We start from the raw sequence: 107,903 nt of genomic DNA, 5'->3' as shown, positions 1-107,903 counted from the left end.
TCTGGAGGAACTCACGGATGACTTCTCGGACCCAAAACGAACCGCTCCCAAAATCGCCGAAATCCTCGCCACCCTCGAATCCCTCGGCCTACTCCAACGCGAGGGCGAGCGCTACCGGCTCACGCGCTAACTCGCAATCTGGCGCAACAACAAAGTAGATCAGACCGATGAACAATGACTTACTACAACGAATCACAATTGATTCACGCATCTTCGGCGGCAAACCCATCATTCGTGGGCGACGCCTTGCCGTGGAGCATGTTCTTGGCATGCTCGCCGCGGGCGATGACACCGACACCCTACTGGAAGGCTATCCCTGGTTGGAGCGCGAAGACGTCTTGGCTTGCCTGGCCTATGCCCATCGGGTCGTGGAACATGAGCGGGTTGAACCCCTGATGGTCCATGCCAACGCATGAAGCTGCTGCCGGACACCTATAACTTTAATGGCGCGCAAGCGCACAAAGCCGGGTAGGGTGTCTCCCGCGCCTGGAGAATCGTCATGCAACAAATTATTGAAATCGACGCCGAGATCAATACCTGCGGCGAGATACACGCCAAACTCTCAGGGTCTTATCGCCCCGGGCCGGTGCATCTCGTCGTTTTCTTGGAAGCCGATGATCACGAGCCAGTGTCGTTTTCCGAAAAACCAGGGCCAGAGGATTTTGCCGGCATCTGGTCAGATTTCGCGGATCAAGATTTCCAAGACTTTCTGGATGACCTCGGCGACCGGCGTCGTGAGGCTTTCGCGGGGCGACGCCATTGATGAAACCAGCACTCTTGGATACCGACGTCCTGTCACTCTATCTAAAGGCTGGCGACAAAGCGGTCGTTCAACATGGCCGGCAATATATCAGCGACCACGGTTCACTGAATTTCAGCATCATCACCTACTACGAGATCGTCAGTGGACTGCGTCATCGTGATGCCCGCAAGCAACTTCAAAGTTTTTTCGCGTTCGTGGCGCGCAATCGCCTGCTCCCCATGACACGCCGTTCCGCCGATCTCGCCGCCGAGCACTATGCACGACTCAGACTGCTGGGCACGCCTCTCGACGACATCGACCTTCTCATTGCTGGGATTGCGCTGGAGCATGGTCTCGTTCTGGTGACCCGCAATCGCAATCACTTCGACCGCATCGACGGGCTACTGATCGACGACTGGTCGAACCCGCAACCGCTTGAGCAGCCAGAAGCCTAGGAGTCTGTCGGACTTAACTGCAACCGATGGATTGCACGAGGTTACTTTTTTTGAGTGCAAAAACACAAATATCAACCATTTTAAACGGTTACTCTAGCAAGTCCGACAGACTCCTAGGAACTTGGATTGCTACAGGAAACTCTCCAGGCACTTAGAGACAAGCATGGACAAATCGAACCCTGGTGGCGAGCCGAGCACGGCTACGGCTTCGACACCCTCACCGAATCAGAAGGGCGCTACCTTCTCCCTATCGAACATGCTGAATGTGCAACGCGTTACGAAAAGACGCAACCGAAACGGCAAGTCAAGCCGCTTGACGTCTCCTGCCGGGCCATCACAAAAAAGCCATCCCTGACCTCACCAGAAATTCATAAATTCAAGCTGCCACATTGACCATGACTGATCAGGATCAGCCAAAATCCATCGAAGCCCGTGCCCGAAGCGTGCGTGAACTGCTCGACAAGGCCAAGTACACCATCGACTTTTACCAGCGCGAGTATGCCTGGGAGGAGCGCCAAGTCCGGGAATTGGTCGACGATCTCACCGGCAAGTTTCTTGACCACTACGACCCCGGTCATTCGCGCCCCCAGGTTGAGCACTATGGTCATTATTTCCTCGGGTCGGTGGTTCTCAGTCACAAACGCGGTCAGCGCTTCATCGTCGATGGCCAGCAACGGCTCACCACGCTGACGCTGCTGCTGATCGAGCTCTACCATCGCCAAGGCGAGCGGCCCGATGGGGTCGATGTGCGCAACCTGATCTTCTCCGAGAAATACGGGCACAAGAGCTTCAACCTGGATGTACCGGACCGCGAGCCGATCATGCGTGCCTTAATGGACGGTCAGGGCGCAGTCTTCGATGTCAGCGATGCGACGCCATCGGTCGTCAATATCCAGGCACGGGCCGCCAATGTCGGCGAGCACTTGCCCGAAGAAATCAACGCTGACGCGCTGCCGTTTTTCGTCGATTGGCTGCTAGAGAACGTGCATCTGGTTGTGATCGAGGCCTATTCCGACGAGGATGCCTACACCATCTTCGAGACCATGAACGACCGCGGCCTGTCCTTGAGCCTGCCGGAGATGCTCAAGGGCTATGTGCTGGCCAATGTGTATCGGGAAAACGACCAGCGGGATATCAACGACCTTTGGAAGGCGCGGATGCAAGCGCTGCGGGCGACGGAGAAAGAGGGTGACGCCGACTTCTTCAAGGATTGGCTGCGGGCCCGTCACGCGCTAACGATCCGGCCTGGCTCCGCTGGCGCTGAGAACAAAGACTACGAACGCATTGGCACGGAGTTCCACCGCTGGGTTCGAGATCAGCGTGATCTATTGGGATTGGCGGACCCCGATGGCTTCCTGCGCTTTGTGCGCCGCGATCTCGACTTTTTTGCCCGTCAGGTGCTCACGATCCGCAACGCGATGGTCAACTTGGAACCGGAGCTCGAATCCATTCGTTTCAATGCCGACCGGGGTTTTACGCTGCAAACCCAGCTGATGTTGGCGCCGCTCTCCCCCGAGGATTCCAAGGACACGGCACGCCGCAAGATCGCGCTGGTGGCGGACTTCATCGATATTTGGCTGGCGCGACGCATTTGGTGCTTCCGCACCATCAGTTACTCATCGGTCAAGTACACAATCTTTCAGCTCACCAAGGAGTTGCGCGGTCGCGATATCGCTGACCTTGCGACCTTCCTGCGCGCGGAACTGAATGCGCAGAAAGAGAGCTTCGCGAGCGCCCCTCAGTTTAGGCTGCATGCGCAAAATTATCGCCAGGTTCGGCACATCCTCGCGCGCCTAACCTTATGGCTTGAAGCCCAATGTGGCCAGCCAGCGCACTTCGAGGATCTGATCTCACAGGGCAAGGCAAAGCCGTTCGAGATTGAGCACGTTTGGGCGGATCGTTATGAACGCTTTACCGAGTGGTTCAATCACCAAAGCGATTTCGACACCGAACGCAACCGGATCGGTGGTCTGCTGCTCCTGCAGCGCGGCATCAATCAAAGCCTCGGGGATGGGACCTATGAGCAAAAACGCGACGCCTACATGGCGCACAGCGCCAACCTGCTTGCTCGCAGCCTGCACCCGCTGGCCTACCAGAACCACCCGGCTTTTCTGAGCCTGATTGACCGCACCGGTCTGCCGTTCCGCCCCTACGACACCTTTGGTCCGGAGGAGCAGAAGCAACGCCAGGAACTCTATATCCGCATTGCCGAATGGGTCTGGAATCCTTCCCGACTCGACCTGGATGGCGAAAAACCGCCCGTCTATGAGCCCATTGCCACCATCGACGAAGAGGAAGCAGAGGCGGCCAACCGTCCTGATCGCTACGAAGCGAGACTCGCTTTCTGGACCAAGCTGCTCGACCACGCCAAGACTCAGTCTGATTTGCACGCCAGAATCTCCCCAGGGAAATACCATTGGGCCGGTGCCCGTCGCCACGGTGTCTGGTGGAACTATTGGGTCACGATGGCGGAGACCCGCGTGACCATTTACATCGATGGCCCCGATGCCGCTGCAAACAAGGCGCTCTTTGACGCGCTCCATGATGGCCACCGCAACGCGATCGAATCCGCATTCGGCGGCCCGCTAGAATGGCAACGCCTCGAAGAGCGCCGCGCCTGCTGGATTGGCACCAAGCTGGAAGGTGGCTGGGTCGATGAGTCAACCTGGTGTTAGCTCTCAATTTAGTCCACCGGCAATTTTCCAAACTGTATCGAGACGAAAAGACAGACATTTGCCGCTTTGATCCACCCGGTGAAAAAAAGGGAGCAGATGGAAGAGCCCGAGACGCTCACCAGGGCACGGACGGACCCTGATCGACGAAGAGCGGACAACAAAAAAGGCCGGGGTGCGACGCACGCCCGGCCCGGGTTGATGGAGCGGTGGGCCGTATCACCCGCCGCCGGTTGAGGGTTCAGAACGGCATCGGATCATCAAAGCCGAACAGATCCAACTGCTCGCCCGGTTCCTCCCCAACAAACCACGTCTGTAACTGATGGTGGTAACGCGCCTCGACGAGGTGGGTCAGCTCGCACAGCAAGGTATAGACCGCTGCCGCCTGCTCCCCAGTCCAATGGCTTGGCAAGGTCACGGACAAGGATTCCGATTCGTGCCGCGCACTCATGGCCCCACCTCCTCACGTGCCAGCTGCACGTGATCAATGCTCACCGTGCGCGCCTTCTCGCTCGCCGCGCTGATCAACGCATAATGCGCCAGCCGATTGAGCTTGCGTGGCATCCCCTGAGTCGCCTGAAACAAAGCCTCCACCGCCGCCGGCTCGAACACCTCAAGCTCACATCCCGCCAAGCGCAGGCGATGGGTCAAATACCCAGGCACCTCCTCGCGCGTCAGGCCGCTCAAGTGATGACGCACCACAACGCGCTGCGCCAACGACTCATGCACCGCCATCGCCAAGCGCCGGCGCAACTCCGTCAGTCCCACCAGCAGTAGACACAAGCGATTCTCCGCATCCATGCGGTAATTGGTCAGCAAGCGCAAATCCTCCAAGACATCATTGCGCAAGTGATGCGCCTCATCGACGATCAGCACCGGGCACTGCCTCGCCTCCAGGGTCAAACGCGAAATCTCCGTGCGAATCACCCGAAAGGCCGCCGCGCGATTGCGCTCCGTCGGCAGTCCCAACTCCCAGGCCACCGACTTGTACATATCCATCACATTACCCGTCGAGAGCGGCACATAGAACACCCGATACAAGCCCGGATGCAGCTCCGCCGCCACCTTGCGGCACACCGTGGTTTTCCCCGATCCCGCCTCGCCGGTGACCAGGCCAATGCCGCGCAACTCGAGCAAGTGCTTCAACCGCGCCTCGGCCTCGGCCAGGGAACTGGAGGCAAAGAGCGCATCCGGCTCCGGCGTGACATCAAAGGGAAAAGCCGTGAGTGCGAAATGCTTCTGATACATCAGCGCACCTCCCCGTCATCGGGTAGCTCACGCAGGCGCAGCGCCGAGGGCGCTGGCTCCGCCGCCGGGGTGTCGCTGTGCAGGGTCGAGGACGGACGCTCACGACGGACAAAACAATTGGCATAGGTCTGCACCGGACGCGCCACTTCGATGCGTTTGCCGTGATGGCACACCTGCACCCCACGCTCCGGCGGCGCCTCGGGATCGAAGCGCAAGGTCACCGTCTCTCCCACCAAGAGCGCATCGACCTCATAGACCACCCCGTTGAGACTCACGGTACGATCCTTCTGCACCTTGCGCTGGGCCTCGAACAAAAACACATCGGCCAGATCCAAGGACGGCTCGGGATAACGCAGCGCCTCGGCGCTTTGCGCCCACCGCTCCAGCGGTGTGAGCCCCTCCAGGGCGCGATGGGGACTGAGGTGATACTCCCCCTCGACCCAGGTCGCCAGCCGGCGATTGAGCGCCTCCAGGCTGGCGGTATCCTCCGAGGTCAGCCGGGTGAGCAACTGCGCCCGTACCGTCTTGAACCAACGCTCGATCTTGCCCTTGCCCTGAGGGCGATAGGGACGGGCGTGAATCAAGGCGATCCCCAGCTTGGCGCACACCAGCGCCAACTGCTGGGAGCGGTAATTGGCGCCATTGTCGACATACAGCCGAGCCGGCAGCCCGCGCTTGGCCACCGCCGTTTTCAGCACCGGCAAGAACGCCCGCGTATTCTCCGAAAGCGCGAAGGCCGCATGCGGGATCACCCGGGTGGCGTCATCGATGAAGGCGATCAAATAGGTCTTGCGCTTCACTCGCCCGCCCACCACCACGCTGGGGCCGTGCATCACATCGCTCATCCACAGCTCCCCGGCCTGGGCAAAGGCGAAACGGCGCCGGTCCTGATCGACCGGCGTCTCCTTGGGTGGCTCCATCAACCCATGGCGGGCGAGCAGCCGATGCACGGTCGAGGGCGGCAGGGGCAGTGCCTCGGGCACCTCGGGGCGCTCACGGGCTGCGCGGATGACCAGCTGGACGGAGAGTTTCGGGTTGGCCTCCTTGATCGCCAGCAGCGTCTCCACCACCTCGGCTGGCAAGCGCCGGGATTGGCCGCGATCAGCGCGTGGCTTGGGTAACAGGGCATCAAAGCCACCGCGGCGATAGGCCTTGAGCCAATCACGGATGGTCTCGGCCGCCACCCGGGTGCGTTGGCTGCCGGGGATGACATAGTCACGCGCGGCTTTCTGCTCAATCAGCGCATACAGCCCCTTGTGGCCCTCGGGAAAATGCACGAGCTCGCCAATCACCTGGTGGCGAAACAAGGCGATCTGCTGGCGCCGTTCGGCGTCGGAATCACAATCAGTCATGGGTCGGTTCCTCACAGCGCAGGCCCAGTGCCTGCCCTTGCGACCCTAACGATTCTTCCCCGGGGGGTCCGCCCCCGTCGGGTGTTGGCGGGCGGCGCGCCGCCCGCCAACCACCCGATGCCGGGGACGGAATCCGAGCGGGGCGGGAAGTTGTTGCAACCAAGGCTCGGCGATCCCGCGCAGCACCACCAGCACACCACAGCCGTCAAGGAGCCCGAGCGTGAGGGCAAAGGCGCTCAGGGTGGCGGCACAGTCAGCGAAACGCTCCGGGAGCAGACCTTTGAGCAGATGCAGGGCCAGGCGCACGGCACCGACTCGGCGTCCCACCCAGCGCTGCACGCCCGGGAGCTCAATGTCCGGGCGCAACTGTTCGCAGGCGACGGCTTGGCTGGGGGCGTTCTCCACCGCCTTGACCACGTCCTCGACCTCGCTGAGCTGACCGGTGAGCTGCGCGGCATAGCAGTCCGGCAGCAGGCTGAAGGTGCGATGGCCCTCCGGGCAGTAGTAGCGGCAAATCAGCGTTCCCGGCGGGGAGATACGTGCGTAGGTGCCATGACGGGCGAAGTGGCAGCCACCCTGGGGATGCAAGGGACAGCGCTTGAGCGTTGTCTGCTCCCAGCCTTTGGCGCTAACGTACTCCTCGCCGGTGCCTCGGTATGCAAAGCGCAGTTGCACCGGCCTCCGGCCCGTCCAGCGGTGAACTGGACGGGCCACTTCTGTTGCAGTGATCCCTCTGCTCAGTGTGGCGCATCCGCGCGCACTTGCCCGGGCGGGGAAGGCTGTGAGAAAGCGCGTGGCCCAGGCGCGCCGCTTTGCTCCACCGGTTCGCCGTTTCACCGGTGGTGCAGTGGGGGGAATTTCCGGCGGTGGTTCGTGGATAGAGGAGAGAAACTACACTCCATGCCACTGACCTTGACGCGACATGGAGTGTTGCCTGCCGGGGGGACAAACCCGTCGGCACTCTCCGACAAATTCTTTTCGGGGCTCTACACCTTCAGGGGCGGCTTCACCCGCTACCTTTGCACCTCGCCTGTTTTCATGCCTACGCACCGACGCGTCAGTTACCCTTCGCGCCGTAAGGCTTGATACCGGGCTCGCGGCTCACGATTACCCGGGCGGGACTCTAACCCGCTAGAGCACGCGGCCTTGCCAGGCCGCACTGTCCCCGGAATTAATCACGAAGGCCAGCAGGGGATGCTTCAGAACCAGCTGTGTGCTGGCGTTGGATCTGGCTTGCGCGCATTGGTCCTGCCACCATGACTGAAACCAGTCGGCAAACCCCTCGCCCCGCTGCGCACGGCGGCACAACTGCTGCTCATCCACCGCCTCAAGCAAAGCCGCGCGCAAGGCGGTGGGCTCGTAGCTGCTCGGCGTCATGGGGTCATTGAGTTGCAGATGCGGTGGGCAGCTGTAGGCACCCAGGCGCTCAAGATAGCCGGTTAACGCGGTGGTGCCACTGGAGAAGGCGCCCAGCACGACAAGGGTCGTGCAGTCCCTTTGACTTGGGCGTTGGCGGTTGGACTCTGTCGCCGTGGTCACGGCATCTATCCTGACACCGGGGGGGGTGGCGGGATCGGATTGCTGATCACACCAACGCCGCCACATCTGCCGATAAGCCGCCTCCAGGTCGCGGGTAAAGCCGGAAGCGGCGAAGCGCGCGCGCAGGTTGCGCTGTTGCAGGGGATCATCCAGGCAGCCGTACTTGAGCCGCAGGCGGGCCTTGGGGTTGGCGGACAACACTCTTGACCAGAGCGCGATGGTGCGCGGCGAGAGCTTGGTCGGGTTGCTGAAGCTGGCAAAGACGATGGCGTCCGGCTCGGGGGGGCGCGCGCGCCGCCGAGAGGATCGCACCATCGGCACGCTCTTCACGGTAATGCAACGTCAGCAGTCGGTTATTATGGGTTCCCGGATGCTGCGGGGCGATACGCAAGGCCTGCTCATAGGCCTGCAGGGCGTCCTCCAAACGCCCAAGGTCCTTAAGAGCATTGCCCCGGTTGGAGTGCGCCTCGGCATAATCGGGCTTAAGTGCCAAGGCTTGGTCATAAGCCTGTAGGGCCTCCTCCAAGCGCAAGAGGGCTTTCAACATGACACCGTGATGGCAGTGATAGGCCGGGACTTGGTCGTTGTTGCCAATCGCGCGGCGAATGAGTGCCTCGGCGCCTGCGGGGTCGCCGCGCTGGTACAGAACCAACCCCAGACGATGCAGGGCCTCGGCGTGTGCGGAGTTCTGGGCGATGAGTTGCCGGTAGCCTGCTTCGGCTGTCTGCAGATCACCACTTTGATGCGCTTGCAGAGCCTGCTGATAGCGCTCGCCTGGCGCGTTTATGGAGCTGTCAGCTCGCTGGTGCACCGCGAGGTATTCTCGCAGCCTTTGGACACCGCCTTCATCCAGAGCGCTGCTCTGCGCTTGGGCGACCAGGGATTGCGCCTCGTCGGGGCGTCCGCAGCGCGCCAAGGCGTCAGCAATGCTGAGCCAGTATTGGGTGACCGCGGGATTGTCCGCGCGTGCCGTCTCAAACAGCGGAAGCGCAGCGGCGATCTGATTCACGGAAACGGCCAGCACCCCAAGGTTGTGGTTCGCGTCGGGATGCTTGGGCTGTGCCTGCAAAATGGCCCGATACAATCGCTCGGCATCCTGGAGCTGGCCGGCGCGATGATGCGCTACCGCCTGGTTTAGCGCCTCCGGGATCGGGATCTGCTGATTGGAACTGGGTGTTGTTTCACGCGGGTCCTTCATCGTGGTTCGTGCTCGTGTTCACGACACGCGCAGCGCCCCAGCTAGCCTTCTGTCGCGACCAATGTTTGCGGAGCAACCGCCTGCGCGAAAGCGCGGACGCTCAGAATGGGTGTCGCGATCAGCGCCTTCGCCTCGCTAAAATCACCGTCCCCGGTGATCAAATAATCTGCTTCGCCAGAGGCCGCGAGCAGTTCCAACCACCAGTTGATGGTTGCACGAGGTAAGGCGAATTTCGGACGCTGGATGACGGCGCTGTATTCGGCCATGATCTCGGGTGTCACCAACCACTCGGTATCTGAGCGGCTCAAGCACCACAGCAGCACCCGTTCCGGCAGACGATCTCGAATCACTGCCGATACCAAGAGATTGGTGTCGATCACCACCCGCATTAGCATTCGCCGCGCTGTGCATCGATTTCCGCTGCAATGTCCGCATCGGTGAGCACTGCCGACTGGGGCAGACGCTGCACATGGCGCATCAACGCGCGCCAGCTTTCGGTGCGCTCTTCAGGCTGGCGCGTTTGATCGACCACCAGCACTTCGAGCAAGGCGCCTTCGGGGAACGGCATTCCTTCCAGCACAACACGACTTGAAGCATCCATGCGGACGTAGGTCTTGTAGGCATTCATCGCGGCTCTTGGATATTGGCTTGGCGCAGCTCTAAAGCGAGAGTGTAGCCGATTCACCGGCTGGCGTGGCCGGGTTCTGTCCCAACACCCCCACCAACGGCTGCAGCTGCCCCTCATACCGCCGCCAGGCGTCAATGGCTCGGGTGTGGATCGGCGGGTTGCCCTGCGCGGCGCTCGCTCTCGGCAGCTACCAGCGCAAGTTCTTCATCAGCCACAACCCGGAGGCTTGGGCGCTGGCGGATGTGGTGTTGGATACGGCGGGGTTGAGGGGAGCGGGGTGATGTTGCGCTGTCAGGCAGCTATTACATGGGTGCGCATCGCCTGGTTGGACTTTGTTGGCGTCGCCCCCCTGCCAGAACCCCCATATTCAGTAGCAGCCGATGGGATATGCCGCGCTATATCCATGCTGTCGTGCAGGATGCGCAGAACTTCAATGGTACGCTCGGCTTCGTCAAAACGAACAATGAGTTGATGGCGTCCATTGCGCCCTTTGTGTGCGACATGTAACGTCGCCAAATCTTCTCCAAGCTCAGGACGCTCGCGTACACCAAGATTCGCAAAACCCTCGGTCAATGCCTCAAGCGCGTCGTTGATGGTCTCGGTATAAACCTCAAGCTGCAGCGGCCCAAAGTGCCCAAGCGTCCAATCGAGGATCTCCTCGACATCTTGAGCGGCCTGATCGGCCAGGCGAACCGTCCAGTCGGTCATCCGTGTTTCGCCAGTACGCGCTTGCTGATGGCATTGATGTGCGAGCGCAGCGAGATGGCATCATGAAAGTCGGTATAACGCCCCGCCTCGATGTCGGCAATGCCGACCGCCACGGCCTCGCGCAAGGCGGCGAGCTTCGCCGCTTGCTCCGCCTCTCGCGTTTGCACCAGACGCAGCCCCTCGCGCAGCACTTCGCTGGCGTTTTGATACTGGCCGCTGGCGACCATCTGTTCGACAAACTTTGCTTGCACATCCGTCAGCACAACATTGCGCGTGGGCATGGCATGGCTCCCTGAAGTAAGACTAATGGCAAATTCTGCCAACTCTCCTTGAATCAAGCAAGTTACCTGGCGTATCCTCCGCCGCTTTTTGCGCGTCGGAGGTGCAATGATTCCCTGGTGGATACCGCTGCTGACATTTACCATCGCGCTAGTGGTCGGCCTGCTGAGCGTGCGGCGCTACCGGCGCGACCGCATCACTTGGGCCAAGCGGCGCTTGCAGTTGAAGGTGCTGTCGCTGGAGCTCAAAAGCCTGCGCCAGAAGGTGGTCTCGGCCGATGGGCGCGGGACGCCTCCGGCCAAGCGACGACTGGTGAGAAAACTACCCAGGCTCGAGGTCTGGCAAAAATGGCTGATCGCTTGGCTGCGTCGGCCGTTGCCCTGGCTGACGCGCTTTCTTCGCTTTGGTCCCATGACCGATATCCGCTGGCTGCAAGCCAGGGGACGGCGGCGACATGCGCTGAAGAGCGCCGAGGGTAAGCGTCGTGGTCGCCCACAGACGCCACCGTTCGTTGTTGATGTCATCCTGGCCATCAAGAACGCTCATCCCTATTACAGTGCCAGTCGGATCGCGCGGATGTTGTCCGGTGGCGAGCTGAAGCTGCGGATCGCCAAGAAGACGGTGGCCAGCATTCTCAAGGCTCATGGCTTTGCGCCACGGCCAAAAGGCAAGCAACCGCCGCGCGAGTCAGAGCCGGGTTGGTTGACCATTCTCTACAACCAATATGTCATGGCCATCGATTTCAAGGTCACCTTGGACTTGGCCGGAGACACACTTTATATCTTGAATCTGATCGACCACGGGCGCCGGGTCTTGCACTGGTCGCGCGCGACTTACCATCCCACGGCAGCCTGGGTGGCGCAACAACTGCGCAACGCTTTCATGGACTTGGATGCAATGCCCGAGGCCATCGTGTTGGATCGCGACAGTACCTTCCTTCCCATCATCAAGCAGACACTGCCCGCCATGGGCATCAAGCCCATTCGCATCGGCTACAAGTGCCCGTGGCACAACGGCGTGGTTGAGCGCTTTCACCGCACGCTTGATCAGGATCTGTTGCGGTATGTCCAACCACTCAATGACCGCCATTTGAACCGGCTGCTGGTTGAGTTCCGGGCGTACTACAACACCGCCAGGCCGCACATGGCAAATGGTGTCGAGCCGCCGATTTTGCCGGACCTGACCGGCAACCTAGCGGCGAACGATCCAGAGTTTTTCAAAACACCACGCAAGCTGGTGCGTAAGCAGTGGCTCGGCGGACTGCATAGCAGCTATCGCTGGGCGGCTTAGCACCCTGATCTAAAGGTCGCGAGTCTCGGGTCGCGGATTTCGGCACCGACAGCCGAGAGTGGCTTGCGCCTGGAATTCAGGGTCTTGGGCAGCGGGATGGTATCCAGCCGGGTTTGCGAGCTGGTTTCGGACTTTCTGCTGCGCTGACGATGCCTGGTTTGGCCGAAAATGGCCTTGACAGTCAGGCTAAAATTCACGACTCGCGGCTGGGATTAGTTTTTGACCATTACAGCCAAGAAGGCCCAGTGGCAATCACCGAGCGATATCAAGGAGCAGTATCGCAGCGCGAGCATTCTCAAAAATCGCCGCGTCGTCTTCAACATCAAAGGGAACGACTATCGGCTCGTCGTCGCCGTCGCCTATCGCTACGGCGCCCTCTATGTAAAATTCATCGGCACGCACCGTCAATACGACGCAATCGACGCTGAAACCGTTGAAATGGGTTAAAGGCCATGCAGATCCGTCCGCTTCGCAACGATCAAGACTACCGTGCGGCGCTTGCCGCACTCTCGCCGCTGTTCGACCATGAGCCTGAGCCAGGAACGCCAGAAGGGGACCACTTTGAAGTGATGCTGACCTTGGTGGAAGCCTACGAGGCCAAGCACTTCCCGACCGATCTGCCTAACCCGGTCGATGCTATCAAATTCCGCATGGAGCAATCCGGGCTCACCGCGAGCGATCTCGCCCCGGCGATTGGACGCACCAATCGCGTCTACGAGGTGCTGAACGGCACCCGCTCCCTAACCCTACCGATGATCTGGAAGCTGCATAGCCAGTTTGGCATCCCGGCCGAAAGCCTGATCAAGCCCATGCAGCGGACAGGCGCTTGAGTAATGTCCGCAAACCCCACTCGCGGGAGTCTCGCCAGGCCAGTCAGTCAGCCGCTGATATCTCACTTCAGCTTCTGACCGATCTGGCGCGCTTCGATGAAGGGCGATCAATCGTCCACCTGCAAGATCGACCGCCCGACGCCCTAACCTGGCTCTTCTGCCAATGCCACCCGCTCAAACAACTCGATGAATGTTCCCTCAAGCTCACGGGTGAATCCAGCGACATCCATCAGCGGCGCACAACGCATGCGCTCACGCAGGCCAGTGCGCAGGGCGCGTAACCGGTCCGGGTCATTGGCCAGCGCAACCGCCAGTCGCACGTAGTCTTGCGCATCTGCCGCGGCCAGCTCCGCCAGACCAATCGCCGAGAGCAAGGCGAAGCCCTGGCGACTGACCACGCGCGATTGCGGCCAGGTGATCACCGGCACGCCCATCCACAGCGCTTCGCAGCTGGTCAGGCCGCCGGTGAAGGGGAAGGGATCAAGCGCGATGTCCAGCTCGGTGTATTCTTTGAGCAGGTCGGCATGAAAGCTCGGCCCGCGCAGCTCAATGCGCTCGGCGGCGATGCCGCGAGCCACAAAGGCTTGGGTCACCCGCTGGCGCAAGGCGGCGTCGTTGAAGGTGCGCCATTTGAGGAGCAGGCGGGAATCCGGCACCGCGGCCAGGATCTGGGCCCAGAGGTCGTAGACGCCGTCATTGAGCTTGGCGGTGTTGTTGAAGCTGCCGAAGGTAATCCGAGCGCTGTGCGCAACCGGCGGTGGTGACAGGTCCTTTGGCGCCCAGGGCACTGGCTGATAACAGAAGCGTCCTGCCGGCAGAGGCAAGATCGGCTCGATGAACTGACTCTCGGTGCCCGGCGGGGCGTGCCAGGCATCCAGCAACACGGCATCCATCTCCGTCAGGCCGGTGGTGGCGAAGTAACCCAGCCAGCTCACTTGCACCGGCGCGGGGCGGTGGGCGAAGACGCTCAGGCGCGAGCCGGCGGTGTGGCCGGAGAGGTCGATCAGGACATCGATGTGGTCGGCGCGAATCTGCGCGACCAGCGCGGCATCATCCAGGGCGCTGACCTCGCGTAACTGAACGGATTGGCTGATCTGCTGTGTGACCCAGTCGCGCACTTGGCCGGCGTGATAGACGATGGGGGTGATCCGGGCTGGATCATGGGCGGCCAGGACGTCTTTGATGAACAAGCCAACGGTGTGCTGGCAGATGTCTGCGGAGATGTAGCCGATGCGCAGCGGGCGGCTGTCGCGCGGCACCAGAAGCAGGCGCGGATGTGGGCCGCCGGCACGGGTCTGCGCCCACTGGCCCCAGGCGCGGGCTTGGGCAAAGCGCTCGGTGTCTGATGCCGCGGGGTCGTATTCCAGGCTGGTGAGCGCATTGCGGCGAATCACGGGATGGTTGGGGAACTGCTCAAGCAGGGCCTGCATGATCTGGCGGGCGCGGGCGTGCTCGCCGGCCTCGCGTGCGCGGTTGGCGCGGTTGACCCAGGGGCGGGCATCCCTGGGTGCCAGGGTGCTGGCGCGCGCAAAGCAGGTCTCGGCGGCGCTGAGCAGACCGGCGGACAGCAGCAGGGTGCCGATGCTCAACAGGGCCTCGGGGTCGTTGGCGTGCGCCCTGGCGAGGGTCTGGCAGCGCGCCAGGCAACCGCTGAAGTCGGCGCGGGCGGCGCAGTGTTGGGCGGCAGCAAGGTCGGTGGTCCAGAGCATGGCGGTGATTGTAACCGCCTACCCTACACCACCCCCAGCGCCTTCAACATCGGCAGCTGCTTGGCCGCGAATTCCTCGGCCTGGCGCCTTAGCTCGGCGCGGTTGTCGTCCTCCGACTCAATCGGCTTGCCCTCTTTGAGCAGGCGCTGGCCTTGGCTCTGGAGCAGCTGCCAGCTGGCCTCGGCCCAGTCGCTGGGGTGTTTGTGGCCTTGGCGGGCGCTCAGCAGGAACAGTTGCTGGAAGCGGTTGACCTGGATGCCGCCGCCGGTGATGGGGCTGGCGAAGTAGCTGATGTCGTTACTGCCGCGGGCGAGCTGCAGTAGGTGGGCGTTGAGGGCGTCGCTGGTTTTCTTAGCTTTGGCCTGGGCCTTCTCGTTAATTCCCGCCGCCAAAACCGGCACGAGATGCCCGGCGCCGGTGAGGATGAGGGTGGCTTGCAGCAGTTGGGGGAAGTTGATGCCCTGGTCCTTGAGCGCGCTCTCGAGCTGGCCGAGGCTGCACGGCTTGTGGTCGGCAAGTTGGTCGAGGATGGGTGTAGATGGCCTCGGATAGGTTGGCCTCGCCAAGGCTGCCGCTGACCTTGAGCGGGACATCGGGGCGATGGGTGGTGAGGATCACCCGCTGCGCGCGCAGGGCTTCGGCTTGGCGCAGCGGGTCGAGCGGCTGGGCGCCTTTCACCCAATAGTCACGGCGGAATTGTTGGTTGACCATGAAGTCCCGCACGCTTTGGCGGAAGTCAGGGTCGGGGATCTGGTTGAGCAGGCTCTGTTGCTCGGGGGTGAGGTTGATGGCGTCGATGGCATCGAGCAGGTGGGCGGAGCCAGCGTAGCGGAGTTTGGCCGGTGCGAGCCACTCGGCCAGGGTGGCAAAGTGCATGGGGTGCCAGTCGCGGTTGAAGTATTCGTGCGCGAGGTAGTGGCGGTTGTGGGCTTTCATTGTCTCCAGCCGCTCGCGGATCTGGGGGTTGGCGCGGCTGTAGAGGGGGTTGGTGGCGAGCAGTTGCTCGGCGAAGGCGATGGCGCCGTAGATGCGCTTGACGATGCCTTGGCCTTCGGCGCCCAGGGCGTCGGCATGCTCGGTCATCAGGTGGCGCATGGGGGCAAAGGCGGCCCAACCGGGTAGGGTGTTGTAGCTGAGATAGAGCACGCCGCCGACTTTGAGCTTGCGGCGGATGAAGTCGACCATGACCCGGCGGTTGTCGTCGCTGATCCAGCTCCAGATGCCATGCACGCCGATGAAGTCGAAGTCGGGCAGGTCGTCGCGGGCGGCGAGCTCGGCGAAGCTATCGTCGAACAGCTGGGCGTCGCTGCCGGCGGCGCTGGCCAGTGTTTGGGCAAAGGCGGCTTGGCTGGGGTTGAAGTCGGTGCCGCTCCAGTGCACGCCCGTGGCGGCGGCATGGAGGTTGACGCTCAGGCCCTGGCCGAAGCCGAGCTCGCAGGCGTGGGTGATCTGGGGTGGAGCGAGGCCGGCGTTGAGGAAGGGCAGCGCCTGGCGGGCGGGGTTCAGTTCGGTGTAGTAGCCGTGGGTGTAGCCGATGTCGGCGACGTAGCCGGCGGTCCAGTCGGTCATGGGCGCTTTCTCGGGGTGATGGTGGTTGGTTGCCTTTATGCCGGCAGATGAGCTATCGCAAACGTTCGCAATGCATGCTCATGGTGCACCCGCTTGCCCAGATCGGCCTGTAAGTTGCTCGTTAGACTGTCCACGTCAATCCGGCTCCATGTCTGTCGTGGTGCCGGAAACGCCGGTTTCCTCCCATTAAGCCGCCTGACGACGAGAATAGGTCAGATCCCCAAAACCTGCGAGAAGTCCCTCAACCGAAATATCCTCATCCAAGTTGTCCCAGTGAATCCCGCGAGGACTAAGCTCAAAGGCTTGCCTTTCCTCAACCGAAGCATTCAATAGGCGCGGAAACCAAGCCAACGGCACACCCAACGTCCGGCCATCTTGCAATTCAACCCAAAAACAATCCTCGTCAAACCGAACCATAGTCGGTGAAATACTCATCCCGACATCTCCTGAACGTCTTCTGGTGCGACTGAACAATGGTGGTAACCCGGCGCAATGTTGCTGCATTAAAGCCATCATTACGCGCGAGTCTTACATCTGGCTCAAGCCAGAATTTCGCTTCAGCCTCGGCTTCACTCACATGAATATGCGCTGGCTCAAGTGGACTGCCCTCGTTTGAATAAAAGAAAAAACGCAAACCATCAACACGAAGAACCACCGGCATCGCTAAAGCCCCAACTCCATCTGCCCCGGCAACAGCGCCGGCCCATCCGGCTCCAGACGCGGTCGCCCGCGTGGGCGCGCCTCGCGGCGCTGGCCAGTCATTTGCTCGATTTGCTGCAAGAACCGCTCGCTGCCGATGGGCTGGGATTGTTGAATGGCCAAGCGCAACTCCAAGAGCGCCGCCTCATCCAAGCCCGTGCGGAACAGTTCCCGATAGGCGGCCTGTCGGGACTCGGGCGTTTCTCCCAGCCCCAAATACAAGGAATGCGGCGAGAGCAGCGGATCGCTCGCGCCCAGCCCATTGGCTCGGTAACTACTCCAGGCATACTCCCCTGGATCGCGCACCATGTCCGCACGCACCGGGTTCAGCTCAATATAACGCTGGCAGCGCAACAGGTAGGTGTCGGTCTGAATCAGCGAGGACTTGTAGCGACTATCCCACAAGGTACCCGTGCGCCGGTAGGTCTTCATCGATCCAGATCCAAAATCATGGATTCATCCGATGGCAAGTCAGGATACACCTTAATCCAAGCCAGCCTCCGCAGGGAGGGTACCGAGATCGGCCCACCCCCTGGGCGCATTCCTCCGACACGGCTTGCGCCACCGCGATATCGCCAAGCACTTGGTGCAACAGATCGAGTCAATCAATGCTCGCCAGCGCAATGAAGGGCGTCGTATTGCAGAACACCATTACAACAATGCCGTCTCGCGCCGGAAATCTTCCTCAGTGTCCTCCAGCAATTCGGCGCTGGCGGCCATGGCCATCAGCAAAAAATGCACGCGCGGCATACCAAGCCACTGGGCCGCTAACCCAGAGGACAAGCGCCCTTCTCGAAACAACGCCATGGCGGCATCTCGTTGCACGCGCTCAGCGAGTTCTCGCGAGTTCATGTGCAGACTGAGCATGACCTCAGGCGGGCAGGCGATTTCAACGGTGTTCTTGACCATTACAGCTGCCGGAGATGGCGGTGCGCGAGATTCTCGGGGCCGATTGAGTCAGTGAAAAATCGTCTCGGGGGTCTCGGCGGTGAGGATGCGATCGAGCCAGGTTTCCAGTTGCTCAAGCTCAGCCGCTTCTATGCGTGCGCGGTGCGCCTGCGCGGCTTGTGAACCGAATTTCCGATCAAGCTGGCGCAGAAGGGTCCGGGCTTCGCCCTGCTGCAAACCCTGCTGCATCCCCTGCTGCATCCCCTGCTGCACTCCCTGTTCAATAAAACGATCGGCAAACGCGGTCATGGTCTCGATCTCCTCGGCATAGTGTTGCTGGTAGCGCTGGCGTTCATTCTCATCAAGAGCGGCATAGATGTCGACGAAGTCGAGGTATTTGATCTGCCGCTCGCGGTCGGGTTCCAGGGTGCGCAGTCCACGCACCGCTTGGGCGTAGACTTCAACCTTCTCCTCGGGCGCATACTGCATGTTGGGCAGGTTCAACCGCGCGACCAGGTTGGGGCTGTCGAAGTAATCGCGCGCCTTGAGCCCGAACAACGGCCAGGCCAGATAGCTGAACTGCAGATAGGCGCGCGTGTCGCTGCCGAGGCTGAGCGTTTCGCGGAAGCCACCGGGGTGCAGGAAGATGACCACCGGCACCACGCGCTCGGTCTGGTAGAGCTCGGAGAGGTCCAGGCAGTAATGGGCCAGGCGATGGATGGAGAAGCGCCCGGGCTCGGTTTCCTCCTCGAAGACAAACAGCAGTGCCTGGCGGCGGCCATCGGGCCATTCGAGCAACAGCGGCACGTCCAACTCCCGAAAGCGCTCGCCGAGGCGCTCTTTGAGCTGCTCCTCGCGCAGCGGCAGGATGCGCACCTGATCATCAAGCCGCGCCGCTTCGCTCGCGGCGGCAAACTCAATGGCCTGGCGTGGATAGTCGAGGATGAGGTTTTTGAAGTTCTGGTCGTGGCTCATCAGGGGCTCCCTGACTGCGCGCCGGTGCCGGGTGTTTGGGTGTCGGCGCTCATCGGGCGAGTGTAGCCGATTCGCTGGATAAGATGGGAGCGCCTTACCCGGTGCTTGCGCAAGCCAACACCCCCACCAACGGCCCCAGCTGCCCCTCATACCGCCGCCAGGCGTCAATGGCTCGGGTGTGGATCGGCCGGGTTGCCCAGCGCCGCGCTCGCTCTCGGCGGCTACCAGCGCAAGTGCTTCATCAGCCACAACCCGGAGGCCTGGGCGCTGGCGGATGTGGTGTTGGATACGGCGGGGTTGAGGGTGGAATGCTGAGGCCGCCGCCCAAAGCGCCGCTAGACGGCCGTTCGGAAAAGCTTGTCTACTTATGCAAGTTCTGGCATAAACCAAGACATGAAACCGCTGAGATTTCTCGGTTCCAGCTTGGACGATCTGCGTGAAATGCCGGCCCCGGTGCGGCAGGCGTTGGGTGTCGAGTTGATGACTGTCCAGTACGGCGGCCTGCCGAGCGATTTCAAGCCCATCTCCTCTGTCGGAGCCGGTGCCTATGAGATACGGCATCGGGATGCCAACGGCGCGTTTCGGGTGATCTACGTCGCCAAGCAGGCCGATGCCATCTATGTGCTGCACGCCTTCCAGAAAAAGACCCGAACGACCCGGAAAACGGATATCGACCTGGCCGCCAAACGTTACAAGCTGATTGGAGAGGCTCCATGAAAGACGACGATACCCGCATGATCGAAAGCAGTGGCAACGTCTTCGCTGATCTCGGCTTCGACCCGGCCGAGGCGGAGGTGATGAAAATGCGCACCGAGGTCATGATTCGCACGGCCCAGCAACTCAAGGCCAAGGGCTGGACGCAAGCGGAGGCCGCGCGTCAGTTGGGAATCACCCAACCCAGGGTGTCCCGTTTGGTCAAAGGCAAGGTGGAAGATTTCAGCCTGGACATGCTGCTGACCTTAGCCACGCGCGCCGGCCTTCATCCGCAACTGCAATTGAACCAGTGAGTGCCTGGTAGCGCATCGCCTACCCTACACCACCCCCAGCACGTTCAAGATCGGCAGATCCTTGGCCGCGAATTCCTCGGCCTGGCGCGTCAGCTCGGCGCGGTTGTCGTCCTCTGACTCGATCGGCTTGCCCTCTTTGAGCAGGCGCCGGCCTTGGCTCGCCAACAGCAGCGAGGTGGCATTGGCCCAATTGCTGGGCTTAATACGGTTCTTAGTGTTGGCTTGGAAAAACAATTCGAGCCTGGCCCCAAATGTTTGCCAAATGTTTTGCAAATGTTTTGCCCCAAATGTTTTGATTGTCGGCCAGCACCGCCAGGCTCGCGACCGGCACCTGGTAGACATCGCGGATTTTATAGTGGTAAGTGAACATCCGCTCGGCAAAGACGGTTTCCGGGTCGCCTTGCACTTCCACATGGGCCAGCACCCACACCGGCGTCTCATCGCGGCGCGTGACGCCGACCAGCTTATCCGCATAGCGCCGCGCCGTCTTGGCCTCGCGCACGATCTGCTGGAACTCCTTGTCGAGGAATTGCACGCCTTTGGACCAGTCGATCTCGGCATGGATGGCCGGGAACAGCAGCGCCAGGAACTCCGGGAAGAACTTCTCCAGAGCTTCTTTCCAGGGGCTGTCGTAGTCGTTCGCGGCGGTGGTTTCGGCTGTCATGGGCTGAGTTTAGCCGATTCACCGGTCGCAGTGGGGACCACCCTACCCTGCCCCGGCACCCCCACCAACGCCTGCAGCAAGGCAGCTACCACCGCAAGTTCTTCATCAGCCACAACCCGGAGGCCTGGGCGCTGGCGGATGTGGTGTTGGATACGGCGGGGTTGATGGTGGCGGGGTGAGGTCGCGCGGGGCGGAAATTCGATGTTTCCGCAACTGCAACCGCGAACTGCCGAGCCAATCCAGTCTCCCAGATAGACAAAAGGCCCTGCACCTTGCGATGCAGAGCCTTGGATCAGAGTCCCCAGCCAGCTTGTCATCACCGGCTGGGGTCTGCTACCCGAAGGTAGTCTTACAAGCCCGACTAATCGGGAACAACACGAGTGTAATACCCAGGTACCCTTGAATCAAGCTGGATTGATCACCCCGAGGGCAATCATCACACCCCGGCGGATGGCCTCGAAGTCTTCGTCAAGCACCTGTTGCGCAATGTAAATGCGCTTACCGGTAGGCTCCTTCCCAACCATCACCCGATCCAGCCTCTCCAACGACACGGTGGCGAGCATATCGCACTTTGCCCAAGTCTCCTTCCGGGCGAGTTTCCCTGGTAACGAACGCCGGTCCATGCGATGGTGAAACGGCTCCACTGGATTCGGTGCCGTGGTACTCAAGGGGACAATGGTGCAAAGCTGGTTCGTCCGCCGGGGGCGTGGCGAGATCACCACCACCGGTCGCCGCTTAATCATCTCCGGAGCCTTGAAGCCCGTGTTGAAGTCACAGATCAACACCATGCCGGGGTGCGGATGAAACGTTAATGGCATCTTGGCTAATGAACAACATTCTCCGCCATCAACTCAGCCTGTCGTCGTCGCTCTTCATGGTGGTGTCGATGGCTTGGTTGTCGGCTGTCATGGTGAGAGTGTAGCCGATTCACCGGCTGGACTGCTCGGGTTCCGCGCCAACACCCCCAGCTGCGCCTCATACCGCCGCCAGGCATTGCCTGAGCGGCTCGCGGCGCCAGGGTGTGCTTAACAAGAGCGCCTGCCCTCGCGTCCAATATCCCGGTAGAGCTTGATCAGGCTGTCCTCCAGGCCGCGCGTAAAGCCTGCCGTGTCCATCAAGCGGGAGGCTTGCATTTGCGCCCTGAGCCCCTGGCGCAGGTCTCGCAAGCGCACGGGGTCCGCAGCCAGCTCGCCGGCCAGGCGCACATAGCTATCGGCGTCGCTGGCCGAGAGCGCTTGCAGGCCAATCTGGTGCAGCACCGCGTGGGTCTGACGGCTGACCACGCGCGATTGCGGCCAGGTGATCACCGGCACGCCCATCCATAGCGCTTCGCATGTGGTCAGGCCGCCGGTGAAGGGGAAGGGATCAAGCGCGATATCCAGCTCGGCGTACTCTTTGAGCAGGTCGGCATGAAAGCTGGGGCCGCGCAGCTCGAGGCGCTCGGCGGCGATGCCTCGGGTCACAAAGGCTTGGGTAACCCGCTGGCGCAAGGCCGCGTCGTTAAAGGTGCGCCACTTGAGGAGCAGGCGGGAATCCGGCACCACCGCCAGGATCTGAGCCCAGAGGTCGTAGACGCCGTCATTGAGCTTGGCGGTGTTGTTGAAGCTGCCGAAGGTAGTCCGAGCGCTGTGCGCAACCGGCGGTGGTGACAGGTCCTTTGGCGCCCAGGGCACTGGCTGATAACAGAAGCGTCCTGCCGGCAGAGGCAAGATCGGCTCGATGAACTGATCCTCGGTGCCCGGTGGGGCGTGCCAGGCATCCAGCAACACGGCATCCATCTCCGTCAGGCCGGTGGTGGCGAAGTAACCCAGCCAGCTCACTTGCACCGGCGCGGGGCGGTGGGCGAAGACGCTCAGGCGCGAGCCAGCGGTGTGGCCGGAGAGGTCAATCAGCAGGTCGATCTGGTCGGCTTGGATGCGTTGGGCCAGGGCGGGGTCGTCGAGGCTTGCCACGTCGCGGAACTCCCCGCCGGTGGCGCAGCAGCTGGCGGTGATGGCTTGGCTGACCCAGTCCTTGAGAGTTCCAGCACTGTAGGCAAACACCGTCACCCGCTCGGGATCATGGGCGGCGAGTACCGGCTTGAGCAACAGGCCGACGGTGTGTTGGCACAGGTCGGCACTGACATAGCCCAGGCGCAGGGGTCGCTCGCGCAGGGGCTTCAGCGCTGGACGCGGGCGTGGCCCTCCGGCTCGGGCGATGGCCCAGTCGCCCCAGGCGCGGGCGGCGGTGAGGCGCTCGGTATCGCTGATGGCCGGGTCGTATTCTTGGCCCACCAGCAGGTTGCGGCGAATGACGGGGTGATCCGGCAGCTGGCTTTGCAGGCGGGCGTAGTGGTTGTGCGCGGCGGCGTGGTTGCCGCGCTCGCGTTCGACATTGGCGAGCGTGACCCAGGGGCGCAGATCTTTCGGGGCCAGGCTGAGCGCTTGCCGACAGCTGGCCTCGGCCTCGCTGAGGAAGCCAAATTGGTTGAGGAGTTCACCGGGGTCATCAAGCAGCTGGTCGATGGCCTCAACCAAACCCGCGGTGTCGAAGAAGTCGACTAACTGGCCGGTTTCATTGTGCGCGATGGCCTCTCTGACCGGGGCGGTGTCGCTGGCAACGATGGCACAGCCCAGGCTCATGGCTTCGAGCAGGCTCCAGGAGAGCACGAAGGGGTAGGTCAGATAGACATGGACGCGCGACAGGCGCAGCACGGCGAGAAAGGGGGCATAGTCGAGTTTGCCGAGGAAATGCACTCGCGCCCAGTCGGAAGCGGGGATGTGCGGGCGGACTTCGTCGATGAAGATGTGCTTCCAGGTCTTTTGGCCATGAACAGCCGGGTCGGGGCGGGCGCCGTAGCTCACATCCTCGCCACCGACGATCAGCACCCGCGCCTGCGGGCGGCGCTTGAGCAACTCGGGCAGCGCACGCATGAAGCGGTGGTAACCGCGATAGGGCTCGAGGTTGCGGTTGACGAAGGTCACCACCTCGTCGGTCCGGCTCAAGCGGAGCTGCGCGCCGGTGGCGGTGGTCAGGGTCAGTTCCACACCCGGGTCAGGAGCCAGGGCGTCGGTATCGATGCCGTCGTGAGTCACCTGGATGTGGTGGCGAAAGCGCTCGGGGAAGGTGCTGGCCTGATAGTGCGTGGGGCTCAAGCCTGCCTCGGCGATTTCAAAGTGCGCGAGGTTGTTGAGGTTCTTCAGTCGCAAGCGACAGACATCGCCGGGGTCTTTGGGCGGGAACTCGGGGTCGAAGCCGACATCGGCGCCTTGGGGGTGGTAGAAGAACTCGCAATACAGCCCAAGCCTGGCGCCTGGCCAGACGTCTTTGAGAAACAGGCTCTCGCCCCAGCCGTGGTGGGCGATGATCACCTCCGGCGCATAGCCTTCGGCCTTGAGCGCCAGAGCGGCGCGAAAGCAAGCCTCGGCGCGGATGGTTTTGGTCTCGAAGTCGCTGACCCAGGGGTGCACCCCGGCGGTGGTTCCACGCTTGACCTGGTAGGGACGCAGCTGCACGCCCTGCCAGGTTTGTGGGGGGATCGCGCGCAACGGCATCGCGGTCACCTGATGGCCGCGTTGCACCAGCGCAGACGCGAGGTGTTTGAACTGGCCGGGGAAGTTTTGGTGGATGAAGAGAATCTTCACGCCGGAAAATGGGCACTGGCCAGGGCACGCATAGCGACCTCATCGAGTGGCGCTTTGCTCGCGACCGCCCACAGATCAAACGGCGCCGGGCGGCGTCGACTGGCAATGCTAGCAAACCCAGTCGCTTGCAGGGTGGCGATCAGTACCCGTTCGGTAAAACCTCATTTGTGCGCCATGTAGAGGTTGCCGCGCGCCAGTGATGGGCGATGGCCGTAGAGGATGTCAATTGGGGCGATGGGGCCAGCGGGTGCGGTGTAGGCGGGTTCGGTCAGCTTGTCCTCGGCCACCAGCGCGCAGACGCTTTGTAGGTCTGGGCAGGTGATCACGGCGAAGCCGTTGGGTTTGAGCACGCGCAGAAATTCGGCCAGAGCTACCGGTACCTCGTGCGCATAGAGATGCTCGATGTTGTGGCTGGAGAAGAGCGCGTCCATGCTCTCGGACTCCACCGCCGCCATGTCGGTCATGGTGCCGAGGATGTCGGGCTGCACCGCCGGGTCGATATCGAGGCGGATATCTTGCCAGTCGGGGGTGTTGAAGCCGGCCGTCGTGCGGTCCTTATGCTTGGGGCCGCAGCCGATGTGGAGGAAGTGGGGCATTTGAGTCCAATTCCTTTAGGCACTCAAAAGCTGCGGCGACTCTAACTCTACCCGCTCGACCCGAAACCCCGCCTTGGAAACATCTCGGACAGCCGTGCGAATCGCCGTCTCAAGCGAGGTGGCTTGACGGCAAAAATCGACAGTGACCTGGCCACCGCATGATCCGGGGCTGCCATCATCACAGCCACTCACAAACAACGCGTCAGCGATTTGACTACTCAGTTCCGTCACTCCTGCCAAGATCAGCGTGAATTCGTATTTTGTTTCATTGGCCATCGGCTTGTAACTCCTCATCGTGCGGACAACGCGCGACTGCCCTGCGAATATCCCTGGCATGATCCTCGGGGCAGCGAGGCGTCGAATAGACGGCTCGGCGACAACCTTGGCGATCCCGTTGGACGCAGTACAGCATTCCCCAAAGGTGACTCCTCGGCCCCGCTTTTTCTAATGGCCCATCCGGCTCCAGACGCGGTCGCCCGCGTGGGCGCGCCTCGCGGCGCTGGCCAGTCATTTGCTCGATTTGCTGCAAGAACCGCTCGCTGCCGATGGGCTGGGATTGTTGAATGGCCAAGCGCAACTCCAAGAGCGCCGCCTCATCCAAGCCCGTGCGGAACAGTTCCCGATAGGCGGCCTGTCGGGACTCGGGCGTTTCTCCCAGCCCCAAATACAAGGAATGCGGCGAGAGCAGCGGATCGCTCGCGCCCAGCCCATTGGCTCGGTAACTACTCCAGGCATACTCCCCTGGATCGCGCACCATGTCCGCACGCACCGGGTTCAGCTCAATATAACGCTGGCAGCGCAACAGGTAGGTGTCGGTCAAAGCGAGGTTGTGCGTATTTCCTCAACACGGAACATCGGCTTCGTTGGCTTTTCACCCGAAATAAATTCAGTCGCCTGAGCATCAATGGCAATAGATAGATGAATCGCGTCCATTGCAGCTAATCCGTAAGTTGAAGCCAAGGCTTTCGCCCGCTCAACAATCGCAAACGACCAAGGCCAGTTTTCTGCCTTCTGAAAAACAGCTGCATAAAAACGGCACTCTGCTTCTTGGCGGTGAAAAGCCGCTTTTGGCATGACCTCAAGCCAGAGCGCATCGCTGACGATCAGGTGGCGATTTGGTGCCTCCAGCACCCGAAGCGCCTGTGCATAGCGATCCCCGGTGGCAGACCATGCCGCAATCAACAAATTGGCGTCAATTGCCGTGCGAATCTCAGACATCCGAACGACCGCCTCGACGCTGGCGCACCTCCTCGGTAATTTCGTCTGCGTTCATGAGCTTGCCTCCAGCGTCGAGGTGGGCTCTGCGCGCTTGGAGTGCGAGCTGCCCGATTTGGCTGATTGGCTGGTAGCTATCTTCTGACTCACTATCTTGGTCCAGTTGATCAACGGTGACTCTCACGCGATGCCCAAGCAAGGGTCGAAGCGCAGGAAATGTGTGAATCGCCTCGGCGCTGATAACAGTGTCTATTTGAACCGCGTGTTGCATGACCTATCCTGCCTGTGAGAGCTGCGCAGCATTTTTAACAAGCAATGTAATTCGAATGGACGACGAGTTCGCGCGTTGCGCTGACTCGCCCATGCCGGCCGAGGTTAGGAAAGTCAATGAGACGGCCGGCTTTCTCCGAGAACAGCTCATCAAGGGCCACCGCCGCTGCCGGGTTGTCCTGCATGATATAAGCGCGAATCTCTCTCCGATCGGCAGCCGCCTGGCGCGTCCATACCAGTCTCACGTCACACGTCCAATGATCGCACGACGCGTTTCAGCACGCCAGGCGACGGCTTCGGCTTCAACATCTTCACCAGACAGAAGCTCGCCAGCGTTGGCCGAATCCAAGCCAATTTGCACCTGCCGGCGGAACCACTCCTCATGCGCAGCCATTTCCCGCTGCTGTCGAACAAAATCACGCATGAAGTCACGCAACAGTTGCGCACCGCTGCGGTCGCAGGCTTTTGCAGCCGTTGCAAACTGGTCTTTCAGCGCTTCATCGACTCTGAATGTAAAAGTCGCTTCATTCATGGCCGAACCCCGTGTGTTACAGATGAAGTACATGCTAGCAGATGGATGCGTTAGCATGTCCTTTTCTGATCGATTACCTGCGAGCACGGCGGTCGTTGTCAGTCAGGCACAGCTCCAACCACCGACCAACGGCTGAACAGCTTGGCCCCATAGCGCTGCCATGCATACATCGAGCGGCGCGATGCGCTGACGTGACCTTAGGAAGGAGAGCAGGTGACCTCACGCTCAACACGCCTGTAGACCTGGATCAGCTGATCTTCCAGGCTACGGCTAAACCCCAGCACATCCATCAGCGGCGCACAACGCATCCGCTCCCGCAAACCGCCCCCCAACGCTCGCAGCCGATCCCGATCCTTGGCCAGCGCAACAGCCAGGCGCACATAGGCTTGCGCATCCTCAACGGCCAGTTCCGCCAGTCCGATGGCGGAGAGCAAGGCGAAGCCCTGGCGGCTGACCACACGCGCTTGCGGCCAGGTGATCACGGGCACGCCCATCCACAGCGCCTCGCATGTGGTCAGGCCGCCGGTGAAGGGGAAGGGATCGAGCGCGATGTCCAGCTCCGCGTATTCTTTCAGCAGGTCGGCATGAAAGCTGGGACCACGCAGCTCAATGCGCTCGGCGGCGATGCCGCGAGCCACAAAGGCCTGGGTGACCCGCTGGCGCAAGGCCGCGTCGTTGAAGGTGCGCCATTTGAGGATCAGGCGGGAATCCGGCACGACGGCTAGAATCCGCGCCCAGAGGTCGTAGACGCCGTCATTGAGCTTGGCGGTGTTGTTGAAGCTGCCGAAGGTGATCCACCCGTTGCGTTCAGCCGGCGGTGGCGAGAGTTCCTTGGGCGCCCAGGGCACCGGCTGGTAGCACCAGCGTCCGGCCGGCAGGCGCAGGATGGGCTCGACGAACTGGGCCTCGGTGCCTTCCGGGGCGTGCCAGGGGTCGAGCACGACGGCATCCAGGCTGGTGAGTCCGGTGGTAGCGAAGTAACCCAGCCAGCTCAGTTGCACCGGCGCGGGGCGGTGGGCGAAGACGCTCAGGCGTGAGCCGGCGGTGTGGCCGGAGAGGTCGATCAGCACGTCGATCTGGTCGGTCTGGATGCACTGCGCCAGAGCAATATCATCCAGCCGGGTGATGTCACGCACGGCCCCGCCGGTGGCCCGGCAGCTGGCGGTGATCGCGCGGGTGACCCAGTCGGTTTGGGCGCTGGCGTTGTAGGCAAAGGCGGTGATGCGCTGGGGGTCATGGGCACCCAGCACCGGATTGAGGAACAGACCAACGGTGTGCTGGCACAGATCCGCGCTGACGTAGCCCAGGCGCAGCGGGCGGTTCTTCAGTGGCTTGAGTCGCGGGCGCGCACGCGCGCCGCCAGCGCGGGCGATGGCCCAGTCGCCCCAGGCGCGCGCGGCAGTGAGGCGCTCGGTATCGCTGATGGCGGGGTCATATTCCATTCCCACCAGCAGATTGCGGCGGATGACGGGGTGATTGGGGAGCTGTTGTTGCAACCGGGCGTAATGGGTGCGGGAGGTGGCATGGTTTCCGCGCTCGCGTTCCAGGTTGGCGAGATTGACCCAGGGGCGCAGATCCTCTGGGGCGAGGGTGAGACCCTGCCGGTAGCAGGATTCGGCCTCGCTTAAAAAGCCAAACTGGCTCAGTAGCGCGCCGAGGTCTAGCAACTGAGCCAGGGTGACGGCTGGGTCGGCGCGCAGTTGCTGGCACAGGCTCAGCAGCGCCGGGAAGTCGGCCCTGGCCGCTTTGGCGCGAGCGGTGTGTAGCAGGTCGGTCATCGAAGGGTCATCGATTCGCGCTCAGGTTGCGGCAAGACACGTTAGCCATTTCAAAGTCAGTGAAAAATCGTCTCGAGGGTCTCGGCGGTGAGGATGCGATCGAGCCAGGTCTCCAGTTGCTCGGGCTCAGCCGCTTCAATGCGCGCGCGGTGCGCCTGCGCGGCCTCGGGGCCAAATTTTTGATCAAGCAAGCGAAGGATTGTCCGGGCTTCGCCCTGCTGCAAACCCTGCTGCAAACCCTGCTGCACCCCTTGCTGCACTCCCTGCTGCATCCCCTGCTCAATAAACCGATCGGCAAACGCGCTCATGGTCTTGATCTCCTCGGCATAGTCTTGCTGGTAACGCTGGCGTTCATCTTCGTTGAGGTTGGCATAGATGTCGACAAAGTCCAGATATTTGATCTGACGTTTGCGGTCGGGTTCCAGCGTGCGCAGGCCGCGCACGGCTTGGGCGTAGACCTCGACCTTCTCCTCGGGCGCATAGTGCATGTTGGGCAGATTCAACCGCGCCACCAGATTGGGACTATCAAAATAATCCCGCGCCTTGAGCCCAAAGAGCGGCCAGGCCAGATAGCTGAAGTGCAGATACACGCGCGTGTCGCTGCCCAGGCTGAGCGACTCACGGAACTGTCCGGGGTGCAGGAAGATCACCACCGGCACTACCCGCTCTGTCTGGTAGAGTTCGGCGATGTCCACGCAATAGTGGATCAGGCGATGGATGGAGAAGCGCCGGGCTCGGTTTCTTCCTCGAACACAAACAGCAGCGCCTGGCGGCGCCCATCGGGCCATTCGAGCAACAGTGGCACATCGAGCTCGCGAAAGCGATCACCAAGACGTTCCTTCAGCTGTTCCTCGCGCAGCGGCAGGATGCGAACGTCCTCGCCCAGCCGCGCCGCTTCGCTCGCGGCGGCAAACTCAATCGCCTGGCGTGGGTAGTCGAGGATGAGGTTTTTGAAATTCTGGTCGTGGCTCATTGGGGCTCCCTGTCCGCGTGCCGGTGTTGGCCATCTAGGGCGTGGCGCTCATGGGACGAGTCTAGCCGATTCACCTCGACAGCGGCAGGCTCCCGATAGGGTTTGACCGGCATCGGCGCCTGCCGCGGCTTGAGGGGGTTGGCGTGCGAAATGAATTCGAGCCTGGCCCCAAATGTCCTAGCCGATCCCTTGATCCGTGGCTCCCTTTTTGTGCGCATCGCGTGGCCTGATGCCACACCACAGCTGGCTGTAACAGCCTGGGGCAAGGTTTAGCTCAGTGATCGCGGCGCACTTTGGCCAGCCAGGCTTCGATGGTGGCTGGATCGAGTCCCTTCAGCCGATCCTCGAGATCGTAGCGCTTGAGCACCACGTCTGCGTCAAGCCCCTTCAACCGGTCCTCGGGAGCAAGCCCCTTCAACCGATCCTCAGGGGCGTAACATTGCAGAACCTCTTCTGGGTCAAGCTCGCTCAGCGCGCCCGGCCCAAGAGTTTGTGCCAGGGGATGCGTTGCTCTTTGCTCATGCCCAGAGTCTAGCCAATTGGCCGGGGGTTCGGGTAGGGGCGGCAGCGCTGGCTAAGACAGCCGCACAAAAATGCCCCCAAGGCGCGAACCCCGGGGGCTGAATGGTGGGAGCCTGTGGTCAGGCGGGATCAGTCTGGGAAATAAGTATACTGTCCCCGGAATTGTCCCCGGAATTCCAGGATGCCCACCAACTGCTGACAGACTTTTTCGCAGACGTGGATCGCGTGCTGCTGGAGGTTCAACAACGATGAAGGCCATTGTGATCGGGATCATGCCGCAGGAGAAAATCCGTGCTCGGATGCTGGCCATCGCCCGAGGTGAGTACCGGCCCAAGCCCGGTGATCCCAAGGTCTGGTTCACCTCGATGAAGTCGCTGGCCGAAGTGTTGAGCGATGACAACCGAGCACTGCTGAAGGTCATCAGTGAGACCCAACCAGAGTCGATTACAGCGCTGGCCGAAGCCACCGGGCGCAAACCCGGCAACCTGTCGCGTACCCTCAAGACCCTGTCCAACTACGGCATTGTCGATATGCAGCGGGAGAAGCGCCATGTGCGTCCCATTGCCAAAGCCACCGAGTTTCGGATTCTGACCGCTTAGCCGGAATCAATCTGCCGATACAGCGCGATCAGTGCGTGCTCCAGACCGCGCGTAAACCCGACCGCATCCATCAACGTCGAGCCTTGCATCCGCGCCCTGAGCCCCTGGCGCAGCTCATGCAAGCGCGCGGGGTCCGCAGCCAGGTCGCCGGCCAGGCGCACAAACGCATCAGGGTCTTTTACGGAGCACTCCGGCAGGCCGATCTGATGCAGCAGGGCATGGGTCTGGCGACTGACCACTCGCGATTGCGGCCAGGTGATCACGGGCACGCCCATCCACAGCGCTTCGCAGCTGGTCAGGCCGCCGGTGAAGGGGAAGGGATCAAGGGCGATGTCAATGTCAGCATATTGCTGCAGGACTTCCTTGTGAAAGGACGGACCGCGCAGCTCGATGCGTTCAGCAGCGATGCCCTGCCCTTGGAAAACCTCTCTCACCACGGCCTTGAGGGCAGCATCGTTGAAGGTGCGCCATTTGAGGATCAGGCGCGAGCCGGGGACCGCATTGAGCACGCGCGCCCAGAGTGCAAAGACCTCCGCATGGTACTTGGCGGTGTTGTTGAAGCTGCCGAAGGTGATCCACCCGTTGCGTTCAGCCGGCGGTGGCGAGAGTTCCTTGGGCGCCCAGGGCACCGGTTGGTAGCACCAGCGTCCGGCTGGCAGGCGCAGGATGGGCTCGACGAACTGGGCCTCGGTGCCTTCCGGGGCGTGCCAGGGGTCGAGCAGCACGGCGTCCAGGGTGGTGAGTCCGGTGGTGGCGAAGTAGCCCAGCCAGCTCAGTTGCACCGGCGCGGGGCGGTGGGCGAAGACGCTCAGGCGTGAGCCGGCGGTATGGCCGGAGAGGTCGATTAGGACGTCGATCTGTTCGGTCTGGATGCACTGCGCCAGGGCGGCATCATCCAGCCGGGTGATGTCACGGATGTGGATTGGCGAAATTCCAGCCTCAGTGAAAGAGGGTCTCCGGCGTTTCAGCGGTGAGGATGCGCTCGGACCAGGCCTCCAGTTGCTCGGGCTCGGCGGATTCGATACGCGGGCGGTAGGTCTCGGCTGAATCAGGACCGAACTTTCGCGTGAAGAGGCGCATCAGAATGGCGGCTTCGCCCTGCTGCATCCCCTGCTGCATCCCCTGCTGCATTCCCTGCTCAATAAACCGATCGGCAAACGCGCTCATGGTCTCGATCTCCTTGGCATAGTCTTGCTGGTAACGCTGGCGTTCATCTTCGTTGAGGTTGGCATAGATGTCGACAAAGTCGAGATATTTGATCTGACGCTCGCGGTCGGGTTCCAGCGTGCGCAAACCGCGTACGGCTTGGGCGTAGACGTCGACCTTCTCCTCGGGCGCATACTGCATGTTCGGCAGGTTCAACCGAGCAACCAGGTTGGGACTATCAAAATAATCCCGCGCCTTGAGCCCAAAGAGCGGCCAGGCCAGATAGCTGAAGTGCAGATACACGCGCGTGTCGCTGCCCAAGCTGAGCGTCTCGCGGAACTGCCCGGGGTGCAGGAAGATCACCACCGGCACTACCCGCTCTGTCTGGTAGAGTTCGGCGATGTCCACGCAATAGTGGATCAGACGATGGATGGAGAAGCGCCCGGGCTCGGTTTCTTCCTCGAAGACAAACAGCAGTGCCTGGCGGCGCCCGTCGGGCCATTCGAGCAACAGTGGTACGTCGAGCTCGCGAAAGCGATCACCAAGACGTTCCTTCAACTGCTCCTCGCGCAGCGGCAGGATGCGCACCTCCTCGCCCAGCCGGGCCGCTTCGCTCGCGGCGGCAAACTCAATGGCCTGGCGTGGGTAGTCGAGGATGAGGTTCTTGAAGTTCTGGTCGTGGCTCATCGGGGTCCCATATCCGCGTGCCGTTGTTGGCCATTTGGGGCTTGGCGCTCATGGGACGAGTCTAGCCGATTCGCCCCGACAGGTGCAGGTTTAGATCGGCTTTGACCGGCATCGGCGCCTGCCGCGGCTTGAGGGGGTTAACTGAGTGAATTAATTCGAGCCTGGCCCCAAATGTCCAGAAGCCCAGCCCTTGCAGCTCATGCTTGAGGAAGGGCTCGTCGAAGATCATCTTGTGATAGTCCATCCCATCACGCTGGCCGCCCCAGATCAGCCCGTTCAGCCCATCGGCCAGCCCGCGTTCATGATATAGCTTGGCACAGGCGGCGAAGTCGGGTACGGCTAGGCGCAGCAAGCCGCCGGGTTTCAGCACCCGGCGCCATTCGGCGAGCACCGCGCGGAAGTCCCTGCGCCCGAAGGACTCCAGCAAATGGGAGGCCGGCCAGGCTTAAGCGCCGGTGTCGAACAGGTCCCGCGTTTCCCTCTCCCGTTGGCGTGGCTTTGGTCCAGGCTTTTGGCGCTTAAGCGCACGACCCAGGCGCTGCTCCAGCGCTTCGACAAAGTCCTCCCCACCGAGCGGGCGCCCGGTACGAGCATGGGCGTGCAGGGCTTCGACGGTATCCCTGTCATCCGGTTCGCCAAGGAAACGGCGCCAATCTGAGATGAGCTCCAACAGCGGCGCGACTTGGGCAAACGCATCATCCGCTCCCGCCAAATGCGCCCGCGCACTCGACCACTCCCAATCCTCTGGCCGTTGGCACAGGCGAGCGCGCACGGGATTCAGCTCCACATATCGGGCAGCGCCGATCAAATGCCGCTCATCCATGACGAACGAGTGGAACCGTTCCTGCCACAGGTGCCCGCGCCAGCCTTGGCGAAAATTGATCATCCGGGTGTAGCGCCGATGGGCTTCACCCAACGCATCCCGCAAACCAAACTCCGTCGCGGGCACCAGAATCAGATGCACATGATTGGGCATGAAGCAGTAGGCCAACACCCGCGTTTCGCAGGCACGACAGGACAGCGAGAGCAAGCGACGATACTCCGCATAGTCGTCATCGCTAAAAAACGTCTGCTGCCGTCGATTGCCGCGCTGCGTTACATGATGCGGCAACCCCGGAACCACCACTCTCGGGAGTCTTGCCATTGTTTCGCCGATGTCTGACCTTAGTCACAAAGACTTGGCAAAACTATAGCCCCATTTTGCGGTCTTCGTCTAGGAATTAAGTATACTGTCCCCGGAATTGCGGATTGAATTGCGGATTGGCTGAACCAGCCTTCGTTGGCCGAGGCGCGGGCGTAAGTGCGGCAGAGGTCGTCGAGCAGGTAGGCCCGCTCGGAAGGCGTCCAGCCACTCAGTTCAACCATTGCGAATTCTCGCCATCCAGGACGGGCTCCTGATCCCGCTCATAGGTTTCGATTAGATCACCCACCACCGCCACCAGGGAGTAGAGCGCGTGGTGCGCATCGTCGCGCACGACATCGAGCAGCTCGTGCAACAGCTCGGTCATGCGCGTGTACTCCGCGTCGTTGTTGATATGCGTCAGCGGCGCAACCGCCTGCAGGGATATTGCCAGGCCGGCACGAGTTGCTGCATCGAAAAGGGTGCATTCATGGTCGTCTCCAGTGATTGCGATCATACTCAGCATGGGTCATCACCTGCCGGACATACAGGCGTTGGCCGTCGTAGTGCACCACGGCGGCGATGCGATGCGATAGCGATTGCCGCCAATATCAAAGATGGTAAATCCATCCACATAGTCGGCACTGGCAAAGGTCGCGCGCAGTTGTGCGAAGGAATCAGCCCGCATGGCGCTCGCCTTGCGAAACCACTCCTCCAGCGACGCCCGCGATTGCGGATGACGCTGCCAAAACTCGCGCAGCGGCTTCTTAGAAATCACACGCATCCTGTGCCACGCTGCGAGTGAAAAGAGGGCATGCCCATTCTCACCGCGTCCCCTCCAGATTCAAGCTCATCAGCGTCCCCACCTGCTTGTCCAAATGCGGAAGATAGCACTGCGAATAGTCATCCACTCCCGCATGTTCGGTCGCCTGCCAGTCCCAGCGGCGGATGTTCTTAAAGCCCAGCCCGAGCAGCTCGTGTTTCAGGAAGGGCTCGTCGAAGATCATCTTGTGGTAATCCATCCCATCGCGCTGCCCGCCGCAGATCAGCCCGATCAGCCCGATCAGGCCGTTCAGGCCATCGGCCAGGCCGCGTTCATAGTACAGCTTGGCACAGGCGGCGAAGTCCGGCACGGCTAAACGCAGCACGCCACCGGGCTTGAGCACCCGGCGCCATTCAGCCAGCACGGCGCGAAACTCCCAGCGCCCGAAGTGCTCCAGCACATGGGAGGCATAGATCAGATCGGCCGTGGCATCCGGAATCATCTCCAACCGGCCCACATCGGCAACCAGATCGACATGCGGATGCGCCTGGCCATCGACATGCACAAATCCTGGAATGCAGCGCGTGCCGCAGCCCAGGGGCGGGATTTGACCGGCATCGGTGCGAACCGTGGCTTGAAGCGGTTAACTTAGGAAGCTAATTCGAGCCCCTTGGTTCTCCGGACGGATTGACGGCAGGTCGATCTCAACCGGCGATAGCCAATACCTGGCGCCAATCGCAAAGACGGAGATTGGCAAGATTCCAGCCTCAGTGAAAGAGAGTCTCCGGCGTTTCAGCGGTGAGGATGCGCTCGGACCAGGCCTCCAGTTGCTCGGGCTCGGCGGATTCGATACGCGGGCGGTAGGTCTCGGCTGAATCAGAACCGAACTTTCGCGTGAACAGGCGCATCAGAATGGCGGCTTCGCCCTGCTGCATTCCCTGCTGCATCCCCTGCTCAATAAACCGATCGGCAAACGCGCTCATGGTCTTGATCTCCTCGGCATAGTCTTGCTGGTAACGCTGGCGTTCATCTTCGTTGAGGTTGGCATAGATGTCGACAAAGTCGAGATATTTGATCTGGCGCTCGCGGTCGGGTTCCAGCGTGCGCAGGCCGCGCACGGCTTGGGCGTAGACGTCGACTTTCTCTTCGGGCGCATACTGCATGTTGGGCAGGTTCAGGCGGGCGACCAGGTTGGGGCTGTCGAAATAATCCCTCGCCTTGAGCCCGAACAACGGCCAGGCCAGATAGCTGAACTGAAGATACACGCGCGTGTCGCTGCCCAGGCTGAGCGTCTCGCGGAACTGTCCAGGGTGCAGAAAGATGACCACCGGCACCACGCGCTCGGTGTGGTAAAGCTCGGCGAGGTCCAGACAGTAGTGGCCGAGACGATGGATGGAGAAGCGCCCGGGCTCGGTTTCTTCCTCGAACACAAACAGCAGCGCCTGGCGGCGCCCATCGGGCCATTCGAGCAACAGTGGCACGTCGAGTTCGCGAAAGCGCTCGCCAAGACGTTCCTTCAGCTGTTCCTCGCGCAGCGGCAGGATGCGAACGTCCTCGCCCAGCCGCGCCGCTTCGCTCGCGGCGGCAAACTCAATGGCCTGGCGTGGGTAGTCGAGGATGAGGTTTTTGAAATTCTGGTCGTGGCTCATTGGGGCTCCCTGTCCGCGTGCCCGTGTTGGCCATCTAGGGCGTGGCGCTCATGGGACGAGTCTAGCCGATTCGCCTCGACAGCGGCAGGCTCCCGATAGGGTTTGACCGGCATCGGCGCCTGCTGCGGCTTGAGGGGGTTGGCGTGCGAAATGAATTCGAGCCTGGCCCCAAATGTCCCGTAAGAAACTCTAAAGCCCCAACTCCATCTGCCCCGGCAACAGCGCTGGCCCATCCGGCTCGACGCGCGGTCGCCCTCGTGGGCGGGCCTCGCGCCGCTGACCAGTCATCTGTTCAATCTGCTGCAAAAACCGCTCGCTGCCGATGGGCTGGGATTGTTGAATGGCCAAGCGCAACTCCGAGAGCGCCGCCTCATCCAAGCCCGTGCGGAACAGTTCCCGATAGGCGGCCTGTCTAGACTCGGGCGTTTCTCCCAGCTCCAGATACAGGGAATGGGGCGAGAGGAGCGGATCGTTCGCGCCCAGCCCGTTAGCCCGGTAGCTACTCCAAGTGTGGTGTTGGAGATGGCGGGGTTGAGGGTGGCGGGGTGATCGGCTAGATGCACCCAGAAAACGGATTCCTGACGGTCAGGCACCGCTCGAATACCTGGCCGTCTTGCAAATCTTCTGAATAGAGCGTGTCGCAACCGCTCAGTAATGCGGCGGCAACGACCAAGGCGTCCCAGTGACTAACCTGATAACGCTCACCGATGGAAATCGCTCTTTCAACAACCTGCACGGTCAACGGCACAACTTCACAGCGGCGAAGCATGATGCGCGCGTAACGGTTCGCGCGCTCCCTTGGCACGCCTTTCTTGCTGGTCAGAACACTCAGGAACTCATTGACAATTTGGGCACTGATGACCGGACTTTGCCGCATGATGGCGAACGCTCGCTCATGACGATGCGGATCGGCATCCAGCGCATAGACGGCGACATTGGTATCAACGAAGAATCTTACGGTCATAGCACTCTTCGCGCACGAATTTCCCCGACCAGAGACCGGCACCCTCTTTGAACTCCGCCCAATCGGCCTCGGCGTCCTCATCTCCTTCGTCAACCGCCGGCTGACGCGAACGTGCCTTCAGATAACCGACGAAATCCAACACCTCGCGTAACTCAAACTCGGGCAAGGAACGCGCTTCCTCAAGAATTCTTTCCGCCGTTATCATGGTGAACCTCCTGCACAGACGGCAACTGTAGCCCCCGATCATACCGAACCTCCGCCAGTTCGCGTAGGTCGAGGCAAAGTTGGCGGGCATCGCTCACGCTGCCCCACCACGCCCCAACACCCCCACCAACGGCCCCAGCTGCGCCTCATACCGCCGCCAGGCATTGCCGGAGCGGCTCGCTGCGCTAGGGTGTGCTTAAAATGAGCGCCTGCCCTCGCGTTCAATCTCCTGATATGGCTGCATCAACCTATCCTCCAGGCAACGGGTAAAGCCTGCCGTGTCCATCAAGCGGGAGCCTTGCATCCGCGCCCTGAGCCCCTGGCGCAGCTCATGCAAGCGCACGGGGTCCGCGGCCAGGTCTCTGGCCAGGCGCACATAGCTATCGGCGTCGCTGGCCGAGAGCTCTCGCAGGCCGATCTGGTGCAGAACCGCGTGGGTCTGGCGACTGACCACACGCGCTTGCGGCCAGGTGATCACCGGCACGCCCATCCACAGCGCTTCGCAGCTGGTCAGGCCGCCGGTGAAGGGGAAGGGATCGAGCGCGATATCCAGCTCCGCGTATTCTTTCAGCAGGTCGGCATGAAAGCTGGGGCCGCGCAGCTCAATGCGCTCGGCGGCGATGCCGCGAGCCACAAAGGCCTGGGTGACCCGCTGGCGCAAGGCCGCGTCGTTGAAGGTGCGCCATTTGAGGATCAGGCGGGAATCCGGCACGACGGCTAGAATCCGCGCCCAGAGGTCGTAGACGCCGTCATTGAGCTTGGCGGTGTTGTTGAAGCTGCCGAAGGTGATCCACCCGTTGCGTTCAGCCGGCGGTGGCGAGAGTTCCTTGGGCGCCCAGGGCACCGGTTGGTAGCACCAGCGTCCGGCTGGCAGGCGCAGGATGGGCTCGACGAACTGGGCCTCGGTGCCTTCCGGGGCGTGCCAGGGGTCGAGCAGCACGGCGTCCAGGGTGGTGAGTCCGGTGGTGGCGAAGTAGCCCAGCCAGCTCAGTTGCACCGGCGCGGGGCGGTGGGCGAAGACGCTCAGGCGTGAGCCGGCGGTATGGCCGGAGAGGTCGATTAGGACGTCGATCTGTTCGGTCTGGATGCACTGCGCCAGGGCGGCATCATCCAGCCGGGTGATGTCACGGATGTGGATTGGCGAGATTCGAGCCTCAGTGAAAGAGGGTCTCCGGCGTTTCAGCGGTGAGGATGCGCTCGGACCAGGCCTCCAGTTGCTCGGGCTTGGCGGATTCGATACGCGGGCGGTAGGTCTCGGCTGAATCAGAACCGAACTTTCGCGCGAACTGGCGCATCAGAATGGCGGCTTCGCCCTGCTGCATTCCCTGCTCAATAAACCGATCGGCAAACGCGCTCATGGTCTCGATCTCCTCGGCATAGTCTTGCTGGTAGCGCTGGCGTTCATTCTCGTCAAGGTTGGCATAGATGTCGACAAAGTCCAGATATTTGATCTGACGTTCGCGGTCGGGTTCCAGCGTGCGCAGACCGCGCACCGCTTGGGCGTAGACCTCGACCTTCTCCTCGGGCGCATACTGCATGTTGGGCAGGTTCAGCCGAGCGACCAGGTTGGAGCTGTCGAAATAATCGCGCGCCTTGAGCCCAAAGAGCGGCCAGGCCAGATAGCTGAAGTGCAGATACACGCGCGTGTCGCTGCCCAAGCTGAGTGTCTCGCGGAACTGCCCGGGGTGCAGGAAGATCACCACCGGCACTACCCGCTCTGTCTGGTAGAGTTCGGCGATGTCCACGCAATAGTGGATCAGACGATGGATGGAGAAGCGCCCGGGCTCGGTTTCTTCCTCGAAGACAAACAGCAGTGCCTGGCGGCGCCCATCGGGCCATTCCAGCAGCAAGGGCACGTCGAGTTCGCGAAAGCGCTCGCCAAGACGTTCCTTCAGCTGTTCCTCGCGCAGCGGCAGGATGCGCACCTCCTCGCCCAGCCGGGCCGCTTCGCTCGCGGCGGCAAACTCAATGGCCTGGCGTGGGTAGTCGAGGATGAGGTTCTTGAAGTTCTGGTCGTGGCTCATCGGGGTTCCCTATCCGCATGCCGTTGTTGGCCATTTGGGGCTTGGCGCTCATGGGACGAGTCTAGCCGATTCGCCCCGACAGGTGCAGGTTTAGATCGGCTTTGACCGGCATCGGCGCCTGCCGCGGCTTGAGGGGGTTAACTGAGTGAATTAATTCGAGCCTGGCCCCAAATGTCCCGAAGCCCAGCCCTTGCAGCTCATGCTTGAGGAAGGGCTCGTCGAAGATCATCTTGTGATCGTCCATCCCATCACGCTGGCCGCCCCAGATCAGCCCGTTCAGCCCATCGGCCAGCCCGCGTTCATGATATAGCTTGGCACAGGCGGCGAAGTCGGGTACGGCTAGGCGCAGCAAGCCGCCGGGTTTCAGCACCCGGCGCCATTCGGCGAGCACCGCGCGGAAGTCCCTGCGCCCGAAGGACTCCAGCAAATGGGAGGCCGGCCAGGCTTAAGCGCCGGTGTCGAACAGGTCCCGCGTTTCCCTCTCCCGTTGGCGTGGCTTTGGTCCAGGTTTTTGGCGCTTAAGCGCACGACCCAGGCGCTGCTCCAGCGCTTCGACAAAGTCCTCCCCACCGAGCGGGCGCCCGGTGCGAGCATGGGCGTGCAGGGCTTCGACGGTATCCCTGTCATCCGGTTCGCCAAGGAAACGGCGCCAGTCTGAGATGAGCTCCAACAGCGGCGCGACTTGGGCAAACGCATCATCCGCTCCCGCCAAATGCGCCCGCGCACTCGACCACTCCCAATCCTCTGGCCGTTGGCACAGGCGAGCGCGCACGGGATTCAGCTCCACATATCGGGCAGCGCCGATCAAATGCCGCTCATCCATGACGAACGAGTGGAACCGTTCCTGCCACAGGTGCCCGCGCCAGCCTTGGCGAAAATTGATCATCCGGGTGTAGCGCCGATGGGCTTCACCCAACGCATCCCGCAAACCAAACTCCGTCGCGGGCACCAGAATCAGATGCACATGATTGGGCATGAAGCAGTAGGCCAACACCCGCGTTTCGCAGGCACGACAGGACAGCGAGAGCAAGCGACGATACTCCGCATAGTCGTCATCGCTAAAAAACGTCTGCTGCCGTCGATTGCCGCGCTGCGTTACATGATGCGGCAACCCCGGAACCACCACTCTCGGGAGTCTTGCCATTGTTTCGCCGATGTCTGACCTTAGTCACAAAGACTTGGCAAAACTATAGCCCCATTTTGCGGTCTTCGTCTAGGAATTAAGTATACGGAGAGTAAGCCGGGAACTTGTCCGCGTTTAGGTCAAGGTTTGTTTTCTCTGTTTCCGCCTGGTTTCCCGGCGGTGCCACAATATTATGACCGTGCGCAGCTTCGTTACCCGGCTCCTCGCAGAACCGGACTTGGAGTGTTACACCATCCGGCTCCCAGTTCAGGTCATTCACCAAGGAATGGGCTGTCTCAACCCATCAACACAGAAAGCCCTCCTTCCATCAGACCACCCATGTTTCTCGCGCTTGGCTCCATTGGTGTGAATCGCATCGGCTCTCGTTTTCACGCGCAGAGTCCTCTCGGTGTAGGGGCGTGTTAGACCAATGCAATCTCCCAAACCGCCACTCCTTTGCTCGACCCGCATTACCGGGCGTCATCGCTCATACGAGTGGCTCCGACTTCCAGCAACCACCGCCGATGTCCTCGTTGATTAGACTTGTTCATCGGTGCCCACCTCCCGCAGACCGGCTGTTGGATCTCCCTGGTTACCACGTGCTCTCAATGTAAGGCTCGATACGGCCTCGGACCCCGGGGAGTCTCCATGCCACTGACCTTGACGCGACATGGAGTGTTGCCTGCCGGGGGGACAAACCCGTCGGCACTCTCCGACAAATTCTTTTCGGGGCTCTACACCTTCAGGGGCGGCTTCACCCGCTACCTTTGCACCTCGCCTGTTTTCATGCCTACGCACCGACGCGTCAGTTACCCTTCGCGCCGTAAGGCTTGATACCGGGCTCGCGGCTCACGATTACCCGGGCGGGACTCTAACCCGCTAGAGCACGCGGCCTTGCCAGGCCGCACTGTCCCCGGAATTCACAGCGACGAGCGGTCGGCTTTGGTTGAACCTGCGCGAGTGTAGCGGATTAACTGGCAGCAGTGCGGGGGCTCAGCCCCAACACCCCCACCAACGGCTGCAGCACGGCGACTACCGCACGAACCTCTTCATCAACCACAACCCGGAGGCCTGGGCGCTGGCGGATGTGGTGTTGGATACAGCGGGGTTGCGTGTGGCGGGGTGATGTGGCCCGACGCGGTAGTTCGACCGTTTGCCACTGGAGACGTCAGTCAGCTTTCTCGGGCATTTCCGAACTCAGGTCAGCGCCTGCTTGCCGGTCTTCGGCATCCAGTCGATCCAGAATTTTAAGTGCTTGCTTGATGTCGCCCGTCGCAGCCATCGCCCGGAAATGGTTTTCGGTATCCCAGGCTGCCAAAGCGCGAGCACTCAGATCCTCGACCAATTTGTTGGTGGTGAGTCCGCGACTACGTGCCAGAGAGTCCAAGCGCGCCGCCGTGTCGTCCGGCAACTGGATCGTTAATGTTGTCATCACCATTTCTCCAGACATTGAGCAGGCGTCAGCGAACGCAGCTGATCAAACACCAGTTCTCCTCGGGAAAAATCCCGCACGTTATGCGTCACGATTGCGGCAGCCCCTCCCGCCAGGGCAAGCTCCACCAAGTGGTTGTCTGCTTCATCAGGGAGATTGGGACGCCAACCATAATAAATCGTCACCCATCGACCGCGTTGCGCCAATGCCGCCAGCACCTGTTGCCTTTCTTGTGCAGTGGTCTTCATGCTCCATACATCGCGCCCCAACAGATCGCAATACTCCTGCCACAAGGCATTTCCGAACAGCGGTTGATAGCTGCCGGATAGAGCGCGACGCAAAACTTCGCGCGATCCGCCACCTGCCGAGCGCAGTCCCGCGACAAAGACGTTTGTATCAATAACCAGCCGAACCATAGCAACAGCAAAGCCCGGTGCTTCTATTCAGGAGCCTGTCGTCGTCGCTCTTCATGGTGGTGTCAGTGGCCTGGGTGTCGGCTGTCATCGCGGGAGTGTAGCCGATTCGCGCGAGCGGGTGTAAGCCACCCTACCCCGGCACATGCCGCACCGCCACCTTACTCGCCACCGCCCACAGGTCAAAATAGGGCGCGCCGCGCCGGCGGCTGGCGATGCGGTTGTACCTACACCACCCCCAACGCCTTCAACATCGGCAACCGCTTAGCCGCGAACACCTCGGCCTGTTTGTTTAGCTCGGCGCGGTTCTCTTCCTCCGACTCGATGGCCTTGCCCTCTTTGAGCTGGCGCTGGCCCCGGCTTTGGGTGAGCTGCGCCTCGTCAGGTGGAGTCGCCGCCATGGCATGGCGCCGCTAACCGCGCACCCAGGCGTCGGCCTGAACTTGTCCCTGTGCGCTCGGTGCTAAGCCGAGCCAATCAATGAGCCGTTTGCGTGAGGCAGGGTCCTGGCGAAAGTGCTCGAAATTCAGCATCAGTGCGTCATCAGGCTGGGCGAGGAGGTGTTCGAAGATGGCCTGATAGATTCTGCTCGCGCCTGCGGCGCCGTAGGGCGCCCCCCAACCACGGCGCTGTCGCGATGTTTCGATGGCGCTGAACGGGCGCATCATGATCAGCCAGCGGGGGTTGCAGACGGCGGCCATCTCAGGCATCACGAAGGCCAGCAGGGGATGTTTCAAAACCAGCTGTGTGCTGCCGTTGGATCTGGCTTGCGCGCATTGGTCCTGCCACCATGACTGAAACCAGTCGGCAAACCCCTCGCCCCGCTGCGCACGGCGGCACAACTGCTGCTCATCCACCGCCTCAAGCAAAGCCGCGCGCAAGGCGGTGGGCTCGTAGCTGCTCGGCGTCATGGGGTCATTGAGTTGCAGATGCGGTGGGCAGCTGTAGGCACCCAGGCGCTCAAGATAGCCGGTTAACGCGGTGGTGCCACTGGAGAAGGCGCCCAGCACGACAAGGGTCGTGCAGTCCCTTTGACTTGGGCGTTGGCGGTTGGACTCTGTCGCCGTGGTCACGGCATCTATCCTGACACCGGGGGGGGTGGCGGGATCGGATTGCTGATCACACCAACGCCGCCACATCTGCCGATAAGCCGCCTCCAGGTCGCGGGTAAAGCCGGAAGCGGCGAAGCGCGCGCGCAGGTTGCGCTGTTGCAGGGGATCATCCAGGCAGCCGTACTTGAGCCGCAGGCGGGCCTCGGGGTTGGCGGCCAACACCCGCGACCAGAGCGCGATGGTGCGCGGCGAGAGCTTGGCCGGGTTGCTGAAGCTGCCAAACACGATGACGTCGGGCTCGGGGGGGCGCGCGGTGATGGCCGCCGGGTGATCGGGCATGGAAAAGCACTGATAGCTGTGCGGCAGTCGCCACACCTGCTCGGTGAACAGCTGCTCCTCTCCCGGTGGCACCACATGACGATCCGCCACCCATCCGCCAGCACATAGTCCATGGTGGTCAGGCCGGTGGTGCCAACGTACCCCAGCCAACTGAGCTGCACCGGCGCGGGGCGATAGGCAAATACCGGCAGGCGGTTGTGGCCGGTGTGACCGGATAGATCGACCAGGATGTCGATTCCCTGGGCGCGGATCAGCGCGGCGGCGTCGGCATCCTCCAGGCCGACCAGGCTGTGCCAGCCAGCTAGATAGGCCTGCAAGCGCGCACTGAGCGCATCGCGGCGTGCGTTGGTCGTGAAACCGATGAGTTCGACTTCCTCGGCCCGATGCTGCGCGAGCACCGGTTCCAGAAAGAAGGCCACCGGGTGCTGGCGAAAGTCGCCGGAGACATAGCCGATGCGCAGGCGCCGTGCAGGATCGGGCCGGTTGGCATGGCGTACCACGGCGTTGGACCGGTCAAACCGCCGACCAAAGGCGCGCGCCGCCGAGAGGATCGCACCATCGGCACGGTCTTCACGGTAATGCAACGTCAGCAGTCGGTTACTATGGGTTCCCGGATGCTGCGGGGCGATACGCAAGGCCTGCTCATAGGACTGCAGGGCGTCCTCCAAACGCCCAAGGTCCTTAAGAGCATTGCCCCGGTTGGAGTGTGCATCGGCAAAATCAGGCTTGAGCGCTAAGGCTTGGTCATAAGCCTGTAGGGCGTCCTCCAAACGCCCGAGGTACTTGAGCGCAGTGCCCCGGTTGGAGTGCGCCTTGGCATAATCGGGCTTCAGCGCCAAGGCTTGGTCATAAGCCTGTAGGGCCTCCTCTAAACGCCCGAGGTCCTTAACAGCATTGCCCCGGTTGAAGTGCGCCTCGGCATAATCGGGCTTAAGCGCCAAGGCTTGGTCGTAAGCCTGTAGGGCCTCCTCCAAACGCCCGAGGTCATCGAGGGCAGTGCCCCGGTTGGAGTGCGCCTCGGCATAATCGGGCTTAAGCGCCAAGGCTTGGTCATAAGCCTGTAGGGCCTCCTCCAAGCGCAAGAGGGCTTGCAACATGACACCGTGATGGCAGTGATAGGCCGGGACTTGATCGTTGTTGCGAATCGCGCGGCGAATGAGTGCCTCGGCGCCTGCGGGGTCGCCGCGCTGGTACAGAACAAACCCCAGACTATGCAGGGCCTCGGCGTGTGCGGGGTGCTGAGCGAGGAGATTTCGGTAGCCGGCTTCGGCTGCTTGCAGGTCACCGTTTTGGTGGGCCTGAAACGCCTGCTGATAGCGCGCATCATCGGCGAATCGCTGAGCGGAAGCCGAGCTCGAGTTCTCTGTTCGCTGCGGCTGTTGGGCGCGCATATCCGCCTGCCAGCCCGCAAGCAGGCGCAGACAAGCCTCCGGATGACGCCGCAAAAATATATGATCACACTGCGCTAGGCGTTTAACACGCAACCGGGGCGCATCCAGCTGCCCGAGCATCCACAAGTCCTGCGCGTCCAGCAAACACGGCACCCGCTCACTCTGCCGCGCAGGCCACAGCGGCTCGTCGCCGGTCAGGACCAATGTCAGCACTGGGCACTCAGACAGTGTGGGATGATAGAGTATCTCGCGGTCGCTCTGGCCATCCGCCAGGGCATAGCCGAACAGCGTTTGCGCGTAGGCGGCAAAAAACCGCGCAGCCTCTATGCGGCCCTGGGCCTGGGCCTGTTGCACCGCCTGCTGCATGGCGCTGCGCACATGCCAGAGCTTGGCCGGCGCGAGCGGCGGATCGGCCAGCACCAGACCCGCCACCAGTGCGGGATGCATGCGCGCGAGCTCCAGACCGATCAGACCGCCGGCGGATTCGCCCACCACCAGCGTCTGCTCGCCTTCGCTGGCGAGATGACGCACCGCGTTGGCAGCCAGGGTGGCTGCTTGCTGGAGACTAAAACACTCACCCCCACCTATGGGCACGGAAACATCCAAAACGCCCACCCGATAACGCTGCGCCAAAACACGCGCAACGGGCAGTAGACCCTGAGCAACAGTCAGGGCGCCAGGAATCAGCAGTAAGGGCGGTGCACCGGCTTGCCCCACCTGCAACAGGCGCGTTTGTTGTAGCGCTGCGTCCATCGGCGTTACGGGGTCAACGCCTGCTACGTTGGATGCCATTCGCGGCGCAAGAACCCATCGAGAAAGTTCCCCGGCCCAAAGTCAAATGGCGGCGACACGCGCTGGAAGTCCGGATTCTTAGCGAGAAACCGCTCAATGGCCGCGCGCGGGTTTGACTGGGTTACATTGGGATATTTTTCGCTCGCCTGCCCCACCGGCGTGCCGGCCAGGTCGGCGAAGATGGTGTCGGCCACGATCAGCCAATCACCCTCTCCAAGCAAAGGCGCATAGCCTTCCAACTCGCGCTGGACATGCTCGGCGTTGTGATCGTCGTCGAGAAATACCAGCACCGGGCCGGGGTCTACTGAAATCTGTTCGGCAAATTGACCAATGATCTCAGGATCAGCCGCATCGCCTTGCAAGGCCAAACGCACCCATGACCCAAGCGGATGCGAGGCGAAGACCTCGCGTGCCTCGTCACGCAGATTCAAGTCCACAGTCATGATCCCTGCGCCATCTTGACCAGACATCGCGAGCAGGGAGGCAAAAAAGATTGCCGAGCCGCCAAACTTGGTGCCGGTCTCGATGATCCAGCGCGGGCGCGCCTGATGCACCACCGCTTGCAAGCGCAGAATGTCCTGCGGCATTTGCCACAGCTCCACTCCGAGCCAGGACTGGCGGAACCAGCCTTCATTGGCAGAGGCGCGAGCATACTGGCGGCAGAGGTCGTCGAGCAGGTAGGCCCGCTCCGATGGCGTCCAAGCACTCAGATCGGCCATTGCGGCGCCTCACCACCAGTGACTGGGTCCTGATCGCGTTCATAGGTTTCGATCACATCGCCCACCACGGCAACCAGAGAGTAGAGTGGATGGCGCGCATCGTCGCGCACCACGTCGAGCAACTGGTGCAACAACTGCGTCATGCGCGCGTACTCCGCTTCGTTGCTGATGTGGGTCAGCGGGGCGACCGCCTGCAGAGATTGCCAGGCCGGCACCAGTTGCTGCATTGACAAGGGTGCGTTCATGCGCGCCTCCAGTGATTGCGATCATACTCAGCATGAGTCATCACCTGCCGGACATACAGGCGTTGGCCATCGTAGTGCACCACGGCGGCGATGCGGTAGCGGTTACCGCCCACGTCAAAGAGGGTGAAGCCATCGACGTAATCCGCCGAACCAAAGGTCTCGCGCAACTGCGCGAAGGAGTGGGCTTGCACGGCGCTGGCCTTGCGAAACCAGTCTTCCAGCGCGGGCCGCGCCTCGGGATGCCGCTGCCAAAAATCCCGCAACGGTCTCTTGGAGATCACCCGCACGAGTCAAGGCTCCAAGCGAAACGGGCATACTCGCTCACCGCGTCCCCTCCAGGTTCAAGCTCATCAGCGTCCCCGCCTCCTTGTCCAAATGCGGCAGATAGCACTGGGAATAGTCATCCACCTGCGCATGCTCGGTCGTCTGCCAATCCCAGCAGCGGATGTTCTTAAAACCCAGCCCGAGCAACTCGTGCTTGAGGAAGGGCTCGTCGAAAATCATCTTGTGATAATCCATCGTATCGCGCTGCCCGCCGCAGATCAGCCCGATCAGGCCATCGGCCAGGCAGCGTTCATGATACAGCTTGGCACAGGCGGCGAAGTCCGGCACCGCCAGGCGCAGGATGCCGCCGGGTTTCAGCACCCGGCGCCATTCGGCGAGCACCGCGCGGAAATCCCTGCGCTCGAAGGACTCCGGCAAATGGGAGGCCGGCCAGGCTTAAGCGCCCGTGTCGAACATATCCCGCGTTTCCGTCTCCCGTTGGCGTGGCTTCGGTCCCGGCTTTCGGCGCTTGAGCGCACGACCGAGGCGCCGCTCGAGCGCTTCGACAAAGTCATCCCCACCGAGCGGCCGCCCGGTGCGGGCATGGGCGTGCAATGCCTCGACGGTTTCCCCGTCCTCAGGCTCACCAAGGAAATGTTGCCAGTCTGAAATCAACTCCAACAGCGGCCCGACTTGGACAAGCTCATCGTCCACTCCCGTCAAATGGGCGCGCGCACTCGACCACTCCCAATCTTCTGGCCGCTCGCACAGACGCGCGCGCACGGGATTGAGCTCCACATACCGAGTCGCGGCGATCAAATGCCGCTCATCCATGACAAACGAGTGAAACCGTTCCTGCCAAAGGTGCCCGCGCCAGCCGTGGCGAAAATTGATCATCCGGGTGTAGCGCCGATGCGCTTCCCCCAAAGCATCGCGCAAACCCGTCTCCGTGGCGGGCACCAGAATTAGATGCACATGATTGGGCATGAAGCAGTAAGCCAGTACCTGCGTTTCGCAGACCTGACAGGAAAGCGAGAGTAAACGCCGATATTCAGCGTAATCATCTTCGCCAAAGAAGGTTTGTTGGCGCCTGTTGCCGCGCTGCGTCACATGATGCGGTAGCCCCGGAACCACCACTCGCGGAAGTCTTGCCATTGTGTCGCCGATGTCTGACCTTAATCTCAGAGACTTGGCAAAACTATAGCCTCATTTGACGGTCTTCGTCTAGGAATTAAGTATACGGAGAGTAAGCCGGGAACTTGTCCGCGTTTAGGTCAAGGTTTGTTTTCTCTGTTTCCGCCTGGTTTCCCGGCGGTGCCACAATATTATGACCGTGCGCAGCTTCGTTACCCGGCTCCTCGCAGAACCGGACTTGGAGTGTTACACCATCCGGCTCCCAGTTCAGGTCATTCACCAAGGAATGGGCTGTCTCAACCCATCAACACAGAAAGCCCTCCTTCCATCAGACCACCCATGTTTCTCGCGCTTGGCTCCATTGGTGTGAATCGCATCGGCTCTCGTTTTCACGCGCAGAGTCCTCTCGGTGTAGGGGCGTGTTAGACCAATGCAATCTCCCAAACCGCCACTCCTTTGCTCGACCCGCATTACCGGGCGTCATCGCTCATACGAGTGGCTCCGACTTCCAGCAACCACCGCCGATGTCCTCGTTGATTAGACTTGTTCATCGGTGCCCACCTCCCGCAGACCGGCTGTTGGATCTCCCTGGTTACCACGTGCTCTCAATGTAAGGCTCGATACGGCCTCGGACCCCGGGGAGTCTCCATGCCACTGACCTTGACGCGACATGGAGTGTTGCCTGCCGGGGGGACAAACCCGTCGGCACTCTCCGACAAATTCTTTTCGGGGCTCTACACCTTCAGGGGCGGCTTCACCCGCTACCTTTGCACCTCGCCTGTTTTCATGCCTACGTGTAGTTTCTCTCCTCTATCCACGAACCACCGCCGGAAATTCCCCCCACTGCACCACCGGTGAAACGGCGAACCGGTGGAGCAAAGCGGCGCGCCTGGGCCACGCGCTTTCTCACAGCCTTCCCCGCCCGGGCAAGTGCGCGCGGATGCGCCACACTGAGCAGAGGGATCACTGCAACAGAAGTGGCCCGTCCAGTTCACCGCTGGACGGGCCGGAGGCCGGTGCAACTGCGCTTTGCATACCGAGGCACCGGCGAGGAGTACGTTAGCGCCAAAGGCTGGGAGCAGACAACGCTCAAGCGCTGTCCCTTGCATCCCCAGGGTGGCTGCCACTTCGCCCGTCATGGCACCTACGCACGTATCTCCCCGCCGGGAACGCTGATTTGCCGCTACTACTGCCCGGAGGGCCATCGCACCTTCAGCCTGCTGCCGGACTGCTATGCCGCGCAGCTCACCGGTCAGCTCAGCGAGGTCGAGGACGTGGTCAAGGCGGTGGAGAACGCCCCCAGCCAAGCCGTCGCCTGCGAACAGTTGCGCCCGGACATTGAGCTCCCGGGCGTGCAGCGCTGGGTGGGACGCCGAGTCGGTGCCGTGCGCCTGGCCCTGCATCTGCTCAAAGGTCTGCTCCCGGAGCGTTTCGCTGACTGTGCCGCCACCCTGAGCGCCTTTGCCCTCACGCTCGGGCTCCTTGACGGCTGTGGTGTGCTGGTGGTGCTGCGCGGGATCGCCGAGCCTTGGTTGCAACAACTTCCCGCCCCGCTCGGATTCCGTCCCCGGCATCGGGTGGTTGGCGGGCGGCGCGCCGCCCGCCAACACCCGACGGGGGCGGACCCCCCGGGGAAGAATCGTTAGGGTCGCAAGGGCAGGCACTGGGCCTGCGCTGTGAGGAACCGACCCATGACTGATTGTGATTCCGACGCCGAACGGCGCCAGCAGATCGCCTTGTTTCGCCACCAGGTGATTGGCGAGCTCGTGCATTTTCCCGAGGGCCACAAGGGGCTGTATGCGCTGATTGAGCAGAAAGCCGCGCGTGACTATGTCATCCCCGGCAGCCAACGCACCCGGGTGGCGGCCGAGACCATCCGTGATTGGCTCAAGGCCTATCGCCGCGGTGGCTTTGATGCCCTGTTACCCAAGCCACGCGCTGATCGCGGCCAATCCCGGCGCTTGCCAGCCGAGGTGGTGGAGACGCTGCTGGCGATCAAGGAGGCCAACCCGAAACTCTCCGTCCAGCTGGTCATCCGCGCAGCCCGTGAGCGCCCCGAGGTGCCCGAGGCACTGCCCCTGCCGCCCTCGACCGTGCATCGGCTGCTCGCCCGCCATGGGTTGATGGAGCCACCCAAGGAGACGCCGATCGATCAGGACCGGCGCCGTTTCGCCTTTGCCCAGGCCGGGGAGCTGTGGATGAGCGATGTGATGCACGGCCCCAGCGTGGTGGTGGGCGGGCGAGTGAAGCGCAAGACCTATTTGATCGCCTTCATCGATGACGCCACCCGGGTGATCCCGCATGCGGCCTTCGCGCTTTCGGAGAATACGCGGGCGTTCTTGCCGGTGCTGAAAACGGCGGTGGCCAAGCGCGGGCTGCCGGCTCGGCTGTATGTCGACAATGGCGCCAATTACCGCTCCCAGCAGTTGGCGCTGGTGTGCGCCAAGCTGGGGATCGCCTTGATTCACGCCCGTCCCTATCGCCCTCAGGGCAAGGGCAAGATCGAGCGTTGGTTCAAGACGGTACGGGCGCAGTTGCTCACCCGGCTGACCTCGGAGGATACCGCCAGCCTGGAGGCGCTCAATCGCCGGCTGGCGACCTGGGTCGAGGGGGAGTATCACCTCAGTCCCCATCGCGCCCTGGAGGGGCTCACACCGCTGGAGCGGTGGGCGCAAAGCGCCGAGGCGCTGCGTTATCCCGAGCCGTCCTTGGATCTGGCCGATGTGTTTTTGTTCGAGGCCCAGCGCAAGGTGCAGAAGGATCGTACCGTGAGTCTCAACGGGGTGGTCTATGAGGTCGATGCGCTCTTGGTGGGAGAGACGGTGACCTTGCGCTTCGATCCCGAGGCGCCGCCGGAGCGTGGGGTGCAGGTGTGCCATCACGGCAAACGCATCGAAGTGGCGCGTCCGGTGCAGACCTATGCCAATTGTTTTGTCCGTCGTGAGCGTCCGTCCTCGACCCTGCACAGCGACACCCCGGCGGCGGAGCCAGCGCCCTCGGCGCTGCGCCTGCGTGAGCTACCCGATGACGGGGAGGTGCGCTGATGTATCAGAAGCATTTCGCACTCACGGCTTTTCCCTTTGATGTCACGCCGGAGCCGGATGCGCTCTTTGCCTCCAGTTCCCTGGCCGAGGCCGAGGCGCGGTTGAAGCACTTGCTCGAGTTGCGCGGCATTGGCCTGGTCACCGGCGAGGCGGGATCGGGGAAAACCACGGTGTGCCGCAAGGTGGCGGCGGAGCTGCATCCGGGCTTGTATCGGGTGTTCTATGTGCCGCTCTCGACGGGTAATGTGATGGATATGTACAAGTCGGTGGCCTGGGAGTTGGGACTGCCGACGGAGCGCAATCGCGCGGCGGCCTTTCGGGTGATTCGCACGGAGATTTCGCGTTTGACCCTGGAGGCGAGGCAGTGCCCGGTGCTGATCGTCGATGAGGCGCATCACTTGCGCAATGATGTCTTGGAGGATTTGCGCTTGCTGACCAATTACCGCATGGATGCGGAGAATCGCTTGTGTCTACTGCTGGTGGGACTGACGGAGTTGCGCCGGCGCTTGGCGATGGCGGTGCATGAGTCGTTGGCGCAGCGCGTTGTGGTGCGTCATCACTTGAGCGGCCTGACGCGCGAGGAGGTGCCTGGGTATTTGACCCATCGCCTGCGCTTGGCGGGATGTGAGCTTGAGGTGTTCGAGCCGGCGGCGGTGGAGGCTTTGTTTCAGGCGACTCAGGGGATGCCACGCAAGCTCAATCGGCTGGCGCATTATGCGTTGATCAGCGCGGCGAGCGAGAAGGCGCGCACGGTGAGCATTGATCACGTGCAGCTGGCACGTGAGGAGGTGGGGCCATGAGTGCGCGGCACGAATCGGAATCCTTGTCCGTGACCTTGCCAAGCCATTGGACTGGGGAGCAGGCGGCAGCGGTCTATACCTTGCTGTGCGAGCTGACCCACCTCGTCGAGGCGCGTTACCACCATCAGTTACAGACGTGGTTTGTTGGGGAGGAACCGGGCGAGCAGTTGGATCTGTTCGGCTTTGATGATCCGATGCCGTTCTGAACCCTCAACCGGCGGCGGGTGATACGGCCCACCGCTCCATCAACCCGGGCCGGGCGTGCGTCGCACCCCGGCCTTTTTTGTTGTCCGCTCTTCGTCGATCAGGGTCCGTCCGTGCCCTGGTGAGCGTCTCGGGCTCTTCCATCTGCTCCCTTTTTTTCACCGGGTGGATCAAAGCGGCAAATGTCTGTCTTTTCGTCTCGATACAGTTTGGAAAATTGCCGGTGGACTAAATTGAGAGCTAACACCTACGCACCGACGCGTCAGTTACCCTTCGCGCCGTAAGGCTTGATACCGGGCTCGCGGCTCACGATTACCCAGGCGGGACTCTAACCCGCTAGAGCACGCGGCCTTGCCAGGCCGCACTGTCCCCGGAATTCGGAATTCCTACCCTGCCCCGGCACCCCCACCAACGGCTGCAGCAAGGCAGCTACCACCGCAAGTTCTTCATCAGCCACAACCCGGAGGCCTGGGCGCTGGCGGATGTGGTGTTGGATACGGCGGGGTTGAGGGGAGCGGGTTGATGTGGCGCTTGGCGATTGCTGTCCTTGCCTTTTGTTAGATATTCGCGTAATTTCTCTAACATGAAAGCAGCCGCGACAACAGCGCAAGCGGTCCGCGAGCGTATCGCCGCTCACCCCGCTGGAACGCCCTTTACGCCAACCCTGTTTGCTGGGATGGGTTCGCGTGCGGCCATTGATCAGACTCTGATGCGCCTCACCAAAGAGGGCCGCATTGAGCGGCTCGGTCGTGGCCTCTACAACACACCAAGAACCAGTCGCTTTGGTCTGAAAACGCAGCCCTCCCCGGAAACTGTGGCGCAGACACTGGCCGCCAGCGAAGGCGCAACGATTGAGATCCACGGGGCCGAGGCCGCGCGCCGATTTGGCTTGAGCACCCAGGTACCTGCGCAACCAATCTTCTACACCACGGGCGCCTCGCGCACCGTTCGGCTCGGCAAGCTGCAGATTCGCCTGCGGCATGTCGCGGCACGCAAACTCGCACTCGCCGGTCGCCCGGCTGGCCAGGCCTTGTCCGCGTTGTGGTATCTCGGTCGTCAACAGGTCACGCCGGCAACCTTCGAGCATATCGCGGCCAAACTGCCCCAGGTGGAGTTCGAGGCGTTGCGTCACGCGAAGGCGTCCATGCCGGCTTGGATGCTGGATGCGTTGCGCCGGTATGAGCAGGACGCAGGGATACATGCCTGAGGGCAGCCGCGAACACTATTTTGATCTCCCCGTCGGCGACCAACGCGAACTGCTGCAGAGCCTCGCGCCCGTGATGGGGCGCCGCGCCGAGATCCTGGAAAAAGATATCTGGCTATGTCAGGTGCTCGATCACCTGTTCCGGCTGCCGTGCCGTAAACCCATGGCGTTCAAAGGCGGCACCTCGCTGTCCAAGGTCTATCGGGCGATTGAGCGCTTTTCGGAAGACATCGACGTCACCCTCGACTATCACAGCCTGGTGGCCGATGCGCCTGACTTGAATGCAATCATCAGCAACAGCCAACGCAAGAAGTTATCCGATGCACTCAAGGCGGCGCTCGCCCGGCATGTCATCGACGAACTCATCCCTGCCCTGCGCGATAACCTGGCTACCGCGCTGCCGAATCAGCCCGTCCGCATTGAGGTCAACAATGACGCAGAAAAGCTCTGGCTGTTCTACCCTAGCGCCGTCGAGAACACCGATGTCTACCTGCGCCCGAGCCTCCTAATCGAGTTTGGCGGCCGTAACTCGACGCTGCCTCAAAACACGCTGGCCATCACGCCCGACATCGCGGAGCACGTACCCGGCTTGGCCTTGCCCGTGGCCCAAGTGGCGGTGCTATCACCAGCAAGGACCTTTTGGGAGAAGGCCACACTCATTCATGTGGAATGCCACCGGCCGACCTTGCGCCCCAGTGCGCAACGGCTCTCGCGCCACTGGTATGACTTGGCGCGACTGGCCGACCACGAGGCAGGGCAACAGGCTTTGCAAGACACCGCTCTGCTGCGCGACGTCCTGCGCATCAAAGAGACCTTTTTTCGCAGTCAATCCAGCCACTACGACCGCTGCAACATGGGCGAGCTACGTTTGATTCCTGATGCACCTCTTTTGGACGCGTTACACAAGGACTACCAAGCGATGCTAAGCGCACAGATGTTCCATGGTGACATCTTGGCGTTCGACAGTATCGTCGAACGACTTCAAGGTCTAGAGGCGGAAATCAACCGATGCTGTCTGGCTAACCGTTAGCTCTTTGTGGTGGATCAAGACACCCCACCTCGCGTACCCTCCGCCGCTTTTTGCCGATCGGAGGAATCACGATGCCGTGGTGGATACTCCTGCTCGCCTTTGCCAGCGGAGTGATTGTGGGGTTGTTCAGCGTTCGGCGCTACCGGCGCGACCGCATCACCTGGGCCAAGCGGCGCTTGCAGTTGCTGGTGCTGTCGCTGGAACTCAAAAGCCTTCGCCAGAAGGTGGTCTCGGCCGATGGGCGCGGAACACCGCCAGCCAAGCGACGGCTGGTGAGAAAATTGCCCAGGCTTGAAGCCTGGCAGAAATGGCTGATCGCCTGGCTGCGCTGGTCTTTTCCTTGGCTCACGCGCTTCCTGCGTTTTAGCCCCATGACCTACATCCGCTGGCTGCAAGCCAGGGGCCGGCGGCGGCATGCGCTGAAGAGTGCCGAGGGCAAGCGCCGGGGACGACCGCCAACACCACAGTTCGTTGCTGATGCGATCCTGGCCATCAAGAACGCCCATCCCTATTACAGTGCTGGCCGGATTGCACGGATGCTCACCGGTGGTGAGTTGAAATGCAAGATCACCAAGAATACGGTGGTCAAGATTCTCAAAGCCCACGGCTTTGAGCCACGCACCAAAGGCAAGCAACCACCGCGCGAGTCAGAGCCGGGATGGTTGACCATCCTCTACAACCAGCATGTCATGGCCATCGATTTTAAGGCCTGCTACGACCTGACCGGAAACACGCTTTACATCTTCAAGCTGATCGACCATGGGCGCCGGGTCTTGCACTGGTCACGTTGCACCTATCACCCGACCGCAGCCTGGGTCGCGCAACAACTGCGCAACGCCTTCATGGACTTGGATGTGCTGCCCGAGGCCATTGTGATGGATCGCGACACCTCCTTTCTGCCCATCGTCAAGCAAACCCTGCCCGCCATGGGCATCAAGCCCATTCGCATCGGCTTCAAGTGCCCGTGGCACAACGGCGTGGTTGAGCGCTTTCACCGCACGCTCGATGAGTATGTGCTGCGCTATGTCCAGCCGCTCAATGACCGCCATTTGAACCGGCTGCTGGTCGAGTTCCAAGCGTACTACAACACCGCCCGCCCGCACATGGTCAATGGTGTCGAGCCGCCGATCTTGCCGGACCTCACCGATAATCCGGCAGCGAACGATCCTGAGTTTTTCAAAATCCCGCGAAAACTGGTCCGCAAGCAGTGGCTTGGCGGGCTGCATAGCAGCTATCGCTGGGCGGCTTAACACCCTGATCTGAAGCTCGCGAGTCTCGTGTCGCGGATTTCGGCACCGACAGCCGAGAGTGACTTGCGCCTGGAATTTGGGAATGTGGCCTGGTGCCGAGCCCGAAGCGCGCTTCGAGGGTCGATTTCGGGTGATGAACCGCTGTTCAGCCCGTCGCGATGGCCGAAATTACGCTTGACGACAACGCGAAAATCCACACTTCAATGGTCATCGGATTTTTTGACCATTACAGTCAATTGCCGTGCGAATCTCAGACATCCGAACAACCGCCTCGACGCTGGCGCACCTCCTCGGTAATTTCGTCTGCGTTCATGAGCTTGCCTCCAGCGTCGAGGTGGGCTTTGCGCGCTTGGAGTGCGAGCTGCCCGATTTGGCTGATTGGCTGGTAGCTATCTTCTGACTCACTATCTTGGTCAAGTTGATCAACGGTGACTCTCACGCGATGCCCAAGCAAGGGTCGAAGCGCAGGAAATGTGTGAATCGCCTCGGCGCTGATAACAGTGTCTATTTGAACCGCGTGTTGCATGACCTGTCCTGCCTGTGAGAGCTGCGCAGCATTTTTAACAAGTTTAGCTGAGACGCGCCGCAGATGTTGGCAAGAACCGCTCCAGCGCTTCTTTCCAGGGGCTGTCGTAGTCGGGTTTGTCGCTGATGTCAGCGGCTTGGGTGTCGGCTGTCATGGGCTGAGTTTAGCCGATTCGGTGCCGTGGTTGGGAGGGTTGGGGCGCAGCCTAGGTAGTTCAATTTGGCCAGATTTCCCATGTTCTGGCTCACGCAACTTCCCTTCACCTAGAAGACATAATTAAATCTTCTAAAACAGAAACTTGAGAACATAGGCCCGCACGGTAGTTGCCTGCTTAAAATGTGCGTGTAACAGCTCAAATTGAACTACCTAGGCGCAGCCCGAAAGGAATTAAGTATACGGAGAGTAAGCCGGGAACTTGTCCGCGTTTAGGTCAAGGTTTGTTTTCTCTGTTTCCGCCTGGTTTCCCGGCGGTGCCACAATATTATGACCGTGCGCAGCTTCGTTACCCGGCTCCTCGCAGAACCGGACTTGGAGTGTTACACCATCCGGCTCCCAGTTCAGGTCATTCACCAAGGAATGGGCTGTCTCAACCCATCAACACAGAAAGCCCTCCTTCCATCAGACCACCCATGTTTCTCGCGCTTGGCTCCATTGGTGTGAATCGCATCGGCTCTCGTTTTCACGCGCAGAGTCCTCTCGGTGTAGGGGCGTGTTAGACCAATGCAATCTCCCAAACCGCCACTCCTTTGCTCGACCCGCATTACCGGGCGTCATCGCTCATACGAGTGGCTCCGACTTCCAGCAACCACCGCCGATGTCCTCGTTGATTAGACTTGTTCATCGGTGCCCACCTCCCGCAGACCGGCTGTTGGATCTCCCTGGTTACCACGTGCTCTCAATGTAAGGCTCGATACGGCCTCGGACCCCGGGGAGTCTCCATGCCACTGACCTTGACGCGACATGGAGTGTTGCCTGCCGGGGGGACAAACCCGTCGGCACTCTCCGACAAATTCTTTTCGGGGCTCTACACCTTCAGGGGCGGCTTCACCCGCTACCTTTGCACCTCGCCTGTTTTCATGCCTACGCACCGACGCGTCAGTTACCCTTCGCGCCGTAAGGCTTGATACCGGGCTCGCGGCTCACGATTACCCAGGCGGGACTCTAACCCGCTAGAGCACGCGGCCTTGCCAGGCCGCACTGTCCCCGGAATTGATGTTGCCTGCGCTGCCGGTGCCTCAGTGGAAGATGGTCTCGGGGCTGTCGGCGCTGAGGATGCGCTCGGACCAAGCCTCCAGCTGCTCGGGCTCGGCGGATTCGATACGCGGGCGGTAGGTCTCGGCCGAATCAGTGCCGAATTTCCGCGCGAACTGGCGCATCAAGATGGTGGCCTCGCCCTGCTGCAAACCCTGCTGCACTCCCTGCTGCACTCCCTGTTCAATAAAACGATCAGCAAACGCGGTCATGGTCTCGATCTCCTCTGCATACTGTTGCTGGTAGCGCTGGCGTTCATTCTCATCAAGAGCGGCATAGATGTCGACGAAGTCGAGGTATTTGATCTGCCGCTCGCGGTCGGGTTCCAGCGTGCGCAGGCCGCGCACGGCTTGGGCGTAGACTTCAACCTTCTCCTCGGGCGCATACTGCATGTTGGGCAGGTTCAGGCGCGCGACCAGGTTGGGGCTGTCGAAGTAATCGCGCGCCTTGAGCCCGAACAGCGCACAGGCCAGATAGCTGAACTGTAAATAGGCGCGCGTGTCGCTGCCGAGGCTGAGCGTTTCGCGGAAGCCACCGGGGTGCAGGAAGATGACCACCGGCACCACGCGCTCGGTCTGGTAGAGCTCGGACAGGTCCAGGCAGTAATGGGCCAGGCGATGGATGGAGAAGCGCCCAGGCTCGGTTTCCTCCTCGAAGACAAACAGCAGTGCCTGGCGGCGGCCATCGGGCCATTCGAGCAACAGCGGCACGTCTAACTCCCGAAAGCGCTCGCCGAGGCGCTCTTTGAGCTGCTCCTCGCGCAGCGGCAGAATGCGCACCTGATCATCAAGCCGTGCCGCTTCGCTGGCGGCGGCAAACTCGATGGCCTGGCGTGGATAGTCGAGGATGAGGTTTTTGAAGTTCTGGTCGTGGCTCATCAGGGGCTCCCTGACTGCGCGCCGGTGTCGGGTGTTTGGGTCTCGGCGCTCATCGGGCGAGTGTAGCCGATTGGGCGCAAGCAGGGATAGCCGCCAACCCCGCCGGCTTCGGGTAGCGGCGGCGGTAGCGAAAAACCCTACCCCGGAACATGCCCCACCGCCAGCGCCCGCAGCGCAGCCTCCTCCAGCGCTGTCTTGCTCGCCACTGCCCACAGATCAAAATAGGGCGCGCCGCGCCGGCGGCTGGCGATGCGGTTGTACTTACACCACCTGCAAGGCCTTCAACATCGGCAACCGCTTGGCCGCGAACGCCTCGGCCTGTTTGTTTAGCTCGGCGCGGTTCTCTTCCTCCGACTCGATGGCCTTGCCCTCTTTGAGCAGGCGCTGGCCTTGGCTGTGGAGCAGTTGCCAGGTGGCTTCGGCCCAGTCGCTGGGATGTTGTTGGCCCTGGCTGCGGCTGAGCAGGAACAGTTGCTCGAAGCGGTTAACCTGAATGCCGCCGCCGGTGACGGGGCTGGCGAGGAATTGCACGTCGCTGCTGCCGCGGGCTTGCTGCATCAGGTGGCGGTTGAGGGCGTCGCTGCGCGCTTTGGCCTGGGCAATGGCGGCGTCGGTCTGGACGGGGGCGAGGTGGCCGGCGCCGGTGAGGATCAGGGTGGCTTGCAGCAGTTGTGGGAAGCTGATGCCTTGGTCTTTGAGGCTAGTTTCCAGTTGACCGATGGTCTTGGGTTGGTGGTCGGCGAGCTGGTCGAGGATGGGGGTGTAAATGGCCTCAGACAGATTGGCCTCGCCGAGGCTGCCGGTGACCTTGAGCGGGACATCGGGGCGATGGGCGATGAGCACCAGGCGCTGAGCGCGCAGGGCCTCGGCTTGCTCGAGGGCATTGAGCCGGCGCGGGCCTTTGATCCAGTAGTCACGACGGAATTGTTGGTTGACCATGAAGTCCCGCACGCTTTGCCGGAAGTCGGGGTCGGGGAGCTGGTTGAGCAGGGTCTGTTGCTCTTGCGTGAGGTTGATGGCGTCGATGGCATCGAGCAGATGGGCGGAGCCGGCATGGCGCAGTTTGGCCGGCGCAAGCCACTCGGCCAGGGTGGCAAAGTGCATGGGGTGCCAGTCGCGGTTGAAGTATTCGTGCGCGAGGTAGTGGCGGTTGTGGGCTTTCATTGTCTCCAGCCGCTCGCGGATCTGGGGGTTGGCGCGGCTGTAGAGGGGGTTGGTGGCGAGCAGTTGCTCGGCGAAGGCGATGGCGCCGTAGATGCGCTTGACGATGCCTTGGCCTTCGGCGCCCAGGGCGTCGGCATGCTCGGTCATCAGGTGGCGCATGGGGGCAAAGGCGGCCCAACCGGGTAGGGTGTTGTAGCTGAGATAGAGCACGCCGCCGACTTTGAGCTTGCGGCGGATGAAGTCGACCATGACCCGGCGGTTGTCGTCGCTGATCCAGCTCCAGATGCCATGCACGCCGATGAAGTCGAAGTCGGGCAGGTCGTCGCGGGCGGCGAGCTCGGCGAAGCTATCGTCGAACAGCTGGGCGTCGCTGCCGGCGGCGCTGGCCAGTGTTTGGGCAAAGGCGGCTTGGCTGGGGTTGAAGTCGGTGCCGCTCCAGTGCACGCCCGTGGCGGCGGCATGGAGGTTGACGCTCAGGCCCTGGCCGAAGCCGAGCTCGCAGGCGTGGGTGATCTGGGGTGGAGCGAGGCCGGCGTTGAGGAAGGGCAGCGCCTGGCGGGCGGGGTTCAGTTCGGTGTAGTAGCCGTGGGTGTAGCCGATGTCGGCGACGTAGCCGGCGGTCCAGTCGGTCATGGGATGGTCCTTAGAGTGTGGTGTGATGTCAGGCGGTCTTGGGTGGCAGCTTACCCAGCCCCTCGACCCAGGCCAACTGCCGTGGCAGGCACACGCGCTTGAGGTCATAGGTCGCTTGGGCAAAGGCGCGGGCTTGGTGGCCCAGGCGCTGTCTTGTGCTGGGGTCTTCCAGCAGCTGGTCGATGGCCTCGACCAAGCCGGCGGTGTCGAAGAAGTCAACCAGCCGGCCGGTTTCATTGTGCGCGATGGCCTCTCTGACCGGGGCGATGTCGCTGGCGACGATGGCGCAGCCCAGGCTCATGGCTTCGAGCAGGCTCCAGGAGAGTACAAAGGGGTAGGTCAGGTAGACGTGGACGCGCGAGAGGCGCAGCACGGCGATAAACTGGGCGTAGTCGAGGTGGCCGAGAAAATGTACCCGCGCCCAGTCGGCATCGGGGATGTGCGGGCGGACTTCGTCGATGAAAATCTGCTTCCAGGTCTTTTGTCCATGCACAGCCGGATCGGGCCGGGCGCCGTAGCTGACGTCCTCACCACCGACCAGCAGCACCCGGGCTTGAGGGCGGCGCTTGAGCAATTCCGGCAGGGCGCGCATGAAGCGGTGGTAACCGCGGTAGGGCTCGAGGTTGCGGTTGACGAAGGTGATGACTTCCGTGGCCTTGCTCAGGCGGATCTGTTCCCCCTGGGTGGTGGTGAGGGTGAGCGTGACACTGGGGTCGGGGATCAGGGTGTCGGTGTCGATGCCGTCGTGGATGACCTGGATGTGCTGGCGAAAGCGCTGCGGGAAGGTGCTGGCCTGGAACTGGGTGGGGCTGATGCCGCCATCGGCGCTCTCGAAGTGGGCGAGGTTGTTGAGGTTTTTCAGGCGCAAGCGGCAGACATCGCTTTGGTCTTTGGGCGGAAACTCGGGGTCGAAACCGACGTCGGCGCCTTGCGGCTGATAGAAGAACTCGCAGCACAGCCCGAGCCTGGCCTGGGGCCAGAGGTCTTTGAGAAACAGGCTCTCGCCCCAGCCGTGGTGGGCGATGATCACCTCCGGCGCATAGCCTTCGGCTTTGAGCGCCAGGGCGGCGCGGAAGCAAACCTCAGCTCGGATGGTCTTGGTCTCGAAGTCGCTGACCCAGGGATGTACCCCGGGGGTGGTGCCGCGGCTGACTTGGTAGGGATGCAGGTGCACGCCCTGCCAGCGCTGCGGGGGGATGGTGCGCAGGGGCATGGCGCTGACTCGATGGCCGCGTTGCACCAGGGCGGGGGCTAGGTGCTTGAACTGGCCGGGGAAGTTTTGGTGAATGAAGAGGATGTTCATGCCGGGATGTGAGCGGCGGCCAGGGTGCGCAGCGCAGCCTCCTCCAGCGCGGTCTTGCTCGCCACCGCCCACAGATCAAAATAGGGCGCGCCGCGCCGGCGGCTGGCGATGCTGGCAAAGCCGGTTTGTTGCAGGACGCCGATCAGCACCCGCGCGGTAAAGCCGCATTTGTGCGCCATGTAGAGATTGCCGCGCGCCAGTGATGGGCGGTGGCCGTAGAGGATGTCGATGGGCGCAATCGGCCCGGCGGGGCTGGTGTAGGCGGGTTCGAGCAGCTTGCCCTCGGCCACCAGCGCGCAGACGCTCTGGATGTCGGGGCAGGTGATGACGGCGAAGCCCTCGGGTTTGAGCACGCGCAGGAATTCCTTCAGCGCTCCTTCGACTTCGGTGCAGTACAGGTGCTCGATGTTGTGGCTGGAGAAAAGCGCGTCCATGCTTTCGGTCTCGACCGCCGCCATGTCGGTCATGGTGCCGATGATGTCGGGCTTGACCGCCGGGTCGATGTCGAGGCGGGTCTCCTGCCACTCGGGGGTGTTGAAAGCGGCGGTGGTCTGGGCCTTGCGCTTGGGGCCGCAGCCGATGTGGAGGAAGGTCGGCATTTGTTAGTGGGTCGTCGCCGCCTGCTGGGCCTTTAATTGTTCGTCGAGCTGGTTGAGCGTCTGCGTCAAGCCATTGACGATGGCGGCCGCCTGGCTGGCGGGCAGGATGAGGGTACCGGACTCGATGACGGTCTCGTTGGGACCACTCTGCACCAGCTGAATGCGCAGGTTGTTGTTGCTCAGGGTGACTTGGTTGATGCCGTCGGCGTACAGATGCATGGTTGTCTCCGGTTGGGGTCGGGGTTGAATGGGGGCCGGCGCTGGTCTGGGCTTGGCGCTGCGGCCGAGGCGGACGAATTGGGACATGGGTCATGCCGGAGGCTCCTGGCCACGCAGGCGCGTCAGATACTGCCCGGCGGCGGTCTCCATGCCGCTGTCGTCTCGCTCCAGCACCGCCAGCAGTTTTCGGCACATCTCCGCGAGCGTGTCGGAGCCGATGGTCAAGCGCAGCACGGCCTGGCGTTGTTCGACCACGCCACCAGCGGTCCCGGCGGCCGGTGGAGCCTGCACTGAGTGGAACAGAATCTTGGTGCAGGGGAAGCCAATCATCGCCTGGCTGATGCCATCGACAAAGATCTCCGGCACACCATCCGGGGTGTGCAGGTCGAACTGCACTTCGCCCTCGCGCACCTGGGTCAAGCTCGCCATCATGGCCTCCCGTCAAGCTGCGCCGCCCGATAGCCGCCGCCGCGGGACGGCGGGCTGACACTGAAGGCGCGACGGGGGGAGGCGTGCAGCGCAACCGGGGCATAGCCCCCGGCATGCGTGGTGGCATTGATCGACAGGCCATCGTAGCGTTTGGGCGCGGTGGCCAGGGCGTGCAGTTGCGCGCGCTCCTGGGTGTAGCTCGGCGCGTTCAGAGCCGCCGGCGTGAGATGCTCGACCTCACGCAGGAAGCGGCTGAAGGGGACGAATTTCACCAGCAGCGCGATGTCGAAGGCCTCGCCCAGGCGCAGCAGGGTGGCAAGGGAGTGGCGCCCATAGGCGGGGTCTTCCAACCGCGCCACCGCAGACTGCCCTTTGAGCCCAAGCGCCGTGGCGAGCCGGCCTTGCGACCAGCCGCGCGCCTCGCGCAAGGCGCGCACCTGGTGTGCCACCCCGGAGGCGAGGTGGGCTTTGACAAAGCCGCGGCGAAAGCCAGGGCGGTCGAGGCGTTTCAGGCGTGAGGGGTCCATGATGATCTCCGTTCAGGTCGGCGTGTGGTCGAACTGTAAGGCCAGGGCCCGCGCCTGGCCGTCGAGCAACGCCTGGCGCCGGCGCGCGGCGCGCTGGCACCAGTCGCGCGGCTGCAGGGCGCCGCCTTTCTCAATGGCCCACAGCAGCAGGGTGAAGCACTGTGGTGCGGGGCCAAAACAGCCAATCGGGCGCTGTTGCACCCGCTCGGCCTGGAAGCGAATCTCAAACAGGTCGCGATCAGCCGTGCATTTGTTCAGCTTGGCCGCGCGCGGGCGACGCCAGTGCTCGCGGGGGCGACAGCGCAGGTAGTCAAGCTCGACTTCCAGCGCGGCTTGGAGTGCGTCACTGGCGTTGTCGTAGTGCGTCTGCACGGGGTTGCGCCCGCTGGGGGAGCAGTAACACCGGATTTGCCACGTTGAGTTCGCCACCTAGCCTATCACATATTTGCGTTTATTCAATGGCAGGACGGTCACGGCTGCTCCCGGTTGAAGCTCAGCGTTTCCTGCTCGCAACCCGAGGCGCTCGCGCACCACCGCTGGGGTCGGGAACCAGGCGGGTTGCTCGGCAATTTTCGCGAGCCCCCTTTCGCTAAAAGCCGGTAACACTTTCCATGACATCGTCTCAACGCAACGGGTCAATCGGGAAAGGTGCTTGACATCCGATAACGCTCAGCAATTTCCTGCTTACTCTTCCTCAATAACGCGACTTCGAATGGTGTCAGCATCCGGGGAACGTTCGAGGTAACGAGCTTCTGATTGAGTAAGGCAATCGAACCCATAACCGAATCGCTCGTGCCACCAGGTTTCAAGTGTTTGTCCATGTTTCTCCCTCAGCGCAGTGAGCTGCTCTCGTGTTGGCGACAGAACGGCAGAAAAGGGTTTGCCGGTGAGTACCGTTGCACCGATGACGACGCCGCCATTCGACTCGATATGCCCCTTCAGGTTTGCAAGTGTTCCACCTTGTCCGACAAAGTCATCCACCAGCAAGTAAGTGGCTCCGGAAATGACTTCGCCATCAAATGCGGCCGGTCTGGCCAGGCGGGCAAATCCACTTGACCGCGATTTCAGGGCTGTGAATCACCACGGGCGGAAAATCGCGCCACGGGGTTCGGGCCGGTTTAAGCGTCATGGTCGAACAGATCGCGGGTTTCAGTGTCCCGTTGGCGAGGCTTTGCCCCAGGCTTTTGGCGCTTGAGCGCACGACCGAGGCGCTGCTCCAGTGCTTCGACAAAGTCATCCCCGCCAAGCGGGCGCCCGGTGCGGGCATGGGCGTGCAGGGCTTCAACGGTGTCATTGTCCTCCGACTCGCCAAGGAAACGGCGCCAGTCTGAAATCAACTCCAACAGCGGCCCGACTTGGACAAGCGCATCATCCGCTCCCGCCAAATGTGCCCGCGCACTCGACCACTCCCAATCCTCTGGTCGTTGGCAAAGACGAGCGTGCACGGGATTTAACTCCACATACCGAGCGGCAGCAATCAAATGCCGCTCATCCATGACGAACGAGTGGAACCGTTCCTGCCACAGGTGACCGCGCCAGCCTTGGCGAAAATTGATCATCCGGGTGTAGCGCCGATGGGCTTCACCCAAGGCATCGCGCAAACCAAACTCCGTCGCCGGCACCAGAATCAGATGCACATGATTGGGCATCAAGCAGTAGGCCAACACCCGCGTTTCGCAGGCACGACAGGACAGCGATAGCAAACGACGATACTCGGCGTAATCATCGTCGCTAAAGAAGGTTTGTTGGCGCCTGTTGCCGCGCTGCGTCACATGATGCGGCAAACCCGGAACCACCACGCGCGGAAGTCTTGCCATCGCTCCGTCAATGTCTCACCCGTCACAAACGCCTTGGCAAGACTTTACGCCATTGCGCGTTCTTCGTCTAGGAATTAAGTATACGGAGAGTAAGCCGGGAACTTGTCCGCGTTTAGGTCAAGGTTTGTTTTCTCTGTTTCCGCCTGGTTTCCCGGCGGTGCCACAATATTATGACCGTGCGCAGCTTCGTTACCCGGCTCCTCGCAGAACCGGACTTGGAGTGTTACACCATCCGGCTCCCAGTTCAGGTCATTCACCAAGGAATGGGCTGTCTCAACCCATCAACACAGAAAGCCCTCCTTCCATCAGACCACCCATGTTTCTCGCGCTTGGCTCCATTGGTGTGAATCGCATCGGCTCTCGTTTTCACGCGCAGAGTCCTCTCGGTGTAGGGGCGTGTTAGACCAATGCAATCTCCCAAACCGCCACTCCTTTGCTCGACCCGCATTACCGGGCGTCATCGCTCATACGAGTGGCTCCGACTTCCAGCAACCACCGCCGATGTCCTCGTTGATTAGACTTGTTCATCGGTGCCCACCTCCCGCAGACCGGCTGTTGGATCTCCCTGGTTACCACGTGCTCTCAATGTAAGGCTCGATACGGCCTCGGACCCCGGGGAGTCTCCATGCCACTGACCTTGACGCGACATGGAGTGTTGCCTGCCGGGGGGACAAACCCGTCGGCACTCTCCGACAAATTCTTTTCGGGGCTCTACACCTTCAGGGGCGGCTTCACCCGCTACCTTTGCACCTCGCCTGTTTTCATGCCTACGCACCGACGCGTCAGTTACCCTTCGCGCCGTAAGGCTTGATACCGGGCTCGCGGCTCACGATTACCCGGGCGGGACTCTAACCCGCTAGAGCACGCGGCCTTGCCAGGCCGCACTGTCCCCGGAATTGTCGGTCAGGGTCTGGAAGCCGTGGGCGAAGCCTTCCGGGATCACCAGGGTGCGTGGCTGATCGCCGCTCAGGCGCTCGGCATGCCAGTGCAGGAAGGTCGACGAGCCCTGGCGCAGATCGACGGCGACATCGAAGATCGCGCCGCGCAGGCAGGTGACGGCTTTCAGCTCGGCGTGCGGCGGATGTTGAAAATGCAGGCCGCGCACCGTGCCGGCCTGGGCGGTCAGGGTGCGGTTGATCTGGACGATGCGCCGCTCACCGAGCAGGGGGCGCAGCTCCTCCTGACAGTAGAGGCGTTCGAGAAAGCCGCGCGCGTCGCCGAGCGAATGGCGTTCGAGCAGGATGAGATCCGCAATGGGGGTCGCGTGCGGGGTGAATCGGCTCATGGGGCTCAGAGGGAACACCTCAGGCAGCGGCCGTGGTGGCTTCAAAGGCGGCGATGTCGGCCTCGCACAGGGCGCGCGCTGCTTCGCCAGCGGTCTGGCGGCGATACCAGTCCAGGGTGCGGGCCAGGCCGGTGGCCAGGGCCAGCGCGGTGCGAGGCCGAGTTGATGGCGCGCCTTGGCGATCTCCAGGGCCAGCCAGCCGGCTTCGTGCGGGCCGTCCTGGCCATCGCCCCAGAGCACCTCGCCACAGCCGTAGAGGACTTGGGCGTGTTCGATGACCTGGCGCACACTGGCGGCCTCGTGGGTGTGAGGGCCAAAGTTGTAGCCACCGGCGCGTTCGGGGTGTGCCCAGAGCTGCTCGGCCAGTTGCAGATAGGCGTTGAGCGGTTCCAGCACATGCTGCCAGGGGCGGATGGCCTCGGGGCGGCGCACCGGCAGCGGCTGGCCGTGGTGCCAGGCGCGCACGGCGTCGGGCAGGAGCCGATCGTCCGCCCAGTCACCGCCGCCGATGACATTGCCGGCACGTGCCGAGGCGACCGCCACGCCCTGCTCGGCCAGAAAGGCATCGCGATAGCTGGCGATGACCAGCTCCGCCGCCGCCTTGCTAGCGCTGTAGGGGTCATGGCCGCCAAGGGCGTCGGTCTCGCGATAGGGCAGCGGTTGTTCCAGGTTCTGATAGACCTTGTCGGTGGTGATGGCCACCACCACCCGCAGCGCCGACACTGGGCGCAGGGCGTCGAGCAGATGAGCGGTGCCCAGGGTGTTGGTCGCCCAGGTGCCGAGGGGATCGCGATAGCCGGCACGCACCAGGGCTTGGGCGGCCCCTCGACCTCTACCTCACCGCAGCGGCCAGCATCCGCTTCTTGTCCGGATGCGCTTGCTCGCGCACGAAGCCTCGGACTTCCAGGGGCTCACGGCCTGCCCCCTCCGGAATCTGAAGCGCTACCTCTGGGCTCGGCGTGTACCAGTGCACCACGGCCTTCTTGCCCCCGACCATGAGGTAAAAGGCAGACTCCAAGGCACCCTGGAAATGCTCCGGGCTGGCCTCGCAACGTGCGTGCACCATCGCCCCCTCGCGCTTGGCCGTGACCAACAGCGGTGCCGACGCCCGTGCGCGCGGGATCGGCTCGCCAGGTGCCGGGCTGAGGCTGACCGACAGCGTCAACGGCCCGCGCGAGCCGGGCAATCGGTCCAGATCCGCCGGCTCCAGCGCACACTGTGGCGAGCTGATCCGTAACAGCCGCTCGGGCGGCTCCGCACTGGCCAGCAGCGCCTCACCTTGCTGAATACACCAATACAGCTCCGGATGTCCGTGCCAGTGGTCGGCGACTGGCAAGGGGGCCGCGCCCTGCAGCTGATCGCAGACCAACAGATGCGCGCGGCCGATCAACCAGACCGTGCCGAGCACCAGGCTGCCGTTATCGCACTGCACATGGCCCATCGGCGAGCGACTCAGGCCCATGGCCAGGGCCAGATCCTCGGGCGCATGTCCGCTGCGTAGCACCAGTGCGGCGTTCAGCAGGCTCGGTGCATCCCCGCTCGGGGGTTGCGGTGACACCCGTCGCGAGCAGCGCCGCGCGATCCGCGAACGGCGCGTACAAGCGATCCGCCACCGCCCACTCCAGCGCGGCGTAGAAGCGCGCTTTCAGACCCTCATCGATATTGTGGGAGCCTGCGGTTAGGCGGGATCACTTACAGTTCGTCGCCGTGCATCGGTGGAACGTCGGCAGAGGATTCCAGAAAGCGCAGATAGGCAGCGTGGTCGCCATGGGCGCTGCGCTCGCGCAGATCCTCAACGGTCATGAGTGTACTGAGTTTTTCGGCAGCAGCCGAGGAAAGCAGTTGATCCAGGGTGATGCCTTGATCCACAGCAAACTGCTGCAGCCGACCGACGAGGCTGTCCGGGATGTTGATGGTCAGAGTGCTCACAGCAATGCCTCCAGGTGTTTCAACAAGACGCGTGGGGCGATAGCCTCGACGCTCCACCGTTCGGACCCTCTGAAATCCCGAAGATTGTGGGTCACGATGTAACGGCAACTGGCCGCCCTGAAGGTGAGACTGCTGCTGTCCGGAATCGCGATGCCGAAGGCGCGGTGCCATTGGCGCAGCGGGACTCTGTCTGGTTGGTCGAGGATTTCGGTGGTCATGGGGCGAGTCTAGCCGATTGGGTGCCAGCAGAGACAGCTCCATCCGCAAGCGCCAGTTCGCTAGGCCTTGCGCCTTGGCCAGCTTGATCGCCTCCAGGGTGTCGGCGGTCTCGCCGGATTGGGAGATCACCACGAACAACCCGCTCGGGTCGAGGATCGGCTCGCGATAGCGGAACTCACTGGCGATCTCGACCCGCGCCGGCACCCGCGCCAGGCGCTCGAGCAGATCGCACCATCGCCAGCCGCACTCTTTAGCGCTCCGAAAAGCCCAAGGCGAAATGCTGATGCAGTGTCATCGTCTCGACAGGCGGCGCTTGCTCAAAGATCCGCTTGATCTTGGTACGCCTCATCGACAAGTCTTCTGCTAATAGCACATCATTATCATCATGGAAGCTACGCAAGTACATGGGCCTATCCGGCAAGGACACGAGCGGAAAATGCCGGTCGACCTGCGTGTGGTTGCCGACTTGGAACACCTGCTTGACCTTATCTTGCCCATGTCCGACGTAGGCAAGCCCTAACGCGATCTTGGGTTCCCAATGCTCTGCGACTTGGGTGTATGTTTGCGCAGCATGATCGAACCAAGCCTTATACCCTGCTGGAAAGGTCAATACATGACCGCGGTATCGCGAATGCGCATACTGCAGCAACCGGGCAAGGTAACCTCGCGCTAACGCATCATCGTCATCAAGACGAAACGTCACGTAACAGGTATCTCGATCGACAAAATCGGCAACTGACCTTGCTCAAGCCTTCCCCAGTGCCCCCTCCTCGACACCAACTGATACGAATTGGCACCAGTGATGCTGAGCAACGATCGCCGCCAGTTGTGCGTAATGATCGGCTGGCAACAGATCGGAGACAAAGAGAAAAAAACGAAACCACTCCTTGTCGGGAGCAATCGTCTGTCCAACGATTGAGGGTAAGGTGATCTGGCGAAACAACGACAATCGGCAATCTAGCCGACGCGCATCCAAGACGGCGTTCTTATACGCATCCGCACCCTGCCGCCTACCGACCTGCCAGGATCTTCCATCCGGTGTAATCACGGAAAATCGGCAGCATCCTATAATCTTGCTGTTCAAGTTATTTGCTTGGCCACGATGGATTTCTACGATTTCATTTCTGGCCGAGTGCCGCGCGAAATCCTAAGCGCTGAGGTGGTCTCTGCCAAACCCCCTCGCCCCTTGGGTCAGGCTCATTTAAGCGGCAGTCCGTTCGACGGGTACGCTCCGGGATGCGTGATGATCTTCATCGTCGTCGTCAAACCCCCACCCCCTCCAAAAACGCCAACGCCTGCCAAAACCCCTCGCCCCGGTTCTTATGCCCCTGCCAGACCTCAGGGATGAACTGCACCCCCGGCGCGTATTGGTCTAAGGCCGCCTTGAGTTGGCAGAAATCCACATCGCCTTCGCCGATCTGCACACCTTCGCCATCGACGCCCTTGGCATCCACCACATGCAGATGCACGCTATAGGGCAGCACGGTCTTCAGGAACTCGCCGAAGTCCCAGTGATAATAGTTGCAGGCCATCATCGAGTGCGAGATGTCGAGACAGATCTTGTGCCCAGTGCGCTCACAGAAGGCGCGGATCTCCTCGGCATCGACGAACAGGTTATGGTGGCTCTGGCCGCCGAAGTGCCAGGGGAACGGCGGCATGGTCTGGATGCCCAGCTCGACCGGGCTGAGGTCGATCTCGGCCAGGGACTCGGCCACGCGGTCATAGAGCGCGGCACGCTCGGCGACCGGCAGGAAGCCGTGCGGGGTCCAGCCGCCGGCGTTGAGCACCAGCACCGGGCGCTGGGTCTTGGGGAAATACTGGCGCAGCTCGGCGGCGATGGCCACCACCCGGCGCAGTTCGTCGGTGGAGTGGCGCCGATAGGCCGCGTCGGCGCTGGCCAGGTCGAGGATATGGTCGCCGGCGAACAGCTCCGGGCTGTGCACCGCAAAGCCGATCGGCTGCGGCTCGCTGGGCAGCGCCTCGGCCAGAGTCACCTCCAGGTCGTGTTAGCTCAGATGGAACTCGACGAAATCCAGCTCTAGCCCCTCGGTCAGGCGCTGGTAGTCGTGATAGCGCACCGGGATGCCATAGGGGCGGCTGAAGCGATAGCGCGACGGGCGCGCCGAGGCTTGGCTGAGGTCGGATTCAAAGAACAGATCCCCGGGCTGAAAATCGCGCTGGGCGAGGCGCCCGACCAGCTCCTCGATGCGGTTGGGCTGCAAGCCCTGGCCGGGGCTTTTGATCGCGATCAGCTCGCGGCGGATGGTCGCGCCCTTGGGCAGCGCCTGGGTGATCACCAGGCTCTTGGCCAGATTCTCGCGGTTGATCAGCTCGCCCTGGCTGAGCGCACGCGCGCCGCTCTGGCCCATGGCCTCTTCCACCGCGCGGATCTGGCGCACCATCTCGGCGAATTCCTCCGGCAGCAGGCTGACCTTGTGGTCGTTGCCTTCCATGCCGCGATCGACGGTGAAATGCTTTTCGATGATCCTGGCCCCCAGCGCCACCGCCGCCACCGGGATGGCAATGCCGCGCTCATGCCCGGAGTAGCCGACCAGGGTGCCGGCCAGTTGCTTCAGGCGCGGCAGGTAGCTCAGGTTCACGTCCTTGTAGGGGGCGGGATAGGTGGAGTTGCAGTGCAGCAGCGCGAAGGGCGCGCCCAGGCGGCGCAGCAGCGCCACGGCGCTGTTGATGTCGGCCTCGGTGCTCATGCCGGTGGAGAGGATCAGCGGCTTGCCGGTGGCCGCCGCGGCGTCGAGCAGCTCGTGGTTGGTCAGGTCGGCGGAGGCGATCTTGTAGCCGGGCAGCCCATCGCCTTCCAGCACCCGCAGGCTGGCCAGATCCCAGGGCGTGCACAGCGGCAGGATGCCGCGCGCGCGGCAATGCTCGAACACCTCCAGCAGTTGCGCATTACGGAGCTGGAAGCGGTTGAGCAGATCCAGGGTGTATTGGGAGCCGAGGCCATAGCCGGCTTCGGCATTCCTGCCCTGGTTGGAATAGAGGCTGCCGAGGTCGCGCATCTGGAACTTGACGCAATCGGCGCCGGCCTCCTGCGCCAGATCGACCAAGCGCTTGGCCAGGGCGAGGTCGCCATTGTGGTTGTTGCCGACCTCGGCGATGACGAAGGCTGGCCCGTCCTCGCGGATCAGCCGTTCGCCGAGCTGAAAGCCCTCGGCACTGCGCCGCGCCAGGGCGACGAAGCGCCCGGCGGCATCGGTCAGCGGCAGGATGTCGCGTTTGTGGTCGAAGTGCTCGGCGATCACCGCCGGCTTGGTGGTGACCGGCAGGGCGACGAACTGGCGGTTCATCACCCAATCGATAGGCCGGTTCAGGTCCAGCTCGGCGGTGTCGGTGATCCAGCGGCGCACGTCGCCATCGCTGACCGCGCCGATCAGGGCACCGTTGTCTTCGACCACGAAGATGATGCGCGCCTGGTTGGTGTTGATGCGCCGCAGCGCCTCCAGGATGGACTCGCCGGAGAAGACCAGATCGTCCTAGATTTTGTTTTCGATGCGCATCAGTGCGGTTCCTCGCGGTGTAACAGGGCTTCGACCCGCGCCCAATCCTCCGGCTCGTCGATCTCCAGGGCGCTGTGCTCGGGCATCTCGTGGAGGCCGATGCGCCCGCCGAGGCGGCAGCGGTCCTGTTCGAGAATGGCGCGGCGGGTGATGGTGAAGGCGCCGTTTTCCATCCCATGTTCAATCAGTGTGCCGGCAAAGTCCTGGCGGCGCGGGCGTTGGAGCGGGTCGTCGTTGATCAGGGTGGCGTAATCCTGCCAGAAAAAGCGCTTGGTGCGCACCACGGCGGCGATCTCGGGGCAGTCGGTGGAGACATAGACGGCATCGATGCCGGTGGCGGCGCGGGCGGCTTGCAGCACCCAGGCGCACAGGGGTTGGCCGGCCAGGGGCTTGATGTTTTGCCAAATGACAGTCTTTGGGGGATGCTCTTGGAGCCGCCGCGCAGGGGGATGAGGGTGGTGGATAGCACAACAGATTTCATCAGTGACGACAGGTTGAAATGAAGCACAAAACCGGCTGTTAAAGCCAACAGGGGATTTAGCGCCAGCCTGGTTCCTGCGTTTCACTGTCCAGGCGCTCCCGAACCCACTTTTCAATCAGTGCTGCTGCGGAGAGGTGGTCACGCCGCGCTCTGGTGCGCAAAGCGCGAAGCTGCTGCTGACTGAAAGGGATCGTGATCTGTTCCGTGCGTTGAAAAACGGGTTCCACGACTTCGGTCAGGTCATTTTCAAAGTCAACCACTTCATGAGTTTGCCAAAAAGCGGCCAGTTCGGACACTGAATCTGTCTGTGGTAAATGCATCATCGTTTTCTCCACCATGATAGACCGGATTGACACCGGTGGATTTGGTTCGCAGCACCAGGGAACACCCGAAACAAACCTCCTCGAATTCCTCCGGACTCACATCATGGCGAGCAATGTGATCAACGCGATCCTCCGGCCAAAGTAGCTCGCGAATCATGGGGCAACGGCAGCGGCACCGGACTTGGTGCGCACCGCGCTGAGCAGGGAGTCCAGCCGGTCGCGCTCGAAGCGCACCAGGGCGGCGTCGAGATCGGCGGCGATCCATTGCGGCGAGGTGGCCTGGATAGTGACCAGGCGCTCGCTGGGGACTTGCTCGATGAAATAGGGTATTCGGTAAACTGTCACCGGAACTGGGATCATGCCGCAGGAGAAGATCCGTGCTCGGATGCTGGCCATCGCCCGGGGTGAGTACCGGCCCAAGCCCGGTGAGCCCAAGGTCTGGTTCACCTCGATGAAGTCGCTGGCCGAAGTGTTGAGCGATGACAACCGAGCGCTACTGAAGGTCATCAGCGAGACCCAACCCGAGTCGATTACATAACTGGCCGAGGCCACTGGGCGCAAACCCAGCAACCTGTCGCGTACTCTCAAGACCTTGTCGAATTACGGCATTGTCGACATGCAGCGGGAGAAGCGCCATGTGCGTCCCATTGCCAAAGCCACCGAGTTTCGGATTCTGACCGCTTAGGCAACGCCGAGGCCTGCATTCGCGCCCTGAGCCCTTGGAGCAGATCGCGCAGGCGTCCAGCGCTCAGGTCGCTGCCGATCTGCTGCCGAAAGGCCTGGAAGTCGTGCAGATGCGCATCGGCATCGGCAGCCTTGGTATCGACCTTGTCGATCAGGTTGGCCCAGGGATAGGCGATGTAGGTGATGCCATCAGGCACCTGCCCGAGGCGCGCGAGCTGGCGAAAGGCATGGCGTTCGGTCTGCGCCGGGTACTGCCAATCGCGATCGAAGTGCAGGATGTTGCCTTGGTGGCCGATCGGGGCGCCCGGTGGCTGTGCGGTTGGCGTCCTCCTCTCAAGCAGCGGTTGTGTCATCCCTTTCCTTCATCGGCGTGCTGGGCAGAGCGTCCCGGTCGCCGTGCCTCAGTGGAAAATCGTCTCCGGCGTCTCGGCGCTGAGGATGCGTTTGGACCACTGCAGCAGTTGCTCAGGCTCGGCGGCGGTGATGCGTTCGCGGTAGGCATCGACGCTGTCTGGACCGAATTTCTCTTGTAGCTGAGCCAGCAGGATGAGGGCTTCGCCCTGCTGCAGGCCCTTATCGATCCCCGCTTGTTCGACGGTCGTCACATACGGCATACGCTGTTGCTCCTCATAGGCATAGAGTGTTTGGCGAAAGTCGGCTTCCAGTCCCGCAGGCAGGCGGATCATCCAATCGATGAGCCGGAACAGTTCCAGAATCCGTGCCTGCGCATAGCCGCGCTCGTACATGAGCCGGATCAGGCGGAACTTCCAGCCCTTGAGCGTCTCGGCATCATCGGTGACCTTGGCGCGGATCTGTGCCATCACCACCAAGGCGAAGACGTTGTCGCTGGCTTCCAGCTCAGCCCAGCGCTCGGGCCCGGCGTAGTCAAGCAGTTTGACCATCGGAAAGCGGAAGTCAACGCGGCAGTCCCAGAGTGCGGCGCTGAACTGCTGTGGGCGAAAGCCTTGGTCTGTGTCGGCCAAGACCGCGAGACTTGCGACCGGCACCTGGTAGCGATCGCGGATCTTGCAGTGATAGGTGTACATCCGTTCGGCAAAGGCGGTTTCTGCTTCGCCTTGCACCTCGACATGGATCAGCACCCAGACCGCCGTGCCATCGCGCAGGGTGACACCGACCAGCTTGTCGGCATAACGCCTTGTCGTCTTGGCCTCGCGCACCAGTTGCTGGAATTCCTTGTCGAGAAACTGCACCCCTTTGGACCAGTCGATCTCGGCATGCACGGCGGGGAACAGCAGCGCTAGGAACTCTGGGAAGAAGCGCTCCAGGGCCTCCTTCCAGGGGCTGTCATCGTCGCGCTTGGGCGACGCGGTCTCGGCGCTGTGGTGGTCGGCTGGCATTGGCTGAGTGTAGCGCGGATTCAGCCTCTGGCGGTGGCACCGGCCCGAAACCCTGGCACGTTCGCGCAGCTGAGCTCCGGCGTACCGGCCAGCCGTGCGGATCAGCGTAGGGTATTCGGTATACTGTCACCGGAACTCGGATGATCAAGCGCGGAATGTCTTCTGCGGCCTTCGGCGTCAGCAGCAGATGAACATGGTTGGTCATCAGCACATAAGCGTGAAGCTGGATTCCGGTTTTCTGCACGCCGTCCCCGAGCCAATGCAGGTAAGCCTGGTAGTCTTCATCGGCAAAGAAGCAAGCCGCGCGGTTGTGACCGCGCTGGATGATGTGATGCGGGTAGTCGGCGATGTGCAGGCGGGGGCGTCTTGGCATACCCTAAGTCTAGCAGAAAAAACAAACCGAGCCTGGCCCCTTTTAACACACCAGAATCTGTCTGTGGTAAATGCATCATCGTTTTCTCCACCATGATAGACCGGATTGACACCGGTGGATTTGGTTCGCAGCACCAGGGAACACCCGAAACAAACCTCCTCGAATTCCTCCGGACTCACATCATGGCGAGCAATGTGATCAACGCGATCCTCCGGCCAAAGTAGCTCGCGAATCATGGGGCCTTTGATCGCACCGTCATGGTTGGCACTCCGACTGCAACAGGCGCATGACATCCCGGCCCAGCCAAATGCCATGGGCGCGGAGCCGCTGAATCGCCTGCTCACCGTCGAGCGCGTAGCCCAATTGTTTCGCTTTGGCCATGACACCAACGGAACCCGTGACCGTCAGCCGATACAGAAATTGCAGCACATCCAAGCGGCCCGTCGCCACCGCAATGGCAATCAAGGGCGTCGTGTTGATCACGATGCTGTGCGGACGCTCAAGCATTGGCGATATCCGCGAGCAGTTCGTCGTGCTCCAGATCAATCATCGCCACGCCATAGTGGCTGAGTTGCAGCAAAAAAGCGACCCGTTCGAGTCCAACAATCTGTGCCGCGATGCCAGATGACAGTTTTCCCATTTCATAGAGTTTGCAGACCATGGCCATTTTTGCCTGTTGAGCAAACTCATCCTGACTGCACTGAACGGCATCAGGCCACTGCGAGGGAATCGAGACGGTAATCTGCATGGTGGTTCTCCATCAGGCTGCCGGCAAAGTCTTGGCGGCGCGGGCGCTGGAGCGGGTTATCGTTGATCGGGGTGGCGTTATCCTGCCAGAAAAAGCGCTTGGTGCGCACCGCGCTGAGCAGGGAGTCCAGCCGGTCGCGCTCGAAGCGCACCAGGACGGCGTCGAGATCGGCGGCGATCCATTGCGGCGAGGTGGCCTGGATGGTGACCAAGCGCTCGCTGGGGACTTGCTCGATGAAATAGGGTATTCGGTAAACTGTCACCGGAACTGCGTGGGTAGAAAGGCGTGCGCTCGGTCTGCGGGGTTTCCTGCACCAGCCCATAGAGCTCGGAGGTGGATGCCTGATAAAAGCGCGTCTGGCGTTCGCGCCCGAGGATGCGGATGGCCTCCAGCAAACGCAGCGCGCCCAGGGCATCGGAGTTGGCGGTGTATTCCGGCTCCTCGAAGGACACCGCCACGTGGCTTTGGGCAGCCAGGTTATAGACCTCGTCGGGCTGCACCTGCTGCATGATGCGGATGAGGCTGGAGGAATCGGTCAAATCACCATGATGGAGGATGAAGCGCCGTTCGGCTTCGTGCGGATCTTGGTAGAGATGGTCAATGCGATCGGTGTTGAACAGCGAGCTGCGGCGCTTGATGCCATGCACCTGATAGCCTTTTTCCAGCAAGCACTCGGCGAGATAGCTGCCGTCCTGGCCGGTGATGCCGGTAATCAGGGCAATGGGCATGAGGCATTCCACTTTGGGTTTGGACGAATTGTTCAGGCTGCTTTGATGAACAACGGTCGCTGGAATCGACCCGCGACAACACCGGACCCCGCCCCTTGGGGCTGGGTTGTTTCTTTCTAGCTTACTGTCATGACCGCTTGGCGGATGGCATCCGCCGCCCACTGATCGAGATTCTGACCTTGCGCAGCCGCAGCCATGACCGCCGCCTCATGCACAGCCGGATCGAGGTGCAACGACAACTCACTGGACGTGGATTTGCGTGGTTTCACTCCATCTTCGGCACAGGCGTCGAGAAACACCTTCAGTGATAGCTCCCCTTCCTCGCGCAAAGCATCGAGATCCTTGGCGTAGAAATCAGCTCCACCGTTGAGTCCCAAAAATTCCCCACGAAACAGCTTGATCTCGGGATCGTATGCAATCACCGCTGGATAGCCTTGGATTGTCATCAATTTCATGGTCGGACTCCGTGCTCGTCAAGCCATTTGCGGATGGATTCCACCGCCCCTTTGTCGGTCGTAGGCTCAGGATGCGGACGATGAAAAACCCGCCGTTCGCCAAACAACCGCACCAGCACGCGCGAGCCTTCGCGCTCGGTGATTTGACCGCCAAGCACGGCGAACAACTCCTCAATACTCGACCAACGAATGTTCGCAGAGACTGGACGAGTGAAGATCTTTTCAAGCGTGCGTTGATGTTTACGATTCATTGGTTAACAAAGATGGAGTCAAATGTGGTTAGAATAAAATCGAACCTGACCCCTTTAATTCTTTTTTGTCCTTCCTTATGCGCTTTACGGCTTAGCTTTGGAAACTAATTCGAGCCTGGCCCCTTTAATTAATGGTAGACGGCGCGAATGTTGATGGCGATTGTTCCGTTAATGTCTCACCAACATAAACGCTTTAGAAAGACTTTAACTCCATTTGGCGTTCTATGGAATGGAATTAAGTATATGTCCCCGGAATTCGGAATTCAATTCGGGAATTCGGAATTCGGAATTCGATGGCGGTGCTGTCGCAGTTTCTTGCTCAGTGGCGCGTGCTCCATTTGGCCAGCCAGGCTTCAATGAACTCAGGATCCAGCCCCTTGAGCCGATCCTCGGGATCGTAGCGGTTGAGCACTACATCGGGATCCAGCCCCTTGAGCCGTTGCTCGGGCGTCAGCCCCTTGAGCCGCTCCTCGGGATCGAGCTCGGGCAGCAGTTCGGGCAGAAAGCCCTTGAGCCATTCGCGGGCTTCGCGATGCATGTCGTCTTGCGTATAGGCCATGTGTCCATCTCCCAGGCGAAAATGTGCGATAAGGTTGCGCAGATGCAGACCAATGTCCGTGTGGGCGTGATAGGCCGCGAAGGCGGCGCGCCAGCGCGTTTCCTCGGTGGCGAACAAGCCCCAAGGGGCGTTGCGTGGGTGAGGATCGAGCTGATTGATCACCACCAGACGGAAGGTTTGCGTGCCAAAGCGCAGGTGATAGATACCCGGCTTCTCGGTCTTTTGACAACTCCCGGGCAGCAGTTGTTTGACCAGTTGGCGCGGAAAGCGCGTGGTGACGGCAAAGCAGCGGAAGTCCGCGGCCGGGAGCAGGCGGTAGCGTTCCTTGGGTTCGGCCAGCGTGTCGTCCTCGTCGGGCGCGGGGACGCGCAGCGCACGCAGGGAGGCGACCTTGCGGTAGGTGACGGCATGACTGAGCAGCTCCTCGGCGGCAAAAGCGTTGAAAGGCTCGTCGGCGGCTTTGAAGCTCAGCAGGTTGTGCTGGGCCAGGTCCTCAAGCCCGTCCGGGCGTTCCGCAGCCGGTTGGGCGTTGGCCGCGAGCGCGCCGGCCTGCTCGATGATGAGCACATCCAAGCGCTGGCTGCGCAAGGCGAGTTCTTCCTCGGTGCTGACGCTGTACGGGAGTCCGATCAGGGCATCGGCTAGGGCGCTGCCGAGGAGTTTATGCCACGGGATGCGTTGGGGCTTGCTCATGCCCGCAGTCTAGCCGATGCGCCGAGGCTTGTGGAGACTTGGCGCTAAGCCGGATTTGATTCACTCGGCCATGCTGGCAAAATCCGCTCACACTCTGCGTCAATGCCACTCATGTCCATCTTTATGCGTTTTACGGCTTGACATTGGAAATTAATTCGAGCCCCTTTGATTTTGAGCAGCAGGAAGCGGTCATCGAGCCGCTCGGCGGCTTGACGCAGGGCGCCGCCGGTGCCCAGGGGCGCTGGCTCGGTGACGCAGCTGATATGGGCGCCGCGAATGCGGGTGCCATCGAAGGCCTTGGCGATGCGCTCGGCGAGATAACCGCAGAGGAGAATAATGTCGTCGATGCCGTGGCGGGCGACCTCTTCAATCAAACGCTCGATGAATGGGCGACCGCCGATGTTGAGCATCGGTTTGGGCAGGGCGGCGGTCAGCGGGCCGAGGCGGGTGCCTTGGCCGCCGACTAAGATGAGGGCTTGGGGCATGGTTTAGATCGTGGGCGCGATCCCGGGAGCTGCATGACGTGTCCGGAGAGTAAGCCGGGAACTTGTCCGCGTTTAGGTCAAGGTTTGTTTTCTCTGTTTCCGCCTGGTTTCCCGGCGGTGCCACAATATTATGACCGTGCGCAGCTTCGTTACCCGGCTCCTCGCAGAACCGGACTTGGAGTGTTACACCATCCGGCTCCCAGTTCAGGTCATTCACCAAGGAATGGGCTGTCTCAACCCATCAACACAGAAAGCCCTCCTTCCATCAGACCACCCATGTTTCTCGCGCTTGGCTCCATTGGTGTGAATCGCATCGGCTCTCGTTTTCACGCGCAGAGTCCTCTCGGTGTAGGGGCGTGTTAGACCAATGCAATCTCCCAAACCGCCACTCCTTTGCTCGACCCGCATTACCGGGCGTCATCGCTCATACGAGTGGCTCCGACTTCCAGCAACCACCGCCGATGTCCTCGTTGATTAGACTTGTTCATCGGTGCCCACCTCCCGCAGACCGGCTGTTGGATCTCCCTGGTTACCACGTGCTCTCAATGTAAGGCTCGATACGGCCTCGGACCCCGGGGAGTCTCCATGCCACTGACCTTGACGCGACATGGAGTGTTGCCTGCCGGGGGGACAAACCCGTCGGCACTCTCCGACAAATTCTTTTCGGGGCTCTACACCTTCAGGGGCGGCTTCACCCGCTACCTTTGCACCTCGCCTGTTTTCATGCCTACGCACCGACGCGTCAGTTACCCTTCGCGCCGTAAGGCTTGATACCGGGCTCGCGGCTCACGATTACCCGGGCGGGACTCTAACCCGCTAGAGCACGCGGCCTTGCCAGGCCGCACTGTCCCCGGAACTCGAATTCCGATAATGCTCAGCGATTTCCTGCTTACTCTTCCTCAATAAGGCGACTTCGGATGGTGTCAGCATCCGGGGAACGTTCGAGGTAACGAGCTTCTGATTGAGTAAGGCAATCGAACCCATAACCGAATCGCTCGTGCCACCAGATTTCAAGTGTTTGTCCATGTTTCGCTCTCAGCGCAGTGAGTTGCTCTTGTGTTGGCGATAAAACGGCAGAAAAGGGTTTGCCGGTGAGGACCGTTGCCCCGATGACGACGCCGCCGATGGTTGCTTTGACCAGCGAAAACGCCGCTTGCACATCCCCGGACTTTGCCGCTCGATAGTCGGGATGCCGCTTGACCGCGATTTCAGGGCTGTGAATCACCACCGGCGGAAAATCGCGCCACGGGGTTCGGGCCGGTTTAAGCGTCATTGTCGAACAAATCCCGCGTGTCAGTCTCCCGTTGGCGTGGCTTTGGTCCCGGCTTTTGTCGCTTGAGCGCACGTCCGAGGCGCTGCTCCAGGGCTTCGACAAAATCATCCCCACCGAGCGGGCGCCCGGTGCGGGCATGTGAGTGCAATGCTTCGACGGTGTCCCTGTCCTCCGGTTCGCCAAGGAAACGGCACCAGTCCGAAATCAGCTCCAATAGCGGCCCAACTTGGACAAGCGCATCATCCGCTCCCGCCAAATGCGCCTGCGCACTCGACCACTCCCAATCCTCCGGGCGTTGGCACAGACGCGCACGCACAGGATTGAGCTCCACATATCGGGCAGCAGCGATCAAATGACGCTCATCCATAACAAACGAGTGGAACCGCTCCTGCCACAGGTGCCCCCGCCAGCCTTGGCGAAAATTGATCATCCGGGTGTAGCGCCGATGGGCTTCACCCAACGCATCCCGCAAACCAAACTCCGTCGCCGGCACCAGAATCAGATGCACATGATTGGGCATGAAGCAGTAGGCCAACACCCGCGTTTCGCAGGCTCGACAGGAGAGCGATAGCAATCGACGATACTCCGCATAGTCGTCATCGCTAAAAAATGTCTGCTGCCGTCGATTGCCGCGCTGCGTTACATGATGCGGCAACCCCGGAACCACCACTCTCGGGAGTCTTGCCATTGTTTCGCCAATGTCTGACCTTAGTCACAGAGACTTAGCAAGAATATAGCCCTATTTGGCGGGCTGCGTCTAGGAATTAAGTATACTAATGGGATGGTCTGCCCCGCTCCTAAAAACCCTCTGAATCAAGCAAAATAGGCTATCGACAACCACCTAATCGTTAACCGAAGACTGCGGAGAAGAGTCATGAAAAAAGCAAAGAAAAAATCCATGAAGACGTTCAGCAAAGAACCGGTTGCCACCATTGGCATTGATCTGGCCAAGAACAGCGTGCACGTGTTTGGTGTCGACGCCCAAGGCGAGATGGTATTTAGCCGCAAGGTCGCCCGTAAAGCTTTGAGTCAGTTCATCGCCCAACAGCCGACCTGTCGCATCGCCATGGAAGCCTGTAGTGGCGCCCACCACTGGGCGCGCACCTTCCAGGGGTTCGGCCATGAGGTGGTGTTGATCGCCCCGCAGCATGTGAAGCCCTTTGTGAAGACCAACAAGAACGACGCCGTCGATGCCGAGGCGATCTGCGAAGCCGCGCGACGCCCACGCCAGTTGTTCGTGCCCATCAAGAACGTTGAACAGCAGGATATCCAGGGTACCCACCGCATGCGCTCAATGGTCATTGATCAGCGCACGGCACTGGTCAATCAGATCCGGGGTTTGTTGGCCGAATACGGCATTGTCATTGCTCAAGGGCGTGCTGAGCTCATGCGCCGCCTGCCGGAAATCCTTGAAGACGCCGAGAATGGACTCAGCGAGCGGTTTCGCGCCGAATTGAACGGGCTCCTTGAGGAGCTGCGTCACATGGATACGCGGGTCAAGCATTATGATACTCAGATTCAGGCCGTCGCCGACACCAATGAGTCGGTCCAGCTGTTAAGGAGCATTCCCGGCATCGGCCCGCTGGTCGCTACCGCCTTGATTGCCACATTGGGCGACAATTGGGGGCTGTTCAACAATGGCCGCGCGCTGGCCGCCTGGCTGGGGCTGGTGCCGCGACAGCACTCCACCGGCGGGAAACCGCGCTTGCTCGGAATCAGTAAACGGGGCGATGTGTACATGCGCAAACTCTTAATCAACGGGGCGCGTGCAATGATGCGCTGGGTTGAGAAGAAAGACGACGCTCTCAGTCATTGGGCGCGGGATCTCAAGCAGCGCCGTCATGCCAATGTCGCCGTGGTTGCGATGGCCAACAAGCTCGTGCGCATCGCTTGGGCGGTGATGACCACCGGCAAGGCTTTCGATACGGCGCGCGGGGCGTTAGCAAAGCCTGCGGCCGTTACCGCGTAACGCCATACCGGCCACGAACCATTCCGATTAACCCGCCCTGATCGGGCATCAACCGAGTTCCACACCACGAGTTGCGAAGAGTGAAATCCACTGTGATGGCATGAAAGGCACGACCGCCTCGCTGAAAACCTGACGGGGACAGCAGCCAGCTTAAGCTGAGACTGATATACTGATTGAGGACGGCGAGGTACGCGAATTCCATTAGGGCACGGGGATCGACTTCGGAAATGATCCCTCTTAACGATGCCGGATATATGGCCGCAACGTTTCCTTCTACCAAACAGCGATTTTCCTCTTGCATCGCGGGGCGGACCATATATGTCCCCGGAATTCGGACGTGGCGGGGGCGCGGTCGGAGTGGATTCGGGTCGTTGCGCGACCGGATTGGCACACTTCCCCGATTAGGGCGCGAGCCATGTGAGCGCGATCAACGCCGGTGCGCAGGGCGTGGCGCGCCATCGCCCGGGCGCGCGGCAGGTTGCCGGATTGAATGGTCCGCGCGGTGCGCCAGAGAAAGAGGTTGTCTGGTGGCGGTGGGGAATCAGGATGGATCTTCGGCAGGCGGCTCATTGGGGACTCGCTTGGATTGGGAAATGGTGCCATTATCAATTCCTAGAAGACCCGGCGATTATTTGCCTATTGAGCTTTGTGCTTGGCCGAGTTATTCGAGTCCGCAAATTTGCCGTTAATCACTCTTAGCCAGAAAAATCAAATCGAGCCTGAACCCTATAATTCCTTTATCCCGGAATTAAAAGGAATTAAGTATGTCCCCGGAATTCCCCGGATCTGTTAATTTGTTGAGCACTTGAAATGTGTTAGCCGTTCTGTTTGTTTTGCAAACGCCAACATGGATCGCAGTGCGCTGTTGACCGCCTCAGCATTCTCGAAGGCTGCCGCGACATCAGGATCGAGGACAACGATGTTGCTGCTTTGAGTGTATTCTTTATAGTATTTTCCGCGGACAGCTTTGGAAAAGTCAAAGTCGTATTCGGGAAGCAAGTCATCTTCAAGATCGTCAGGATTCATAGAGTTTGCGCTCGTGCGGTGTGGCTGATCGGGCACTAATGATCCGAAAGGTTCCACGATCCTCGGTGTGAGAAACGACCAGCAATCGACCCGATGAAGCCAGTCCAACCGTGATATATCGCTGTTCCCCAATAGAATGGCGCTCATCGCGAAAAGTTCCAGCGAAAGGATCACCAAAAACTGTCGTGGCTTCCTCGAAGCTCACCGCGTGCTTGCGCGCGTTCACTTCGGCTTTTTCTTGATTCCATTCAAATTTCACGATGGCAACGCCGACAGATGTTCTGTGATTTCACCGCTGTCTCGTTATTTGACATTCATTCTGAATCCAGTCTCGATACCAGCAAATCAGCAAGCTCCACCACGGTGCTGATGGCTTCTTGCACGCACCAGGCCTGCCAATCCTTGACTTAAATTAATTCGAGCCTGGACCCTTTAATTATAGCGAGCCAACACCCGCGCGCCCGGAAGATCCCCGGCCCGCATAGCTTGGGCAGTGCGCCATAGCAAGAGGCTGTCTGGCGGTGGTAAGGGTTCGGACGGGATGATAGGCAAGCGGCTCATTGGAATATCCACTCCGATTGTGAACGGGAGCTACAATCCAAGGCAATGGCTCCACAGAGGTTACAAATTTTCGATTGATTGTATCGAAATCGACCCTCGTCCGATCGGTCGACCGGCCATCGAGCACCGCGACTAGCTCGCCGACCAAGGGATGATCGCACGGAATCGCGCGCTGCCGGGTCAGCACTTTGCTGGTCCAGATCGGGACGTGGGTCGATGCCGATGGCGCGACCGGGCGAGGTTCAGGCCGGCGTCAACGCGGATCTCCAGATCGGTCTCGGTGCCCAGTTGGGCGTTTAGCCAGGCGAGGACATCGTGCTTGTGGCAGGGGTGTCAGTTGATGTTGAGTCCAAAAATTAAATCGAACCTACCCCCTTTAATTACCCGTTTAATTCTATCCACAATTGGTGATTTGAACCTTAATTTAAACCTTTAATTTGGACTTATTCCCCCACCTTTGCCAATGCCCGTTCCACCAGCTCGGGGGCGAGGTACGAGCCGGATGCCACCAACTGGGCAACGACCGGTCGAGCCGCCGGGATTAGCCCCTGCAGCCGTGCTTGGAGCACCACGCCCAAGGTGCCGAATACCGGTATACCGAAAACCTTTGCCGCAGCCCGAGCTTCGGCATCATCCAATATCGCAAAGCGGTTTTTTAGCAGGCAGTGGTTGAGCACGTGCGTTTCTCCCTGACCCAGATCCCAAGCGGCTACTTCGGTGGGGATCGGTTGATCCGCCAGGCGTCGTTGTGCTGCCCAATGCAGGGTTTCGCCAAGGTTGGCCTCACCCTTCCCGACACTGACTTCAGCGATGACCGCATCAGGCACCTGAACGCCAGCGATCATCTGTTCCAGCATGCGCAAATAGCCCAGCTTACCCAGCAAGATCAGGGGCGAGGCGTTGATCACGCAATGGCGCTCAGTCCAGGCCAAGTTCAGCATCCAGTTCATCAACGTCGATCTGGATGGCAGCAACGCGCCGCTGTCGCAGTTCATCCAGGAAGGCCGCTCGGCTAAGCCCCGCGATCTCGGCAGCCTTGCCCTGGGAGACGCGTCGCTCGCTGTACCACTGCACCGCCGCGGCAATGCGCATCTCGGCGGCAAATTCGCGCGGCCCCAGGCGAAGGGCAGAAAACAGGTGTTCTGGGAGCTGGAGAGTAAGTTCAGTCATGGCGATCTCGGATCAGGGGCTTGACAGTGAGTCTGCCGACTTCAGGCTGTCTTGGCAACCGTCTATCCGTCAGCGAGGATACGAGCGCGTCTGGGCCGAAAGAACATACATCCAGCCCGTTCATTCTTGCTGATCATGATGCGCTGATTCAGTCTTCCACAATCAGCCATTTGGCGCATAGTTCGCATTCCGGTCGAAAAGGTCGCAGAGATCGCGATCCACGCGGAAGCAATCCGGATGCTCACTAAAGAACTCGCGCAGGGCGCGGTTGGGGCCGCCGCCGTCGCGCTCGGAAAGGCCCAGGTCATCGAGGACGCCATCCTCCATCACCAACAGATCGCCGGGCTGCATCCAGTCGGCGAGCTGCCGCAGCACGGCACTGCACTGCACCTTTAGTAGGTATGCGCGCTATCCTCCGTCACCAGCCAGGGATGCGGCGCCTCCATCAGCCTCCGAAGCCGTCTGTTCAGCTTGCAATGCGGCCAGCTCAGCGCTCAGCGCCGCCTCCCGCGCCTGACTCGCCTCGAGCTGCTCCTGCAAAGCCTTTGACCGCGCTTGCGCCTGCTTGAGATCGCGCAGATCTTCCGGTAGCGCCTGAAACCGATCAAGAGCCTCGGCCTCGCCACGGCGCAGGTTGGTCGCGCCGGGGAGCCGGTCGCAGAGCAGGGGCTCCGGCAAGGGATGCGCGAACGGCTGGCGGGCGAACACCATCACGTTGTCGGCCCAGGGATCCGCACCAACGCGCTTGCCGATAAAGGATTCGATCAAGGCCACCGGCGTGCCCACCCGCTCCGACCACCGCGCCAGGGCCAGCCCGGCATCGGGATAAAAGCGCCAGTGGTCGAACGGGTAGCCGTGGTAGTTGCCATTGGATGGTGCATTGATGTAGATCAAGCCTCCAGGCTTCACCACCCGCGCCATCTCGGCGAAAGTCAGCCAGAACAGCGGGTCATGCTCCAGGCAGGAGGTGGAGACCACCACATCGAAACTCGCGTCATCGAACGGCAGGCGATGCGGGTCTTGCAGGACCAATTCCACCCCGGGACCAGGGGTCAGATCCACCCCCAGATAGGCCGCCCCCTCAGGTTTCACAGCGCGCAGCGTGCCATTCACATCCCGCGAGCCGATATCGAGAATGTTATGGCAGTCCTCCCTCCAATAGGTCTCAAAGAACTGCCGACCGGTTTCCAAGGCGCTTGGATGCATCGGGCAGAGCCTCAAATGTTGTCAGAATGCTCGGCGGTGGGTGTGGCGCCGGGGTGCGAAGGCATCTCGGCATCCGCGTCCACCTCAATCATCATCCGCACCTCCAACCAACCAGGGCGCGCTCCCGCCGTGCTGGGCGCGAGGTTGGCGAGCCGGGGCAAGACGATGATCGGGTCCTCGCCCTCGCAGGCGATCAGCAGCTCAGGCGCGGTGGCCAGTTGACGAGCATCGCCTTGCAGCGTCAGCGCGGCGAAGGCTTCGGGCGTCTCGGCGCTGAACAGCAGCGCTTCGGACTCGGCCGCGCGCACCCGCAGCGCGGCGATGCGCACCCGCCCAGGGCGGTCGGCGGGGTCCAGGCGCAAAGGTTGTTGGCTGAGATCCAGCCCATCGGGGATCTGGAAGCGGATCTGTACCCAGTCCCCAGGGCGCACCCAGTAAAGGGTGGAAGCGGCTTCGTGGTGGGTGGGATGCTGCGGTTGGGGCCAGTAGACCTGCACCTTTACCGGGCCGCCCGGCATCAGCAGGTTGAGTCCACAGCGGCCAACTCCTGCTTCCGCCAGCCCTTTATACTCGAACTCAGCGGCCGCCAGCGCAGGCTGGAGCGACGCTAGCCCCTCGCGCATCTGCGCCACCGACCAACCCTCGGCCTTGGCGTGCTTGAGCACCGCGACTAGCTCGCCGACCAAGGGATGATCCGACGGGATGGCGCCCTGACGGGTCAGCACCGCCGGGGGTGGCGGGCCGCTGTGCAGATGGCGGCGCACCTCGGCGGGGTAGCTGGCCGCCAGCACCCGATCCTCGGGATCGAGTCCGGCGATCAGCAGCAGGCCGGTGGTGTGGGCATTGAGCGCGACCAGGGTTAGCTCGGGGCGGCTGGTGCGCAGAATGGCGTGCAGCTTCCAGATGTCGCCGGTCCAGGTGCCGCTGCGCCGGTGGCGCTCGGCCTGGGTGGGATGGCAGGGGTAGATGTCATCAATGGCGACCAGGGTATGGGGCGCGGCATGGCGCTCGACGTTGATCAGGTCGCGCAGGGCGAACTCGAACAGGTGCATGCCGTCGATGAACACCAGATCCGGCGGCGGTTGCAAGCACGCACGGGCCTGGTCGCGGAAGAAGGCATCGCTGCTGGCGGTTAGGATTTGCGCTTGCGCGCTCAGCGCCGCTTGCAGGTGCAGATCCGGGCGTGGGTCGATGCCGATGGCGCGACCGGGCGCGCGGGCGAGGCTGATGCCCTCGTCGACGCCGATTTCCAGATAGGTCTCGGTGCCCAGTTGGGCGTGCAGCCAGGCGAGGACATCGTGCTTGTGGCAGTCGCCCCATAGGTGGTTTTCTTCGGCTGTGCCGCCGAAGCCGTGTGGATTGCTGGCCATGGCCTCGCCCAGGCGCTGGTAGATATGCGCTGGGGTGTTCTCTTGTAACAGGTCCGCGACATCCTGCCAGCACTGAGCGGCCTCCCGATAGCGCCCGGCTTGGTGGTGCTGCTCGGCCTCGTCGGTCAGGCGGGGCGTGGCGGGAACGCGCATGGGCGGGAAACCGAGTTCCAATCCCAGGGACCAGTGGGACGTGGCGGGGGCGCGGTCGGAGTGGTTTCGAGTCATTGCGCGACCGGATTGGCACAGCTCCCCGATCAGGGCGCGAGCTATGCGAGCGCGATCAACGCCGGTGCGCAGGGCGTGGCGCGCCATCGCCCGGGCGCGCGGCAGGTCGCCGGATTGAATGGTCCGCGCGGTGCGCCACAGAAAGAGGCTGTCTAGTGGCGGTGGGGAATCAGACGGGATCATCGGCAGGCGCCTCATCGGGGGCTTCGCTTGGATTGGTAAGGGGTACCACTATCAATTCGTAGAAAACCCTGCGACTATTTGCCTATTGACCTGTTTGCTTGGCAGTGTTACCCGAGTCTGGACATTTGACGTCAATCATTCTTAGCCAGAAAAATCTAATCGAGCCTGGACCCTTTAATTTCTTTAATCTCCTGAATGGCGCGGTCGAGACGCGCTCTGTTACGCGCGGATCGCTGGAGATAGGCGCTTTCAATGTAGGCGCTGTGATGGTCCAGATGCTCTTCGAGCATTTCCAGCGCCAGTTGTTCGGGCGTCTGTTCCGCCAAGCTCGCCATGACAGCGATTTTTCTCTGCAACTGTTCGGGAATTTCAAGGGTCAGCATGAGCTTGATCTCCGTCAATTTCTCACCACGTCGCGAAAGGCTTGGCAAGACTTTAACCCCATTTGGCGTTCTTCGTCTAGGAATTAAGTATACGGAGAGTAAGCCGGGAACTTGTCCGCGTTTAGGTCAAGGTTTGTTTTCTCTGTTTCCGCCTGGTTTCCCGGCGGTGCCACAATATTATGACCGTGCGCAGCTTCGTTACCCGGCTCCTCGCAGAACCGGACTTGGAGTGTTACACCATCCGGCTCCCAGTTCAGGTCATTCACCAAGGAATGGGCTGTCTCAACCCATCAACACAGAAAGCCCTCCTTCCATCAGACCACCCATGTTTCTCGCGCTTGGCTCCATTGGTGTGAATCGCATCGGCTCTCGTTTTCACGCGCAGAGTCCTCTCGGTGTAGGGGCGTGTTAGACCAATGCAATCTCCCAAACCGCCACTCCTTTGCTCGACCCGCATTACCGGGCGTCATCGCTCATACGAGTGGCTCCGACTTCCAGCAACCACCGCCGATGTCCTCGTTGATTAGACTTGTTCATCGGTGCCCACCTCCCGCAGACCGGCTGTTGGATCTCCCTGGTTACCACGTGCTCTCAATGTAAGGCTCGATACGGCCTCGGACCCCGGGGAGTCTCCATGCCACTGACCTTGACGCGACATGGAGTGTTGCCTGCCGGGGGGACAAACCCGTCGGCACTCTCCGACAAATTCTTTTCGGGGCTCTACACCTTCAGGGGCGGCTTCACCCGCTACCTTTGCACCTCGCCTGTTTTCATGCCTACGCACCGACGCGTCAGTTACCCTTCGCGCCGTAAGGCTTGATACCGGGCTCGCGGCTCACGATTACCCAGGCGGGACTCTAACCCGCTAGAGCACGCGGCCTTGCCAGGCCGCACTGTCCCCAGAATTCCAGAATTCAATTCGAATTCGAATTCGCTGGGCTCAGAACGGAACTGAACGATCATACAGCGTCTCGGGCGCAATATCGATTTCGCCCGGCCAAACCACCGTCCCGTAATCGATAAAAGCACATGCAAAAAGCGGCGAGTCTTTCAGGCAAACAAACGGTTTTTTATTCATGTAGGACGACATATCGAACAGGCGGCGCTCGCCATTTTCGAATTCTAGTTCGAGTCGATAATTGGGCTTGACTCGCACCGCCGTGACATCAAGCAACTGGTCCATGGCATTCGCTCACTGAAGGGGGGCAATTTTAAAGGGCGGCTCGCCCTGGACGGCAAGCTCCCAATCCGCCAGCAACTCATCGCGGTGGATTTCCACCCAAGCCTGGACCAAGCGCAGCTGTTTTCGTGGAAAATCACCAGCAAGCATCCGTCCATCCTCAATGGCAATCGACGCTTTTTGCCCCTGATAGCGAACATGAATATGAGGCAAATGATGGCGGTCGTTATCCTCGAACAGAATATTGACCAGAATTCCATAAAACATGCTGATCGTGGGCATGCGTGGTGCTCCGCGCGTTGCTGATATCCGGTAATTTTAGCAGACCCGCTCCACCTCCCAACAAAAAACGCCCCCGGTTTCCCGAGAGTGTTTCAGTCTGACAACCAGATCAGTGGTTCGGTGGGTTTCGTGACCAATCCGCATCCGTGCCAACCATCAGCGCCATACCGTGCCCACCCTACCCACCCTACCTGGCTACCCGGCTGAATCGAAGAAAAAAGGAAGACCTGACCCCAATCTTTGTGCCGGCAATGGCGATTTTCATTGGTGTCAAGTCAGCGGCTCTTGGTCGATTTCGTAGGTGTCAAGCCCCCTGAAATCGTCTACTTGAGTTTAGTTTTTCTGTTGGCTATCTATTGAATCAGATGCACCTAGGAATTAAGTATATGTCCCCAGAATCCCTTATGCATGCGTCATCTCTTCAAACAGTTGCACGCTGATCAGCGACAAGCAGCGCCGTCTCACACGCCATCCGTCGGGATCATCGGCGGATCATCCGGCTCGACCTCCACCAACAGCTCCACCTCCAACCAACAAGGCCCGGTAGGCAACTCTGCACCATTCGCAGGCGCAAGCACCGGCAACAGCAGTTGCGGATCAGTGCCCGTGCTGGTGATCACCAGCTCCCGCTCGCTGGCCTCCCGCACCGCATCGCCCTGCACACGCAGCGCGGCGAAGGCTTGGGCGCTGTCGGTGTCGTGTTCGGCGCTCCACCAGGGCTGTGCCTGCTCGCCGCACAGCACCCGCAAGGCGCGGATGTGCAGCCGACAGGGACGCTCAGCGGGATCGAGGCGCAAGGGCTGTGGCAGGCTGAGCGCCTCGGTGGGCAAGGCAAAGCGCAGCCGCTCCCAGCGCCCGGGCTTGATCCAATACCACAGCGAGGCCTGCTCCCGATGGTGCGGCGCCTCGGCCTGCGGCAGGAACAGTTGCACGGCGACCGGCCAGTGGCGCTGATCCGCCAGCAGCTGGCACTGGCCGATGCCCGCTTCGGCGCGGCCCTGATAGGCCTGCTGTGCGGCGCTCAGCGCCGGCTGTAGCGCGGCCAAGCCGGCGCGCACCTGCGCCACCGACCAAGCCTCCAGCCGCGCTTGCTTGAGCACCGCCACCAGCGCCTTCACCAGGGCATGATCCGAGGGGATCGCGCCCTCGCGCGCGAGCACCTCGGCGGGGGCTGTGTCGGTCTCCAGATAGCGGCGCGCCTGCGCGGCATAGACCGCTGGCAAGACGCGGTCCTGCGGATCGAGCCCGGCGATCAGCAGCAGACCGGTGGTGTAGGCATTGAGCGCGACCAGGGTCAGATCAGGCCGACAGTCTTGCAGGATGCGGTGCAGCTTCCAGATATCGCCGGTCCAGGCGTCACTGCGCCGATGGCGAGCGGCCTGGGTGGGATGACAGGGGTAGATGTCATCGATCACCACCAGGGTGTGCGGGGCGGCATGGCGCTCGACGTTGATGAAGTCGCGCAGCGCGAACTCGAACAGGTGCATGCCGTCGATGAAGACCAGATCGGGCGCCGGCTGCAAGCGCGAGGCGGCCTGCTCGCGAAAGAAGGCATCGCTGCTTTGGGTGTTGATCTGGGCCTGTTCGCTGAGCGCGACCGCCAGTTTCAGCTCGGGACGTGGATCGATACCGAGGACCGCACAGGGCGCCCGCGCCAGGCTCAGCCCGGCATCGACGCCAATCTCCAAATACCGCTGGGTGTCCAACTCGGCATGCAGCCAGGAAAGCAGATCATGCTTGTGGCAGTCGCCCCAGGTGTGGTTCTCCGCCCGGGTGCCGCCGAAGCCTTGGGTGTTGCGCGCCATGGCTTCGCTGAGCTGGCGGTAGACGGATTCCGGCGTGTCTTCTTGGAGCAGGTCGGCGACATCCTGCCAGCACTGCGCCGCTTCGCGGTAGCGACCGGCTTGGTGATGCAGTTCGGCGTCGGCGGTGAGCTTGGGGGTCTCGGGGATGCGGTCGGGTGCAAAGCCCAATTCGAGCCCGAGGCGTAGGCCGTGAGGGGCTGGCGGTGCCGGTCTTGGGTGCTTGGATGGGTCAGAGGTGGCTGGGCAGCACAGCTCGCTCAACAGGGTGCGTGCGAGCAGGGATCGATCCTTGCTCTGCCGCAGGGTATGCCGGAGCAGGCCGATGGCGTTTTCCATCTGGCCCTGGCGCGCGAGTCGAGCCGCGCGCCAGGGCTGCAGGGTGTTGCCGGTCATCATCCTCTCTCCTCCGTCGAGGCCAGATCCGGAAATTCCGACCAATGGCCGTGCTTGTCGAAGCGATGCTTCAGGGGTAGTCCGTGGGTAGGTAGTTCAATTTGTGCCAAATCCGCCCTCAGCCATTCATGCAGGAAAGGTGCTTAGGCCATAGAGCCGACAAGAGGCTTGAAGCGGTGCGCTGAACTATCGATAACCCCTAGATTTCTGAGTAAACCGCCAAGCTGAACGTGGCGGGCACTCGATCTGAGGTTCGACGCGCATGAACGATCTGAAGACTCCCGTCGCCCGGCTGGCGCGTCTGTTTCGCGACGCGCGCGACCGGTGGAAATCCAAGGCCCTGGAGCGGCAGAGGCGCTTGCGTGCGGCGCAGGTACGCATTCGCGACTTGGAGCGCAGTCGCGCCTACTGGAAGGCGCGGGCGTTGGCGGCTGGGGACCAAACGCCGGCGAACGGCACATCCGGCGGTGAAACCGAAGCGGCAAGCGGCGACGAGCCGCCCATGGCGATGGTACCGACCCGGGTCGCCAACCATCATCATTGCCTGGAGGTGATCGCGCTCAGCCTGCAACTGTATCTGCACGCCAGTTTCGGTTGTCGTGGGGTCAGTTGGGTCCTGCGTCTGTTGACGGGCTATCTGCCGCTGGGCGTTCCCGCCTCGACCACCGTGCTGAACTGGTGCTATCGGTTGGGCTTGGCCGTCTTGCTGCGTCCGCTGCCACGGCGCGACGATTGGATTTTCGTCATCGATCACACGGTGGCCCTGGGCGCGCAGAAATGCCTGGTGGTACTTGGCATTCCGGCCAGTCGGTTGGCCGAGACCGGTTATTCGCCCCGTCACTGTGACATGACGGTGCTGGCGGTGGAGGTGACGGCGAAGAGTACCGGCATTGGGGTGGCGGCGGTGTTGGAACAGGTGAGCACGCGCGCGGGTGTGCCAGTGCAGATCGTCTCCGACCATGGCAGCGACGTGCGCAAGGGCATCGCGCTGTTTCGCCAACAGGCGCCGGGTTGCGTGGAGACCTACGACATCTCCCATGCCATCGCGACGTACCTGAAGGCGCACTGGCGCGATGACGTGCACTGGCAGGGGTTCTTGAAGCAGGCCGCCGCCACCTTGAGCCACTTTCAGCAAACCGAACTGCTCTTCCTGCTCCCGCCACGCCAGCGCACGAAAGCACGCTACATGCATGTCGATGCCCATCTCCAATGGGCACAGCGATTGATCGGCTATCACGATCAGGGCGATTTCAGCGCCATTGGGCGCCCGTGCGTCTTCAGCGCCAATGCCTGGGCACACCTGCGCGCCAAGTTGGGCAAGCGTCGTGTCGAACCGTTGCGCGCCCTGATCGGACAGCGCTATGACACGCGCGCCGCCTTGTGCGAGGCGCTTCGCGCTCAGGGTGCCACGATGGTCGATGGGCTCGATGACGCCTTCTGGCGCTTGGCCGATCGCGGCTATGCGCGCTTTCTTGAGGCGTTTGCCTGGGTCTTGGCGTATCGCGAGGTCTTGTCCGCGTGGACGCAGACGATCGCCGTGTCCAAGACCGTCCAAACGGTCCTCAAAACCCGCGGGCTGTCGCACGCAACACCGGCCGTTGTGCAGGCGGAGCTGTCCGCGCTCGGAGCGCTTGCGGCCCCAGTGGCCGACTTCCAGGCGCGGATACTCCAGCACGTCGAACACGAAGCCGCCAAGCTTCCCGCCGCTGCCATCTGGCTGGCGTCCTCCGATATCATGGCCTTGATCATCGATTGGTCCACTGTTGCTAAGCCGCCACAGGGGCGAGGTACGGCTGCCTCGCCGGGCGGGGCCGTCGTTGCGCCGGTCGAGCGGGCCAGGGCATGCGTTCAAGCACCTGCTCGAACAAAGATGGGTGGGGCTGAGCGAAGAAGCGCTCGGCAGCCGTGGTGGCGTCGGGCCGCTTGATCGCAAAGTTGTGCAGGGCGGTTAAGACCTCCTGCTTGCGCGGGCTGAGTCGGTGATGCCCGTGCTGATAGAGCGCGAGGAAGCCGTTGCGCCCCTCGACACACGAGCTGCTGCGCTGGAACAGATCGGCACACTCCCCGGCGACCTGCTCGAGAGCTTCGCCTTGGCCAGATGCGCACACAGGCGCTCGGAAAGATCCGCCTCCTCGGCGATCGCCTCCAGGCGCGCAAACAGCGTTCCCAGACGCGCCTGCAACTGCTCGGGGCTTTGCGCCTGTCCCTGTTGGATCTCGTAGGGATGATCGACCTCCCCGAAGGCGCCGATCAGGGCTTTGGCCTCGGCGCGGCGCGCGTGGGCCTGCTCGCGCGCGAGGCTGGCTTGGACGAAGTCATTTAGCGCGTCGTCGATGCGCGCGGCGAACGCCGGCGGGCGCCCAGGGCCATGGCGGCGCCGATGATAGGCCTGCTCGGCGGCGCATTCGGCTTGCCAGCGCGCCTTCGCCTCGACCTCCGCCGTCTCGGCCTGTTGCTCGGCGCGCTTCAGCGACAGGCTCATCGCCTGGCTCACCTCATGCTGCAGATGAAACAGGTCCGTGGAATGGTGTGCGCCCAGATCGCGTTGGATATGAGCCAACAGCCCCTTGGCCTCATCGCTGGTGCCTTGCACCACTGTGACGTTCAGCCCCTCAAGACCACCCTCGAGCGCCTGTGTCCAGGCCGCCGCCGAGCGCTCATCGCTCCTGTGCTCGAGCAGGATGAAGTTCGAGGCGGCATCGATGCTCACCAAACGCATACCGTCTTTCCACGTCTCATCTTCAGCGATGCTCAGTGTGCGATGGGGCATGGCTTGGGCCAGGGTCTCGCGCAGTTCGGTGGCAGCGGTGACGATCTGCTCTTCCAGTTCGCTCTGGAAGGCCTGCTGCGTGCCGTAGGAGGCGCCGATGAACGCCGACAGTCCACTGCGCTCAAGAAAGTCGCAGACCACGCGCACGCCCGCACCGCCCTGCTCGCTGATGCTCCAGTGTGCAGCGACCAGGATCCGGCGCAGCCACACCACGCCCTCGGGCGTCTGGACGAAGGCCGACAGCGCCGCCGGCGCCAATGGCGCAGGGCGCGCGTTCCAATGACGCAGGGTGCTGCGCGCCACCCCAGCGCCGGTGACCGCCGCGCGCTGACTGTGCCCATCCTGCTGCGTTTGCGCCACCGCATGCAGATGCTTGGCGCGGTCCAAGCGATCATGGATTGGCGTGGGGCGTCGATCTGCACTAGAGTCAACGCAGGCAGGGGCATCGGACAACGGCATTTCCCTCGGTCAGTTTGCACTTCCAAGGGTACGCCTACCCGGCGCTCCTGCCGCTTCTTCAGGGTGCTTGATCGCCTACCGAAACACCCCGTTTTGGACTAACCGATGATCAAGGCCGATATCATCGAATCGCTCTTTGGTCATTACAAGACCTTTACCGCCCGTGGCCCACTCAAGGAAGTCGGCCGACTGGTACTACTGATTCCGGCCTTCCTCTCGGAGTTAAACGCCCCGGTCATCCGCGAGGCGATGGCATCGGTGCGGACCCTCGATGTGCAGCAGTGGGTCGACAAGCATCTCGGCGATTCCATGCTCGCACGCCGCCGCAGAGCCCTGCGGCCTGTCATCAAAACTGCATGAGCGTTTCGCGGCGTGACGATGGGAAATTGAACAACCTAGTCCGTGGGCCAGTAGCGAATACCGCGCCTTCGTGCTTGAGCCAGGTTTTTGGGGTTGACATCAGAAATTAAATCGAACCCGACCCCTTTAATTTACTCGTGATTGCGCGCCATGGCTTCGCCCAAGCGCTTGTAGATACTCGCTGGGGTGGAGTCCTGTAGCACCTCCGCAACATCCTGCCAGCACTGGGCCGCTTCGCGATAGCGCCCTGCTTGGTGGTGCTGCTCGGCCTCGACGGTCAGCGCCGGGGTGTCCGGCACCCGTTCGGGCGCGAAGCCGAGCTCAAGCCCCAACGGGAAGTCGTGCGTGTCTGGACTGCCGTGCCTTCTGGTGCGGGTACCAGCGGCCACTGGTATGCACAGCTCGCCGATCAGGGTGCGAGCGATGCGCGAGCGATCCATGCCATTGCGCAAGGCATGGCGGGTCATCGCGCGTGCGCGGAGACCTTGTCCGGCTTGAAGGGTCAGCGCGGTGCGCCAGCTAAACAAGTCAGCTTCGGGTTCGGGCTGACAAGAATCAATGCAAGGCATCAGGACTTCTCGGCAATTTAGAACGCGCGGAGGAGGGAACTACGCCTAGGTCTTTGGAATAATACACAATTTTTTGGAGTATGCAAGCAGGTTCGCTACAGAGCACGGTGGTTTAAACGCCTCTCGTGGGAATTGGGTCGCCCCTCACCCATTGGGATTGTAGTTCCATCCTAGCGGAAAAGCGGCTTTGAACTCCCCCCGGCAGCCTCTGGCACGATATCGTCCTGCTGCACGGCTAATAGCTCGGAGGTTAGTTCGCTCACGCGGGCTCGGGCTTCGGGGCTTCGCTCTGCTGGAGCTGCCCTTGCAATTGCTTAACCCGCGTCCTTACCTTTTTGAGCTTACGCGAGTCCTCCGGTGCTTTGGTAAATCGCTCAAGCTCGTCGGAGCCCTGCCGCCGGATATTGATCGCGCCTGGCCACTGATCACAAATCAACCTAGCTGGCAAGGCATGCTCAAGCGGGTCATGCGCCAAGACCATCACATTGTTGGCCCAAGTTTCACCATCGCGCTCCCCGATGAAGGACTCGATCAAGGTCGCGGGCCGACTCAGGCGCTCGGCCCACTGCGCCAACGCGCGCCCGGCGTCAGGATAGAAGCGCCAATGATCGTAAGGATAGCCGTGATAGCTGCCATTGGAGGGCGCGTTGATGTAGAGAAAACCGCCTGGCTTCAACACCCGCAACATCTCGCCAAAGGTCAGCCAGAACAAGGGGTCATGCTCCAGGCAGGAGGTGGAGACCACCACATCGACACTGGCCTCATCGAGCGGCAGATGATGCGGATCTTGTAGCACCAACTCGACGCCCGGGCCGGGCTGCAAATCAGTAAGCGCTCAGTGAAATACGTCTAGCCCGTCGGCGACGGGCGCCAGACAATGGCGGGATGAAGCGGAACCGAGTGTCAGCCCAGCGACTGCGCCCGCGCCATGGGGGCGCGTTTGCGCGTGCCGCCCCGTTGCAGTCAGGCGGCGTCGGTATCCCTGATCGAGGTCAGAACAGGTGGAGTGCAAAGCGCGTCGGGGCGGACATTGAACGGCAGCAGCGCCTCAATGGCTTCAGGTGTGCGTGCCAGCGGCAACTGCTCAAAGAGGTGATTGAGGTACGCCCACGGTTCCAGTCCATTGGCCTTGGCCGTTTCAATGAGGCTGTAAAGCAGCGCGCTGGTCTGCGCGCCTTCCGGACAGCCGGAGAACAGCCAATTCTTGCGGCCTACCACAAAGGGACGGATCGCATTCTCCGCCTCATTGTTGTCGATCTCCACCGCGCCATGATCGAGGAAGACCAGCAAGGTCGGCCACTGATTCAAGGCGTAGCCAATGGCCTTGCCGAGCAAGCTCTTCGGCGCCACACGCTGGACATGGCGATCCAGCCAGGTCTTGATGCGCTCCACGACCGGGCGGCTGAAGGCCTGGCGCTCACGCACCCGGGTGTCGGCATCGGCCTGCTCCAGACGCAAGCGCTTCTCAATCCCATAGAGCTCGCCAATCAGCGCGACCATCTCCGCCGCGACCGAGGCATGGCGCCCGCCGGCGGCCTCGACGAACTTGCGCCGCGCATGGGTCCAGCAACCGGCGTGGGCGATGATCTCGGGTGCGTTGGCCAAGACATGATAGGCACTGTAGCCATCGGACTGCAAAATCAGCGCTACCGGTGGATCACTGCCGCTGCCAGAGGCAAGCGCGCCGAACAACACCTCTTGCGGGACCGATGCCGCGCGCGAGGGGGCGTATTCAAACCAGCGCACCGGCTGCTCGGGCGGACCGCCGCAGAACACCCACATGAAGGAGTCCTGGGTATTGTCTCGGCCCGGTTCGTTGAGCACTTGCAGCCGGGTCTCATCAATCTTCGTCGTCGGTCCGCGCAGCAGTTGCGCCTTGATCGCAGCGGCAATTGGAGCAAGGGGCTTTTGCAACTGCATCAACCACCCGGCCATGGTCTGGCGCGGGATGTCGATTCCCTCGCGGGCGAAGATCTTCTCCTGGCGATACAGCGGCAAGGCATCGACGAACTTCCCCGTCACAATGGAGGCAAGCAGCGAGGCATGCGCGATGGCCTTGGGGATGATCTGTGGGGCGCGCGGGGCGATTTTGATACCCGCCTCGCCGTCCTCGACGCTGTCGTTGACCGGGGCATATTTGGCCCGCTTGTAGGTGATGACATAGGTCTGACGCGGCAGGTCAGCGAGCTGCTCGGAGACGTCATAGCCAATGAAGCGCCAGTCATCGCCCATGGCGGCTTTTTCGTCTTCGCCAACATCGAGAATGCGCTCCAGGCGCGGCAGATGCGCTGGCAGCGGAGAACGTTTGGGCTGGCCCTTGGGCTTGTTGCCCGCGTTGGCCTCGTCCTTCGGCGGCTTGCTCTGCGCGGTGGCCTCGGCTTCAAGCTCTCCGATCAGCGCCTCGAGCTCGGTCTCGTCAAACAGCTTGAGCTGGCTGTCGGGCACCCGATCGGCACTCGGGCCAAAGCGTTTGCGCCGCAATAACTCGATGTATTCAAGCAATTGGTCAATGCGTTTGGTATCGCTCTCGATGCGTTCTTGCTTTTCTGTCAGGGCACGGTTCAAACCCGCCAATTGATCGTGCAATTGGTGGATGATCCCGTGCAATTGCTCGGGATCATTGGGTAATGATTGAACCTTGGATACCATGCCACGAATGATAGCGAAAACCCCTGTTTCAATACAAGCGGTTTTTGCTAATCAAATGAGATTGAAACGTGCTTGCTGATGGCCTTCAATCCGTTGCGGATCGAGTCCTTCGAGTAACCAATGCAATTCGCGTAGCGATAATGTCACGGGTTGCCTGACGCTCGCTTCTGGCCACCAGAAGCGCTGTTGCTCCAAGCGCCGATACCACAGCCAGAAGCCGTTGTTGTACCAATAGAGAATCTTGAGTTTGTCGCGCGCGCGATTGCAGAAGACAAACAGATGACTGGAGAAGGGGTCGGCGGCAAGGGTGTCGCTGACGATCCCGGCCAGACCATCGATCTGCTTGCGCATGTCGGTGGCGCCGACGACCAGATAGACTTGGGTGTGGGTACCGATGCCGATCATGAGGCGGCTGCGCGTAGGAGTCGGATGACCTGTTGCAATGTCGAGACATCAACGCCGACACCGATATCCAGGCGCAGACCACCGGGACAATGCAGACTCAGCGCGGTGGTGGCGGTGGTGGCGGTGGGTGCGTCGTCGCTGAGCCAGTGCACCGGGACCAGGCTATGAGTGGGGCCGGCGCTGGGCGTTGGCTCCGCCGGCTGGCGTTGCCGCGCGCGGCGGAAGATGGCGCGCCAGCGCGCAAAACTCGCCACCGAGATGCCCTGGCGCCGGCAGTACTCGCCCTGGGTCAGGCCGCTGCTCGCCCACCCATCAACCAACGCTTGCCACTGCTGGCGAGTGCGCCGCCTCTGTGCCATGCTGATGCCCTCTGTCGCTGTTCATGTGGTGGGCATCGTGGCTGATCGCCATGGGCTGGGCTAGATGTACTTAACTGAGCGCTTACCGGCAACCCCGGAACCACCACTCTCGGGAGTCTTGCCATTGTTTCGCCAATGTCTGACCTTAGTCACAGAGACTTAGCAAGAATATAGCCCTATTTGGCGGGCTGCGTCTAGGAATTAAGTATACTAATGGGATGGTCTGCCCCGCTCCTAAAAACCCTCTGAATCAAGCAAAATAGGCTATCGACAACCACCTAATCGTTAACCGAAGACTGCGGAGAAGAGTCATGAAAAAAGCAAAGAAAAAATCCATGAAGACGTTCAGCAAAGAACCGGTTGCCACCATTGGCATTGATCTGGCCAAGAACAGCGTGCACGTGTTTGGTGTCGACGCCCAAGGCGAGATGGTATTTAGCCGCAAGGTCGCCCGTAAAGCTTTGAGTCAGTTCATCGCCCAACAGCCGACCTGTCGCATCGCCATGGAAGCCTGTAGTGGCGCCCACCATTGGGCACGCACCTTCCAGGGGTTCGGCCATGAGGTGGTGTTGATCGCCCCGCAGCATGTGAAGCCCTTTGTGAAGACCAACAAGAACGACGCCGTCGATGCCGAGGCGATCTGCGAAGCCGCGCGACGCCCACGCCAGTTGTTCGTGCCCATCAAGAACGTTGAACAGCAGGATATCCAGGGTACCCACCGCATGCGCTCAATGGTCATTGATCAGCGCACGGCACTGGTCAATCAGATCCGGGGTTTGTTGGCCGAATACGGCATTGTCATTGCTCAAGGGCGTGCTGAGCTCATGCGCCGCCTGCCGGAAATCCTTGAAGACGCCGAGAATGGACTCAGCGAGCGGTTTCGCGCCGAATTGAACGGGCTCCTTGAGGAGCTGCGTCACATGGATACGCGGGTCAAGCATTATGATACTCAGATTCAGGCCGTCGCCGACACCAATGAGTCGGTCCAGCTGTTAAGGAGCATTCCCGGCATCGGCCCGCTGGTCGCTACCGCCTTGATTGCCACATTGGGCGACAATTGGGGGCTGTTCAACAATGGCCGCGCGCTGGCCGCCTGGCTGGGGCTGGTGCCGCGACAGCACTCCACCGGCGGGAAACCGCGCTTGCTCGGAATCAGTAAACGGGGCGATGTGTACATGCGCAAACTCTTAATCAACGGGGCGCGTGCAATGATGCGCTGGGTTGAGAAGAAAGACGACGCTCTCAGTCATTGGGCGCGGGATCTCAAGCAGCGCCGTCATGCCAATGTCGCCGTGGTTGCGATGGCCAACAAGCTCGTGCGCATCGCTTGGGCGGTGATGACCACCGGCAAGGCTTTCGATACGGCGCGCGGGGCGTTAGCAAAGCCTGCGGCCGTTACCGCGTAACGCCATACCGGCCACGAACCATTCCGATTAACCCGCCCTGATCGGGCATCAACCGAGTTCCACACCACGAGTTGCGAAGAGTGAAATCCACTGTGATGGCATGAAAGGTACGACCGCCTCGCTGAAAACCTGACGGGGACAGCAGCCAGCTTAAGCTGAGACTGATATACTGATTGAGGACGGCGAGGTACGCGAATTCCATTAGGGCACGGGGATCGACTTCGATGATGATCCCTCTTAACGATGCCGGATATATGGCCGCAACGTTTCCTTCTACCAAACAGCGATTTTCCTCTTGCATCGCGGGGCGGACCATATATGTCCCCAGAATTGGCAGAATTGGCAGAATTGGAATTGAATTGGAATTGTGATCTTGAACACCCTTGACACTCACACGAAGACCTCTTGCTCCAGAAGCTGAGTATAGCTTTACTTTCGTCCAACACCCATATCGTAAAGCTGCAAGACCCCAAGCACCTTTTCACCCTCATCCACCACCACCAAGGCGGTGATCTTTTCGGTTTGCATCAACTCTTCAGCCTCGGCGAACCGCAGGGTTGGAGTAATGGTTTTCGGGTCCTTGGTCATCATCTCCTGCGCGAAGAGCATCATAGGATTGTCTTCACGATCTAACACCCGACGCAGGTCACCATCGGTGACGATGCCGCACAGGAGCTCGCCATCCATCACCAGCGCCAGGCCCAAACGTCCTGCCGTCATGATGCGCACCAGATCGCGAAAGGGCGCGTCCGGGCGGCAGATCGGTAACGCTGTCTTGTGCATCACATCAGCCACCCGCGTCACCAGGCGTCGGCCCAGGCTGCCACCAGGGTGAAAGCGCGCGAAGTCCACCGGCTCAAAGCCGCGCCCCGTTGAGAGCGCCACCGCCAGCGCATCTCCCATCACCAGCGTGGCAGTGGTTGAGCAAGTGGGCGCCAAGTTGTTATTACAGGCCTCGCGCAGTACTGAGGTGTCTAATTACACGTTGGCAAAGGCCGCTAGGGTCGAGTCCGGTCGGCCAGTCATGGCAATCACGGGATTCCCCTGGCTCTCGAAAAAAGGTAACAGCCGGATTAACTCTTCGGTCTCACCACTGTTGGAAATCATCAGAATGGTATCGCCCCGATGAATCATGCCCAGATCGCCATGCAAGGCCTCGGCCGGATGCACGAAATAGGCCGGCGTACCAGTGGAGGCGAGGGTTGCGGCAATCTTGCGACCAATCAGGCCGGATTTCCCCATCCCCAGCACCATTACACGGTCATCTGTATGCAACATCAGCGACACCGCGCGCTCAAACGCATCGTCCAGTCGCTCACGCATCCGTTGTAGCGCTTCAATCTCAAGCTTGGTCACCGCGCGACCAATGGTTAAAGTTTGCAAAGTTTGCTTAGAATCCATGACTGTCACTGTCTGCTCTGTCGAAAAGTTATCGTTATCGCTGCGAACGCGCGGCACATGAACATAGGCAGCTCTTACCCTACGGGATCTCAAATGCCGGCATAGCCTTCACCAGGTCATCGACCGCCTTCACCTGCGCCAAGAAAGGTTCGAGCAAATCCAACGGCAAGGCACTGGGTCCATCGCACTTGGCCTGATCTGGGTTCGGATGCGCCTCAAGAAAAAGCCCGTCCAAGCCAACGGCCATGGCGGCGCGTGCCAACTCCAACGCTTGACCGCGCCGTCCACCGGAAGCCGCGCCCAGCGGGTCACGCTGCTGCAAGGCATGAGTCACGTCGAAGATTACCGGCAGACCGCCGCAGGCGGCTTTCATCACCCGAAAACCCAGCATATCCACCACCAGATTGTCGTAACCGAAGCAGGTACCGCGATCACATAGCATGAGTTGGTCGTTACCCGCCTCGCGGAACTTCTCGACAATGTTAGCCATCTGCCCAGGGCTCAGAAATTGCGGCTTTTTGATATTGATCGGTTTGCCTGTCTTGGCCAAAGCGATGACCAGATCGGTTTGTCGCGCCAGAAACGCCGGCAACTGCAAGATGTCCACAACCTCGGCCACCGGCGTCGCCTGCCAAGGTTCATGCACATCGGTGAGCACCCGCACGCCAAAGGCCTGTTTAACCGCTTCAAAAATGCGCAACCCTTCCTCCAGCCCTGGCCCGCGATAAGAGTGGATCGACGAGCGATTGGCCTTGTCGAAGCTGGCCTTGAAGACGTAAGGAATACCCAGCTTAGTGGTCACCGCCACATAGTGCTCGCAGGCACGCAGCGCCAGATCACGCGACTCCAGCACGTTAATGCCGCCAAGCAGTAGGAATCCTTGTTGGTTCATAAAACGATTGGTCCGAGTGGGTTTGATGGCAGTTGATTAGCGTTGCAACGGCTGCCCGGTGGCAACACCCGCGAAGCCGTCCGCCGTCGCATAGACAGCAGCCTTACCCTGGGCGGCAAGAATGCGATCCGCCAGTTCGCGCAAGGCGCCTTGGCCGCCGGGTAACCGCAGCACCCCCGTGGCGGCCTCACGCACATAGGCCGGCGCGTCAGCGACCGCGTAGGTTAATCCACAGACGGCAAAGGCAGGCAAATCGATCGAATCATCGCCAATGCACGCGGTCTGCTCCGGCGTCACACCGGCCTGTTCCATCAGCGCCCGACAAGCCTGGGCTTTATCCTTCACCCCAAAGGCCATGAGACTCAAGCCCAAGTCCGCCACGCGCTTGCGAAGGGTGGCCGAATCCCGCCCAGAGAGCACCGCCACGCGGATGCCGCTTTCCTCCAGCAGCCGAATACCCAGCCCATCGCGGACGTGGAAGCGCTTCAGGCATTCGCCGCTAGCGTCGTAATACAGACCACCATCGGTCAAGACTCCATCGACATCGGGTGCGGCTCCTTTAGAACGACGCTCAGCGACTAGAAAACAACAGCTTAACCAGCTAGAAACCTGAGGACAGGGAAGACAGGGCCTCCACTCGGGTGCGAAACTGAAGGGACGAAACTTTTGTCACGGACCCTGAGGAGACCCTGTCGATGCCATGCTACACGATTTCTTTGCCAAGCCTCGATTGCTACGAGGGGGCGATCGCGCAGTTCGTCCAACTGCTTGAGACGCTGAGCGGGGAGCAAGCCCAACATGCCACGCACGGGGAAATCGAAGCGCTGGTGCAACAGGGCGGCATGAAGCTGCTGTGTGAGATGGTCCAGTCGCACCTGGAACAAAGAGCGCGAGAGGAACCGCGGTATGCGTCCGTGATTGGCGCCGATGGTTATCCCCGGACCCATCATCGCGCCGGCTGTACCCGACTTCTGGAGACCCGCTTTGGGGAAGTGACCGTCACGCGCCGGGGCTACGGTGCGCGGGGACTCCAGAGCGTCTTCCCCTTGGATGCTGAGCTGAATCTGCCCCCGGGCAGGTATTCCCATGGCCTGTGCGAGGTGCTGGCCGGTGAGGTCGTGAACAACTCCTTCGACGCCGCGCTTGCGGCACTCGAACAAGCCGGCGGCGGGACGCTGGCCAAGCGCCAAGCCGAGGAGGTGGCCGTGCATCTGAGCCAGGACTTCGACGCCTTCTACGCCCAACCCTTTGTCCCCCAGGAGCCGAATGAAGCGAGCGAACGCCTCCTGATCATCAGTGCTGACGGCAAGGGCATCGTGATGCGCCCCAGCGATTTGCGCGAGGCCACCCGCAAGGCGCGCGAGCGCCAAGCGCACAAGCAACAGACCCGGCTGAGTCCTGGGGAGAAAAAGCAGCGCAAACGCATGGCCACCGTCGCCTCGGTCTATGAGGTCGAGCCCTACCCACGCACCCCAGAGCAGATCCTTGATCCCAAACAAGCCCCCGCGGGCAAACGTCCCGAAGTCCAGAACAAACGCACCTGGGCACGCGTGGAGGCCGATCAGCGCACCGTCATCGAGCAGGCGTTTGAGGAGGCCATGCGCCGCGACCCGGATCAGCACCGCCGCTGGGTGGTGCTCTGTGACGGTCAGGAAGATCTGCTGCGCCAAGTCACAGCCGCGGCCGAGCGCTACAAGGTCGAGGTGGTGGTGATCCAGGACTTCATCCATGTGCTGGAATATCTGTGGAAAGCCGCGCATGCGCTCTTTCCCGAGACCCCCGCGGAGCGCGAGCAGTGGGTGATGGAGCGCGCCATGGCCATCCTCGAAGGTCGCGCCCACGACGTGGCCGTGGGACTGCGCCGCGCGGCAACGCGCAAGCAACTCGGCGAGACGGCGCGCAAACCCATCGATAAGGCGGCCGACTATATCGACAACAACCGCGAGCGCCTCGAATACGACCAAGCGCTTGCGCTGGGGCTGCCAATCGCCACTGGTGTGATCGAAGGCGCCTGTCGCCATCTCGTCAAAGATCGCATGGATCTCACCGGGGCGCGTTGGGGGCTGGCCCGCGCCGAGGCGATCCTGAAACTGCGCTCACTAAAGATCAGTGGGGACTTGCCGGCCTATCTTGCGTTTCACTTCGACGCTGAGCACCGACGCCACTATCCAGGACCACCGATCCCGCTGGACTTGCCCGTGGCGGCATGATGTCTCACTTGCGCCATCACCATCGACCGGAAACGTCGCCCGCAACCGCTGGATTCTGCGGCGCTTGGCGTCGTTCCAAAAGAGCCGCACCCATCGACATCGGTGATCAGCAGTCTCACCCGCGCTAGTGGGGAGATCGCCGTGTCCGTTTCACCGGCCAGCAAGGCGCGCACCCTGTCCAGACACGCTGGCGTATCCACCCCCGGCCCGGTGGGTGCCACCTCAAAGACACGGATACGGATGCCGGCAGCGAGCAAGCGCAACTGTTCCAGTTGCTCGGTCTGCTCCAATGCGCTTGGCGGCAGACTCGGATAGCGCTCCAGCACAGAGCGGCGGTAAGCGTAGACCCCGACATGCTTGCGAAAACCTGGATGGACTATAGTGGACCCCGATTTTAGGACAGTCATTTAAGTTAGTCCTGCCTCATCTGGAGAGACTTGAACAGACCTGGAGAGAGCAGATGAGTGAGAGGCAACGCAAGACCTTCAGTGCTGCCTTCAAAGCCAAGGTTGGCTTAGAAGCCGTACGCGGAATGAAGACGACTAACGAGATTGCGCAGGACCACGGGGTTCATCCGGTCCAAGTGGGCCAGTGGAAGAAAGCCATTATCGAGGATGCCAGCAGGCTATTCGAAGGTCGGCGTGGTCGCAAGAAAGCGGGCGGTCATGGCGACGAAGAGCGTCTCTACAGCGAGATTGGGCGGCTGAAAATGGAGCTGGACTGGTTGAAAAAAAAGTCCGGTGTGAGCCTGTGAGCGTGCGTCGCGGGTGGATCGACATGGGCGGCCTTGACGCGGTTGGGTTAGCGGTCAGCCGCCAATGCGCGCTTCTCGGCGTTCACCGCTCTGGAGTGTATGCGCACAAGCCTGATCGCCGGGCTGAGCCCAGCGAACTGGATCAAAAGCTCTTGCGCCTGATTGATGCGGAATACACCAAAAGACCATTTTATGGGAGTCGACGCATGGTTGTGATGCTGCGCGCACAAGGCCATGTGGTCAGTCGCAAGCGCGTTCAGCGTCTCATGGGCGTTCTGGGATTAGCCGGCATGTTGCCTGGGCCTCATACCAGCAAGCCGCATCCCGAGCACAAGATCTATCCCTACTTGTTGCGTGGGCTGGCCATTGTGCGTCCCAACCAAGTCTGGAGCAGTGACATCACCTATGTGCGACTCGCGCACGGATTCGCCTACCTGGTGGCCATTATCGACTGGTACTCTCGACGGGTGCTTGCCTGGCGCCTATCGAACACAATGGAAACCGGTTTTTGCATCGACTGCCTGGAGGATGCGCTGCGCCACCATGGCCGGCCGGAGATCTTCAACACCGATCAGGGCGCGCAGTTCACCAGCCTCGCCTTCACCAAGGTGTTACATGACGCCGAGGTGGCCATCAGCATGGATGGGCGCGGAAGGGCTTTGGACAACGTCTTCGTCGAGCGTCTGTGGCGCAGCGTCAAATGGGAGGACATCTACCCCAAGGGCTATGAGACGCTCTCAGAGCTGTTCATGGGCCTCTCGGAGTATTTCCCCTTCTACAACGGCGAACGCCCCCACCAGGGGCTTGGCTACCGAACGCCGGACCATGTCCATGTGAGCGGCGAAGGCGGTGGTGTCGTGGTCGCCGATCACTTTGGCGACCGCCCGCCAGCGGACTCGTCGGCTCCGCTACGCTCCGCCGACGAGTCCGCTGGCGAAGACCTGGGGCAGCGCCTTACCGCTGCGACCGAGGTGGGTGCGCTAACTTAAATTCGGGGAAAAACTGTCCTTGACATGGGGTCCACCTCACTCTTGGCATGGTAATTTTCAAGGACGATTGATCATTAAGTACATAATTTTCGTTAGTGTGGATGACTTTTACGCCCATTGCGGATGCTTGAATCAGCGTTTGTGAACTGATTGCGTAAATTGCATCTGCACGTGACAGTATTGAAAAAACATTTCCCTTAGAATCAAAACTGACGCGATCCTCGCCCATCCCTTCTTTCGCGAGCATGTTACGCAAGACGACTTCAGTGGGTGAAAAACCGTTGCAAACAATTTCCCAAGGATGAAGGCGGAAAATAACGTGAAGATCATCTTGGAGAAATCGTTTAGCTGCAGCCATATAGAACTGTACCGGGCTACATGATAAGTATTTGGTTATCGTCACATCGTTCATGACTTGGCAAATAATAACCCCATAACGCTGGTTATGGTGAAGGCTCGAATTTTCTACAGGATGTGTCGCATTCAGGGACTTGCCGGCCGTAAGTTTATGGAGATCAACAGAATAAAAGTAGTCTTCGGCAATGGCTTCTAACGATTTCTCCTGCGCAAATGGCAACAGATAAGGGCTATTGCCAATTGGCTCATAGAGTTCAGCGCACAAGAAAAACTCTTTATTAAAAAGGGATTCAATGCAATAAACAGTCG

At 61.4% G+C, this 107,903-nt stretch carries 133 protein-coding genes and 7 pseudogenes (2 of these 140 cut by a window edge); 25 read left to right on the top strand and 115 right to left on the bottom strand.

Going from position 1 to position 107,903, the window contains the following annotated elements; translation table 11 throughout:
• From Thiofri_RS01555 to Thiofri_RS01530, 6 genes are all read left to right on the top strand, one after another.
• Positions 1–130: the final stretch of a class I SAM-dependent DNA methyltransferase gene (locus Thiofri_RS01555; protein WP_009150167.1), read on the top strand. 3,335 nt of this gene lie to the left of the window's left edge; the window shows 130 of its 3,465 coding nt (coding positions 3,336–3,465); its start codon lies off the left edge, out of view; its stop codon occupies positions 128–130.
• A 37-nt stretch (positions 131–167) separates the two neighbouring features.
• Positions 168–416 (top strand): DUF433 domain-containing protein, encoded by a 249-nt coding sequence (locus Thiofri_RS01550; protein ID WP_009150168.1) that lies wholly within the window; start codon positions 168–170, stop codon positions 414–416.
• 83 nt (positions 417–499) lie between these two features.
• Positions 500–763, top strand: a complete 264-nt coding sequence (locus tag Thiofri_RS01545) for a hypothetical protein (protein ID WP_009150169.1) — start codon at positions 500–502, stop codon at positions 761–763.
• Positions 763–1,197 (top strand): type II toxin-antitoxin system VapC family toxin, encoded by a 435-nt coding sequence (locus tag Thiofri_RS01540; RefSeq protein WP_009150170.1) that lies wholly within the window; start codon positions 763–765, stop codon positions 1,195–1,197. Before Thiofri_RS01545 ends, Thiofri_RS01540 begins: the two co-directional genes overlap by 1 nt.
• Positions 1,198–1,323: 126 nt before the next feature.
• Positions 1,324–1,590 carry a hypothetical protein gene (locus Thiofri_RS01535; protein ID WP_009150171.1) on the top strand — a complete coding sequence of 89 codons (267 nt, stop codon included), beginning with the start codon at positions 1,324–1,326 and terminating at the stop codon, positions 1,588–1,590.
• A 2-nt stretch (positions 1,591–1,592) separates the two neighbouring features.
• Positions 1,593–3,872: a DUF4268 domain-containing protein gene (locus Thiofri_RS01530; RefSeq protein ID WP_009150172.1), complete on the top strand. Its 2,280-nt coding sequence runs from the start codon at positions 1,593–1,595 to the stop codon at positions 3,870–3,872.
• A 238-nt stretch (positions 3,873–4,110) separates the two neighbouring features.
• Here the strand turns inward: Thiofri_RS01530 and Thiofri_RS01525 are convergent, their stop codons facing one another.
• The 10 genes from Thiofri_RS01525 to Thiofri_RS01480 all read right to left on the bottom strand — a co-directional run bounded on the left by Thiofri_RS01525 (position 4,111) and on the right by Thiofri_RS01480 (position 10,823).
• On the bottom strand, positions 4,111–4,320 hold the full coding sequence (locus tag Thiofri_RS01525) for a hypothetical protein (RefSeq protein WP_009149578.1): 210 nt from the start codon (positions 4,318–4,320) through the stop codon (positions 4,111–4,113).
• A complete protein-coding gene (locus Thiofri_RS01520) occupies positions 4,317–5,117 on the bottom strand; it encodes an ExeA family protein (RefSeq protein ID WP_009150109.1) in 801 nt (266 codons plus the stop codon). The genes Thiofri_RS01525 and Thiofri_RS01520 overlap by 4 nt, the downstream gene beginning before the upstream one ends.
• Complete coding sequence (locus Thiofri_RS01515; RefSeq protein WP_009150108.1) at positions 5,117–6,469, bottom strand: DDE-type integrase/transposase/recombinase; 1,353 nt, start codon at positions 6,467–6,469, stop codon at positions 5,117–5,119. Before Thiofri_RS01515 ends, Thiofri_RS01520 begins: the two co-directional genes overlap by 1 nt.
• Positions 6,470–6,514: 45 nt before the next feature.
• On the bottom strand, positions 6,515–7,144 hold the full coding sequence (locus tag Thiofri_RS01510) for a hypothetical protein (protein WP_009150107.1): 630 nt from the start codon (positions 7,142–7,144) through the stop codon (positions 6,515–6,517).
• A 456-nt stretch (positions 7,145–7,600) separates the two neighbouring features.
• Positions 7,601–8,206 carry a hypothetical protein gene (locus Thiofri_RS01505; RefSeq protein WP_323705816.1) on the bottom strand — a complete coding sequence of 202 codons (606 nt, stop codon included), beginning with the start codon at positions 8,204–8,206 and terminating at the stop codon, positions 7,601–7,603.
• Positions 8,154–9,206, bottom strand: coding sequence for a tetratricopeptide repeat protein (locus tag Thiofri_RS01500; RefSeq protein ID WP_009150174.1), 1,053 nt, complete (start codon positions 9,204–9,206; stop codon positions 8,154–8,156). Before Thiofri_RS01500 ends, Thiofri_RS01505 begins: the two co-directional genes overlap by 53 nt.
• Before the next feature lie 41 nt (positions 9,207–9,247).
• Positions 9,248–9,595, bottom strand: coding sequence for a PIN domain-containing protein (locus Thiofri_RS01495; protein ID WP_009150175.1), 348 nt, complete (start codon positions 9,593–9,595; stop codon positions 9,248–9,250).
• A complete protein-coding gene (locus tag Thiofri_RS01490; protein ID WP_009150176.1) occupies positions 9,595–9,834 on the bottom strand; it encodes a hypothetical protein in 240 nt (79 codons plus the stop codon). The genes Thiofri_RS01495 and Thiofri_RS01490 overlap by 1 nt, the downstream gene beginning before the upstream one ends.
• A gap of 291 nt (positions 9,835–10,125) precedes the next feature.
• Entirely contained in the window at positions 10,126–10,542 is a 417-nt protein-coding gene (locus tag Thiofri_RS01485; RefSeq protein ID WP_009150177.1) for a type II toxin-antitoxin system RelE/ParE family toxin, read from the bottom strand.
• Positions 10,539–10,823, bottom strand: a complete 285-nt coding sequence (locus tag Thiofri_RS01480; protein ID WP_009150178.1) for a type II toxin-antitoxin system ParD family antitoxin — start codon at positions 10,821–10,823, stop codon at positions 10,539–10,541. Before Thiofri_RS01480 ends, Thiofri_RS01485 begins: the two co-directional genes overlap by 4 nt.
• Positions 10,824–10,929: 106 nt before the next feature.
• Between Thiofri_RS01480 and Thiofri_RS01475 the strand changes: the two genes are divergently transcribed.
• From Thiofri_RS01475 to Thiofri_RS01465, 3 genes are all read left to right on the top strand, one after another.
• Positions 10,930–12,111, top strand: a complete 1,182-nt coding sequence (locus Thiofri_RS01475; protein WP_009150179.1) for an integrase core domain-containing protein — start codon at positions 10,930–10,932, stop codon at positions 12,109–12,111.
• Positions 12,112–12,330: 219 nt separating this feature from the next.
• Positions 12,331–12,558: a type II toxin-antitoxin system HigB family toxin gene (locus tag Thiofri_RS01470; RefSeq protein ID WP_009150180.1), complete on the top strand. Its 228-nt coding sequence runs from the start codon at positions 12,331–12,333 to the stop codon at positions 12,556–12,558.
• 5 nt (positions 12,559–12,563) lie between these two features.
• On the top strand, positions 12,564–12,941 hold the full coding sequence (locus Thiofri_RS01465) for a helix-turn-helix domain-containing protein (RefSeq protein ID WP_009150181.1): 378 nt from the start codon (positions 12,564–12,566) through the stop codon (positions 12,939–12,941).
• A 143-nt stretch (positions 12,942–13,084) separates the two neighbouring features.
• On the opposite strand, the gene Thiofri_RS01460 is transcribed toward Thiofri_RS01465, so the two are convergent.
• From Thiofri_RS01460 to Thiofri_RS01425, 8 genes are all read right to left on the bottom strand, one after another.
• Entirely contained in the window at positions 13,085–14,650 is a 1,566-nt protein-coding gene (locus Thiofri_RS01460) for an O-linked N-acetylglucosamine transferase, SPINDLY family protein (RefSeq protein WP_323705814.1), read from the bottom strand.
• A gap of 23 nt (positions 14,651–14,673) precedes the next feature.
• Positions 14,674–15,051 carry a hypothetical protein gene (locus tag Thiofri_RS01455; RefSeq protein ID WP_223296798.1) on the bottom strand — a complete coding sequence of 126 codons (378 nt, stop codon included), beginning with the start codon at positions 15,049–15,051 and terminating at the stop codon, positions 14,674–14,676.
• Positions 15,026–16,219 carry a class I SAM-dependent methyltransferase gene (locus Thiofri_RS01450; protein WP_223296799.1) on the bottom strand — a complete coding sequence of 398 codons (1,194 nt, stop codon included), beginning with the start codon at positions 16,217–16,219 and terminating at the stop codon, positions 15,026–15,028. The genes Thiofri_RS01455 and Thiofri_RS01450 overlap by 26 nt, the downstream gene beginning before the upstream one ends.
• Before the next feature lie 186 nt (positions 16,220–16,405).
• Positions 16,406–16,654: a DUF2442 domain-containing protein gene (locus Thiofri_RS01445; RefSeq protein WP_009150186.1), complete on the bottom strand. Its 249-nt coding sequence runs from the start codon at positions 16,652–16,654 to the stop codon at positions 16,406–16,408.
• Complete coding sequence (locus Thiofri_RS01440; protein WP_009150187.1) at positions 16,623–16,880, bottom strand: DUF4160 domain-containing protein; 258 nt, start codon at positions 16,878–16,880, stop codon at positions 16,623–16,625. Before Thiofri_RS01440 ends, Thiofri_RS01445 begins: the two co-directional genes overlap by 32 nt.
• A gap of 2 nt (positions 16,881–16,882) precedes the next feature.
• Positions 16,883–17,350, bottom strand: a complete 468-nt coding sequence (locus Thiofri_RS01435; protein ID WP_323705812.1) for a transposase — start codon at positions 17,348–17,350, stop codon at positions 16,883–16,885.
• 219 nt (positions 17,351–17,569) lie between these two features.
• Positions 17,570–17,827: a UPF0175 family protein gene (locus Thiofri_RS01430; RefSeq protein WP_323705811.1), complete on the bottom strand. Its 258-nt coding sequence runs from the start codon at positions 17,825–17,827 to the stop codon at positions 17,570–17,572.
• Positions 17,828–17,875: 48 nt separating this feature from the next.
• Entirely contained in the window at positions 17,876–18,781 is a 906-nt protein-coding gene (locus Thiofri_RS01425; RefSeq protein WP_323705809.1) for a DUF4351 domain-containing protein, read from the bottom strand.
• 393 nt (positions 18,782–19,174) lie between these two features.
• Between Thiofri_RS01425 and Thiofri_RS01420 the strand changes: the two genes are divergently transcribed.
• Together Thiofri_RS01420 and Thiofri_RS01415 are read left to right on the top strand one after the other, a co-directional pair.
• The gene (locus tag Thiofri_RS01420; RefSeq protein WP_009150190.1) at positions 19,175–19,498 is read left to right on the top strand and encodes a type II toxin-antitoxin system RelE/ParE family toxin; all 324 of its coding nucleotides are present in this window, start codon (positions 19,175–19,177) and stop codon (positions 19,496–19,498) included.
• A complete protein-coding gene (locus Thiofri_RS01415) occupies positions 19,495–19,788 on the top strand; it encodes a helix-turn-helix domain-containing protein (RefSeq protein WP_009150191.1) in 294 nt (97 codons plus the stop codon). Before Thiofri_RS01420 ends, Thiofri_RS01415 begins: the two co-directional genes overlap by 4 nt.
• Before the next feature lie 24 nt (positions 19,789–19,812).
• Here Thiofri_RS01415 and Thiofri_RS01410 read toward each other — a convergent pair whose 3' ends face one another.
• The 14 genes and pseudogenes from Thiofri_RS01410 to Thiofri_RS01350 form a co-directional block, all read right to left on the bottom strand.
• Complete coding sequence (locus Thiofri_RS01410; RefSeq protein ID WP_040857323.1) at positions 19,813–20,022, bottom strand: hypothetical protein; 210 nt, start codon at positions 20,020–20,022, stop codon at positions 19,813–19,815.
• Entirely contained in the window at positions 20,000–20,452 is a 453-nt protein-coding gene (locus tag Thiofri_RS01405) for an RpnC/YadD family protein (protein ID WP_009150192.1), read from the bottom strand. The genes Thiofri_RS01410 and Thiofri_RS01405 overlap by 23 nt, the downstream gene beginning before the upstream one ends.
• A 404-nt stretch (positions 20,453–20,856) precedes the next feature.
• On the bottom strand, positions 20,857–21,270 hold the full coding sequence (locus tag Thiofri_RS01400; RefSeq protein ID WP_009150193.1) for a type II toxin-antitoxin system PemK/MazF family toxin: 414 nt from the start codon (positions 21,268–21,270) through the stop codon (positions 20,857–20,859).
• 207 nt (positions 21,271–21,477) lie between these two features.
• Positions 21,478–24,075, bottom strand: a complete 2,598-nt coding sequence (locus tag Thiofri_RS01395; RefSeq protein WP_323705808.1) for an O-linked N-acetylglucosamine transferase family protein — start codon at positions 24,073–24,075, stop codon at positions 21,478–21,480.
• Positions 24,076–24,236: 161 nt separating this feature from the next.
• Positions 24,237–24,671, bottom strand: a complete 435-nt coding sequence (locus tag Thiofri_RS01390; protein WP_223296800.1) for a class I SAM-dependent methyltransferase — start codon at positions 24,669–24,671, stop codon at positions 24,237–24,239.
• Positions 24,672–24,686: 15 nt separating this feature from the next.
• Entirely contained in the window at positions 24,687–24,947 is a 261-nt protein-coding gene (locus Thiofri_RS01385; RefSeq protein WP_009150196.1) for a hypothetical protein, read from the bottom strand.
• Positions 24,937–25,491 carry a hypothetical protein gene (locus Thiofri_RS01380; RefSeq protein ID WP_086014229.1) on the bottom strand — a complete coding sequence of 185 codons (555 nt, stop codon included), beginning with the start codon at positions 25,489–25,491 and terminating at the stop codon, positions 24,937–24,939. The genes Thiofri_RS01385 and Thiofri_RS01380 overlap by 11 nt, the downstream gene beginning before the upstream one ends.
• The gene (locus Thiofri_RS01375; RefSeq protein ID WP_009150197.1) at positions 25,488–25,889 is read right to left on the bottom strand and encodes a type II toxin-antitoxin system VapC family toxin; all 402 of its coding nucleotides are present in this window, start codon (positions 25,887–25,889) and stop codon (positions 25,488–25,490) included. The genes Thiofri_RS01380 and Thiofri_RS01375 overlap by 4 nt, the downstream gene beginning before the upstream one ends.
• Positions 25,882–26,157, bottom strand: coding sequence for a hypothetical protein (locus Thiofri_RS01370; protein ID WP_009150198.1), 276 nt, complete (start codon positions 26,155–26,157; stop codon positions 25,882–25,884). The genes Thiofri_RS01375 and Thiofri_RS01370 overlap by 8 nt, the downstream gene beginning before the upstream one ends.
• A gap of 34 nt (positions 26,158–26,191) precedes the next feature.
• Positions 26,192–26,341 carry a hypothetical protein gene (locus Thiofri_RS24665; RefSeq protein ID WP_407702958.1) on the bottom strand — a complete coding sequence of 50 codons (150 nt, stop codon included), beginning with the start codon at positions 26,339–26,341 and terminating at the stop codon, positions 26,192–26,194.
• Positions 26,342–26,397: 56 nt separating this feature from the next.
• Positions 26,398–26,688 (bottom strand): CopG family ribbon-helix-helix protein, encoded by a 291-nt coding sequence (locus tag Thiofri_RS01365; protein WP_040857324.1) that lies wholly within the window; start codon positions 26,686–26,688, stop codon positions 26,398–26,400.
• Positions 26,689–26,885: 197 nt separating this feature from the next.
• Positions 26,886–28,466, bottom strand: a complete 1,581-nt coding sequence (locus Thiofri_RS01360; RefSeq protein WP_323705806.1) for an O-linked N-acetylglucosamine transferase, SPINDLY family protein — start codon at positions 28,464–28,466, stop codon at positions 26,886–26,888.
• Between the two features lie 56 nt (positions 28,467–28,522).
• A pseudogene (locus tag Thiofri_RS01355) lies at positions 28,523–29,439 on the bottom strand (hypothetical protein).
• A gap of 274 nt (positions 29,440–29,713) precedes the next feature.
• Positions 29,714–29,857 carry a hypothetical protein gene (locus tag Thiofri_RS01350; protein WP_009150203.1) on the bottom strand — a complete coding sequence of 48 codons (144 nt, stop codon included), beginning with the start codon at positions 29,855–29,857 and terminating at the stop codon, positions 29,714–29,716.
• 352 nt (positions 29,858–30,209) lie between these two features.
• Here Thiofri_RS01350 and Thiofri_RS01345 point away from each other — a divergent pair, with 352 nt between their 5' ends.
• Positions 30,210–30,560, top strand: a complete 351-nt coding sequence (locus Thiofri_RS01345) for an HVO_A0114 family putative DNA-binding protein (RefSeq protein ID WP_009150204.1) — start codon at positions 30,210–30,212, stop codon at positions 30,558–30,560.
• On the opposite strand, the gene Thiofri_RS01340 is transcribed toward Thiofri_RS01345, so the two are convergent.
• From Thiofri_RS01340 to Thiofri_RS01220, 25 genes and pseudogenes are all read right to left on the bottom strand, one after another.
• Positions 30,557–31,405: an O-linked N-acetylglucosamine transferase, SPINDLY family protein gene (locus Thiofri_RS01340; RefSeq protein ID WP_407702957.1), complete on the bottom strand. Its 849-nt coding sequence runs from the start codon at positions 31,403–31,405 to the stop codon at positions 30,557–30,559. The genes Thiofri_RS01345 and Thiofri_RS01340 overlap by 4 nt on opposite strands.
• Before the next feature lie 94 nt (positions 31,406–31,499).
• The gene (locus tag Thiofri_RS01335; protein ID WP_323705805.1) at positions 31,500–32,393 is read right to left on the bottom strand and encodes a DUF4351 domain-containing protein; all 894 of its coding nucleotides are present in this window, start codon (positions 32,391–32,393) and stop codon (positions 31,500–31,502) included.
• 61 nt (positions 32,394–32,454) lie between these two features.
• Complete coding sequence (locus Thiofri_RS01330; RefSeq protein WP_323705804.1) at positions 32,455–32,820, bottom strand: class I SAM-dependent methyltransferase; 366 nt, start codon at positions 32,818–32,820, stop codon at positions 32,455–32,457.
• Positions 32,821–32,838: 18 nt separating this feature from the next.
• Positions 32,839–33,537 carry a transposase gene (locus Thiofri_RS01325; protein ID WP_009150217.1) on the bottom strand — a complete coding sequence of 233 codons (699 nt, stop codon included), beginning with the start codon at positions 33,535–33,537 and terminating at the stop codon, positions 32,839–32,841.
• 464 nt (positions 33,538–34,001) lie between these two features.
• Positions 34,002–34,067: pseudogene (locus tag Thiofri_RS01315) on the bottom strand (type II toxin-antitoxin system HigB family toxin); the annotation flags it as partial.
• Positions 34,046–34,297 (bottom strand): type II toxin-antitoxin system HigB family toxin, encoded by a 252-nt coding sequence (locus tag Thiofri_RS24660; protein WP_009150207.1) that lies wholly within the window; start codon positions 34,295–34,297, stop codon positions 34,046–34,048. The pseudogene Thiofri_RS01315 and the gene Thiofri_RS24660, both read right to left, overlap by 22 nt.
• 40 nt (positions 34,298–34,337) lie before the next feature.
• Positions 34,338–34,841, bottom strand: coding sequence for a class I SAM-dependent methyltransferase (locus Thiofri_RS01310; protein ID WP_009150208.1), 504 nt, complete (start codon positions 34,839–34,841; stop codon positions 34,338–34,340).
• Between the two features lie 202 nt (positions 34,842–35,043).
• A complete protein-coding gene (locus tag Thiofri_RS01305; RefSeq protein ID WP_323705803.1) occupies positions 35,044–35,925 on the bottom strand; it encodes a DUF4351 domain-containing protein in 882 nt (293 codons plus the stop codon).
• A 189-nt stretch (positions 35,926–36,114) separates the two neighbouring features.
• Positions 36,115–36,273: a hypothetical protein gene (locus tag Thiofri_RS01300; RefSeq protein ID WP_190275839.1), complete on the bottom strand. Its 159-nt coding sequence runs from the start codon at positions 36,271–36,273 to the stop codon at positions 36,115–36,117.
• Positions 36,274–36,478: 205 nt separating this feature from the next.
• The gene (locus Thiofri_RS01295) at positions 36,479–36,889 is read right to left on the bottom strand and encodes a PIN domain-containing protein (protein WP_009150212.1); all 411 of its coding nucleotides are present in this window, start codon (positions 36,887–36,889) and stop codon (positions 36,479–36,481) included.
• Positions 36,867–37,094: a hypothetical protein gene (locus tag Thiofri_RS01290; RefSeq protein WP_040857881.1), complete on the bottom strand. Its 228-nt coding sequence runs from the start codon at positions 37,092–37,094 to the stop codon at positions 36,867–36,869. Before Thiofri_RS01290 ends, Thiofri_RS01295 begins: the two co-directional genes overlap by 23 nt.
• A 195-nt stretch (positions 37,095–37,289) precedes the next feature.
• Entirely contained in the window at positions 37,290–38,153 is an 864-nt protein-coding gene (locus Thiofri_RS01285) for an O-linked N-acetylglucosamine transferase, SPINDLY family protein (RefSeq protein ID WP_407702956.1), read from the bottom strand.
• A 94-nt stretch (positions 38,154–38,247) separates the two neighbouring features.
• Positions 38,248–39,117, bottom strand: a complete 870-nt coding sequence (locus Thiofri_RS01280) for a DUF4351 domain-containing protein (protein ID WP_009150215.1) — start codon at positions 39,115–39,117, stop codon at positions 38,248–38,250.
• A gap of 61 nt (positions 39,118–39,178) precedes the next feature.
• Positions 39,179–39,508 (bottom strand): class I SAM-dependent methyltransferase, encoded by a 330-nt coding sequence (locus tag Thiofri_RS01275; RefSeq protein ID WP_223296801.1) that lies wholly within the window; start codon positions 39,506–39,508, stop codon positions 39,179–39,181.
• 54 nt (positions 39,509–39,562) lie between these two features.
• A complete protein-coding gene (locus Thiofri_RS01270; protein WP_009150217.1) occupies positions 39,563–40,261 on the bottom strand; it encodes a transposase in 699 nt (232 codons plus the stop codon).
• A 1,147-nt stretch (positions 40,262–41,408) separates the two neighbouring features.
• Positions 41,409–41,672, bottom strand: coding sequence for a ribbon-helix-helix domain-containing protein (locus Thiofri_RS01265; RefSeq protein WP_009150219.1), 264 nt, complete (start codon positions 41,670–41,672; stop codon positions 41,409–41,411).
• Positions 41,672–42,088, bottom strand: a complete 417-nt coding sequence (locus Thiofri_RS01260; protein ID WP_009150220.1) for a PIN domain-containing protein — start codon at positions 42,086–42,088, stop codon at positions 41,672–41,674. Before Thiofri_RS01260 ends, Thiofri_RS01265 begins: the two co-directional genes overlap by 1 nt.
• Positions 42,089–42,312: 224 nt before the next feature.
• Complete coding sequence (locus Thiofri_RS01255; RefSeq protein ID WP_190275840.1) at positions 42,313–42,486, bottom strand: hypothetical protein; 174 nt, start codon at positions 42,484–42,486, stop codon at positions 42,313–42,315.
• A 12-nt stretch (positions 42,487–42,498) separates the two neighbouring features.
• Complete coding sequence (locus Thiofri_RS01250; protein ID WP_190275841.1) at positions 42,499–43,158, bottom strand: sulfotransferase family protein; 660 nt, start codon at positions 43,156–43,158, stop codon at positions 42,499–42,501.
• Between the two features lie 5 nt (positions 43,159–43,163).
• A complete protein-coding gene (locus tag Thiofri_RS01245; RefSeq protein WP_083848531.1) occupies positions 43,164–45,659 on the bottom strand; it encodes an alpha/beta fold hydrolase in 2,496 nt (831 codons plus the stop codon).
• Positions 45,644–46,378: a CmcI family methyltransferase gene (locus tag Thiofri_RS01240; RefSeq protein ID WP_009150222.1), complete on the bottom strand. Its 735-nt coding sequence runs from the start codon at positions 46,376–46,378 to the stop codon at positions 45,644–45,646. The genes Thiofri_RS01245 and Thiofri_RS01240 overlap by 16 nt, the downstream gene beginning before the upstream one ends.
• On the bottom strand, positions 46,366–46,623 hold the full coding sequence (locus tag Thiofri_RS01235; protein ID WP_009150223.1) for a hypothetical protein: 258 nt from the start codon (positions 46,621–46,623) through the stop codon (positions 46,366–46,368). Before Thiofri_RS01235 ends, Thiofri_RS01240 begins: the two co-directional genes overlap by 13 nt.
• Positions 46,620–46,910: a type II toxin-antitoxin system HigB family toxin gene (locus tag Thiofri_RS01230; protein ID WP_009150224.1), complete on the bottom strand. Its 291-nt coding sequence runs from the start codon at positions 46,908–46,910 to the stop codon at positions 46,620–46,622. The genes Thiofri_RS01235 and Thiofri_RS01230 overlap by 4 nt, the downstream gene beginning before the upstream one ends.
• 34 nt (positions 46,911–46,944) lie before the next feature.
• The gene (locus tag Thiofri_RS01225; RefSeq protein ID WP_009150225.1) at positions 46,945–47,325 is read right to left on the bottom strand and encodes a methyltransferase; all 381 of its coding nucleotides are present in this window, start codon (positions 47,323–47,325) and stop codon (positions 46,945–46,947) included.
• Between the two features lie 18 nt (positions 47,326–47,343).
• Positions 47,344–48,042 carry a transposase gene (locus Thiofri_RS01220; RefSeq protein WP_009150226.1) on the bottom strand — a complete coding sequence of 233 codons (699 nt, stop codon included), beginning with the start codon at positions 48,040–48,042 and terminating at the stop codon, positions 47,344–47,346.
• Between the two features lie 995 nt (positions 48,043–49,037).
• On the opposite strand from Thiofri_RS01220, the gene Thiofri_RS01215 reads away from it, so the two are divergent.
• From Thiofri_RS01215 to Thiofri_RS01185, 7 genes are all read left to right on the top strand, one after another.
• Positions 49,038–49,667, top strand: coding sequence for a hypothetical protein (locus Thiofri_RS01215; protein ID WP_009150107.1), 630 nt, complete (start codon positions 49,038–49,040; stop codon positions 49,665–49,667).
• 45 nt (positions 49,668–49,712) lie between these two features.
• The gene (locus Thiofri_RS01210; RefSeq protein WP_323705801.1) at positions 49,713–51,065 is read left to right on the top strand and encodes a DDE-type integrase/transposase/recombinase; all 1,353 of its coding nucleotides are present in this window, start codon (positions 49,713–49,715) and stop codon (positions 51,063–51,065) included.
• Positions 51,065–51,865, top strand: a complete 801-nt coding sequence (locus tag Thiofri_RS01205; RefSeq protein ID WP_009150109.1) for an ExeA family protein — start codon at positions 51,065–51,067, stop codon at positions 51,863–51,865. Before Thiofri_RS01210 ends, Thiofri_RS01205 begins: the two co-directional genes overlap by 1 nt.
• A complete protein-coding gene (locus Thiofri_RS01200) occupies positions 51,862–52,071 on the top strand; it encodes a hypothetical protein (protein ID WP_009149578.1) in 210 nt (69 codons plus the stop codon). Before Thiofri_RS01205 ends, Thiofri_RS01200 begins: the two co-directional genes overlap by 4 nt.
• Before the next feature lie 581 nt (positions 52,072–52,652).
• Positions 52,653–53,276, top strand: a complete 624-nt coding sequence (locus tag Thiofri_RS01195; RefSeq protein ID WP_009146751.1) for a DUF6088 family protein — start codon at positions 52,653–52,655, stop codon at positions 53,274–53,276.
• Entirely contained in the window at positions 53,269–54,303 is a 1,035-nt protein-coding gene (locus Thiofri_RS01190; RefSeq protein WP_009146750.1) for a nucleotidyl transferase AbiEii/AbiGii toxin family protein, read from the top strand. The genes Thiofri_RS01195 and Thiofri_RS01190 overlap by 8 nt, the downstream gene beginning before the upstream one ends.
• Before the next feature lie 71 nt (positions 54,304–54,374).
• Positions 54,375–55,553: an integrase core domain-containing protein gene (locus Thiofri_RS01185; RefSeq protein WP_009146749.1), complete on the top strand. Its 1,179-nt coding sequence runs from the start codon at positions 54,375–54,377 to the stop codon at positions 55,551–55,553.
• 250 nt (positions 55,554–55,803) lie between these two features.
• On the opposite strand, the gene Thiofri_RS01180 is transcribed toward Thiofri_RS01185, so the two are convergent.
• From Thiofri_RS01180 to Thiofri_RS01075, 22 genes and pseudogenes are all read right to left on the bottom strand, one after another.
• On the bottom strand, positions 55,804–56,079 hold the full coding sequence (locus tag Thiofri_RS01180; RefSeq protein WP_009146748.1) for a hypothetical protein: 276 nt from the start codon (positions 56,077–56,079) through the stop codon (positions 55,804–55,806).
• Between the two features lie 1,235 nt (positions 56,080–57,314).
• Entirely contained in the window at positions 57,315–58,208 is an 894-nt protein-coding gene (locus Thiofri_RS01175) for a DUF4351 domain-containing protein (RefSeq protein ID WP_009146747.1), read from the bottom strand.
• Positions 58,209–58,469: 261 nt separating this feature from the next.
• Entirely contained in the window at positions 58,470–60,005 is a 1,536-nt protein-coding gene (locus Thiofri_RS01170; RefSeq protein WP_009146746.1) for a class I SAM-dependent methyltransferase, read from the bottom strand.
• Positions 60,006–60,033: 28 nt separating this feature from the next.
• Complete coding sequence (locus Thiofri_RS01165; RefSeq protein ID WP_009146745.1) at positions 60,034–61,308, bottom strand: glycosyltransferase; 1,275 nt, start codon at positions 61,306–61,308, stop codon at positions 60,034–60,036.
• On the bottom strand, positions 61,305–61,907 hold the full coding sequence (locus tag Thiofri_RS01160) for a class I SAM-dependent methyltransferase (protein ID WP_009146744.1): 603 nt from the start codon (positions 61,905–61,907) through the stop codon (positions 61,305–61,307). The genes Thiofri_RS01165 and Thiofri_RS01160 overlap by 4 nt, the downstream gene beginning before the upstream one ends.
• A gap of 3 nt (positions 61,908–61,910) precedes the next feature.
• Positions 61,911–62,126 (bottom strand): hypothetical protein, encoded by a 216-nt coding sequence (locus tag Thiofri_RS01155; protein ID WP_009146743.1) that lies wholly within the window; start codon positions 62,124–62,126, stop codon positions 61,911–61,913.
• Between the two features lie 90 nt (positions 62,127–62,216).
• Positions 62,217–62,558 carry a hypothetical protein gene (locus Thiofri_RS01150; protein ID WP_143741709.1) on the bottom strand — a complete coding sequence of 114 codons (342 nt, stop codon included), beginning with the start codon at positions 62,556–62,558 and terminating at the stop codon, positions 62,217–62,219.
• The gene (locus Thiofri_RS01145; RefSeq protein ID WP_009146741.1) at positions 62,555–63,082 is read right to left on the bottom strand and encodes a helix-turn-helix domain-containing protein; all 528 of its coding nucleotides are present in this window, start codon (positions 63,080–63,082) and stop codon (positions 62,555–62,557) included. Before Thiofri_RS01145 ends, Thiofri_RS01150 begins: the two co-directional genes overlap by 4 nt.
• 12 nt (positions 63,083–63,094) lie before the next feature.
• Positions 63,095–63,511, bottom strand: coding sequence for a hypothetical protein (locus Thiofri_RS01140; protein WP_143741707.1), 417 nt, complete (start codon positions 63,509–63,511; stop codon positions 63,095–63,097).
• Positions 63,512–63,766: 255 nt separating this feature from the next.
• A complete protein-coding gene (locus Thiofri_RS01135; RefSeq protein WP_143741705.1) occupies positions 63,767–64,069 on the bottom strand; it encodes a phosphoribosyltransferase in 303 nt (100 codons plus the stop codon).
• A gap of 131 nt (positions 64,070–64,200) precedes the next feature.
• Complete coding sequence (locus Thiofri_RS01130) at positions 64,201–64,899, bottom strand: transposase (protein ID WP_009146738.1); 699 nt, start codon at positions 64,897–64,899, stop codon at positions 64,201–64,203.
• A gap of 856 nt (positions 64,900–65,755) precedes the next feature.
• Entirely contained in the window at positions 65,756–66,991 is a 1,236-nt protein-coding gene (gene rfbG / locus Thiofri_RS01125) for a CDP-glucose 4,6-dehydratase (protein WP_223296644.1), read from the bottom strand.
• Between the two features lie 25 nt (positions 66,992–67,016).
• Positions 67,017–67,742, bottom strand: a complete 726-nt coding sequence (locus Thiofri_RS01120) for a hypothetical protein (RefSeq protein ID WP_009146736.1) — start codon at positions 67,740–67,742, stop codon at positions 67,017–67,019.
• Between the two features lie 134 nt (positions 67,743–67,876).
• The gene (locus tag Thiofri_RS01115; protein ID WP_009146735.1) at positions 67,877–68,113 is read right to left on the bottom strand and encodes a hypothetical protein; all 237 of its coding nucleotides are present in this window, start codon (positions 68,111–68,113) and stop codon (positions 67,877–67,879) included.
• Positions 68,110–68,331: a hypothetical protein gene (locus tag Thiofri_RS01110; protein ID WP_009146734.1), complete on the bottom strand. Its 222-nt coding sequence runs from the start codon at positions 68,329–68,331 to the stop codon at positions 68,110–68,112. Before Thiofri_RS01110 ends, Thiofri_RS01115 begins: the two co-directional genes overlap by 4 nt.
• Positions 68,332–68,455: 124 nt before the next feature.
• Positions 68,456–68,536 (bottom strand): annotated as a pseudogene (locus Thiofri_RS24655) (hypothetical protein); the annotation flags it as partial.
• A 46-nt stretch (positions 68,537–68,582) separates the two neighbouring features.
• A pseudogene (locus Thiofri_RS01100) lies at positions 68,583–69,380 on the bottom strand (glycosyltransferase).
• A 214-nt stretch (positions 69,381–69,594) separates the two neighbouring features.
• On the bottom strand, positions 69,595–70,326 hold the full coding sequence (locus Thiofri_RS01095) for a TIM barrel protein (RefSeq protein ID WP_223296643.1): 732 nt from the start codon (positions 70,324–70,326) through the stop codon (positions 69,595–69,597).
• 12 nt (positions 70,327–70,338) lie between these two features.
• Complete coding sequence (locus Thiofri_RS01090; RefSeq protein ID WP_407702955.1) at positions 70,339–71,751, bottom strand: N-acetylneuraminate synthase family protein; 1,413 nt, start codon at positions 71,749–71,751, stop codon at positions 70,339–70,341.
• 95 nt (positions 71,752–71,846) lie between these two features.
• Positions 71,847–72,206: a hypothetical protein gene (locus tag Thiofri_RS24650; RefSeq protein WP_040854261.1), complete on the bottom strand. Its 360-nt coding sequence runs from the start codon at positions 72,204–72,206 to the stop codon at positions 71,847–71,849.
• A 178-nt stretch (positions 72,207–72,384) separates the two neighbouring features.
• The gene (locus Thiofri_RS01080; protein WP_009146732.1) at positions 72,385–72,651 is read right to left on the bottom strand and encodes a hypothetical protein; all 267 of its coding nucleotides are present in this window, start codon (positions 72,649–72,651) and stop codon (positions 72,385–72,387) included.
• A gap of 153 nt (positions 72,652–72,804) precedes the next feature.
• A complete protein-coding gene (locus Thiofri_RS01075; protein ID WP_040854259.1) occupies positions 72,805–73,011 on the bottom strand; it encodes a glycosyltransferase family protein in 207 nt (68 codons plus the stop codon).
• Here Thiofri_RS01075 and Thiofri_RS24935 point away from each other — a divergent pair.
• Positions 73,010–73,336 (top strand): annotated as a pseudogene (locus Thiofri_RS24935) (HVO_A0114 family putative DNA-binding protein). The gene Thiofri_RS01075 and the pseudogene Thiofri_RS24935 sit on opposite strands and share 2 nt — an antisense overlap.
• Here Thiofri_RS24935 and Thiofri_RS01065 read toward each other — a convergent pair.
• The 12 genes and pseudogenes from Thiofri_RS01065 to Thiofri_RS01010 form a co-directional block, all read right to left on the bottom strand.
• Entirely contained in the window at positions 73,236–73,688 is a 453-nt protein-coding gene (locus tag Thiofri_RS01065; protein ID WP_009146730.1) for a hypothetical protein, read from the bottom strand. The pseudogene Thiofri_RS24935 and the gene Thiofri_RS01065 overlap by 101 nt on opposite strands.
• A 48-nt stretch (positions 73,689–73,736) precedes the next feature.
• Entirely contained in the window at positions 73,737–74,693 is a 957-nt protein-coding gene (locus tag Thiofri_RS01060; protein WP_009146729.1) for an RpnC/YadD family protein, read from the bottom strand.
• On the bottom strand, positions 74,641–75,066 hold the full coding sequence (locus Thiofri_RS01055; RefSeq protein WP_009146728.1) for a transposase: 426 nt from the start codon (positions 75,064–75,066) through the stop codon (positions 74,641–74,643). Before Thiofri_RS01055 ends, Thiofri_RS01060 begins: the two co-directional genes overlap by 53 nt.
• A gap of 255 nt (positions 75,067–75,321) precedes the next feature.
• Positions 75,322–75,573: a DUF3368 domain-containing protein gene (locus Thiofri_RS01050; protein WP_009146727.1), complete on the bottom strand. Its 252-nt coding sequence runs from the start codon at positions 75,571–75,573 to the stop codon at positions 75,322–75,324.
• Positions 75,566–75,814 (bottom strand): UPF0175 family protein, encoded by a 249-nt coding sequence (locus Thiofri_RS01045; RefSeq protein ID WP_009146726.1) that lies wholly within the window; start codon positions 75,812–75,814, stop codon positions 75,566–75,568. The genes Thiofri_RS01050 and Thiofri_RS01045 overlap by 8 nt, the downstream gene beginning before the upstream one ends.
• Before the next feature lie 266 nt (positions 75,815–76,080).
• Positions 76,081–76,542 (bottom strand): annotated as a pseudogene (locus Thiofri_RS01040) (GDP-mannose 4,6-dehydratase); the annotation flags it as partial.
• Between the two features lie 116 nt (positions 76,543–76,658).
• The gene (locus Thiofri_RS01035) at positions 76,659–76,997 is read right to left on the bottom strand and encodes a type II toxin-antitoxin system HicB family antitoxin (RefSeq protein WP_009146724.1); all 339 of its coding nucleotides are present in this window, start codon (positions 76,995–76,997) and stop codon (positions 76,659–76,661) included.
• On the bottom strand, positions 76,994–77,248 hold the full coding sequence (locus tag Thiofri_RS01030; RefSeq protein ID WP_009146723.1) for a type II toxin-antitoxin system HicA family toxin: 255 nt from the start codon (positions 77,246–77,248) through the stop codon (positions 76,994–76,996). Before Thiofri_RS01030 ends, Thiofri_RS01035 begins: the two co-directional genes overlap by 4 nt.
• 319 nt (positions 77,249–77,567) lie before the next feature.
• Positions 77,568–78,500 (bottom strand): hypothetical protein, encoded by a 933-nt coding sequence (locus tag Thiofri_RS01025; RefSeq protein ID WP_009146722.1) that lies wholly within the window; start codon positions 78,498–78,500, stop codon positions 77,568–77,570.
• A gap of 44 nt (positions 78,501–78,544) precedes the next feature.
• Positions 78,545–78,985: a sugar phosphate nucleotidyltransferase gene (locus tag Thiofri_RS01020; RefSeq protein WP_009146721.1), complete on the bottom strand. Its 441-nt coding sequence runs from the start codon at positions 78,983–78,985 to the stop codon at positions 78,545–78,547.
• A gap of 889 nt (positions 78,986–79,874) precedes the next feature.
• On the bottom strand, positions 79,875–80,258 hold the full coding sequence (locus tag Thiofri_RS01015; RefSeq protein ID WP_009146709.1) for a hypothetical protein: 384 nt from the start codon (positions 80,256–80,258) through the stop codon (positions 79,875–79,877).
• The gene (locus Thiofri_RS01010; RefSeq protein WP_009146708.1) at positions 80,248–80,946 is read right to left on the bottom strand and encodes a transposase; all 699 of its coding nucleotides are present in this window, start codon (positions 80,944–80,946) and stop codon (positions 80,248–80,250) included. The genes Thiofri_RS01015 and Thiofri_RS01010 overlap by 11 nt, the downstream gene beginning before the upstream one ends.
• Positions 80,947–81,156: 210 nt before the next feature.
• On the opposite strand from Thiofri_RS01010, the gene Thiofri_RS01005 reads away from it, so the two are divergent.
• Entirely contained in the window at positions 81,157–82,227 is a 1,071-nt protein-coding gene (locus Thiofri_RS01005) for an IS110 family RNA-guided transposase (RefSeq protein ID WP_040854342.1), read from the top strand.
• A gap of 789 nt (positions 82,228–83,016) precedes the next feature.
• On the opposite strand, the gene Thiofri_RS01000 is transcribed toward Thiofri_RS01005, so the two are convergent.
• The 13 genes from Thiofri_RS01000 to Thiofri_RS00940 form a co-directional block, all read right to left on the bottom strand.
• The gene (locus Thiofri_RS01000) at positions 83,017–83,253 is read right to left on the bottom strand and encodes a hypothetical protein (protein WP_009146717.1); all 237 of its coding nucleotides are present in this window, start codon (positions 83,251–83,253) and stop codon (positions 83,017–83,019) included.
• Positions 83,243–83,512, bottom strand: a complete 270-nt coding sequence (locus Thiofri_RS00995) for a BrnT family toxin (protein ID WP_009146716.1) — start codon at positions 83,510–83,512, stop codon at positions 83,243–83,245. Before Thiofri_RS00995 ends, Thiofri_RS01000 begins: the two co-directional genes overlap by 11 nt.
• A 745-nt stretch (positions 83,513–84,257) precedes the next feature.
• Positions 84,258–84,755: a DUF3368 domain-containing protein gene (locus Thiofri_RS00990; RefSeq protein ID WP_051023712.1), complete on the bottom strand. Its 498-nt coding sequence runs from the start codon at positions 84,753–84,755 to the stop codon at positions 84,258–84,260.
• Positions 84,733–84,984 (bottom strand): UPF0175 family protein, encoded by a 252-nt coding sequence (locus Thiofri_RS00985; protein ID WP_009146714.1) that lies wholly within the window; start codon positions 84,982–84,984, stop codon positions 84,733–84,735. Before Thiofri_RS00985 ends, Thiofri_RS00990 begins: the two co-directional genes overlap by 23 nt.
• A gap of 162 nt (positions 84,985–85,146) precedes the next feature.
• Positions 85,147–85,359, bottom strand: a complete 213-nt coding sequence (locus Thiofri_RS00980; RefSeq protein ID WP_009146713.1) for a cephalosporin hydroxylase — start codon at positions 85,357–85,359, stop codon at positions 85,147–85,149.
• Positions 85,360–85,392: 33 nt separating this feature from the next.
• The gene (locus Thiofri_RS00975; protein WP_009146712.1) at positions 85,393–86,190 is read right to left on the bottom strand and encodes a class I SAM-dependent methyltransferase; all 798 of its coding nucleotides are present in this window, start codon (positions 86,188–86,190) and stop codon (positions 85,393–85,395) included.
• A gap of 11 nt (positions 86,191–86,201) precedes the next feature.
• Positions 86,202–87,971: a class I SAM-dependent methyltransferase gene (locus Thiofri_RS00970; RefSeq protein ID WP_009146711.1), complete on the bottom strand. Its 1,770-nt coding sequence runs from the start codon at positions 87,969–87,971 to the stop codon at positions 86,202–86,204.
• Positions 87,972–88,126: 155 nt separating this feature from the next.
• On the bottom strand, positions 88,127–88,354 hold the full coding sequence (locus tag Thiofri_RS00965) for a hypothetical protein (RefSeq protein ID WP_009146710.1): 228 nt from the start codon (positions 88,352–88,354) through the stop codon (positions 88,127–88,129).
• 940 nt (positions 88,355–89,294) lie between these two features.
• On the bottom strand, positions 89,295–89,537 hold the full coding sequence (locus tag Thiofri_RS00960) for a DUF2442 domain-containing protein (protein WP_009146849.1): 243 nt from the start codon (positions 89,535–89,537) through the stop codon (positions 89,295–89,297).
• 9 nt (positions 89,538–89,546) lie between these two features.
• Positions 89,547–89,816, bottom strand: a complete 270-nt coding sequence (locus tag Thiofri_RS00955; RefSeq protein WP_009146848.1) for a DUF4160 domain-containing protein — start codon at positions 89,814–89,816, stop codon at positions 89,547–89,549.
• A 461-nt stretch (positions 89,817–90,277) separates the two neighbouring features.
• Positions 90,278–92,017, bottom strand: a complete 1,740-nt coding sequence (locus Thiofri_RS00950) for a class I SAM-dependent methyltransferase (protein WP_051023736.1) — start codon at positions 92,015–92,017, stop codon at positions 90,278–90,280.
• Positions 92,018–93,780: 1,763 nt separating this feature from the next.
• Positions 93,781–94,065: a DUF6399 domain-containing protein gene (locus Thiofri_RS24645; RefSeq protein ID WP_223296651.1), complete on the bottom strand. Its 285-nt coding sequence runs from the start codon at positions 94,063–94,065 to the stop codon at positions 93,781–93,783.
• Positions 93,963–95,237 (bottom strand): hypothetical protein, encoded by a 1,275-nt coding sequence (locus Thiofri_RS00940; RefSeq protein ID WP_143741736.1) that lies wholly within the window; start codon positions 95,235–95,237, stop codon positions 93,963–93,965. The genes Thiofri_RS24645 and Thiofri_RS00940 overlap by 103 nt, the downstream gene beginning before the upstream one ends.
• A gap of 111 nt (positions 95,238–95,348) precedes the next feature.
• Between Thiofri_RS00940 and Thiofri_RS00935 the strand changes: the two genes are divergently transcribed.
• On the top strand, positions 95,349–95,603 hold the full coding sequence (locus Thiofri_RS00935) for a hypothetical protein (protein WP_051023734.1): 255 nt from the start codon (positions 95,349–95,351) through the stop codon (positions 95,601–95,603).
• A 131-nt stretch (positions 95,604–95,734) separates the two neighbouring features.
• On the opposite strand, the gene Thiofri_RS00930 is transcribed toward Thiofri_RS00935, so the two are convergent.
• The 5 genes from Thiofri_RS00930 to tnpA form a co-directional block, all read right to left on the bottom strand.
• Positions 95,735–96,172: a hypothetical protein gene (locus Thiofri_RS00930; protein WP_009146844.1), complete on the bottom strand. Its 438-nt coding sequence runs from the start codon at positions 96,170–96,172 to the stop codon at positions 95,735–95,737.
• A 259-nt stretch (positions 96,173–96,431) separates the two neighbouring features.
• The gene (locus tag Thiofri_RS00925; RefSeq protein WP_051023733.1) at positions 96,432–96,995 is read right to left on the bottom strand and encodes a methyltransferase domain-containing protein; all 564 of its coding nucleotides are present in this window, start codon (positions 96,993–96,995) and stop codon (positions 96,432–96,434) included.
• A gap of 140 nt (positions 96,996–97,135) precedes the next feature.
• The gene (gene tnpC / locus Thiofri_RS00920; RefSeq protein WP_323705795.1) at positions 97,136–98,821 is read right to left on the bottom strand and encodes an IS66 family transposase; all 1,686 of its coding nucleotides are present in this window, start codon (positions 98,819–98,821) and stop codon (positions 97,136–97,138) included.
• A gap of 51 nt (positions 98,822–98,872) precedes the next feature.
• On the bottom strand, positions 98,873–99,226 hold the full coding sequence (tnpB, locus tag Thiofri_RS00915; RefSeq protein ID WP_323705793.1) for an IS66 family insertion sequence element accessory protein TnpB: 354 nt from the start codon (positions 99,224–99,226) through the stop codon (positions 98,873–98,875).
• The gene (gene tnpA / locus Thiofri_RS00910; protein WP_009148704.1) at positions 99,223–99,585 is read right to left on the bottom strand and encodes an IS66 family insertion sequence element accessory protein TnpA; all 363 of its coding nucleotides are present in this window, start codon (positions 99,583–99,585) and stop codon (positions 99,223–99,225) included. Before tnpA ends, tnpB begins: the two co-directional genes overlap by 4 nt.
• Before the next feature lie 335 nt (positions 99,586–99,920).
• Here tnpA and Thiofri_RS00905 point away from each other — a divergent pair, with 335 nt between their 5' ends.
• A complete protein-coding gene (locus tag Thiofri_RS00905) occupies positions 99,921–100,991 on the top strand; it encodes an IS110 family RNA-guided transposase (RefSeq protein ID WP_040854342.1) in 1,071 nt (356 codons plus the stop codon).
• A 429-nt stretch (positions 100,992–101,420) separates the two neighbouring features.
• On the opposite strand, the gene Thiofri_RS00900 is transcribed toward Thiofri_RS00905, so the two are convergent.
• From Thiofri_RS00900 to Thiofri_RS00885, 4 genes are all read right to left on the bottom strand, one after another.
• Complete coding sequence (locus Thiofri_RS00900) at positions 101,421–101,876, bottom strand: CBS domain-containing protein (protein WP_323705792.1); 456 nt, start codon at positions 101,874–101,876, stop codon at positions 101,421–101,423.
• 93 nt (positions 101,877–101,969) lie between these two features.
• Positions 101,970–102,392: an SIS domain-containing protein gene (locus Thiofri_RS00895; protein ID WP_323705791.1), complete on the bottom strand. Its 423-nt coding sequence runs from the start codon at positions 102,390–102,392 to the stop codon at positions 101,970–101,972.
• Positions 102,393–102,471: 79 nt separating this feature from the next.
• Positions 102,472–103,284: a 3-deoxy-8-phosphooctulonate synthase gene (gene kdsA, locus Thiofri_RS00890; protein ID WP_009146706.1), complete on the bottom strand. Its 813-nt coding sequence runs from the start codon at positions 103,282–103,284 to the stop codon at positions 102,472–102,474.
• A gap of 36 nt (positions 103,285–103,320) precedes the next feature.
• Complete coding sequence (locus Thiofri_RS00885; RefSeq protein ID WP_009146705.1) at positions 103,321–103,815, bottom strand: KdsC family phosphatase; 495 nt, start codon at positions 103,813–103,815, stop codon at positions 103,321–103,323.
• Positions 103,816–103,979: 164 nt separating this feature from the next.
• Between Thiofri_RS00885 and Thiofri_RS00880 the strand changes: the two genes are divergently transcribed.
• On the top strand, positions 103,980–105,494 hold the full coding sequence (locus Thiofri_RS00880) for an ISKra4-like element ISThio1 family transposase (RefSeq protein ID WP_009146704.1): 1,515 nt from the start codon (positions 103,980–103,982) through the stop codon (positions 105,492–105,494).
• On the opposite strand, the gene Thiofri_RS24640 is transcribed toward Thiofri_RS00880, so the two are convergent.
• A complete protein-coding gene (locus Thiofri_RS24640; RefSeq protein ID WP_390165266.1) occupies positions 105,449–105,901 on the bottom strand; it encodes a cytidylyltransferase domain-containing protein in 453 nt (150 codons plus the stop codon). The two genes, Thiofri_RS00880 and Thiofri_RS24640, sit on opposite strands and share 46 nt — an antisense overlap.
• Positions 105,902–105,954: 53 nt before the next feature.
• Here Thiofri_RS24640 and Thiofri_RS00870 point away from each other — a divergent pair.
• Positions 105,955–107,126, top strand: a pseudogene (locus Thiofri_RS00870) (IS3 family transposase); the annotation flags it as partial.
• A gap of 76 nt (positions 107,127–107,202) precedes the next feature.
• On the opposite strand, the gene Thiofri_RS00865 reads toward Thiofri_RS00870, so the two are convergent.
• Positions 107,203–107,903 carry the 3' portion of a capsule polysaccharide biosynthesis protein gene (locus Thiofri_RS00865; RefSeq protein WP_009146701.1) on the bottom strand. It continues 532 nt past the right edge of the window, so only the last 701 of its 1,233 coding nucleotides appear in the window; its start codon lies off the right edge, out of view — the gene reads right to left on this strand; the stop codon is at positions 107,203–107,205.

It is taken from the genome of Thiorhodovibrio frisius (assembly GCF_033954835.1).
GTDB lineage: Bacteria > Pseudomonadota > Gammaproteobacteria > Chromatiales > Chromatiaceae > Thiorhodovibrio > Thiorhodovibrio frisius.
Note: the sequence above shows the minus strand (reverse complement) of the source record. Positions and strands in the feature narration are given on the sequence as shown.

Coding starts and splice junctions, on each gene's coding strand:
- Thiofri_RS01475 (WP_009150179.1), top strand. CDS start 10,930: ATGATTCCCTGGTGGATACCGCTGCTGACATTTACCATCGCGCTAGTG.
- Thiofri_RS01160 (WP_009146744.1), bottom strand. CDS start 61,907: ATGCCGACCTTCCTCCACATCGGCTGCGGCCCCAAGCGCAAGGCCCAG.
- Thiofri_RS01460 (WP_323705814.1), bottom strand. CDS start 14,650: ATGCTCTGGACCACCGACCTTGCTGCCGCCCAACACTGCGCCGCCCGC.
- Thiofri_RS01110 (WP_009146734.1), bottom strand. CDS start 68,331: ATGACCACCGAAATCCTCGACCAACCAGACAGAGTCCCGCTGCGCCAA.
- Thiofri_RS00950 (WP_051023736.1), bottom strand. CDS start 92,017: ATGATGACCGGCAACACCCTGCAGCCCTGGCGCGCGGCTCGACTCGCG.
- Thiofri_RS01435 (WP_323705812.1), bottom strand. CDS start 17,350: ATGAAGACCTACCGGCGCACGGGTACCTTGTGGGATAGTCGCTACAAG.
- Thiofri_RS01255 (WP_190275840.1), bottom strand. CDS start 42,486: ATGGCGGCGACTCCACCTGACGAGGCGCAGCTCACCCAAAGCCGGGGC.
- Thiofri_RS01205 (WP_009150109.1), top strand. CDS start 51,065: ATGTATCAGAAGCATTTCGCACTCACGGCTTTTCCCTTTGATGTCACG.
- Thiofri_RS00975 (WP_009146712.1), bottom strand. CDS start 86,190: ATGCATCCAAGCGCCTTGGAAACCGGTCGGCAGTTCTTTGAGACCTAT.
- Thiofri_RS01000 (WP_009146717.1), bottom strand. CDS start 83,253: ATGAATCCTGACGATCTTGAAGATGACTTGCTTCCCGAATACGACTTT.
- Thiofri_RS01465 (WP_009150181.1), top strand. CDS start 12,564: ATGCAGATCCGTCCGCTTCGCAACGATCAAGACTACCGTGCGGCGCTT.
- Thiofri_RS01525 (WP_009149578.1), bottom strand. CDS start 4,320: ATGAGTGCGCGGCACGAATCGGAATCCTTGTCCGTGACCTTGCCAAGC.
- Thiofri_RS01500 (WP_009150174.1), bottom strand. CDS start 9,206: ATGAAGGACCCGCGTGAAACAACACCCAGTTCCAATCAGCAGATCCCG.
- Thiofri_RS01170 (WP_009146746.1), bottom strand. CDS start 60,005: ATGACCGACTGGACCGCCGGCTACGTCGCCGACATCGGCTACACCCAC.
- Thiofri_RS01005 (WP_040854342.1), top strand. CDS start 81,157: ATGAAGACGTTCAGCAAAGAACCGGTTGCCACCATTGGCATTGATCTG.
- Thiofri_RS01550 (WP_009150168.1), top strand. CDS start 168: ATGAACAATGACTTACTACAACGAATCACAATTGATTCACGCATCTTC.
- Thiofri_RS01050 (WP_009146727.1), bottom strand. CDS start 75,573: ATGCTTGAGCGTCCGCACAGCATCGTGATCAACACGACGCCCTTGATT.
- Thiofri_RS01195 (WP_009146751.1), top strand. CDS start 52,653: ATGAAAGCAGCCGCGACAACAGCGCAAGCGGTCCGCGAGCGTATCGCC.
- Thiofri_RS01185 (WP_009146749.1), top strand. CDS start 54,375: ATGCCGTGGTGGATACTCCTGCTCGCCTTTGCCAGCGGAGTGATTGTG.
- Thiofri_RS01060 (WP_009146729.1), bottom strand. CDS start 74,693: ATGCCAGCCGACCACCACAGCGCCGAGACCGCGTCGCCCAAGCGCGAC.
- Thiofri_RS01075 (WP_040854259.1), bottom strand. CDS start 73,011: ATGATCCCAGTTCCGGTGACAGTTTACCGAATACCCTATTTCATCGAG.
- Thiofri_RS01495 (WP_009150175.1), bottom strand. CDS start 9,595: ATGCGGGTGGTGATCGACACCAATCTCTTGGTATCGGCAGTGATTCGA.
- Thiofri_RS01150 (WP_143741709.1), bottom strand. CDS start 62,558: ATGATGGCGAGCTTGACCCAGGTGCGCGAGGGCGAAGTGCAGTTCGAC.
- Thiofri_RS01180 (WP_009146748.1), bottom strand. CDS start 56,079: ATGCAACACGCGGTTCAAATAGACACTGTTATCAGCGCCGAGGCGATT.
- Thiofri_RS01235 (WP_009150223.1), bottom strand. CDS start 46,623: ATGAACGCACCCTTGTCAATGCAGCAACTGGTGCCGGCCTGGCAATCT.
- Thiofri_RS01270 (WP_009150217.1), bottom strand. CDS start 40,261: ATGGCAAGACTCCCGAGAGTGGTGGTTCCGGGGTTGCCGCATCATGTA.
- Thiofri_RS01030 (WP_009146723.1), bottom strand. CDS start 77,248: ATGAATCGTAAACATCAACGCACGCTTGAAAAGATCTTCACTCGTCCA.
- Thiofri_RS01130 (WP_009146738.1), bottom strand. CDS start 64,899: ATGGCAAGACTTCCGCGCGTGGTGGTTCCGGGTTTGCCGCATCATGTG.
- Thiofri_RS01540 (WP_009150170.1), top strand. CDS start 763: ATGAAACCAGCACTCTTGGATACCGACGTCCTGTCACTCTATCTAAAG.
- Thiofri_RS01335 (WP_323705805.1), bottom strand. CDS start 32,393: ATGAGCCACGACCAGAACTTCAAGAACCTCATCCTCGACTACCCACGC.
- Thiofri_RS01295 (WP_009150212.1), bottom strand. CDS start 36,889: ATGACCGTAAGATTCTTCGTTGATACCAATGTCGCCGTCTATGCGCTG.
- Thiofri_RS01265 (WP_009150219.1), bottom strand. CDS start 41,672: ATGACAACATTAACGATCCAGTTGCCGGACGACACGGCGGCGCGCTTG.
- Thiofri_RS01430 (WP_323705811.1), bottom strand. CDS start 17,827: ATGGTCAAGAACACCGTTGAAATCGCCTGCCCGCCTGAGGTCATGCTC.
- Thiofri_RS01490 (WP_009150176.1), bottom strand. CDS start 9,834: ATGAATGCCTACAAGACCTACGTCCGCATGGATGCTTCAAGTCGTGTT.
- Thiofri_RS01245 (WP_083848531.1), bottom strand. CDS start 45,659: ATGGCATCCAACGTAGCAGGCGTTGACCCCGTAACGCCGATGGACGCA.
- Thiofri_RS00985 (WP_009146714.1), bottom strand. CDS start 84,984: ATGACTGAACTTACTCTCCAGCTCCCAGAACACCTGTTTTCTGCCCTT.
- Thiofri_RS01440 (WP_009150187.1), bottom strand. CDS start 16,880: ATGCCGGTGGTTCTTCGTGTTGATGGTTTGCGTTTTTTCTTTTATTCA.
- Thiofri_RS01530 (WP_009150172.1), top strand. CDS start 1,593: ATGACTGATCAGGATCAGCCAAAATCCATCGAAGCCCGTGCCCGAAGC.
- Thiofri_RS01190 (WP_009146750.1), top strand. CDS start 53,269: ATGCCTGAGGGCAGCCGCGAACACTATTTTGATCTCCCCGTCGGCGAC.
- Thiofri_RS01155 (WP_009146743.1), bottom strand. CDS start 62,126: ATGCATCTGTACGCCGACGGCATCAACCAAGTCACCCTGAGCAACAAC.
- Thiofri_RS00895 (WP_323705791.1), bottom strand. CDS start 102,392: ATGGATTCTAAGCAAACTTTGCAAACTTTAACCATTGGTCGCGCGGTG.
- Thiofri_RS01260 (WP_009150220.1), bottom strand. CDS start 42,088: ATGGTTCGGCTGGTTATTGATACAAACGTCTTTGTCGCGGGACTGCGC.
- Thiofri_RS01220 (WP_009150226.1), bottom strand. CDS start 48,042: ATGGCAAGACTTCCGCGAGTGGTGGTTCCGGGGCTACCGCATCATGTG.
- Thiofri_RS01305 (WP_323705803.1), bottom strand. CDS start 35,925: ATGAGCCACGACCAGAATTTCAAAAACCTCATCCTCGACTACCCACGC.
- Thiofri_RS01375 (WP_009150197.1), bottom strand. CDS start 25,889: ATGTCTGAGATTCGCACGGCAATTGACGCCAATTTGTTGATTGCGGCA.
- Thiofri_RS01240 (WP_009150222.1), bottom strand. CDS start 46,378: ATGGCCGATCTGAGTGCTTGGACGCCATCGGAGCGGGCCTACCTGCTC.
- Thiofri_RS01290 (WP_040857881.1), bottom strand. CDS start 37,094: ATGATAACGGCGGAAAGAATTCTTGAGGAAGCGCGTTCCTTGCCCGAG.
- Thiofri_RS01485 (WP_009150177.1), bottom strand. CDS start 10,542: ATGACCGACTGGACGGTTCGCCTGGCCGATCAGGCCGCTCAAGATGTC.
- Thiofri_RS01175 (WP_009146747.1), bottom strand. CDS start 58,208: ATGAGCCACGACCAGAACTTCAAAAACCTCATCCTCGACTATCCACGC.
- Thiofri_RS01345 (WP_009150204.1), top strand. CDS start 30,210: ATGAAGGCCATTGTGATCGGGATCATGCCGCAGGAGAAAATCCGTGCT.
- Thiofri_RS00880 (WP_009146704.1), top strand. CDS start 103,980: ATGCCATGCTACACGATTTCTTTGCCAAGCCTCGATTGCTACGAGGGG.
- Thiofri_RS01015 (WP_009146709.1), bottom strand. CDS start 80,258: ATGACGCTTAAACCGGCCCGAACCCCGTGGCGCGATTTTCCGCCGGTG.
- tnpC (WP_323705795.1), bottom strand. CDS start 98,821: ATGGTATCCAAGGTTCAATCATTACCCAATGATCCCGAGCAATTGCAC.
- Thiofri_RS00965 (WP_009146710.1), bottom strand. CDS start 88,354: ATGCTGACCCTTGAAATTCCCGAACAGTTGCAGAGAAAAATCGCTGTC.
- Thiofri_RS01515 (WP_009150108.1), bottom strand. CDS start 6,469: ATGACTGATTGTGATTCCGACGCCGAACGGCGCCAGCAGATCGCCTTG.
- Thiofri_RS00930 (WP_009146844.1), bottom strand. CDS start 96,172: ATGCCTTGCATTGATTCTTGTCAGCCCGAACCCGAAGCTGACTTGTTT.
- Thiofri_RS01200 (WP_009149578.1), top strand. CDS start 51,862: ATGAGTGCGCGGCACGAATCGGAATCCTTGTCCGTGACCTTGCCAAGC.
- Thiofri_RS01325 (WP_009150217.1), bottom strand. CDS start 33,537: ATGGCAAGACTCCCGAGAGTGGTGGTTCCGGGGTTGCCGCATCATGTA.
- Thiofri_RS24660 (WP_009150207.1), bottom strand. CDS start 34,297: ATGCGTGTGATTTCTAAGAAGCCGCTGCGCGAGTTTTGGCAGCGTCAT.
- Thiofri_RS01520 (WP_009150109.1), bottom strand. CDS start 5,117: ATGTATCAGAAGCATTTCGCACTCACGGCTTTTCCCTTTGATGTCACG.
- Thiofri_RS01035 (WP_009146724.1), bottom strand. CDS start 76,997: ATGAAATTGATGACAATCCAAGGCTATCCAGCGGTGATTGCATACGAT.
- Thiofri_RS01445 (WP_009150186.1), bottom strand. CDS start 16,654: ATGAGTATTTCACCGACTATGGTTCGGTTTGACGAGGATTGTTTTTGG.
- Thiofri_RS00935 (WP_051023734.1), top strand. CDS start 95,349: ATGATCAAGGCCGATATCATCGAATCGCTCTTTGGTCATTACAAGACC.
- Thiofri_RS01020 (WP_009146721.1), bottom strand. CDS start 78,985: ATGCCCCAAGCCCTCATCTTAGTCGGCGGCCAAGGCACCCGCCTCGGC.
- Thiofri_RS01480 (WP_009150178.1), bottom strand. CDS start 10,823: ATGCCCACGCGCAATGTTGTGCTGACGGATGTGCAAGCAAAGTTTGTC.
- Thiofri_RS00955 (WP_009146848.1), bottom strand. CDS start 89,816: ATGCCCACGATCAGCATGTTTTATGGAATTCTGGTCAATATTCTGTTC.
- Thiofri_RS01365 (WP_040857324.1), bottom strand. CDS start 26,688: ATGAATGAAGCGACTTTTACATTCAGAGTCGATGAAGCGCTGAAAGAC.
- Thiofri_RS01405 (WP_009150192.1), bottom strand. CDS start 20,452: ATGACAGCCGAAACCACCGCCGCGAACGACTACGACAGCCCCTGGAAA.
- tnpA (WP_009148704.1), bottom strand. CDS start 99,585: ATGGCACAGAGGCGGCGCACTCGCCAGCAGTGGCAAGCGTTGGTTGAT.
- Thiofri_RS24640 (WP_390165266.1), bottom strand. CDS start 105,901: ATGACTGTCCTAAAATCGGGGTCCACTATAGTCCATCCAGGTTTTCGC.
- Thiofri_RS00990 (WP_051023712.1), bottom strand. CDS start 84,755: ATGCTGAACTTGGCCTGGACTGAGCGCCATTGCGTGATCAACGCCTCG.
- Thiofri_RS01065 (WP_009146730.1), bottom strand. CDS start 73,688: ATGACACAACCGCTGCTTGAGAGGAGGACGCCAACCGCACAGCCACCG.
- Thiofri_RS01010 (WP_009146708.1), bottom strand. CDS start 80,946: ATGGCAAGACTCCCGAGAGTGGTGGTTCCGGGGTTGCCGCATCATGTA.
- Thiofri_RS01545 (WP_009150169.1), top strand. CDS start 500: ATGCAACAAATTATTGAAATCGACGCCGAGATCAATACCTGCGGCGAG.
- Thiofri_RS01420 (WP_009150190.1), top strand. CDS start 19,175: ATGAAACCGCTGAGATTTCTCGGTTCCAGCTTGGACGATCTGCGTGAA.
- Thiofri_RS01360 (WP_323705806.1), bottom strand. CDS start 28,466: ATGACCGACCTGCTACACACCGCTCGCGCCAAAGCGGCCAGGGCCGAC.
- Thiofri_RS01450 (WP_223296799.1), bottom strand. CDS start 16,219: ATGACCGACTGGACCGCCGGCTACGTCGCCGACATCGGCTACACCCAC.
- Thiofri_RS01385 (WP_009150196.1), bottom strand. CDS start 24,947: ATGGCCAATGAAACAAAATACGAATTCACGCTGATCTTGGCAGGAGTG.
- Thiofri_RS00970 (WP_009146711.1), bottom strand. CDS start 87,971: ATGATCCCGTCTGATTCCCCACCGCCACTAGACAGCCTCTTTCTGTGG.
- tnpB (WP_323705793.1), bottom strand. CDS start 99,226: ATGATCGGCATCGGTACCCACACCCAAGTCTATCTGGTCGTCGGCGCC.
- Thiofri_RS01210 (WP_323705801.1), top strand. CDS start 49,713: ATGACTGATTGTGATTCCGACGCCGAACGGCGCCAGCAGATCGCCTTG.
- Thiofri_RS01165 (WP_009146745.1), bottom strand. CDS start 61,308: ATGAACATCCTCTTCATTCACCAAAACTTCCCCGGCCAGTTCAAGCAC.
- Thiofri_RS00905 (WP_040854342.1), top strand. CDS start 99,921: ATGAAGACGTTCAGCAAAGAACCGGTTGCCACCATTGGCATTGATCTG.
- Thiofri_RS01025 (WP_009146722.1), bottom strand. CDS start 78,500: ATGAGCAAGCCCCAACGCATCCCGTGGCATAAACTCCTCGGCAGCGCC.
- Thiofri_RS01390 (WP_223296800.1), bottom strand. CDS start 24,671: ATGCCCCACTTCCTCCACATCGGCTGCGGCCCCAAGCATAAGGACCGC.
- Thiofri_RS01415 (WP_009150191.1), top strand. CDS start 19,495: ATGAAAGACGACGATACCCGCATGATCGAAAGCAGTGGCAACGTCTTC.
- Thiofri_RS01055 (WP_009146728.1), bottom strand. CDS start 75,066: ATGCCAAGACGCCCCCGCCTGCACATCGCCGACTACCCGCATCACATC.
- Thiofri_RS01145 (WP_009146741.1), bottom strand. CDS start 63,082: ATGGACCCCTCACGCCTGAAACGCCTCGACCGCCCTGGCTTTCGCCGC.
- Thiofri_RS01370 (WP_009150198.1), bottom strand. CDS start 26,157: ATGCAACACGCGGTTCAAATAGACACTGTTATCAGCGCCGAGGCGATT.
- Thiofri_RS01045 (WP_009146726.1), bottom strand. CDS start 75,814: ATGCAGATTACCGTCTCGATTCCCTCGCAGTGGCCTGATGCCGTTCAG.
- Thiofri_RS01080 (WP_009146732.1), bottom strand. CDS start 72,651: ATGATGCATTTACCACAGACAGATTCAGTGTCCGAACTGGCCGCTTTT.
- Thiofri_RS01280 (WP_009150215.1), bottom strand. CDS start 39,117: ATGAGCCACGACCAGAACTTCAAGAACCTCATCCTCGACTACCCACGC.
- kdsA (WP_009146706.1), bottom strand. CDS start 103,284: ATGAACCAACAAGGATTCCTACTGCTTGGCGGCATTAACGTGCTGGAG.
- Thiofri_RS00960 (WP_009146849.1), bottom strand. CDS start 89,537: ATGGACCAGTTGCTTGATGTCACGGCGGTGCGAGTCAAGCCCAATTAT.
- Thiofri_RS01425 (WP_323705809.1), bottom strand. CDS start 18,781: ATGAGCCACGACCAGAACTTCAAAAACCTCATCCTCGACTATCCACGC.
- Thiofri_RS24665 (WP_407702958.1), bottom strand. CDS start 26,341: ATGCAGGACAACCCGGCAGCGGCGGTGGCCCTTGATGAGCTGTTCTCG.
- Thiofri_RS01400 (WP_009150193.1), bottom strand. CDS start 21,270: ATGCCATTAACGTTTCATCCGCACCCCGGCATGGTGTTGATCTGTGAC.